Genomic DNA, 115,343 nt, shown 5'->3' on the forward strand with positions numbered 1-115,343 from the left:
CCAAGACTCACAGCCGTCAGGTAGTTCGGGGAGGGGACGGGCGTGCGGAACGCGGCCGATGGGATAGAATGGATGGCTGTGCCCGCAAACGCGTGCACAGATGATCGGGAGCAGAGAGGAGGCCGGTCATGCCGAAGGACACAGGCAAGAAAGTCATTGCGAGGAACCGCAAGGCACGCCACGACTATCACATCGAAGACACGTGGGAGGCCGGACTCGTACTCACCGGCACCGAGGTGAAATCCCTGCGCGAGGGCCGTGCCTCGCTCACCGATGGCTTCGCCCTCATCTTCCAGAACGAAGCCTGGCTGGAGAACGTTTACATTCCCGAATACCTGCAGGGGACGTGGACGAACCATTCGGCCAGACGTCGCCGCAAGCTGCTGCTCCACCGCGAGGAGATCCTCAAGCTCTCGCAGAAGGTCAAGGAATCCGGCCGGACGCTGGTCCCGCTCGAACTCTACTTCGACGGTTCACGCGTCAAGGTCGAGATCGCCCTGGCCAAGGGCAAGCGCGAATGGGATAAGCGTCAGGCTCTGCGCGAGGCGCAGGACAAACGCGAGGCCGAACGCGCCATGAAAGCCAAGCAGTACCTGTAAGGGCCGGTGGCGCGGGTCCGATTCCCGCTATTGCACCGACTCTCATCTCCTTCGCCGAGGCGGCCGGACAGCATCCGCGAAAGTCCGCGCACGTGTTCGCGGAGTTGAGGGAATGCAATTGGCTCAGTATGCGTTGTGCGAGTATGCTGGGATATCTGATCGGTGCCAGCAACCGCCTCGGCGGGAGAAACAGCTGATCAGGTTTGGTAACAGAATATGGGGATGATCGGTTTCGACGTTGGACACTGCGTCGGGAGAAGCGGGCCGAGAATGCAGAGTCATCTCGTTAATGTCCTCTGCAAAACAATAGGTGCTAAGTCTAACAACCGCACCGATTTCGCCCTCGCTGCCTGATAGAGCGCGAGCTGCGAATCCGTCAGCCTAGAGTTGCCTCTGCTCTAGATCCTGGCGTCGCTTAAGAGGCCACTGCTTCAGGTACTTGTTGGGGGTACCTGAGGGACTTCTACTCAACTCCGTTCGTTGGTCCATGTGTTCGTGCAAGGGCCAGAACCTAAGACACTACTTCACGAACTGCGCCCGGAGAAGTCCTGACAATCTGCCGACGGACGCGGGTTCGATTCCCGCCATCTCCACTGACAAGGCCTCGGATTCCGCGTGAATCCGGGGCCTTTTCCATGCCCGCCAGCCGCCGGGGGAGTCCCGCTGTGCGTCCGTTGCGTCCCACCGGCCGTTTCCCGACGCCGGCCGAGGCCACGGCAAAGCAACCCCATCAGGGCCATCAGGGCCGTTAGGATGATGGCAAGCCAACTTTACGAGGAGGTGATGCGCACGTGTTCTATCCGCCGTTGATCGGCTACCTCATTCTCGGCGTCATCAGCACACTGCTCATCGACGCCATCCGCCGCAATCGCCTCACCCGCAACCGTGCCGTCGGCATCCGCTCCCGGCACACGCTGGCCTCCGACGCCGCCTGGCTGCGCGGGCACCGAGCGGCCGTGCCGGCGCTCATCACGCTGAGCGTCATTGCCATCGGATTCGCTCTGGCTCTGGCCTGTGTCGAACTCTTCTCCTGGCCGACCGCGGCCGGTCACGTTCTCTCGGTCGTCGGCTGGGTGCTCATCCTCGGGATGGCCATAATCGCCATGTCGGCAGCCAACACGGCAGCGAAATCAGCCGACGACTAGGCGTCGCTGCGCTCTCCTGTTCGGTGCCGAAATGAGGAGGACAGTGTCGTAAGAAGACCGGACCACGGCCCCTGCCACGACTCACCCCGGCTTCTGCCAGTGCCAAGAACCACCTCGGCGATTGCGTCCATGCGGCCGAGGTCTATCGGCCATCTGGCCGAGGACTCGGGCGCCCGGATTCGGAAGGATCGGCAGTGTCATCACACGCCGATCCGCAAAGGACCTCCTCCACCCATGAAGAAGGCACTCATCTCCCTCGCCGCCGTCGCCCTCATCATCGTCGCCATCATCGGCGGACTCGTCGTTGCCGAACAGCGCGCCAAAGCCACACTTGAGGCCGACGTCGCCGACTATCTGGACAGCTGCGCGATCACTCCCGATACGATCGACGTCCACGGCCGCCCCTACCTGCTCTACGCCGCGCAGCACACCGCCGACCTCAGCTACGTCGACATCACCCCCGACGACGGGGTCAACAAGGATCAGATCCTCGTTCACCACCTCGTCGACGGCCACGCCGACCGGCTCACTCGCTTCATCACCTTCGAGTACCCGTCCGGCCAGGTGAGCCCGGTAAAGAATCCCGATGGCTCCTACACCGAGGTGGCCATTCTCGAGGGAGAAAGAGTGACCTTCTCCGCCCGCACGGAAGGAAATCGGCTCGACGTTCTCGCGGACAGGCGCTCACTCACCGACCTCGCTCTGCCGCGGGCGGCCGAAGTGAAGAACGTGTCCGCAGGAGACGACGGCGTCATCGTCGAAATCGAATACGCCGACACCGACTGCCGCTGAACCCGACAGTGCAGACCTCGCCGACCGGCGTTGACTAGACTGTGAGCCAATGAGACGACTCCTCACCTGGCTGTGGCTGCTGCCGGTGCCGCTTTCCTTCGCCCTGGAACTGCTCATCGGCAGCGGCTGGCTTCTCATCCTCGGAAACGTCCTCGCCGCCGCAGTCGCACTGCCCGCCCTCATCCGCGCCCACCGCCATCCGGACCGACGACTCAGCCTCCTGTGGGCAGTCCTCGGTCTCCTCGCCGCCCTCGTCCTGACCGCCGCCAGTGCAACCCTGAGTCTGACGAGTCTGTGGCTGAGCCTGGTGGCGCTGGCGATGCTCACCCGCACCGCCGCGACCCAAGCGGGCAGCGTCCCCATCGTCGTGTTGGCTGTGGCGAACATCATCGTCGCCGGGCTCATGCCCGACGGTCTGACCTTTGCCCTCATGGTGACGGGGCTGGTCATCGCCGCGATCGCGATCGGACTCATGCTGCGATCGAATGATCGTACGCTGATCGAGAAACAGGCCACCGCCACCGAGGCGGAGCGACGTCGCATCGCCACCGAACTCCACGACCTCATCGCACACGAGGTGACCGGCATCGTCGTCCTCGCCGAGGCCGCCGGACGCAGCGACGACAACGACCTGCGTACGACCGCGCTGACGAAGATCGAGAAGTCCGGCACCCGCGCGCTCGAGGAGATCCGCCGACTCGTCTCTGCCTCCCGGAATCGGGATCACCTCTCCCAAACGCAGGCTGCCGCCTCGGCGAGACCTGCAGGCAGCGCCGCAGGAACCGGATCGGTCACCGGATCCGAGGCGGCCGCCCGTACCCCGGTCGCCGCCGGTCCCCAGGCGCTGCACGACCGGGTCGCGGCTTTCGGTGAGGCCGCACATCTTACGATCGACATCCCCGCCGAGGTGGACGGCGAAGTCTGGCCGGTCCTCGACCGGGTGCTCGTCGAATCGCTGACCAATGTGCGTCGCCATGCCGGAGCCGACGCTGAGGTCACGGTCACTCTCACCACTGACCCCGCACCGCCGACCACCGACCCCGCATCACCGGCGGCTCTGCTCATGACCGTGACCAACGGCCCCGGTTCCGGCGGGATCGGGGCCGGCAGCGGAACGGGACTGGGCAGTCTGCGGGCGAGGGTGGGCCACCTCGGCGGGAGCATCGACGCCGCACCCGTACGCGGGGGAGGTTGGAGTGTTCGCGCCCGGGTGCCCGTCGCCGCGTGGGACGTCCGGCATAGCAGCGGGCGCGGCCGCCGACACGAGAACCGACAGAACAACGACCACGAGGCCTGCAGGCAGGGGAGGACCGATGATCACCGTCGCTGTCGTCGACGATCAGGAGATGGTGCGGATGGGCTTCTCCCTCATCCTCGACGCCGAGGAGACGATGCGCGTCATCGGCCAAGCCGCCGACGGCGTCGAAGCGATCGACCTGGTCAGACGCAAACAGCCCGATGTCGTTCTCCTCGACATCCGCATGCCCCGCCTCGACGGGTTGGCCGCATTGCCGCGGCTGACATCGTATTCGAAGGTCATCATGGTCACGACCTTCGATGACGACGACTACGTCGATGCGGCCCTGGACGGAGGAGCCAGCGGCTTCCTGCTCAAGGACTCCGGTGCCGATCTCCTCATCGCCGGGGTGAAGGCCGCCGCCGACGGGGACGCGCTCATCTCCCCGTCGCTCACCCTCAACCTGCTGCAGCGGCGCACATCGACGGCTCAGGGGAACAGCTCCCGTGTGGACAGGCTCAGCCAGAGGGAGAACGACATCGCGAGATTGGTGGCCGTGGGTCGGACGAATCAGGAGATCTGCGCCGAACTCTTCATCTCCCTGGGTACCGTGAAGACCCATCTGGGAAGCATCCAGACCCGCCTCGAGGCCCGCAACCGGGTCGAGATCGCCGCGCGGATGTGGGAATCCGGGGCGATGAACACGGGAGGCTGACCCACCCCCGCCGCTCTATCAGCCGAACGGCCGACCCCTGCCGTCGAATCTCAACTGCACGGCCGATGTGCTCACTCCATCAGCCGGGAAGGATGGGGACCATGACAGAGACACAGACTTTTGCCCCATCACCGCCCCGGAGCCGCTCCCGGATCATCGCCCTCGATGTCGTCCGCGGATTCGCGCTGTGCGGGATCCTGCTGGTCAACCTCCCGCCGATCATGAGTCTGAGCAGCATCGATTCCGCCGGGCAGGCTCTCCCGATCTACAGACTTCTCGAGGACACGGTGCAGAACCGGTTCTTCCCGATCTTCTCGTTCCTGTTCGGAATCGGCTTCGGACTGATGTGGCTGGGCGCCGGTCGTCGCAGTGCTCGCCCCCGTCTGGCACTGCTGCGCCGGTTCGCCTTCCTCGGCCTCCTCGGCGGCCTGCACCAGCTCCTCCAACCCGGCGAGGCCCTGCTGCCCTACGCGCTGGCCGGCATCGTCCTGCTCCTGCCGGCCACATGGATACCGGCACGCCTGCTCGGCTGGGTGACCTCCATCCTCGGCGCAGTCCTGCTCGCTGCCGGAGTGGCCACCGGAGGCGGATTGACCCTCATCCCCGGGCTGTTCCTGGTCGGCTTCGCCGTCGGCCGCAGCGGATTCATCCGCTCGGTCCTGGCCCATCCGGGACGGGTCGCTATCGCCGGTGCCTTCGCTCTGACCGTGACGTTCATCGGCTTCGCCACCACCGACTACCTCACCCGTCACATCAACGGATGGATCAACGCCGGCCTGGGCCTGAGCATGGCACTGACCTATATCGCGGTCATTCTGCTGCTCCTGCACACTCCCGCCGAGGCGGTCCTCAAATCCGTGTTCGCACCCTTGGGTCGGATGGCGCTGAGCAACTATGTCGGCGCCACCCTCATCCTCGTGAGCGTGCGGATGATCGTGCCCGATCTCACCCGACTCGACGACCACGGCGGCTACGTCGCCGGTCTCGTCATCTGCCTGGCGATCATCATCGTCCAGATCATCGTCTCGACGCTGTGGCTGCGCCGGTTCGGTCAGGGGCCGCTGGAGAAGCTGTGGCGACTCGTCACCTGGGGGCGCCTCACGAGTTCACGCGGATGACCTCCTCCTGATACGGCGCGATGATCTCGCCGGAAATCCGCAGGTCGAGGAGCAGGAAGGGCCGTTCGTCGACCGGGCGCGCCTTCCACTCATCGACGACGGCGAGGTCGGCCAGGGACCGCACGGCGACTCCCTGCCCGCCGGCCGCTGTCGCCAGGGCCGCGAAGTCGATCTCGTCGATGAGCATGGGTGACTTCTCAAGCCCTTTGAGCCCGTAGAGGTTGACCTCGGCACCATAGGCCGCGTCGTTGAAGATCACGGCGATGCCGCGTCCGCCGGCGACCCGGATCGCGGTGTCGAGGTCGGACAGCGCCATGGCCCCGCCACCATCGCCGCTGGTCAGGACGATCGTTGCCTCAGGATTCGCACGGGCGGCACCGGCGACGCTGTGCCAGCCGAGCCCGATCGATTGGAAAGCGGTGCCGACCATCGCCAGCCGTTCCGGTGCGCTGGGCTCCCAGAACATATTCGCCCAGGCGATGAAATGCCCGCCGTCGGAGACGACGACCCGATCCTGTGGCAGAACCTCGCCGAGGCGGCTCGCCGCCGCACGCGGATCCAGTCGGCCGTCGCCGGCGAACTCCGCCCCGACGACGTATGCGCGGTCGGCGGTGGTCTCGACGGTATCGCGCCAGAGAGTGCGGTCGGTGCCCGCTGCGGTGACACGACCTCCTCGGACAGCTGCCGACGCGCCCTCCGACGTCTCCGCGCGCGACCCCGCCGGGGACTCGGACAGTCGAGTCACAAGTTCAGCCGCTGCGAGTTTCGCATCTGCTCGAATGAAGCCGCCGACGCGAGCATTCGTGGCGCGTTCATCGGTGTCGATCTGCCAGACCGTCGTCGAGGGATGGAAGAGCTCCCCGAAGCGCATCGTGAACTGATTGAGAGAGGCGCCGAAGACCATAGCCACATCGGCTTCGCGGACCCTCTCCATCGCGGCGGGGGCGCCGAAGCCGCCGGCGACGCCCAGGTCGTGCTCGGCGGCGGGGAAGATGTTGCGGCCCAGCGCCGTCGTGACGGTCAGGGCCCCAGTGATGTCGGCGAGTTCGCCGAGTTCGGTCTCGGCCCCGGCCAACCATGCCCCGCGACCGGCGAGCAGCAGAGGTCGTTCCGCCTCGGTCAGATCTGCGGCGAGGCGGTCGAGGGCGGTTTGAGTGAACTCGCCGGCCGGTGCCATCGGCACAGGGCGACTGGGACCGGGAACGGCCGGAATCTCACCGATCTCCAGGGTGGCGACGTCGTAGGGGATGGCCAGGACGACGGGCACCCGGTAGGCCAGCGCATGCTCGATGGCGGTCACGGTTGCGGCGGCGGCATCGACGCGGCCGACGGTGTAGGTGCGCACGCCCACGGCCGAGGCCATCGCGATCTGATCGACGTCCCACGGCCGCGGACCGGAAGTGGGCTCATCGCCGACGACGAGGACGAGGGGAACTCGGGCCTGGGCCGCCTCGGCGAGGGCGGTGAGCGTATTCGTGAACCCGGCACCATAGGTCGTGGTGGCCGCGGCGATCCGCCTGGAGGTGCGGAAGTGAGCATCGGCGGCGACGACGGCACCGGCCTCGTGGCGGACGGCGGTGTAGGTCGTCGAAGTGCCACGCAGCAGGGCATCGAGGAAGTAGGCGTTGCCGTTGCCCATGAGGCCGAAGACCTCGTCGATGTGGGCGGCGAGGGTGTGCGCGACGTGCGCGGAAGTATGAGCCATGAGAAGCCAATCGCTGATGAGATATGGAAGTTCGATCCATATGTGTCTCACACGCGGGCTCGGCCTCGGCGACCCTGTCGGGTGCCTGTCCGGCGGCTTCGTGCCCCTTTTTCGAGCACCGGCTGATGTGCGCTCGCCCCCATTCGCCGATCCGCGGCGTTGCTGAAGGCGGCTCAGCCTGACTCTTCGAATATAGGTGACTGTGGCTTACGACACCAAGTCGGATGACGGTCCAGCGCGCAGATCGCACTGACCAGAACTACCTGACGGCGGCCCAGCAACCTCGCGCGAGGTTGCTGGGCCGTCAGGTAGCAGTTACCGGGTGAGGCGGTCCTTCCAGGCGGACATGACCTCGGGCGAGGTCGGCTTCGACGCGAACGACCCGACGAGGTAGCCGACCAGCGAGGCGATGAGACCCAGGTAGATGGCGGATTCGGCATAGATGCCTGAGACGATCATGACGACCACGGTGGTCACGGCGCCGAGGATCATGCCGGCCATCACGCCGACGATCGTGCCGCGCTTGAACACCAGACCGCCGAGGATCGGGATGAACAGTCCGGCCACCAGCAGGTTGTAGGCCACGGTCAGCGCCTCGACGACACTGGGCATGATCATGGCGAGAACCAGCGTGATGACGCCGAGCACGATGAGATAGATCCGCGAATCGCGCACTTCGTCACCGGTCTCGCGCACCAGCGACCGCACGAGCGTCGACTTCGCACCGGAGCCCGAAACAGGGCCCGAAACTGAGCCCGAACCGGACCCCGATCCTGACCCGCTCGCCGAGGCGGCCGATCCATCCGTCGTCGCCCCGTTCGCGCCGGCTCCCGCACTGTTTGCGCCGGCTCCCGCACCGGCGTCCTCGGTCCCGGCCCCGTCAGGCACGATGTCCTTGCGGGCGAGGAACGGTTCGACGATGTCCTGCCGGCACACGGTCGAGGCGGCCATGAGCGATCCCGACGCGGTCGACATCATGGCGGCCAGCGCCGCCGCGAGCACGATTCCGCCGAGCACCGGAGTCATCGACGCATCGACGACGGCGACGAACACATCGTCCTGGACCTCGATCCCGGGTACGATCGTCGTCGCGGCCATGCCGATGAGCGCACCGGCGACAGCATAGAGCAGGCAGTAGACGCCGGCGGAGAATCCGCCCCACCGGGCCACACCCGGGCTGCGCGCGGTGAACACGCGCTGCCAGATGTCCTGTCCGATGAGCAGGCCGAGGGTGTAGATGAGGATATAACCGAGGATCGCCTGCCAGCCGATGCCCACCGGTGAGGTATGCGTCTCGGGCAGCGAGGAGAACAGTTCGGAGAAACCTCCGGACTTCGACAGCACGAGCGGCAGCATGATGAGGAAGATGCCGATCGTCTGGATGAAGAACTGCACGAAGTCCGTCAGCGTGATCGACCACATGCCGCCGAGCATCGAATAGAGGATGACGATGCCGCCGCCGATGAGCACCGACCACACCTTGTCGAGATCGAACAGGGTGTGGAAGACCGTGGCGTAGGCGACCGTCGACGTCGTCGAGATCATCAGACCATAGGCGGTCATGATCGCTCCGGAGACGAAGCGGGAGCCCTTGCCGTAGCGGAGTTCGAGCATCTGCGAGACCGTGTAGATCTCGAGCTTCTGAATCTTCGGGGCGAAGAACAGAGAGAGCGCGATGATGCCCAGACCGATCGACAGCACGAGCCACATTCCCGACAGCCCGGCCGTGTAGCCCAAGCCCACTCCGCCGATCGTCGACGCGCCGCCGAGGACGACGGCCGACATCGTGCCGGTGTACAGCAGACCGCCGAGGCGGCGCCCGGCGACTAAGAAGTCCTCCTGGTTATGGGCTTTGAATCGGCCCCAGACTCCGAATCCCACCATGGCGGCGAGATAGATGATGACTACCAAAGAGTCCACAGCGACCCTCTCTGTTGGATCGGCTCAGTGGCCGACGGTGATGTGAATGACGGTGGGCACGGTGCGATCGAGCGCCTCGGCGATGGCCGGGGGCAGAGCGGAATCGATGTCCGCCTCGGCGATCGTCACCCCGGCCCCGCCCATGGACTGACCGAGCTGCGCGAAGTCCGGACGGGCGAGCCTGACGGCGAAGGGCTCGATGTCGCGGTCGACCATCTGCCCCTCGATCTCCGCGTAGCCTCCGTTGTCGACGACGACGAAGGGGATGCCCAATCCCAGTTCGGCCGCGGTCATGAGCTCCTGAACGGAGAACATGGCCGCCCCGTCGCCGAGGATGCACACGACCGGTCGGGCGGGATCGGCGAGCTTCGCCCCGACCGCGGCGGGAATGCCGTAGCCCAGGGTCGCGAATCCGGGCATGTAGAGCAGCTGGTCGGGCGTGCTCGCCGTCAGCGCATGCACCGTTCCGTCGTAGGTGACCTGGGAGGAGTCACCGGAGATGACGACGTTCGAGCCCGCTCCCTCTTCGACGAGGCGGGTGACCCTGGCTCCGATCGCGTCGAAGTCGAAATCGGTGCCCCAGCTCTCCCGAATCCGGGCGACCCGATCGGCCCCGGATTCCTTCGCCGAGGCGGCCGAGGCGTTCGAGCCGGACGATGCCGTCACGTCATCGCCGGCCGAGGCAACCGTGGCCGAGGAGGACTCGAGTGCACTCCTGAGCGCGGTGAGGAAGTCGGCGGTGTCCGCGCAGGCGAGGATGTCCCCGGGCAGGTTCTTGTTCAGCTGGTCGGGGTCGATATCGCAGCGGATGACGGTCTGCCGGGCAGACTCGTCCCGCACTCCGATGCTCGTCTGCGCACCGATGACTCCGCCCCACAGATCGGAGTCGGCGAGTTCGGATCCGAGCACGATGAGCACATCGGCGGTCGCGGATTCGGCCTGCACACTGGGGAAGCGGACGTTCGCACCCAAGGACAGCGGATGTGTCTCAGCGATGATGCCCTTGCCGTTGGCCGTCGTCGCCAGGGGAACGTCGAGGGCCTCGACGAGACGGGCCACCTCGGCGTGGGCGCTCCTGGCACCGCCGCCGGCGATGACCAGAGGATGCTTCGCCGAACGGATCGCCTCGGCAGCACGGGCCACGACATGCTCATCGAGTCCGGGACGGTGCCCTGGGAACGGGACCGGAACGCTGCCGTTCCATGCGCCCTCGAGCACGTCGAGGGGAACCTCGATGTGCACGGGCCCGGGACGGGACGAATCGAACATGGCGAACGCCTCGGCGACGGCCTGCGCGGCACCTTCGGCGGTGCGGGTGCGCTGGGAGGACACGAGGAGGCGGCCCACCGCCCCGGAGGAGTCCTTCGTCTCGTGCAGCATTCCGACGTCAGCGCGTTCGAATCCGGTGGGCACACCGGGGGAGAGGATGAGCATCGGGCGGGACTCGGCATAGGCGGTCGCGGCGGCCGTGAGGACGTTCGTCAGCCCCGGTCCCGAGGTCGTGATGACGACCCCGGGCTTGCCGGAGACGAGGAAGTATCCGTCGGCGCCGTAGCCTGCTCCCTGTTCGTGGCGGGGAGTCACGGCGCGGATCCCGAACTCCGGCAGGTGTCGGTAGAACTCGAGGTTGTGGGTGCCGGGGATGCCGAAGATCGTATCGACACCGTGGGCGGCCAGCGTCGCCACGACTGCGCGGCCGCCGTTGCGGACGTTCGGAGTCTCGGTCATGTTCAGACTCCGAGGGCGTCGCCGGACGGGCCGGAGGGAACCTTGACTCCGTTGTTGTCCGCAGCCCACAGGGACAGGATCTCGTAGCCGACATGGGCGGCGGCGAGTCCGGTGACCTCGGCATGATCGTAGGCGGGAGCGACCTCGACGATCTCGGCGCCGACGATGTTCAGTCCCTGGAGCCCGCGGAGCGAGTTGAGCAGCTCACGGCTGGTCATTCCGCCGGCCTCGGGGGTGCCGGTGCCGGGTGCGGCGGCCGGGTCGAGGACGTCGATGTCGACGGAGACGTAGACGGGAGCATTGCCGAGGCGCTTCCGCATCCGGGCGACGACGTCGGCCACGGAAGTGAACTGGTATTCGTCGCTGCGGATGACCTGGAAGCCGAGCACCTCATCGTCCTCGAGGTCTTTCTGACCATAGAGGGGGCCGCGGATGCCGACGTGCATCGAGGCGGTCATATCGATGAGGCCCTCTTCGCTGGCGCGACGGAACGGAGTGCCGTGGGTGTAGGGGGCACCGAAGTAGGTGTCCCAGGTGTCCAGATGCGCATCGAAGTGGAGGACGGCGATCTTGCCGTGCGTCTTGTGCAGGGAGCGCAGGTTCGGCAGTGCCAAGGTGTGGTCCCCGCCGAGGGTGAGCAGCTTGGCCCCGTCAGCGCGCATGGCGTCGGCGTTGGCCTCGACGGTGGTGATGGCCTCTTCGATGTCGAAGGGGTTGACGCCGAGGTCACCGCAGTCGGCGACCTGCTGCCAGGTGAACGGGTGGACGTTCGTGGCCTGGTTGTAGGGGCGCAGCAGCTTCGAGGACTGGCGGATGTGGGCGGGACCGAAGCGGGCGCCGGGGCGATAGCTGACGCCGGCGTCGAAGGGGATGCCGACGACCTTGACGTCGATCTTCTCGCCGGGACGCTGGGCTTCGACTTCGTCGATGCGCGGCAGCAGCCCGAACGTCGGTGGACCCGCGTAGCGGGGTGTCTTGCTGTAGTCGGCTGGGCCGAGCGGCTGAGACGTCACTGGCTTTCTCCTTCGTCGTGGCGGCTGACCCGACCCGGACGGGCCGGAGGTCTTGCTCCTCAGCCTAGGACGTGGCCCACACAACACCGATATCCAGGTCGGACCATTTGAAGTCGACGCTGTCCAGGGTGGATAGAATCGGGTGCATGGTCACACTGGAACAGATCTGGTCGCGCACAGAGCTTGCGCTCGAGGTCATCGTCGATTCGCCGACTGCCGCGGTCCAGGAGGTCACGATCGTCCACTCCTCTGAGCTGCCGGAGGTCGATGAATGGCTCGCCGGCGGCGAGGTGCTGCTGACGATCGGAGTCGGTCAGGACCTGGGCGGGGACACGGTGGAGGACTATGTGCGCCGCCTCAAGGCCGTCGGCGTTCATGCCCTGGGCATCGGTTTGGGCTCCGACCTGCCGTGGCAGCAGGTCCCGCCGAGGCTCATCGCTGCCGCCGAGGAGGCGGGACTGGCTCTGTTCGGAGTGCCCGAGCCCGTGCCGTTCGTCGCAGTCGTCGACGCCTTCACCAGGATGCGTGAGGCCGAGACCAACCGGGAGCTGACCCGGGCGAGCAGTGCCGCTCGTCGCTTCGCGACCGCTCTGGCAGGCGAGGGCCCCGCGGCACTGGTGGCCGATCTGGCGCAGACGCTGGAGGCGCCGGTCCGGTTCGTCTCTCCCACCGGCAGGGCGTTGAGCGGGGACGACGCCGAGGCAGATGTGCGTTCGGCGCTCATCGAGGAGTCGTTGAAATCGACGTCGGGGCCCCGCCTGATCCGCACCGGTTCGCGGATCGTCGAGGCCGTTCCGATCGGGGGTGATCATCCGCTCGGGTGGATACTCACCCCCGCCGAGGCGGCCGGGTCTCCGAAGACGCGTGCCCTGCTGCTCTCGACCGCTTCGGCACTGTTGGCGATGTCGCTGACAGATCTGCCCGTTCCCTCCGGTCGTTCACCGCTGTTCGACACCGATCTCAGTGGCGACGCGGCCCGCGAGGAATGGACACGGGCGACGGGGCTGGCCCCGGTGGCGACGGTGGGGATGCACATCTTCGGCGGGGTCCGCGGGGACATCGCCGAACGTCTCATCGCAGATATCGTCGGTCGGAGCCTGCTCACCCGCACAGGTTCGCTGCTCGGAGTCGTCGGTGCGCAGGAGCGCGGGCTGGATGAGCTGGTGGCGAAGGCCGCCGAGGTCACCGGCCTGGACACGCTTACGGAGAAGCGGCTGCCGCTGGGGCAGCTCCACCACACGTGGATGCTGTGGCGGACTCAGCATGAGTCAGAGGCCTCGGAGGTCAGAGCGCTGCTGTCCGCGGTCGATGAGGAGGCCGCCGACCGTTTCGTCGATCGGGTCCTCGGCGAACTCTTCCGGGCACGCGGCGGTCAGGAGCTGCTGGAGACTCTGCGGGTCTTCATCTCAGCGTCCGGGGCACGGGAGCGCATCGCCGCTGAGCTGGGAGTCCACCGTCATACGGTGCGGGCGCGGTTGGCGAAGATCGAGAAGCTGCTCGGCCGTGACCTCTCCCGCGCCGAAACCGTGCAGGCGGTGTCGATGGCCCTCGAGCTCGCCGAACTCTAAGCGCAGTGTTCGGTGCGGAACCGCTCTGCGATCTCGAGGACACGGTCGAGGGCTTCTGGTTCGCCGATGCTGATGCGCACACCGGCACCGAGGTTGCGTACTGCCACGGCCTGTTCGACGCAGGCGTCTTCGAACGCTGAGGACTTCTCACCCAGCGGCAACCACACATAGTTCGCTTGGGCTTCGGGCACGTCCCATCCCTGCTGACGGAGGGCATCGGCGAAGGCGTCGCGGGCCTGACCGATCCGGGCGGCTCGGTCGAGCACCTCGTCCCAGTGGTGGAGGGATTCGAGGGCGGCAGCCTGGCTGAGGTCGGTGACACCGAAGGGGATGACGGCTTTGAGCAGTCCTTCGATCACCGGTGGGTGGGCGACGGCGTAGCCGACGCGCAGGCCGGCGAGCCCGTGCGCCTTGGAGAAGGTGCGCAGGAGAACGAGATTCGGATAGTCGCGGACAAGACTCAGACCGTCCGCGCGTCCGGGTGCTGTGGCGAACTCCCAGTACGCTTCGTCGAGGGCGACGAGGACATGGGCAGGCACCTTGTCGAGGAAAGCTCGCACCTCGTCATCGCGCAGCACCGGACCGGTCGGATTGTTCGGTGAGCACAGGATGATGAGGCTGGTGCGGTCCGTGATCCCCGCCGCCATCGCGTCGAGGTCGTGTCGCCCCTCCGCCGTCAGCGGCACCTCATGGCGCGTGGAACCGACGAGTCCGGTGATCTGCGGATACATCTCGAACGACGGCCACGGATAGATCGCCTCGGTGGTGGCGTCCGAGGTGATCTGGGTCAGGGCGACGAGCAGTTCGCTGGCACCGGTGGTGACGACGAGCTGATCGAGCCCGACACCGAGGCGTTCGGCCAGTCCCTGACGCAGCGCCAGCGCCGCATCGTCGGGGTAGAGGGCGGGGTTCGTCGCATGGGCGACCATGGTGTCGAGGACCGCCGGCAGGGGAGGCAGATAGTTCTCGTTCGAGGAGAGTTTGAACGACTCCAGGCCCTCGACTCGGCGGGGAGGCTTGCCTGGAATATAGGGCGGGAACGTCTCCAAAGCCGCCCGCAGACGCGGTGACGGTGCGGAGGGTGCGGACGCCGAAGCGGTGGAGCCGGATGCGCCCGAGGACGTAGTCCGGGGCGCGGAGGTGGAAGCAGAATCTGAAGCAGCGGGGTCGGAGTCGTTCATGGACTCATGATGTCACAGGGGATCTGTGCTGCCGCCACCGCCGGAGCGATCAGGCGCACTCGCTGACGATCACCAGGGTTTCTCCGGGGTCGACCGGCCGCCGTCGCCGCCGGGACCCTGCTGGCGCTGCTGCCGTTCGGAGTCCTCACGGCGCTTCTCCAGTTCGTCACGTTTCTTCTCACGGTCGGACTTGCCCGAGGAATCGTCCGGCTTCTCCTCTTCGCCGGGGTCCTGGCTCTCTCCGCCGGAGGACTTGTCGTCCTCCGAGTCCTGATCCTTCGAATCCTCGTTCTCTGAATCGCTGTCGTCGGTTCCCTCTTCCTTGGCCTTCTCGCCCTGCTTCTTGTCCTCGACGCGCTCCTTCGCCTGGCTGCTCTTCTGCTTCTCTTCGCTCTTCTTCGGCTGGCATTCCTCGGGAGCGTCCTCGAGGGTCTTCAGCGAACGGTCGTAGAGCTCCTGCGACTGATCGGGGTCCTGCGAGGCGATCTGGTCCGCCTGCTTCTCATAGACATAGGACAGATTGATCCGCACCGCGCATTCGGCCGAGGTCGGAGCGATCTCCAGTGCGGCTTCGAGATCGGCTTGGGCCGCATCGAAATCGCCGACGGCCGCCTCGGCGGTGCCGCGATTGAAGTAGCCGATATGACGTTGGACCGGGCTGACCCGAAGGAACGCCGTCGCCGCCTTCTTCGCTCCGGGGAAGTCATTCGACGTGTATCGGATCTGCGAGGCGGTCCCGAAGTACGTGGCCACCGCGATATAGCCGAACACCAGGGCGAAGATCGTGCCGAGGATGAGGTTGATCTTCGTGATCCGGCGCAGCCGTGACCACAGATTCTTCACGCGGTTCATTGCGGACCTCCCTGCTGGTCGGACACCGACGGAGCAGGCCCTGGCTGGTCGGGTACCGATGGGGCAGGCCCTGGCTGGGACGGAATTCCCACCGGCACCCGCTGGTGGGGCACCGGGCCGCCGGGACCGGGTGGGCCGCCTCGGCGAGGGCGCTTCGGGGTGATCGCCTTGAGACGAAGATATTCGCGGACTCCGAAGACGAGTTCCACGGCGATCCACGCGAAGACGAGGATGAGCGGGACCCAATAGTATTCGTCGACGGTGACCCGGCCGTCCTTCTTCACCAGAGCCTGATCGTATTTCGGCGCGGTGTAGACGCTGGAGATCGCACCGTTTCCGTCGCGATGGTGGTAATCGACGCCGAGGTCCGAGGCGATCTGGCGCAGGTTGCCCTCGTCGATCTTCGAGACCCCCGGGTTGCCGTTGCGGTCCTGGATGTATTCGGGCGGTGCCTGACCGTCAGTGGTGTCGTCGGGGTCTCCGAGACCGGGAGCATTGCCGGGATTGCCGACACCGGAGCCGTAGCCGAACGGCTGACGGTCGCGCATCTTCCCGCCCTCTTCGGTGCCGTATCCGAATACGGCTCCGCTGTCGATGCGGGGGGCGAAGGACGACCACGAATCGGGGGTCTCCGACACCGTCTGCTCACCGTCGCCGAAGTAGAACACGACGTTCTCGTTCTCCGGACGGTCTTCATCGTTCGAGGTCATCCGCTTCTCGAGCTCCTCACCGGCCTCGGTGATCGATGACCCATTGGAGTTCAGGGACGACTCGGGGTCGAGGACATCGACGGCGGAGGCGAAAGCGGCATGATCGGTCGTCAGCGGCATCACGGTGGCTGCGGTCGAGGCGAAGGTGATGATGCTCAGCCGGGTACCGGGGAAGGCGTCAGCGAGCTCGAGCATGTCCTCCTTGACCCCTTCGAGGCGGGTCTTGTCCCCGTCGAAGTCCTCGGCGGCCATGGACGTCGTGACGTCGACGACGAAGTACACATCGGCACGCGCCTCGTATTCCTCGGTCGACGACTTGATCGGGATGCCCGGACGCGCCAGTGCGACAGCGAGCACGGCGACGACGCCCATCCGAGCCAACCACTTCCAGCGCGCTCCGTCGCCGCGGATGGCCGGGATGATGCACACGGTGAGCAGGGCGAGGACGACGAAGCCCCAGCCGAACCAGGAGAAGACGGGATCGAAGATCATGATTTCGTCCTCCACGCCAGCACGAACACTCCGGCGAGGCCGAAGACGGCGATTCCGAGCGGGATCACCGGCATATCGTGGACGATCGTGTACGAACGTCCGGGTGTGTTCGCCGCTTCCTGGCTCTGGATCTCTTCGACGATGCGGTCGATCGTCGAGGCCGAGCCCATATCGAACTGTTCGCCGCCGGTGCGGTCGGACACGGAACGCAGCTCCTTCGTCTGGGTGGTCGTGAGCACCGAGGGAGGGGAGAGGCTGTAGACGCGGACGTTCGCGTCGACGGCGATATCGGCGGCTTCGTTGAGTTCGAACAGCGGATCACCGGCGAGCATATTGTCGGTGGCGAAGATGATCGACCGGGACCGTTCCTCGTCCTTCCGGTCGAAGTTGTCGACGCAGCTGACGAGCCCGTCGCCGATGAGGGAGGAGCCGCCGATGTTCGGAGGTGAGGTCGACCATGAGTAGTCGGTGCCCTCGGCACCCCAGGTGCGGAACCCCTCCTCGGCTTCGGAGAGGAAGTTCTGGACCATGTCGTAGTCGTCGGTGAGCGGGAACGCGGAGACCGCGGTGGCATTGAACACGGTCAGACCGATGCGTTCGCCGTCGAAGCGGTCGACGAGTTCCTGATAGGACTCGAGCAGATCGGCATCGTAGCCGAGCATCGACCCCGACACGTCGAGGCAGAGCATGACATCACGCATCTTCCGCTCCGGGTTGACCGTCTCGACCCAAGCCGGGCGCGCAATTCCCGCGAGTGCGGAGAGTCCGGTGAGCACGATGACGCCGAGGAGGGCGACCGTGGTGACCAGCCGTCTGCGCATGGCCCGACGGAAACTCGGCAGGCTGGTCATCCGCCCGCTGTGGGCCACGGCCAGCGAGGACTCCGTCGACTTCGGCCGACGGAACCAGAAGACTGCGGCTGCGGCGAGGGCCAGGAGGATGAGCGCCAGCCACCAGAACATCAGGACCATCGCGCCACCAGCTTCCGAGCCTCGGCGATCTGCGGCTGCAGACCGGCCGGTTCGGACTCGGCGAACTCCGCCTCGTAGAGACCGAGCAGGCAGTCGGCAAGGTCGTCGAGACCGGCGACGGCCGCATCACGGTAGGTCAGATGCTCGGCCTTGACACCCCACGCATCATGGGCGAATTCGCGCACGATCGTCGCCAGCTGCTGTGCCGATTCGCGCACGTCCGCCGACTCCGCGCTCAAGTCCGTCTCCACTGCGCTGATGCGGGAGAGGTAGGTGCTGCGCACGGGAATCGGGATGCGCGGTCCGGCCGATGTGGTGGCCCCGGCGGCAGCGCGGAAGAGCGGGGCGAAGAAGTTTCCGAGCACCAGCAGCAGCACGAGGCAGGCCGCCACGTACCACGCCGGTGAGACCTCCAGGGGCCCGATCAGTTCAGCGGGGCCCACGGCGATGCCTCAGCAGAAGAGTGTGGAGCCGGCCGAGCGCCGACTTCGGATGATCGATTTCGATATGGGCGATCCCCAGCTTCGCGAGGAGATCGATGCGCTGCTGACGGCGGGCCGCCTCGGCGAGGGCGAATTCCTGCCTGACCTCGGGTTTCGACATCACCGAGGTCGGCAGCCCATGGTCGCGTCGGGCGACGTCGAACGGCGCCGAGGCGGCCGGCAGTCCGGCGAGGTCCGCGTCGGTGATCGTGATCCACAGGACCTCGTGCTGGGCGCGCAGCCGTCGGATCGTCGCTTCGGCCTCGGACCCCAGCGGAGCCTGATCGGAGATGACGACCAGGAGCATCCGATGCTTGATATGGCTGGTGATCCACTGCAGCTGGGTGTTGATCGATCCGGGGGAGGTGCTGCCGGTCTCGGCGAGGATCTGCTGCAGGAGGTGTTCGAGGTGGGCTTCGCTGCCTTTCCGCGGGGATGCGGTGGTGTGGTCGGCGTGTCCGTGGATGAGCATGACGTCGTCTGCGTGGCGGACGGCGAGGTAGCCGACCATCCCGGCCATGAGGATGGCCAGGTGGCGTTTGTCTGCTCCGGCGGAGGTGACGGCGTCGAAGTTCCGGGAGGTGTCGACGACGAGTCCGAGGATGTGCCGACGGTGGGCGACATAGCGTTTGACCAGAGGTTCGGTGTGCCTGGCGGTGGCTTTCCAGTCGATATCGCGGATCTCGTCACCGGGGATGTAGTCGCGCAGGTCGTCGAAGTCGAGGCTGTGGCCGTGGAAGACCGAGGAGTAGTCGCCGTCGAGGAGGCGCCGGGTCCGCCGGTGGGCGTGGATGGTCATCCGCGCCTTGATGCGATTGAGCAGGACAGTCATCGGTATCGCCGATCAGGGGGTGGGCACGGCCATGAGGAGGGCATCGACGATCTGGGCGCTCGTGATGTTCTCGGCGGCGGCTTCGAAGCCCAGTTGGATGCGGTGGGCCAACACCCGGTGGGCGAGGTCCTTGATGTCTTCGGGGATGACGTAGTTGCGACCGCGGATCATCGCCAGCGCCCGCCCGGCGTTCGTGAAGGCGATGGAGGCACGCGGGCTGGCGCCGTATTCGATGTATGGGGCGAACCGGCCGAGGTACTTCGCCGTATTGCGCGTGGCGTGGACGAGTTCGACGAGGTAACGGGTGATGGCCGGGTCGATGTAGACGGTGCGGGCATAGCGCTGCATGGTCACGACGTCGTCGAGCGTGCAGGCCGGATCGGGCACCGAATCCCTGTCGAAGACCCCGGAGTCGAGGCGGGAGAGGATCTCGACCTCCTCACCGGGACTCGGGTGGGTGAGCAGATCCTTGATCATGAACCGGTCGAGCTGAGCTTCGGGCAGCTGGTAGGTGCCTTCCTGCTCGATCGGGTTCTGTGTGGCCATGACGAGGAAGGGGCGGGGGAGTTCGAAGCGTTTGCCGCCGATCGTCGTCTGCTTCTCCTGCATGGCCTCGAGCATCGCCGACTGGGTCTTCGCCGACGACCGGTTGATCTCGTCGAGGAGGACGATGTTCGCATGCACCGGACCGAGCACGGTGTTGAACGAACCCTCATGCGCGTTGTAGATCTGCGAGCCGATGATGTCGGCCGGCAGCAGATCCGGGGTGCACTGGATGCGGGAGAACTTTCCGTCCACGGCATTGGCCAGAGCGGCGGCCGCCGTGGTCTTCGCCAGGCCCGGCACGCTCTCCAGCAGCAGGTGACCGCTGGAGAGGAGCCCGATGAGCAGGGATTCGCGCAGCCGCTGCTGGCCGACGACGAAATGGTCGAGGTAGGACTCCAGGGCCTTGAGGATCGTCTGTGCGTGCGCGATCTCCTGCGTGTTCGCCGGTGCCGTTGCCGTCATGGTCCCTCAGTCTTTCGGTGTCACTGGTCGCTCGGTGTCACTGTGGTCGTTCGATCACGCGAAATGGTGCATTCGTGTGGTCTCCAGCATATTGGCTGGCACTGACATGGAACAGCCGTCGACGTTGCAGTGCTGACACACACGTCAGCGCCCCATCCCTCCGGCGACGGTCGGCCACCCACCGTTCACGGCGGGGCCATCTCATGTCAGGGCCGAGCTGTAGCGTCGACGGGATAGGCAGAGGAACGGAAGGAGGCAGCGTAAAGGATCCCGGTCGTATCCGGAGAAGTTCACCGTCACCGAGGCGGCCGACCCGGCTGGCACGAAGGCTGCGCGGCGATGTGATCATCGCCTCCACCTCGACGTGACCGGCTCCGCACGAAGCAGTTCGGAATCGTCGATCGAGGGCTGGCCGACATGCCCACAGGCAAAAATTTTTCCTGTGGAAAGCGGTGGAAAACGTCCGCGGAGAACAGGCGGAAAATCGGCTCGGGAGCCGCCGATGTCAGCGTCCGCGCAGGTGATGGAACTACACGAGTGTCGTTCACAGCCTGTGGACGATTGTGGACGGTGACGACACAGGGTGTGGAACGTTCAAATGACACTGGTGTAACACTGGATATAGGGGTAAGGTCTAACCCGAACACAACATCTAGTGGTCACCCCTGAGCCTGCGGCTCGTGATATTCATCATGATCGAGCAGTTGACGGGGCACGGTCACAGCCATCAGAATGCCGAACTGCACAGCAGAATGAAGGAGTCGTCATGATCACCGTGTACACCAAGCCAGCTTGCGTCCAGTGCAACGCCACCTACCGTGCTCTCGACGCCAAGGGCCTGAAGTACAAGTCGGTCGATCTCAGCGTCGACGAGAACGCCCTCGACGTCGTCAAGGCCATGGGCTACATGCAGGCTCCCGTCGTCGTCACCGACAACGACCACTGGTCGGGCTTCCGCCCGGACAAGATCGCCACCCTCACCGGCGAGCAGTCAGCTTCCGTCGTGGCCTGACAATGCTGCTGGTCTACTTCTCTGCCAACTCCGAGTACACGCATCGCTTCGTTGCGAAGCTGCGTCACCCGGCAGTGCGGTTGCCGACGTTGACCAAGGAGCCGACGCTGCGAGTGGATGAGCCATTCGTTCTCGTCACCCCCACCTACGGGGCCGGTCGCAATCGCGGGGCTGTTCCCAAACAAGTCATCAAATTCCTCAATGTCGAAGAGAACCGGCGCCATCTGGTCGGTGTCATCGGCGCCGGAAACACGAACTTCGGCGAGGACTACTGCCGCGCGGCCCACAAAGTCGCGGCAAAGTGCCAAGTACCCCTCATGTATCGAGTCGAACTCCTGGGCACTCAGGAGGATGTCGACGCTGTTAACCAAGGATTGGACAAACTGTGCGCGAGCTCGCTGAAGACCGCAATGTAGAGGACATCATCCGTGAAGAGACGGATCTGGATTACCACGCGCTCAACGCGATGCTGAACCTGTACGACGAGGACGGCAGGATCCAGTTCGAGCGTGACAAGCAGGCTGCCCGGCAGTACTTCCTGCAGCACGTGAACAACAACACCGTCTTCTTCCACAACCTCAAGGAGAAGCTCGACTACCTCGTCGAGAAGGACTACTACGAACCCGAGGTCCTTCAGCAGTATTCCTTCGAGTTCATCGAGCAGCTGTCGACGCGCGCCTATGATCAGAAGTTCCGCTTCCAGACTTTCCTCGGCGCATTCAAGTTCTACACCTCCTACACGCTGAAGACCTTCGACGGAAAGCGCTACCTCGAACGCTTCGAGGACCGCGTCGTCATGGTCGCTCTGTTCCTGGCTCGCGGAGACGAGACGCTGGCCACCCAGCTCGTCGACGAGATCATCTCCGGTCGTTTCCAGCCGGCCACCCCGACGTTCCTCAACGCCGGCAAGAGGCAGCGCGGTGAGCTCGTCTCCTGCTTCCTGCTGCGCATCGAAGACAATATGGAGTCGATCGGCCGCTCCATCAACTCCGCTCTGCAGCTGTCCAAGCGCGGCGGCGGTGTGGCCTTCGCTCTGACGAACATCCGTGAGTCCGGTGCCCCGATCAAGAAGATCGAGAACCAGTCCTCCGGCGTCATCCCCGTCATGAAGCTGCTCGAAGACTCGTTCTCCTACGCCAACCAGCTCGGAGCACGCCAGGGCGCCGGCGCCGTGTACCTGCACGCCCACCACCCCGACATCTACAAGTTCCTCGACACCAAGCGCGAGAACGCCGATGAGAAGATCCGGATCAAGACCCTGTCCCTGGGCGTTGTGATCCCCGACATCACCTTCGAACTGGCCAAGCGCAACGAGGACATGTACCTCTTCAGCCCCTATGACGTCGAGCGCGTCTACGGTGTGCCCTTCTCCGACATCAACGTCAGCGAGAAGTACACCGAGCTCGTCGACAACGCGGCGATCAAGAAGAAGAAGATCAACGCCCGCGAGTTCTTCCAGACTCTGGCCGAGATCCAGTTCGAGTCCGGGTATCCGTACGTGATGTTCGAGGACACCGTCAACAAGGCGAACCCCATCGACGGGAAGATCATCATGTCGAACCTGTGCTCGGAGATCCTCCAGGTCTCCGAACCCAGCAAGTACGACGATGACCTCGGCTACGACGTCGTCGGCAAGGACATCTCCTGCAACCTCGGTTCGCTCAATATCGCTCTGACGATGGACTCGAACAACTTCGGTCAGACCATCGCGACCGCGATCCGCGGGCTCACCGCCGTCGCCGAGACCTCGGACATCCAGTCCGTGCCCTCGATCGCACGCGGCAACGACATGTCGCACGCCATCGGCTTGGGACAGATGAACCTCCACGGCTACCTGGCTCGTGAGCACATCTACTACGGTTCCGATGAGGGCCTGGACTTCACGAACATGTACTTCTACACCGTCGCCTACCACTGTGTGCGGGCGTCGATGGAGATCGCGAAGGAGCGCGGTGAGACCTTCGCCGGGTTCGAGCGGTCGAAGTACGCCACCGGCGAATACTTCGACAAGTACACCGATGAGGTCTGGCAGCCGCGCACTACTCGTGTGGCCGAGCTGTTCTCCGAAGCGAACGTGCACATCCCGACGCAAGACGACTGGCGCGAGCTCAAGGCTCAAGTGGCCGAGCACGGCATCTTTAACCAGAACCTCCAGGCCGTGCCGCCGACCGGTTCGATCTCGTACATCAACAATTCGACCTCGTCGATCCACCCGGTGGCCTCGAAGATCGAAATCCGCAAGGAGGGCAAGGTCGGTCGTGTGTACTACCCGGCTCCCTTCATGGACAACGACAACCTCGAGTACTACCAGGATGCCTACGAGATCGGCTACGAGAAGATCATCGACACGTACGCCGAGGCCACGAAGCACGTGGACCAGGGGCTGTCGCTGACGCTGTTCTTCATGGACACCGCCACCACACGTGACATCAACAAGGCGCAGATCTACGCCTGGCGCAAGGGAATCAAGACCATCTACTACATCCGGCTCCGGCAGCTCGCTCTGCAGGGCACGGAGGTCGAAGGCTGCGTTTCCTGCATGCTCTGATCAATGGAATCGGCGGACCGATGTGAATCGGTCCGCCGGCTTCGTGCGGGCCCCATGCCGCCGGACGGGCCCGCTCACATGACTTTCGTCTGCTGCGCAGACAACTCGTGTTCACGACGAACAACACTTTGGGAAGAGAGAAAGCGTTGGAGAATCTGACTCTGGCATCGCATGTCGATGCCATCAACTGGAACCGTGTCGTCGATCCGATCGATGATGAGGTCTGGGATCGCCTGACCGGCAACTTCTGGCTGCCGGAGAAGGTCCCGCTGAGCAACGACATCCAGTCCTGGGCGACTCTGACCGACGACGAGAAGACGCTGACGATGCGCGTGTTCACCGGTCTGACTCTGCTCGACACGATCCAGGGAACCGTCGGTGCGATCTCGCTCATCCCGGATGCGGTGACCCCGCACGAGGAGGCAGTGCTGACGAACATCGCGTTCATGGAGAGCGTGCACGCGAAGTCCTACTCCTCGATCTTCTCGACCCTGTGCTCGACGAAGGAGATCGACGAGGCCTTCCGCTGGTCGCGTGAGAACAAGTACCTGCAGTCCAAGGCCGACATCATCCTCAGCTACTACCGGGGTGACGATCCGCTCAAGCGCAAGGTCGCTTCGACGCTGCTGGAGTCGTTCCTCTTCTACTCCGGCTTCTACCTGCCCATGTACTGGTCGGCGCACGCGAAACTGACGAACACCGCTGACCTCATCCGTCTGATCATCCGCGACGAGGCTGTGCACGGCTATTACATCGGCTACAAGTACCAGAAGGGTCTGGAGTCGCAGTCCGAGGAGCGTAAGCAGGAGCTCAAGGACTACACGATGAACCTCATGTTCGAGCTCTACGAGAACGAGGTCGCGTACACCCACGACATCTACGATTCGGTGGGTCTGGCCGAGGACTGCAAGATGTTCCTCCACTACAACGCCAACAAGGCGCTGATGAACCTCGGCTACGAAGCGATGTTCCCCAAGGAGGTCACGAAGGTCAACCCGGCCATCCTCGCGGCGCTCTCACCCGGCAGCGATGAGAACCACGACTTCTTCTCCGGTTCGGGTTCGTCCTATGTCATCGGCAAGGCCGAGAACACCGAGGACGACGACTGGGACTTCTGAGTTCTCGCACCACAGATGCCGAAACGGCCCAACCGGGCAAACAAGCTCGGTTGGGCCGTTTCGGCATTGGTCATGAGCGTATGTGCCGCGATCGATGCGGCCGTGAATGACAGACGCCCACCTGCTGCTTAAAACCCGGCAGCAAGTGGGCGTCTTCTCAATCAGTGCGGATCAGACCGGCCCGCGTGGGCAAACCTGATCCCTGCAGAGCAGGGTGACCGTCGTCGAGTCAGGCGGCGGCCATCGGCGTGATCTCACGCAGCGAGGAGCCGGTGAACAGCACGAGGCGACCGGTCGCGTCCTCGATCGTGATCTCGCCGGGAGCCTGGTGGCTGATCCGGGGATCGATCATTCCTGCGTGTGCGAGTCCGCGCTGGACCCACTGTGGGAACTCAGACATGGTTCCCTCCTTTCTTCAGTTGTGAATAGCAGGCAACGACGCGCGCTATTCTTCAGGTTCTCAAGTCGGCGATTGGGTGATCGCCATGGGGATCTGCGATTCGAAGAGACACAGTGTCCGGAACATTCATCTGCAAAGTCGAACCACGATCGGGGCCTACGACTTCAAAAGCTAGTCGTCAGGAGCAACGCAACGATCGGTTCGATGAACGCGGACAACTTCGAACGCAAAGAACAATCATAGCGCGCCCATGCTCGGGTTGTCCACCCGAGTTCAGAGACCTCGAGTCAGGTTCGCTGAACTCTCGCCGAGGCGGCCCTGATTTCCCTTATCGTCGCCCCCGCATCCGCGCCCGGACTCGCAGCCAGAGCACCACGGTGATGATGAACAGCACGATCCCGCCGGCCAGGAGGCCGAGCGCAAGGGGATTGTCCAGAGCCACACCGACGGTCTGGGAAGTCATCGACTCCTCCGACTCCTCTGATTCCTCGGGTGCGGTCTCGCCACTCGAATCCGATTCGGCGCCACCGGCATCACTCGAGCTTCCCGTGGCGGTCGGGTCCGCCTCGGCGGTGGCCTGGACCCCTACGGGAACAGTCTGCAGCGATTTCGGGTCCTTCTGCGCGAAATCCCATTCGAGCAGGTCCGTGGCGACCTGTCGGGAGTTGTTGTCGATTCCGAGCATCGTCGCAACCACGCGGTGTCCATCGCGTTCGGCCACGGCCACGTACGAGCCCTTCGCAGCCCGGGTGAACCCGTTCTTCAGTCCGAGCCCGCCATCGACCTGGCCGACGATCTTCGTGTGATTCTGGATCTCGTAGCCCTTGAACTTCTCTTTCGTCTGCGGGTTCTTCCCGCCCGGGAACTTATAGGTCTCCGTCCCGATGACCTTCATCAGGTAGTCGTCCTCGCACACCGCCCACGCGAGCTTCATGAGGTCTTCAGCGCTCGTGTACTGGCCTTTCGCATCCAGACCGGAGGTGTTCTTCGCCTGCGTGTTCGACAGGCCCAGTTCCGCGGCCTTCTCGTTCATCAGCTTCACGGCCTTGTCCTGCCCACCGGCGGCTCGACCCAGAGCATTCGCCGCATCATTGGCACTCGACATCAGCATCGCGTGGAAGAGCAGATCGATGGAGTACTTGTTCGTCTGCATGAGACCGACCTTCGTCCCATCGACTTCCATGTCCTCGAACTCGGCGGTCACTTTCTTCTTCTTGTCATCGAACTCGTCGACGAGCGCCAGAGCTGTGAGCAGCTTGATCGTCGAGGCCGGAGCGTGCCGTTTCTCCACGTTCTTGGCCACGTGCAGCTCCCCGGAGTCGAGGTCGCCCACGAGCCACGACGTGCCTGTCGGCTTCGGCGCCTTCGCACCATCACCGAGGTCGTCGGGGCTGACATACGCCGGTGCTGTCGACTCTGCCGGCTGGGGCACCGCCTGCGCGGGTGCGGGGGAGTGGACGAGCTGGGCGGCGAGCACCAGCAGTGCGGCGACGATGCCGAGGACGCTCAGGGCCAGGGCGCGTGGTGAGGAAGCTGTCGAGCGGGTGAAGCGCATGCGCCCCAGTCTACTTTCGCCGCACTCGACGCGTCCTCAGGTTTCCCTCACCGGGACGAACCAGCACCGAGGCGGACCACCTGTCCCTGAGGCGGCACCTACCGTGGCGGCACTCACCGAGGCATCCCCAGCTGCAGAGGTGCCCTCCCATCGGCTCGAATGAGTTTTTGGCACAGATTCTTCCGGACTACTCAGGTTGCTCGCTGTGCACTTGAGAGAAATGTGTACCGAAACCCGGTCGGAATGCCGTCGAGGCGGCACCCCTCCCACCGAGGCGGCAGCTCCCGTGCAATCGGCACAGACGAAAGCGGCCCCGCACCATGTGGTGCGGGGCCGCTGCAGTCTGACTCAGGCTGACGCGATCAGAACGCGCGCTGGAGGATCGCCTGCTTCACCTCGGCGATGGCCTTGGTGATCTCGATGCCGCGAGGGCAGGCCTCGGTGCAGTTGAAGGTGGTGCGGCAGCGCCACACGCCTTCCTTGTCGTTGAGGACCTCGAGGCGCATGTCTCCGCCTTCGTCACGCGAATCGAAGATGAAACGGTGCGCGTTGACGATCGCGGCCGGACCGAAGTACTGGCCGTCGGTCCAGAACACGGGGCACGACGAGGTGCACGCAGCGCAGAGGATGCACTTCGTGGTGTCGTCGAAGGCCGCACGCTGTTCGGCCGACTGCAGACGCTCACGCGTGGGCTCGTGTCCCGAGGTGACGAGGAACGGCATGACCTCGCGGTACGACTGGAAGAAGGGCTCCATGTCGACGATCATGTCCTTCTCGAGCGGAAGGCCCTTGATCGCCTCGACGGTGATCGTCTTGGACGTGTCGAGGTCCTTGAGCAGCGTCTTGCAGGCCAGGCGGTTGCGGCCGTTGATGCGCATCGCATCGGAACCGCAGACGCCGTGGGCGCAGGACCGGCGGAAGGACAGCGAGCCGTCGATCTCCCACTTGATCTTGTGGAGAGCATCCAGCACACGGTCGGTGCCGTACATCGTGACGTTGTATTCCTCCCAGTGCGGCTCCGAGTCGACCTCGGGGTCGAAACGGGCGATCCGGAAGGTGCAGTCGAAGGACGGGATGGTTCCGCCTTCGCCTGACACATGCGTGGGCAGGTCGATCTTCGACGCTGGCTCTGGGGTGGTATCGGTGCTCATCAGTACTTACGCTCCATCGGCTGGTAACGGGTGACGATGACGGGCTTCGTCTCCAGACGCATGCCCTTGATGCCGTCGGTCTCCGCTTCGGGATCGAGGTAGGTCATCGTGTGGTGCATGAAGTTCTCGTCGTCACGATCCGGGAAGTCCTCGCGGAAGTGTCCTCCACGCGATTCCTTGCGGTGGATCGCAGCGACAGAGATGACCTCGGCGAGCTCGAGCAGGAAGCCGAGCTCGACGGCCTCGAGCAGATCGAGGTTGTAGCGCTTGCCGCGGTCCTGGATGCCGACGTTGTTGTAGCGTTCGCGCAGCTTCGCGATCTCGTCCAGAGCAGACCGGAGAGTCTCGTCGGTGCGGAACACCTGGACGTTGGCGTCCATGAGGTCCTGCAGGTCCTTGCGGATGGCGGCGATGCGTTCGGTGCCGTCCGAGGTGCGCATCTTCTCGAGCATCTCGACGACCTCGGTCTCCGGGTTCTCCGGCAGATCGACGACCTCGGCGGTCTTCGCGTATTCCGCGGCGGCGATGCCGGCGCGCTTGCCGAAGACGTTGATGTCGAGCAGCGAGTTCGTGCCCAGACGGTTCGAACCGTGCACGGACACGCAGGCGACCTCACCGGCTGCGTAGAGGCCGGGGATGACGTTGTCGTTGTCGGCGAGCACCTCGGCCTTGATGTTCGTCGGCACGCCGCCCATCGCGTAGTGCGCGGTCGGGAAGACGGGCACCGGCTCCGTGTAGGGCTCGACACCGAGGTAGGTGCGAGCGAACTCGGTGATGTCGGGCAGCTTCTCGTCGATATGCGAGGGCTCGAGGTGAGTGAGGTCGAGCAGGACGTAGTCCTTGTTCGGTCCGCAGCCGCGGCCTTCACGGACTTCGTTGGCCATCGAACGGGCCACGATGTCACGCGGGGCGAGGTCCTTGATCGTGGGGGCGTAGCGCTCCATGAAGCGCTCACCCTCGGAGTTGCGCAGGATTCCGCCCTCACCACGGGCCGCCTCGGACAGCAGGATGCCCAGGCCGGCGAGGCCTGTGGGGTGGAACTGGAAGAACTCCATGTCCTCCAGCGGAATGCCGCGGTTGTAGGTCACGGCCATGCCGTCACCGGTCAGGGTGTGGGCGTTCGAGGTGGTCTTGAAGACCTTGCCGACACCGCCGGTGGCGAAGACGACCGACTTGGCCTGGAAGACGTGGATCTCACCGGTGGCCAGTTCGTAGGACACGACGCCGGCAGGGCGCTTGACCCCGTCGACCTCGGTCATGACGAGGTCGAGGACGTAGAACTCGTTGTAGAACTCCACGCCGTGCTTGACGCACTGTTGGTACAGGGTCTGGAGGATCATATGACCGGTGCGGTCGGCGGCGTAGCAGGAGCGGCGCACGGCGGACTTGCCGTGGTCGCGGGTGTGTCCGCCGAAGCGACGCTGGTCGATCTTGCCCTCGGGGGTGCGGTTGAACGGCAGCCCCATCTTCTCGAGGTCGAGGACGGCGTCGATGGCTTCCTTGGCCATCACCTCGGCGGCGTCCTGGTCGACGAGGTAGTCACCGCCCTTGACGGTGTCGAAGGTGTGCCATTCCCAGTTGTCCTCTTCCACATTCGCCAGTGCGGCGCACATGCCGCCCTGGGCGGCGCCGGTGTGCGAGCGGGTGGGGTAGAGCTTGGTGAGAACGGCGGTGCGGGCACGCTGGCCCGACTCGATCGCCGCACGCATGCCGGCGCCGCCGGCACCGACGATGACGACGTCGTAATGATGTACCTGCATGTTTCTCCTTTAGGCCTTGCAGAACTCAGCCAGGACCGATGGGTCCGCTCCGGCCGGGCAGGGATCGAACGTGAAGATGACGAGCGTGCCGAGCACGATGACGATGACCGAGGCGATGTAGAGGATCACCTGCAGGGACATGCGTGTGCCGGGCTTCTCGGAGTAGTCCATGATGATGGTGCGCAGACCGTTGGTGCCGTGCAGCATCGCCAGCCACAGCATGAGCAGATCCCAGATCTGCCAGAACGGACTGGCCCACTTGCCTGCGACGAAGCCGAAGTCGATGGCCTGGACGCCGTCGCCGGCCCACAGATTCACGAACAGGTGGCCGAAGATGAGGATGACGAGGACGACGCCGGAGATGCGCATGAACAGCCATGCGAACATCTCGAACTTCGAACGCGTGGATTTGTGCCGGGAGTAGCCGGTCCGCGGGGCCGGAATCGATGTTGTGCTCATGTCAGCCTCCGAAGGTGTGCATCAGCTGGCGGGGAATGAAGGCGATCATGATGATGAGCCACACAACCATGACTCCCCAGAACAGCTTCTTCTGATTTTTCGGGCCACTCTTCGAGAAATCGACGAGAATGACGCGCAGACCGTTGAACGCATGGAATGCGATGGCGGCGACGAGCGCGATCTCACCGAATGCCATGACCGGTGTCTTATAGGTTCCGATCACTGCGTTGTAGGCCTCGGGCGAGACGCGGACGAGTGCAGTATCGAGCACGTGGACCAGAAGGAAGAAGAAGATTCCGACGCCTGTGACGCGATGCGCGACCCAGGACCACATTCCTTCGTTTCCTCGGTACAGAGTGCCCGTAGACGCTTTGGCCACGGAGCATCCTCCATCTTGAATATTCGGGTGTGTACGTCTAGAAACTACGCCGAAGACCGCTTCCGTGCCAGTTGGGACACGGCTGAGCGTCGCGGATCACACGACAACCCTGGCAATTCCCTCAAAACTGGGATTCACCGTCTCACGAATTTTCAATTACATCACAGCCGTATGCGCTAAATGATTATGTTCACGGCCTGACTTGGACGGCCCGGAACTCAGGCGAACCATCACCGAGGCGGCCCCGAGGTGGGGATCTCCCCACCGAAGACCTGAGGATCGGCCCGTCCGACACGGCGGGCAACCTCGGGGAAGGCATGCCCGAACTCTGAGACACTGAAATCGTGAACACGCACTTCCACGCCATCATCCCCGCCGGCGGATCCGGAACGCGCCTGTGGCCGCTGTCGCGTCGGGCGACGCCGAAGTTCCTCCACGATGTCCTCGGTCTCGGTCGCAGCCTCATCCAGGCCACCTGGGACAGGGTCGCGCCGATCGTCGGCGAAGACAGAGTCTGGGTGGTGACCGGTGAGAGCCACCTCGATCAGGTCGCCGCGCAGCTGCCGCATATCGCACGCGGCCAGATCATCACCGAACCTTCGCCGAAGGATTCCGCTGCCGCCATCGGACTGGCCGCCATGCTCATCGCCCGCGAGGACCCTGAGGCCATCGTCGGTTCGTTCTCTGCCGACCATTCGATCACGAACGTCGACGAATTCCGCCTCGTCATCGACCAGGCCGTCGCCGCCGCAGAGACCGGGGACATCGTCACGATCGGCATCATGCCCCGCAATCCCGCCACCGCCTACGGCTATATCGAGACCGGTGACCTGCTGGGACTCGACGGGGCGCCCACGGCCCGCAGGGCTCGGGCTTTCGCGGAGAAGCCGGAGGCGAGCACGGCTCGTCAGTATGTGAATTCCGGACGCTACCGCTGGAACGCCGGCATGTTCATCGCCAAGGCCTCCTCCCTGCTCGACATCCTCGCCGAGGAGGACCCCGCCCTGTACTCCGGACTCGCCCGGATCGCCCAGGCCTGGGACACCCCCGACCACGACGAGGTCCTCGGCGCCGTGTGGCCGGGACTGGAGAAGCGAGCCATCGACTATGTGGTGGCCGAACCAGCGGCCGCGGCCGGTCGCGTCATCGTCATCCCCGGCGACTTCGGCTGGGACGACGTCGGCGACTTCGATTCGGTGGCACGACTGCGCCAGCCGGTGCCCGGGGAGCCGCGCGGCGTGATCTCGATCGGCGGGAACACCGACCTGCTCGAGGTCGATGCCTCGGGAGTCGTGTTCTCCGAAGGGCCGCGGACCGTGGCGATCGTCGGACTCGAAGACCTCGTCGTCGTCGACACCGACGACGTACTGCTCATCACCTCCCGCTCGCACGCTCAGGACGTGAAGAAGGCCGTGTCCGTCGCCGGTGAGCGCGGACTCGACGAACTGCTCTGAACCGCGCGGACGCCTCGGGGAACGGGGGAGTCTGACCTGAAGGGCCCCTCTGGTCGCGGGGGCTCTGAGGCGACCGGCCGCCTCGGGGTGTGCGTGGACCGAAGCGGGAAGTATGTCGAAATTGGTCGCAATGGGCACATTTATGACATCGGGTGTCTAGCATTGCTTGAAATGTCCGACATCGCCCATCCCCGACCTCCCCGCTCTGAAGGACCCGACGTGATCAGCTCGACAATCGCTGAGATCGGTGCAGAACTCATCGATTTCCGCCGCGACATCCATGCCCATCCGGAACTGTCCTTCCAGGAGTTCGAAACCACCGACAAGATCGTCGCCCGCCTCGAGGCCGCCGGCCTGCAGCCTCGGCGCCTCGAAGGCACCGGAGTCGTCTGCGACGTCGGCGAGGGACCGGTGGCCGTGGGACTGCGGGCCGATATCGACGCCCTGCCCGTCGACGACCTCATCGATGAGCAATTCCGATCCACCGTTCCCGGCGTCGCTCATGCCTGCGGCCACGACGTCCACCTGACATCCCTCATCGGTGCAGGCATCGCCCTGCAGAAGATCCATGAATCACGGCCCGGCGGACTCGGCGGACGGGTGCGTCTGATCTTCCAGCCCGGTGAGGAGGTCACCCCCGGTGGTGCGCTGCGCGTGATCTCCCAAGGCGTCCTCGACGAGGTGCCCGAGGTCTACGCCGTCCACTGCGACCCGAACGTCGACATCGGCAAGGTCGGCTCACGCATCGGCGCCATCACCGCCGCCGGTGACACCGTCATCATCCGCCTGTCCGGTCACGGCGGGCACACCTCGCGTCCGCACCTGACCGAGGACCTCGTCTACGCCCTCGGCAAACTCGCCACGGACCTGCCCTCGACCCTCGGCCGTCTGATCGACCCGAGGCACGCGATCTCTCTGGTGTGGGGCGAGATCAGCGCCGGCCATGCCGCGAACGTCGTCCCCAGCGAGGGGATCCTGCGCGGGACCCTGCGCTGCCTCGACGTCGACGGCTGGAACCAGGTCGCCGAGGTGCTGCCCGAGCTCGTCGATCGCATCGCCGGTCCCTACGGAGTCGAGGTCGACCTCGAACATCGCCGAGGCGTCCCACCGGTGGTCAACACCGAAGACCAGGTCACCCTCATCGAATCCGCCGTCCGCGGGGAGCTCGGCGAGAACTCCGTCCAGCTGACCCCGCAGTCGATGGGCGGGGAGGACTTCGCCTGGTACCTCACCCACTGCCCGGGAGCGCTCATCCGCCTGGGCACCCGCACACCCGGCGGCATCACCTACGACATCCATCAAGGTGATCTGCTCATCGACGAACGTGCCGTGGAAATCGCCGCCCGCGTGTTCACGGCCACCGCGCTCAAGGTCCTCGACCGCAATCGCTGATTATCCGGCCGAGGCGCCGGGCCGATAATCTAGATGCCATGAGTCGCAGAGCCCGCAGCACCTCCATCGCCGCCTTCGCCGCGGTGAGCGCCCTGGTGCTGACCGGCTGCACCGTCACTGCTCCCGAAGCCTTCGAGGAGGAGAGGCTGGGCTGCCTCGTCTCGGCTCCGGCCGGCTTCGACGATCACTCCGCCGGTGCGCTGACCCTCGAGGAGACGGAACTGGCCCGCGGAGCCGGGGTCTTCTCCGGCACCTCGAGTCAACGCGTGTCGGGCGGGTCGACCACCTCGGCGGCATTGGATCGGATGCACAGACATGACTGTGCACTGACCACGGTCATCGGGCCCGGCGGAGCGGACGAACTCGCGGACTTCGCCGCGGCCCACCCCGACGATCTGTTCCTCGGGGTCTCCAGCGGCACCGACGACCTGCCGAAGAACGTGCTGAGCATGGATTTCGACCTCATCCCGCCGGCGTTCATCGCCGGCTACACCGCGGCCACGGCCTCGGAGACGGGAAAGGTCGGCGTCGTCGTCTCGCACGGATTCCCGCAGTCCGCACGCATTGCGGACGCCTTCGACGCCGGCGTCGATCTGTACAACAAGGAGAAGGACGAGGACCAGCCGACAGCGGAGTCGTACCGTCCCTCGGGCGGGTCCGCCTCGGCGACCGGCTCGCCCCGGGCGATCGACGATACCCGCGGGGCGGGGGAGGAGTACTTCGAGCGGTCCTTCGACGACGACGTCGACGTGCTCGTCCCCTTCGGTTCGGCCGCCGCGATGGGTGTGGTCACCTCGGCGGATGAGAAACGCATTGACCTGACTACGGCCACCGAGGATCCCGAAGGCGGCGAGGAGAGGCCGAGCCTGCCGAAGATCGTCTGGTACGGAACCGCGGGCGGATTCTCCAAGACGATCGTGGCCACCGTGGAGCCGAACGTCCGCCGCGGACTGCGCACGATGTTCCCCGATTGGCCGCAGAGCAAGAACCCCGATGAGGTGGCACCCGCGCCGAAGACCGGGCCCGAGGAGATCGGCGGCTTCCGCGTCGCCGACCGCCACTACCGGGGCACCCTCGACAACGGCGGGGTGCGCATCGTCGCCGAGGACGGATTCCTCTCCCGTGTCTCCGACGCCGGGCGCGGAATCACGGACCTGCGGGAGCGGATCAAGAGCGGGGAGATCGACCCGGAGAAAGGATGAGGGGCTCACGCGTCATCGGATAAGCTGAGACGGTGATGAATGTACCCGCCGGCGTCGCATCGGACGACCCCATCCTGCAGCTGCCCAAAGTCTCCCTCCACGATCACCTCGACGGCGGTCTGCGCCCGTCGACGATGATCGAACTGGCCGACTCGATCGGCCACACCCTGCCCGCCGCCGATGCCGAATCGCTGCGCCGGTGGTTCTCTGAGTCCGCGAACTCCGGTGACCTGGTCCGCTACCTCGAGACGTTCTCGCACACCGTCGCGGTCATGCAGAGCGAGGACAACCTGCGCCGCGTGGCCAAGGAATGGGTACTCGACCAAGTGGCCGACGGAGTGTTCTACGCCGAAGCCCGGTGGGCACCCGAACAGCACCTCGAAGGCGGACTCGAACTCGACGCCGTCGTCGAAGCCGTCCAGGACGGTCTTGAGGCCGGTGTCTCCGAAGCCGCATCCGACGGCAAGTACATCCGCGTCGGTCAGCTCATCACGGCCATGCGTCAGGCCGACAACTCGCTGGCGATCGCCGAACTGGCAATCCGCCACCGCGAGAAGGGAGCGGATTCCGGTGTCGTCGGCTTCGACATCGCCGGGCCCGAGAACGGCTTCCCGCCGTCGTCGCACCTCTCCGCCTTCAACGCCCTGCACCAGGCGTATGTGCCGGTGACGATCCATGCCGGCGAGGCTGCCGGCAAGGAATCCATCCACGAGGCGGTCACCATCTGCCATGCCCAGCGTCTGGGCCATGGTGCTCGCATCGTCGAGGACATGGACATCGTCGACGGTCAGGGTCAGCTCGGCAGCCTCGCCGCTTGGGTCCTCGACCAGCAGATCCCGCTCGAACTGTGCCCGAGCTCCAACCTGCAGACCGACATCGGCGGCACCATCGCCAGCCACCCGATCACCGGTCTGAAGGATCTGGGCTTCGCGGTCACCATCAACCCGGACAACCGGCTCATGTCCGGCACATCCGTGTCACGTGAGATGCGTCTGCTCGTCGACGAGGCGGGCTGGAACCAGACCGACCTCGAATGGGCGACGGTCAATGCCGTGACCGCTGCCTTCCTGCCGCTGGACGTGCGTGAGCGCATGCTCGATGAGATCCTCATCCCCGGATTCGCCCGGGTGAACATTTGACTTCACGCGATGACCGGGCCGCTGCGCCCAGTCCTTCACCGGAGCCTGAGGGGCACGGCGTTCCGACCCCGCGGGCGATGCTGCTGCCCGTGATCGTCCTCGGCATTCAGGCGCTGGCCCTGATCGGGGCGGCGGTGTCGTTCGTCATCACGGCGATCACCGCGGGTCCGCTGGCGACGTCGCTGATCGGTCTGGCCGTGATGTTCCTCATCTTCGCGGCCGGAGTCGGCGCCGCGGCCAGAGGCGCTTGGCGTCTGCACCGGTGGGCGCGACCGGCGGCGATCGCCTTCGAGCTGCTCGTCATCGTCTTCGCCTTCAGCGTCATCGCCGGCTCCCTGTGGCTGGGGCTGGCCTGCCTGGTCACCGCCATCGCCGTGATCATGGGCTTCTTCCTGCCCGCCGTCGTCGACGCCTACAACCGCGCTCTGACCGACTGACCTGCCTTGAGCGGGGATCAGCTGGGGCCCCACGCCGCTGCGAGAACGCGTCAACTGTGCGAAGAATGCCGAAAACCAGCGTCTCAGCGACATTCTTCCAACACTTAACTCGTGACAGCGGCGCTCGGCCATCAGCATCAGGCCGGCGGCGGCGACCATCTCTGGACGCTCGCGGCCTGAGCGGCGATGAGTCTCGATGGAACTGCGGAGAAGACGGCATTGCGCAGACCTGCCAGCAGCGGCGATTCGAGTTGGAACACCTGTCCCATGAGGCGTGACTTCAGTGCGATCGACTGGGTCCGCGGCCGACGCAGCGCATCATAGCGCTGCAGCGCCGCTTCGAACTCTGGATCCGCGCCGCGTACCCGAGGCACATCAGGCTCCGGGCCGGCGACGAGTTCGGCAGCGAATTCGGCAGCGTTTCCGGCCCGGCGGCCCGCGAGCAGCGGGGCGAGCAGGACAGTGAGCGTCGCTGCGTCCTCGAGGGCCTGCCCTCCGCCCTGACCGAGGTTCGGCGTCATCGCATGCGCGGCATCGCCGAGCAGCACGACGCGGCCACGATGGAATCGGGCCAACCGGCGGGAGAGGTCGGAGATCGCGGTGCGGCGGACCTCCTCGGCGGGGGTGGCGGCGATGAGGTCGGCGATGGGGCAGTGCCATCCGGTGAACATCTGCTCGACGGTGGATTTCTCGTCGGCGAAGACAGCGCGCTGCGGCATGTTGGCCACACCGAACCAGTAGACGCGGCCGTCGGCCAGCGGGGCGATGCCGAAGCGGCGTCCGTGCCCGACCGATTCTCCGGCTTCACCGGACAGATCCACCGGCACCGAGGTGATGCCCCGCCACGCGGAGTACCCGGAGTACCGCGGTGCCACCGGCTCTCCGTCGACGACGGTGCGGGTCCGGCTGTGCAGTCCGTCAGCGCCGACGATGAGGTCGAAGCTCTCCTCTGTCGTCGGCGTCGGATCGGAGTCTGTTGTGGGCGTCGGTGCGGGGAGCTTGTCGGCGCCAGCGGTGGCAGGGTCCGCGTTCGACTCCATCGTGCTCGAACTGCCAGCGGACCTGGCCGTGACGGTCAACGTCCCGTCGGTGCCGGTCACGGTCGCCTCGGAGCCGGTGCGCACCGTTCCCGGGGCCAGGGCGCCGAGGAGGATGCGGTGGAGGTCGGCACGGTCGACGATGCGCAGTGCACCGACCGAATCGTTGGGCACCTGAGCGATCCAGGCTCCGTCGGCGCGGCGCTGACCTGCGGCGAAACCCTCGACACTGGCGTCGGTCACGGCATCGAACGCCGCGCGCAGACCCAGAGTCTCCAGTGCTGCGAGTCCATTGGCGAAGATCGACAGACCCGAACCTCCGGCTCTGACCTCGGGAGCGCGTTCGAACACGGTCACGTCGGCGCCGGCTCTCTGCAGACCCACGGCCGCCGAGAGTCCGCCGATTCCAGCTCCGACGACGGCGATCTTCACAGTGTCATCGTCGCACGCAGGGCGTCGGCTGGCGAGAGACCGCGGAGGAGGAGCGGAACGGAGGGACTACTGGAGGAACTCCCCACAGGCTTCGGTGAGGAAGTCGCCGGCGACTCCGCCCTCTTCGCCGAGGCTGATGGCGGTCTTCTGAATGCCCCACCACACGCGCGGCGAACCGCCCCACTGCTGCCGGAACTCCTCGCGACGGCCGGGATCCTCGGCGAGGTCGTCGGCGGCCAAGCCGATGCGGTTCTGAGCGTCATCGGCGGTGCAGCGCTTCTCGTCGTCCGGGCCCTTCGGGTCGAGCTCTGGGATGTCTTCGTCGTCGACGGTCTTGAGCGTGTACGCGGAGTTGCCGATCTCCTCGACGTCGAAGGTGCCGTGGATGAGCAGGAACGGGGAGGCGCCGTCATCGACGTTCTCCGCATCGACGGTGACGCTGACGCTGTCGGGGCTGTCGGCGGTCACGGTCGTCTCGCCGGAGTCGGGGACTTCGGGGTTGCCGGTGTGCACGTAGACCTTGAGGTAGGCCTCGGTCTTCTTCTCGGCCGCCTCGGCGAGACCCTGCCACAGCGGATCGGTGTCCTTCGCACCGCCGGGGGAGGAGTCGACGATGGACACCTTCGGCGCATCGTCAGGAGTCTCGATCGGGGTGACCTCCTCCTTGCTCACCGAGGGGCGGGGCTGCGGTCGGGTCTCCTCGGGCGTCGACACGCAGGCCGATGTCGTGGCCAGCATCGCGGCGGCGGACAGCAGGGCAAGGGGGCGAAGTCGCATGGTTCCTCGAGGTGTCGTCAGGGGCCGAGTGGTTGCGCTTCCAGCCTAATGCGCGCGACCGCCCTCACCCGGGCGGACGCGCGGTGAAGCGACGAAAGCGATGGGAGGCGTGGGGACAGCCTGCGATGCCTGTTTGCGCCTTGACTCCGATTCCCTCCGACGCCTCAGCCGCGGCGGGCTGCGGCGATGAGTTCGCGCAGGCTCTGCCGCTGGGCACCTGAGGCATCGAAGTTCGCCTCGTCGAGCCAGACTTGGTAGGCCGACCGAAGCATCGGCCATTCGCCGTCGATGATCGAGAACCACGCAGTGTCGCGGTTGCGGCCCTTGTACACGAGGTGCTGTCGGAACACTCCTTCGAAAGTGAACCCGAAGCGTTCGGCCGCCGCCTTCGACGGGGCATTGGCGTCATCGCATTTCCACTCGAACCGACGGAAGCCGGAGGCGAAGGCGAGATCGGCGCAGAGGAACAGCGCTTCGGTGGCTGCCCGGGTGCGTCTGAGCGCCGGCCCCCAGAGGATGTGCCCGATCTCCATGACCCCGTTGGCGGCATCGATGCGCATGAGTGCCTGCCGGCCCTCGGCTCGCCCTGTGGATCGGTCGACGACGGCGAAGAAGAGGGGATCGGAACTGGCGGCAGCCTCGGCGATCCAAGCATCGAACTCGCTGCGTTCGGTCTGCGGGGACTGCGGCAGGTAGCGGAAGCGCTCCTCGATCCCGACCGGCTCCGACACCGCAGTGAAGAGATCATCGCCGTGCGCGTCGGGATCGACGGGTTCGAGATCGACGCAGCGACCGTGGATGGGTGCTCGCCGAGGCGGCTGTGCGCCCGTGAAGTTCGTGAGATCGTCGTTCATCGCTGAGTCCTCGTCGTCGGGGGTCATGGTGGGGCGGGCAACCGGAATTCGGTGGTGGGGCGGGCGGGTTTCGGTTCAGTCCTCGCTGCCGTCGAAGCCGGTGGACAGCTCACGCAGGAGTGTGGCGAGTTTGCGGCTGCCGGCGGGGGTGAGGCCGCTGAGGATCTCCCGCTCCTTCACGAGCAGATCCGCCAGAGCGGAGTCGACGGTGGCGCGGCCGCTGTCGGTGAGGTGGACGAGCACCCCGCGTCGATCTCCGGGATCGGGGCGGCGCTCGACCCATCCGCGAGCGACCAGCCGGTCGATGCGATTGGTCATCGTGCCGCTGGTGACCAGGGTCTCCTGGAGCAGGGTCGAGGGGGACAGCTGATAGGGCTCACCGGCTCGGCGGAGTGCGGAGAGCACGTCGAAGGCCCACCCCTCGATGCCGTAATCGGAGAAGCTCGACTTCCGTGCCAGGTCCAACTGCCTGGCCAGACGCGAGACGCGGGAGAGGATCTCCATCGGGGAGACGTCGAGATCCGGGCGCTCACGTCGCCAGGCTGCGACTATTCGATCCACTTCGTCCATGAATCGATTTTACGTCCATATCAAGAATCTTGACGACAGAGATACTTTTTGACGAGAGATTCCTTACGCTCAGGGTCCATTTAACCTGCAGGTTTGGATGGACGGGTGCGTTTGGGAATATGGTTGTTCTTGGTTGTTGCATCCGTCAACGAACCTGCAGGGGCCAACCACCCGGCAGCAGAAACGAAGGAAAACACGTGGATCTTTTCGAGTATCAAGCACGTGACCTGTTCGAGAAGCACGGAGTGCCCGTGCTCAAGGCCCAGGTCGCGACGACGCCAGAAGCAGCGAAGAAGGCAGCCGAAGATCTTGGCGGCGGAGTCGTCGTCGTCAAGTCTCAGGTCAAGATCGGCGGCCGTGGAAAGGCCGGCGGCGTCAAGGTCGCCAAGAACCCCGATGAAGCCGAGGCGCGCGCCAAGGACATCCTGGGTCTCGACATCAAGGGACACATCACCGAAAAGGTGATGATCGCCGAAGGCGCCGACATTGCTGAGGAGTACTACTTCTCCGTCCTCCTCGACCGGTCCAACCGCACCTATCTGGCCATGTGCTCGAAGGAAGGCGGCATGGAGATCGAGCAGCTGGCGGTGGAACGCCCCGAAGCGCTCGCCAAGATCCCTGTCTCCGCCATCGACGGAATCAACGATGCCAAGGCAGCTGAAATCGCCGAGGCGGCCGGCTTCGATGCGGACACCGCCGCGAAGATCGCCCCCGTGCTGACCAGCCTGTGGACCGTCTTCGAACAGGAAGACGCCACCCTCGTCGAGGTCAACCCGCTGGTCAAGACCGGTGCCGGCGACATCATCGCGCTCGACGGCAAGGTATCCCTCGACGACAATGCCGACTTCCGCCACAAGGAGCACGAGGAGCTGCGCGACATCAGCGCAGAGAACCCGCTGGAGCTCAAGGCCAAGAAGCTCGACCTCAACTACGTCAAGCTCGACGGTGAAGTCGGAATCATCGGCAACGGCGCAGGACTGGTCATGTCGACCCTCGACGTCGTCGCCTACGCAGGTGAGAACCACAACGGCGTCAAGCCCGCGAACTTCCTCGACATCGGAGGCGGCGCCTCGGCCGAGGTCATGGCCAACGGTCTCGACGTCATCCTCGGCGATGACCAGGTGAAGTCTGTGTTCGTCAACGTCTTCGGCGGAATCACCGCCTGTGACGCTGTGGCCGACGGCATCGTCAAGGCCCTCGAGATCCTCGGTGATCAGGCCACCAAGCCGCTCGTCGTCCGCCTCGACGGCAACAACGTGGAAGAGGGGCGCGCCATCCTCAAGAAGGCCGCGCACCCCCTCGTCACGCTCACTGACACGATGGACGGTGGAGCCGACAAGGCCGCCGAACTGGCTGCGGCCAAGTAAGGAAAGGTCTTTACAACAATGTCTATCTTTCTGAATTCCGATTCGAAGATCATCGTCCAGGGCATCACCGGCGGAGAGGGTTCGAAGCACACCGCCCGCATGCTCGCCGCCGGATCGAACGTCGTCGGCGGTGTCAACGCCCGCAAGGCCGGCACCACCGTCAAGCACAACGACAAGGACGGCAACGAGGTCGAGCTGCCGGTCTTCGGCTCCGTGGCCGAAGCGATGGAAGCCACCGGTGCCGACGTGTCCGTGGCCTTCGTGCCGCCGGCATTCTCCAAGGACGCTGCGATCGAGGCCATCGACGCGAAGATCGGCCTGCTCGTCATCATCACCGAGGGCATCCCGGTGCAGGACTCGGCGGAGGTCTGGGCTCGTGCGCAGGCCGCCGGAAACGCCACCCGCATCATCGGACCCAACTGCCCGGGCGTCATCTCGCCCGAGGCCTCGCTGGCCGGCATCATCCCGGCCAACATCACGAAGAAGGGCAAGCTGGGCCTCGTCTCGAAGTCCGGCACCCTGACCTACCAGATGATGTACGAGCTTCGTGACCTCGGCTTCTCGACCGCCATCGGCATCGGCGGAGACCCGGTCATCGGCACCACGCACATCGATGCTCTCGAGGCCTTCGAAGCCGACCCGGAGACCGAAGCCATCGTCATGATCGGCGAGATCGGCGGAGACGCCGAAGAGCGTGCCGCCGCCTACATCAAGGACAACGTGTCGAAGCCGGTCGTCGGCTACGTCGCAGGCTTCACCGCTCCCGAGGGCAAGACCATGGGCCACGCCGGCGCCATCGTCTCCGGCTCCTCGGGAACCGCTCAGGCCAAGAAGGAAGCCCTCGAGGCTGCAGGCGTCAAGGTCGGCAAGACCCCGACCGAGACCGCCGAACTCATGCGCGAACTCCTCGCCTGAGGATTTCGCTGAAGCACCATCTCTGCTGAGGGCGGACCCGCCTCGGCGCACAATAACTCGCTCAAAGTGCAAGCGTGCAGCATCAATGCTCTGCGCCTGCACTTTGAGCGAGTTCGTGTCTGCAGAAGAGTGCGACGCCGGCGACGCAAGCGCGGACCGCACTGCACACGTCGCGGAGCACGTACTAGTCTGAGAATGTGAACTCCCAGACACCTGACCAGAGCGCGCAGTCGACGAACCCCGCGGACATCCTCCCCGACATCGGCACCGCCGCCCCGCCCGTCGACACCAGCGCCGCCGCGCATCCGCGCAACTTCGGCTCCGATAACTGGGCCGGCGTCCACCCCGAGGTCATCACCGCCATCGCCGAGGCCAACGTCGGCCACACTCCCGGCTACGGAGGCGACCCGTGGACGGCCCGGTTCCACGACATCATGGTCCACCATTTCGGCCCCGATGCCCAGGCGTTCCCCGTCTTCAACGGCACCGGCGCGAACGTGCTCGCCCTGCAGTCGGCGCTGCCGCGGTGGGCCGCGGTGATCACGGCCGCCTCGGCGCATATCAACTACGACGAGACCGGCGCCCCGGAGAAGGTCGGCGGGCTGAAGATCATCGGCGCCGCTACAGAGAACGGCAAACTCACCCCCGAGACCATCAAGTCCGCGATCATCGGCCGCGGTCACGAGCACAACGCGCAGCCGTTGGCCGTGAGCATCTCCCAGTCCACCGAATGGGGCACGACTTATACCCCCGACGAGATCGCCGCGATCACGGCCACCGCCCACGACCTCGACATGATCGTCCACATCGACGGGTCCCGACTCGGCAACGCCGCGGCCCACCTCGGCGTCGGCCTCGGCGACATCACCACCGCGGTCGGTGTCGACATCGTCAGCCTGGGTGGGACGAAGAACGGCCTCCTCGGCGCCGAGGCGGTCGTCGTCCTGGGCACCGACATCGGCCACGGAATGCGCTTCCTGCGCAAGATGAACCTGCAGCTGGCCTCGAAGATGCGCTTCCTCTCCGCCCAGCTGAACGCGCTCTATGAAGGTGATCTGTGGCGGAACTCGGCCGCTCGGTCGAACGAGATGGCCCAGTATCTCGCTGACAAGCTCGCCGAGGCGGCCGCGCAGGGCCGTGTACCCGGCGTCGAGATCGTCCAGAAGGTCGAGTCGAACGTCGTGTTCGTCCGCATGCCCGCCGAGGTGGCCGCCCGTGCCCGGCAGACGTTCGCGTTCGCGGACTGGCCCTTGGAGAAGGACATCGTCCGTCTCATGTGCGCCTTCGACACGACGAACGACGACGTCGACGCCCTCGTCTCAGCCATCGCCGGGGACTGAGGGCGTTCGGCGGTTATCTCTTCTTCCGCCGGTCGACCTTGACGGAGACGACAGGGACCTCGGAATCGAGGATGATGCGCTGGGCCGTCGAGCCCATGATGAGCTTGCCGACAGGGGAGCGGCGACGCGAACCGATGACGATCATGCGAGTGTCCTCGGTCGCCTCGGCCAGCGCCAGGAGCTCTTCGACGGGATCATTGCCGCGAAGGAACTGAAGGATCTCGTGGGAGACCTCGGAACTCTGCAGAGTCTCTTTGAGCTCTTCGATGTCTTTGCTGGTGGCCACACCGCGTTCGTCGGGAGTCTCACCGATTCCGGCATTGAGCACGACGAGGACGTCGTCGAATGCGCGGGCCTGCTCGATGCCGAATTCGACAGCGGCCTTGCCTTCGGGCGAGGGGGAATAACCGACGAGAATTGTCATGATCTCTCCTGGTGCGACATTGGACGAAGCTCCCTCAATTTGTAGCACATTCAGCCTGGTCGCCCGGGCGGCCGTTCACTCTGCGGGGAGGGAATCGGGCAGCTTCGGCTGAGAGCTTGCTCACCCGAACGGTGAGAGGCCCATCACCATCGAGCGTTTCTGAGCTGAATCCGCGCGGAATAGGGCATCCGAACGCGGATCTCGATTACTGACCGAAGCGTCGGTCACTCTCTTGCGGCAGTAAGGTGACCTGGGCGCTTTGAGCGTCGCGTACGAGTGAGAGAGAAGAAGCATTGACAGATCAGAACACGAATCTCGGCCAGGCGGAAGCCGGTGGGTACCAGGCGCAGAAGAAGTCGGAATGGCAGACGGTCAAGGCCATCATGGCCGCATCGTCGGGCAACCTCGTCGAATGGTTCGACTTCTACATCTACGCCTTCTTCAGCGTCTACTTCGCTGACCAGTTCTTCGTCGCCGACAACCAGGCTCTGTCCCTGATGCAGGCCGCCGGAGTCTTCTTCGTCGGCTTCCTCATGCGCCCCATCGGCGGCTACATCTTCGGCCGCGCCGCCGACCGTCTCGGGCGCAAGAACTCGATGCTCATCTCCATTCTGCTCATGTGCGCCGGATCACTGATGATGGCGCTGCTGCCCACGAGCGCCACCGTAGGCTCCTGGGCCGCGGTCCTGCTGCTCATCGTGCGGATGATCCAGGGTCTGGCCGTCGGCGGCGAATACGGCGCGACCGCCACCTACATGTCCGAGGTCGCCACCGAAGGCAAGCGCGGATTCTATTCTTCCTTCCAGTACGTCACCCTCATCGGCGGTCAGCTGCTGGCCAGCCTTCTTGCCGTCGTCATGACCCACACTCTGGGCACCGACCAGATCGAGGCCGGATGGTGGCGACTGCCCTTCGTCATCGGTGCCGCCGCCGCAATCGTCTCCCTGTGGCTGCGTCGCGGACTCGAAGAGACCACCTCGGCGGACACCCGCAAGAACGAGAACTCCGGCAGCTTCCGCGAAGTGCTGCGCCACCCGCGCGCCTTCTTCGTCGTCCTCGGCATCACCAGCGTCGGATCACTCGTCTTCTACGTCTTCACCACGTACATGCAGAAGTTCCTTCTGCTGCAGAACGAAGGCACCCCGGGCGAGGCCGTGTTCAACAAGGGCTCGATCGCCGACCTCATGACCATCTGCCTGCTCATCTTCGTCTGCATGCAGCCCATCGCCGGCAAGATCTCGGACAAGATCGGCCGCAAGAACAACATGCTCATCTTCGTCATCGGCATGATCGCGCTGCCCATCCCGCTGCTGGGCATGATCGGCAAGGCCGATTCCATCCTCACCGCCGGCATCCTCATCGTCATCGCCATGGCGTTCATCAGCATGTACACCTCGATCTCCGGAATCGTGAAGGCCGAGATGTTCCCCGCCCACATCCGCGGAATCGGCGTCGGCTTCACCTACGCGATCGGCAACTCGCTGTTCGGCGGATCCGCCGAATACGTCGCCCTGTGGTTCCGCAACGCCGGAATCGGCACCTGGTTCGCCGTCTACGTCGTCGTCATCGCGGTCGTCGGCTTCGTGGCCGTGGCGTTCATGCACGACAACCGCAAGCACTCGACGATCGACAACGCCGATTCCTCGGCATACAAGCGCATCGGCAGCTGATTCGCAGGCAGCCGATCCCCTCACCGAGGCGGCCCACCCCGACCGCGAATGACGAGTGCCCCAGAACACTGAGTTCTGGGGCACTCGTCATCTGACCCGAACGCAATGTTGGAATGGGTGGAAATGTGTTGGAATGTGATTGACGATACGTGAGTAGCGTCCTAAGATCGATCAAACCAACAGATAGTCACGTGGTTGCCCGTCCGTATCGACGAGAGGCCGCGCGAAAGAAAGGGCCGGACGTGTTCGCTGAGGAACGGCAACGACGCATCGCCGCACTGGTCAGCGAGGCGGGCCGGGTCAATGTCACCGATCTGGCCGCCGATTTCGACATCACCACGGAAACCGTCCGACGTGACCTCGCCGCACTTGAGAAGGTCGGAGCCCTCCAACGCGTGCACGGGGGTGCCGTACCGTGCCGTGCGCACAGCCTCGAAGAGCCGACCTTCGACGATCGGGAGATCCACAATCTCGACGAGAAGACGGCGATCGCGCGGTCCGCGCTGAGCCTGTTGGAGGAGACGATGAGCATCTCCGTGGACGGCGGCACGACCTGCGCGGCCCTCGCCCGCGCGATCGCAGACGAAGCCCACGGCCGCCTCGTCGCCGGACAGGCCCCGCGACAGCTGCGGGTGATCACGAACTCCCTGTCAGCCATCGACAGCCTGGCCGGTGCGCCCGGCGTCGAGATCTTCGTCCTCCCCGGCCGGTTCCGCCCGGTCACCCGGGCCGTGGTCGGACCGCAGACGATCACGGCCGTCGAAGGCCACCGAGTCGATCTTGCGGTGCTCGGCACCAATGGACTCAGCGCCGACGGAGTCTCCACGCCCGACCACGACGAGGCGGCGACGAAGTCAGCGTTCGTGCACTCCGGACGCAGAGTCGCCGTGCTCGCCGACTCCGCGAAGTTCGATGCCGTGTCCTTGGTGCGATTCGCCGAACTCGACCAGATCGATGTCCTCATCACCGACGACGCGCCGGAAGAGCCGTTGGCAGCCCATTTGGAGACCGCGGAAGTCGAGGTCGTCACTCCATGATCCTCACCCTCACAGCTAACCCGAGTCTCGACCGGACCATCGAACTGTCCGGGCCGGTCCTCCGCGGTCAGGTGCAGCGAGCCGTCTGGGCCGGGCAGCAGCCCGGCGGCAAAGGAGTCAACGTCTCGCGAGCTGTGGCAGCCGCCGACCGTGACACCCTTGCGGTCCTGCCCGGAGACATCGACGACCCGGTGCTCACCGGACTCGACGCGATCGGACTGGCTCATCGCTCCGTTCCCACCGGCACACCGCTGCGATCCAATATCACCGTCACCGAACCCGACGGTACGACGACGAAGATCAACGAACCAGGCTCACCTCTGAGCCCGCAGACTCAGAACGCACTGATCGACCTCGTGGCCGAGCAGGCAGCCGATGCTAGCTGGGTCGTCCTGGCCGGTTCGCTGCCTCCAGGAGTCGACGATGACTTCTACGCCCACGTGATCGAGCGCATCCGGCAGCTTCCCGTGCCGCCGCTGATCGCCGTCGATACGTCCGGGGTTCCTCTGGCCGCGGCGGTGATGGCCTCACCGGATCTCATCAAGCCGAACGCCGAAGAACTCGCCGAGCTCCTCAACGCCGCAGGACTCCTGCACGCCGCCGGACTCAGGGACGACACCACCGATCTGCACACGATCGCCGACCGGCTGGAATCCTCACCGCAGCTCACGGCTCGCGCTACATCGACCCTGCTCACAGCAAGCGGTCCCCGCCCACGGACGATCCTTGCGACCCTGGGTGCCGGAGGGGCAGTTCTCGCTCAACCCGAGACTGCGTGGCACGCCGCGCATCCGCCGATGGACGTCGTGAGCACCGTGGGTGCCGGCGACTCCACTCTGGCCGGCTACCTGCTGGGGCTGACCGCCGGTCGTCAACCCGGGGAAGCACTGGCTCAGGCCGTTGCCTACGGAGCCGCGGCTGCCCGGCTGCGCGGCACCGGAGTGCCCGGCCCGGACGATGCCCGGACCGACGCCGTGAGAGTGACACCACTGACGGCACCCGCAACATCTGCGGCCACGCCCACCGACGACTCTTCCTACCGACATCATCACGAGGGCACAGTCCCCGAAGCCGAGGAGGCACGATGACATCGCTCATCACAACAGAACTGGTGATCCTCGACGCGGATCAGGGGACGGAGTCGTCCGCTGTCATCCGCGCCCTGGCCGCCACGATCGCTGAACAGGGCCGCGCGAACTCAGCCGACGGGCTGGCGGCCGCGGCGATCGCCCGCGAAGAGAAGACCCCGACGGGCGTTCCCGGAGGCATCGCCATCCCGCACGCCCGGACCGAGGCGGTCACCGAACCCAGCCTGGCGATGGCCCGGCTGAATCCTCCGGTCGACTTCGGTGCCAAGGACGGCCCCGCCGACCTCGTGTTCATGATCGCCGCCCCCGACGGCGCCGGGAAGGACCACCTCAAGCTGCTGTCGAAGCTCGCCCGATCGCTGGTGAAGAAGGACTTCGTCGCCTCCCTGCGCGCGGCCGCAACCGAACAGGAAGTCGTCGACCTCGTCGAAACCGCCCTCGGCCTGCGCGAAACGCCCGAAGAGCCGACCACCAGCGAGGCGGACCCCACCACCGAGGCGGCCCCCACCTCCGCCGGGCCCCGTGAGTCTGCGGAGCGCCCCCGCCGCGTCGTCGCCGTCACGGCCTGCCCGACGGGAATCGCGCACACCTATATGGCAGCCGACGCCCTCGTCCAGGCCGGGTCCGACCTGGGCATCGACGTCGTCACCGAGACCCAAGGCTCGAGCGGTACGACACCGATCGACCAGTCCGTCATCGCCGCTGCCGATGCCGTTGTCTTCGCCGTCGACGTCGACGTCCGCGACAAGGCCCGGTTCGCCGGCAAGCCCTATGTGCAGGTGCCGGTCAAGGCCGGAATCGATGATCCGCAGGGACTCATCCGCAAGGCCCTCGCCGAGGCGGACGCTCCGAACGGACGCAGGCTCGCGGCCGCTCACGCCGCCGACGAGGGGGAGGACACGTCGTCCTCAGCAGGCTCACGAGAGAGCGTCGGTGCCCACCTGAAACGCGTGCTGCTGACCGGTGTCAGCTATATGATCCCCTTCGTCGCCGCCGGCGGTCTGCTCATGGCGCTGGGCTTCCTCCTCGGCGGGTTCGACATCCCCGACTATGCCGAGGACATCGTCCTGGGCAACTCCCTGTGGAACCTGCCCACCGAATACGGTGACCTGGCACTGGGACCGGTCGGTGCCTACCTCGGGGCCGTGGCCTTCCAGATCGGCAACCTGTCGATGAGCTTCCTCGTCGCCGCCCTGGCCGGGTACATCGCCTTCGGAATCGCCGACCGCCCCGGAATCGCGCCCGGCTTCACCGTCGGCGCCGTGGCCGTGCTCATGGGTGCCGGTTTCATCGGCGGCATCATCGGCGGACTCCTCGCCGGCTATATCGCCCACTGGATCGGTTCCTTCGCCGCACCGAGGTGGCTGCGCGGGCTGATGCCGGTCGTGATCATTCCGCTGGTGGCCTCCCTCGTCTCCTCGGGTCTGATGTTCATGGTCCTCGGCGGACCGATCAGCGCCCTGACGGAGGGCCTCGACAGCTGGCTGAGCTCGATGACGGGGACCGCGGCCGTCGTCCTCGGGCTCATCCTCGGCGCCATGATGGCCGTCGACCTGGGCGGACCCGTCAACAAGGTCGCGTATTCGTTCGCCGTGGCCGGTCTCGCCGCAGGCTCCGTCGAGAACCCCGTGCCGTGGGAGATCATGGCCACGGTCATGGCCGCCGGAATGGTCCCGCCCCTGGCCATGGCGTTGGCCACCGCACTGCGTCCCCGCATCTTCTCCCAGGCGGAGAAGGAGAACGGGAAGGCCGCATGGCTGCTCGGGGCCGCATTCATCTCCGAGGGCGCGATTCCCTTCGCCGCCTCCGACCCGCTGCGCGTGATCCCCGCGTCGGTCGTCGGCGCCGGCGTCACGGGCGGCATGACGATGGCCTTCTCCGTCACCAGCCAGGCTCCGCACGGCGGAGTGTTCGTCTTCTTCGCCATCGACTCGTTCCTGCTGTTCCTGCTCTCCGTCGTCGTCGGCACGATCATCAGCGCCCTGCTGGTGCTGGCGCTGAAGATCTTCGTCCGCAAGGGCGGAGCGGCAGGCCTCGCCGAGGCGACCGATCCGTCCGCAGCGACGACGACCGCATCCGCATCGACCGGTTCGACCACCGGACCCGGTTCGGCCGACGAGGCGAAGACGGCCGAACCGGTATCGTCGAGCGCTGACGCCTCGCGAGTCTGAACAACTTCGCAGGCAAGAGAGGAAGGAATGGGGATGTCCGCAGAGTTCTCAGGCATCGGAGTCGTACCCGGACGGGTCATCGCCCCGGCGCTGTGCATGCCCGACCCCGTGTCCGCACCCGTGGCGGGGCCGGCCCCGGCCGACACAGAGGCGGAGGCGACCAGGATCCGTGAGGCCTCGGCCGCCGTGCACGCCGAACTGCGTGAGCGGGCCGAAACCGTCACCGGAGACGCCCGCGACGTGCTCAGGGCCACCGCCCTCATGGCCAAGGACCCGGCCCTGGTGAAGACGGCGATCAAGCGCCTGTCCGAGACCGACGCGGAGACCGCGATCTGGACGGTTGCCGCGGAGACAGCGACCCAGTTGGAGAAGCTGGGCGGCTATATGGCCGAACGCGCAGCCGATGTCCTCGACGTGCGTGCCCGCCTCGTCGCCCATCTGCGCGGAGTATCGGCACCCGGCATCCCGCACTCGGCCGACCCCTTCGTGCTCATCGCCACCGATCTCGCTCCTGCCGACACCGCGACCCTGGATCCCAAGTCTGTGATCGGCCTCGTCTGCGAGGAGGGCGGGCCGCAGAGTCATACGGCCATCCTCGCCCGGTCCTTGGGCATTCCCGCCGTGGTCGCAGCCACCAGGGTCCGCGACATCCCCGATCACACGTCTGTCTTCGTCGACGGCGGCGCCGGCATCCTGCGCACCGACCCCGGTGCGACAGAGACCGAGCTCGTCGAGGCGTGGACAAAGACCGCCGGTCGGCTGCGGTCCTTCACCGGACCCTGTCTGCTGGGGGACGGCACACGGATCCCGCTGCGCGCGAATGTCGGAGACGGCGCTCAGGCACGGGCGGCGGCCGCCGCAGGTGCCGAAGGCGTCGGACTGCTGCGCACGGAGTTCTGCTTCCTCGATCGCGACACCGAGCCCAGCGTCGACGAGCAGGCAAAGGCCTATGGGCAGGTGTTCGCGGCCTTCGACGACCACAAGGTCGTCGTGCGCACCCTCGATGCCGGGGCCGACAAGCCTCTGCCGTTCCTCACCGACGCCGACGAACCGAACCCGGCCCTGGGCGTGCGAGGCTTCCGGACCAGCCGGAAGGCCCAGGGCGTCCTCGTTCGTCAGCTCGAGGCGATCGCCATGGCAGCGGCGAAGCATGCGGTCACCGTCCGTGTCATGGCTCCGATGATCGCCACGGCAGACGAAGCCAGGCGGTTCTCGGAGCTCGTCCACGCGGCCGGTCTGCCGGTGGCCGGCGTCATGGTCGAGGTCCCCTCCGCGGCGCTGCAGGCGGGACCGATCCTCGACGAAGTCGAGTTCGCCTCCATCGGCACGAATGACCTGACCCAGTACGTCATGGCCTCCGACCGCATGCTCGGCGGCCTGGCCGAACTCAGCGACTCGTGGCAGCCGGCAGTTCTGCAGCTCATCGGCATGGCCGCCGCCCAGGGTGCTGCGGCCGAGAAGTCGGTGGGTGTCTGCGGAGAGGCCGCTGCCGATCCGGCGTTGGCGGTCGTGCTCGTCGGGCTCGGAGCCACCAGCCTGTCCATGGCGCCGCGGGCGCTGCCGGCTGTCGCAGAATTGCTGGCCGGTGTCACCATGGACCAAGCACAGCAGATCGCCCGTCGTGCACTCGCCGCACGCAGTCCGGCAGAAGCGAAGGCCGCGGTCCGGGCAGAGCTGCCGCTCCTCGACGAGCTCGGTCTGTGAGGCCGGCCGTCGGGGAATGAACCCGAGACACACTCAGCACCACCACAGACACCACCCACAGGCAATGCCGAACCACCAGATCGGCCAGATCCGGCCGGTCTGAACAGGAAGGACAGCGATATGGCAGAGACCATCGCAACAGTCGGAAGCACCGTCGGCCTGCACGCTCGCCCAGCAGCTCTGCTGGCCGAGGCCGCCGCAGACTCTGATTTCGAGATCACCATCGCCTTGGAGGGCGAACCCGCCGAGGATGCCCTCGACGCGGCCAGCGTGCTGTCCCTCATGGGCCTCGGCGCAGAATACGGTCAGACGGTCGTCCTGCGCGCCGAGGGCGAAGGAGCCGACGAGGCGCTGGCCGAGCTCAAGCAGCTCATCGAGACCGATCACGACGCTGAGGGCTGAGCTGCTTTCAGCCGAGGAGGCGGCAAGCGGTCCGCTCAGTTTAGACTGATCGAATGTCCGCCTCCCTGCTGCCTCCTGACTCCGCCGCCGCCCATCGCAGCCGGGATCTGCTGGCGGATTCTCCGCAGCTGCGCGATATGCCCGGTCTGCCGCAGGCGCGCATGCTCGTCGAATACATCATCGGCCGACGTCTCCGTGAACTCGACGTATCCGGTCGGGATGCGGCCGGTGCCTTCATCGACGTCGAAGCCGCCGCTGAGGCCCCGCACCGCATCATCGTGCTCGACGATGCCAAGGGCGTCCAGACCGCACTGCTTCGCTCTCTCGCCGAGGTGGTCGTCCACCACGATCGCATCGACGAATCCCGGACCGCGGCAGCGCTCTCCGACGTCCCGGAACTCGCGGACTTCGGCGAGGCGGAATCCGCACACTCCGCTCATGGTCGGGCCGCCTCGGCGGAGGAGGGGAACCCTGAGACGTGGGCGGTCATCAACGCACCGAAGGCCACGAACGCACTGGCCGAATCCATCGCCGCACTGCAGGCCCGCGTGTCGACGATCATCGTCATCGGTCGCAGCGACTCGATGAGCCGCGCGGTGAACAAGGAGCTGGCGCGCGGTTTCGCTCGAGTCGACGTCTCTCCGGGAGTCGGCAAGCACCGGATGATCATCGGCAGCCGACCGCTGTCATCACCGAGCCTGCCGAGTTTCCCGAAGCACGGAGTCATCACCCACCCCAACGTCGAAGACCTCGAGGTCAGAGCACATGGAGCCTGCTTCTCCGGGGTGAAGAGCGATGAAGGCTCAACCCTGCTGCTCGACGCACTCATCGAGACCCTGTCCGGTGCGGACGACGCATCGGGCACCGCTGCCGAACCGGACTCCGTGCTCGACCTCGGCTGCGGAAACGGGTGGCTGCTCACCGCAGCCATGCGTGCCACGGGGGCAGCACGGGGGACCGGTGTGGACGTGTCCGAGGCAGCGGTCGCCTCGGCGAGGGCCACAGCGGAGGCGAACGGGGTCGACGTCGACATCATCCTCGGCGATGCCGCCGATGCCGAGGACCCGGCTGTGGCGGCCTTGGGCGAATTCGACCTCGTCGTCCTCAACCCGCCGTTCCATCAGGGCACGACGATCGAGACCGACACGGCTGAGGCGCTCATGGCCTCGGCCGCCGCGCATCTGGCGCCCGGTGGTCGGGTGATCACCGTGTTCAATACGCACCTGCGCTACCGGGACCGCCTCGAGACGATCATCGGCCCGAGTGAGCAGCTGGCCCGGAACACGAAGTTCACGGTCGTCTCCAGCGGCGGCGGGATCTGCGGAACTTCAGCCGACTGACGCCGAGGGCGAGTCCTCCCACCCCGCCGGGGCCATAGGGTTCGTAGGCCTGCCAGCGGGTGACCCGGCCGTCCGCGGTCTCGACGACGAAGCACTGGCCGAACTCGAGGGACCGGCCGCTCGCGAGCACATGCCGGGACGAGACCTCGACGGCCGCACTCGTCCCGTCCTCGCCGAAGAACCACGAGTCGACGGTGAAGTTGAGTTCGCGCATTCCGGCGACGACCCATTGGAGGCCTTCGCGGATCTCGGTGTGACCGGCCATCCGCACACGGGGGTAGTGCGGGTCGATGAGGACCCCGTGTGAGGCGAAGGTGGCAACGGCCGCCTCGACGTCTTTGGCCGTGACGGCGGTCAGGTTGTCGGTGATGAGCGTGTGCAGAGACGTGGACATGATTCCTCGATTCTCCGGCGCTGTGCCCGGGCCGCGGGGTGCGGCTCGGTCTGGCACTGCTGCCCGAGGGCGATCGTCTGCGTCACGCCCCTGCTTCGATGATAGGCCTCAGGACCGGCCGCGGCGATAGGTCCGCCACGTGCTCACCTGATCCCAGACGGTGATGATCCAGACCGCGATGACCGTGATGATCTGCTGGATATCGGCGTTCGCCGTGGTCGTGAGCTCGGGGTGGAGGACCGGCTGAGTGAGCAGGGCGACCGTGAGGAAGACCGCCATGGCGACATCGGCGATCCCGCCGATGAGCACCACGATCGGCCTCGCCGAGGCGGTCGTGAACTTCACGATCTCGACCGCGGCGAGGGGAGCCAGGAAGGCCCAGTATCCGAGCAGCCAGCCGAAGCCGAGGCCCGGATTGATGAACGTCTCCCCATTGTTGAGATGGCCGACGTAGAACAGGGACGTCGGGATGAACGGAACCATGGCCAAGGCCACGATGAAGACCAGCCCGAGCCCCGCCTCGGCGCGGATCTGCCTGTCGTGGGAATCGCGACGATCGAGGTCATCGACCGTCCATGTGCCCGGCTGTCGTTTCCGCATCGCGTCGGCCGCACCGCCGTCCATTCCGCGGTCGCCGAGGCCGATGATGATCGTGATGGCGGCGAACGCGGTCAGCAGGGCGATGACCGTGTTGCCGGCTGTCTTGCCGATGATCTCCCCGATCTGGACTTCGGGGGAGAGGGCGATGGTGGCCACGACGTTCGTGAGCACCGCGAGCAGACCGACGAGAGGCAGCACCCAGCGCAGTGCCCAGGTGAAGAGCGGATAGGAATTCGGGCCGATGAGGTGCTGTGGGGAGTTGGAGTACTCCCGCGACAGCATCACGGGATCGCCGAGCTCTTCGAGGACTTCGCGTTCGATGGTGGCCGTGCGGTCCGGGGTCGGGTCCGTGTCCTCGCCGAGGCGGGCGTCGACCATATCGTCGATCGTGGCGGTGATCTCGGCGGCGATGTCCGGGCGGGTGTCTTCGGGGAGGTGGCGGATGACGTTGTCGACGTAGATTTCGGTGAGCGCACTCATGGTGTGCCGTCCTTCCAGAGCTTAGTGATGCTGGAGTTGAGTTCGAGCCAGCGGCTGTGCAGTGCGGCGGCGACTTTGGCGCCGCTGTCGGTGAGTGTGTAGTACTTGCGAGGACGAGCCTGTTCGGTGTTCCATTCGGCCGTGAGCAGGCCCTGCTTCTCGAGCCGTCGCAGCAGGGGGTAGAGGGTGTTGGCCTCGGTGGGGATGCCTGCTTCGGTCAGCGTCGTCAGCAGCGAGTAGCCGTACTGGGGGCGGCGACAGGCGACGAGGCTGGCGAAGACCACAGTGCCGCGTCGCAGCTCCTGCTCGTGTGTGGCCAGTGCCTTCTCTGCATCCTCGTCCATGCGCAACACAATAGTGTGTGGCACACACTATTACAAGAGGCGGGGTATTTCTGTTGCGGGACGGTGCGGTACGGCACGCGGCAGGGTACGCCACGGCAGACCACCGGCGTCGACAGCCGTTTTGGTCCAGGTTCCTCTCAACTGATCAGGTTCCTCGGTGTGCATTTTGGAGCAGGGTGTACCAAACCTCAGGCCTGCGCCTGGCAGTGTCCTCTGCGGTGCTGATTCTGCTTTTCCAGGACCGCTGAACGTCCCTGCAGTCGGGCCGGATTCGCCGACCCGGAGACTGCGAAGGACCACCGCAGGGGCTCAGCCGAACCCGACGACCCCGATCGTCACGAAGACGAAACCGAGCAGCTGCAGCGAAGCGCGCACGATCTGGAAGGCGTCCCATCGTCTGCGCATGGCGATGAACCCTTCGGGCGCAGCCTCCTCGGCGATCCGTCCGGTCCTGGCGTTGATCGGGACATTCCCGATAATCGTCACGACCAGAGCGACACCGAGGCTGATGGCGGCCGAAACCAGCCAGGCGTTGGGCTCATCGATCGCGATGATGATGGCCAGAGCGGTCGCCACGGTCATCCCGACCGGCATCACCCGACCGAATGTCTTCAGCAGCCCCTTCTCCATGATGAGTTGATCGTCCGTCTTCAGCCGACGGATCACCGGGTGGACCAGAGCGGCCGATCCGAACTCCGCCGAACCGACGAAGCCGGTGGCGAGGACCGTGGCCAATACGAAGGCGTCCATGACCTCTTCTCCTAATAGGTAGTCAAACTATCCATAATAGATAGTAGAGGTATCTGCTAAGGTCGATCAAGACCAGTCACAGACCATTGCCGGCAGTACCGGGAGGAGAGGGCGATGCAGGAGTCGGTGGAGAAGCCGGAGATGCGGATGGCGGAGCTGTCCCGCCGCTCGGAGCTCAGCGTGCCGACCATCAAGTACTACCTGCGAGAGCGCCTGTTGCCGCCGGGGCGTCGGACGAGTGTGAATCAAGCCGTCTACGGCCAGACTCATCTCGATCGGCTGCGCCTCATTCGGGCACTGACGTCGGTGGCCGGGCTGCCCTTGGCGAAAGTGCGAGCCGTCGTCGACGCGGTGGACGGGCGGGCCTCGGAGATCGAGGCGATGGGAGTCACACAGGATGCGCTCGTCAGAGAGGTCGAGGCCGACGATGCCGACGCCTCAGCGCTTCTCGACCGAGTGATCACCGCACGAGGATGGCACTGTGAGGCCTCGTCACCGGCCTATCGGGCAGCCGTGAGCGCGATTGCCATGCTGAGCAGGGAGGACCTGACTCCGATCTTGGACCGGCTCGACGCCTACGTCGAAGCTGCCGAAGCCGTCGGCAGCACCGATCTGGACGCCGTCGCCGATGCAGGCAGTCTGGAGGAGAGGATCCGCGGAGTCGTCCTCGGCAGCGTGCTGCGCCGACCGCTGCTGGAGGCGCTGGTCCTGCTCGCCCAGCAGCACTTCGCGCAGGGCCTCACTCGTTCGGAAGAAAGCTGACCGGGAACAGCTCGGTCCTCGCGATCACGTGCTCATGACTCTTCCGGCACGGCGTCGTAGGTGAGCCAGTTCGTCTTCGCAGCGACGTCGTCGTAGAGCACTTGGGCCTGAGCGTTGTCATCGGCGGTGATCCAGCGGACCACGGAACAGCCTTCGGCCGCAGCGATCGACTGCAGGTGCCTGATCAGTGCGCGACCGGCACCTCGGCCGCGTGCCTGGGGATCGGTGAAGAGATCATCGAGCCAGATGCCCACACTGCCGGTCGAGGGGCGGGAGAAGCGACGATAGTCGGCGATTCCGACGATCGTCCCCTCGGCCTCGGCGACAAGCCCCTGGCACTCATGATCGGGATCGGTCAGCCATGACCACACACGGGTGACGATCTCCTCGGACGGCTCCAGTCGGTAGAACTCGCGGTAGGCGCGGAAGAGCTCCTTCCACCGGGCCTCGTCGACAGGCGCGGTGGGGCGGATCGTCGGCGCAGGGGCATCCGTCATCGGCTGTCCTCTCTCAGATCTCGGTGCATTGACCACATTACGTCCAATGCATGTGACCGCGGAATCTGTACCCGCGAATTCGATTCGGCAGCAGACTCCGCGTCCTGATGGCAGGAACCGGAACTGGTCGCGAGCGTACGCAAGGTGATGACACGTGCACTTTCTGTGGTGCGGGGTGCACCATCCGTGATCAGCGTCGGCTGAGTTCAACTCCGGGAGCAAAGAGAAGTCCCCGGTGCGGAAGCCTGTCGACTCCGCACCGGGGACTGCGGTACGCGAGAGGGGACTTGAACCCCTACGTCCGAAGACACTGGAACCTAAATCCAGCGCGTCTACCAATTCCGCCACTCGCGCTCAAGCGGCCGCATCAGCGGCCGCGACGCCCTCAAGATTAGCAGGGGCGGCGCGAGTTCCTGAAAACTCAGGCTGCGTCGATGCCCAGCTCTTTGCGGACGCGAGCGACGTGCCCGTTGGCCTTGACGTTGTACTGGGCAAGTTCGACCTTGCCCTCGGCATCGACGACGACGGTCGAGCGGATGACGCCCTGGACGACCTTGCCGTAGTTCTTCTTCTCGCCGAAGGCGCCCCACTCGGTCATCATCGTCTTGTCCTCATCGGAGAGCAGGTCGAAGTTCAGACCCTCCTTCTCGATGAACTGCTGCAGCTTCTCCGGTTTGTCCGGGGAGATGCCGAGGACCACGATTCCGGCGGCCTTGAGCGCCGAGAGCGAGTCCCGGAAATCGCAGGCCTCGGTGGTGCAACCGGGAGTCATGGCGGCCGGGTAGAAGTAGACGACGACCCGCTGGCCCTTGTAGTCGCTGAGGCTGACGGACTTTCCGTCCTGGTTGACGAGCGTGAAATCCGGGGCGGTGTCGCCGACCGACAGACGTGACATGAATGCTCCTCCTGGTTGGGGCGGTCTCCGGGGTGGATGACCATTGCTGCCCACCACTCTATTCCGTTGCCGGACCGAACGCCTCCGCCGCTCGGCGAAGACCTCAGCCGATTCTTTCGCCGAGGCGGCCCCGCAGTCTCACTCGACCCGTGCGATCGCCTGACCCACGGCCACGACGTCGCCGACGCTCGCCACCTGGTGCAATGTTCCCGCGACGGGTGCTTCGACCCGAGTCTCCATCTTCATCGCCGAGAGCACGGCGATCTCATCACCGGCAGCCACTTGCGAGCCGTCATCGACGAGGAAGTCCACGAGGCTGCCCGGCACGGGTGCGGTGACATCCCCGGCACTCGCCGAGGCGGCTCCACCGTTGACGGCATTACCGCCCTCGCCACCGGTCCCACCGACCGAGCCGAGAGCCGCCAGCAGTCCCGCGGGCAGTCCGATGCTGGTGAGCTTCCCGTCGATCTCGATCGACATGCGCTGCATCTGACCGTCGGCCACCGGGGCCGGGCGTTCCTGAGTCTCGAGGCGCGGCAGCAGTTCGGCTTCGATCCACTGGGTGTGGATCCCGTCGACGCCTGTGTCACCGAGGCCGGTGAACGCCTCATCGGTGAGGATCGCCAGCGAGCATGGCACCACTGTGGCCGGGCCTTCGACGTTCAGTTCCTTCGCCGCGGTCACGGTGCGGGCGATCGCCTGCTCACGGTCGGGACCTGCGACGATGAGCTTCGCGAAGAGGGAATCGAAGGCCGGCTGGACAGTGTCACCGGAACGCACTCCGGAATCCCAGCGCACACCGGGGCCGCCGGGCACGTCGAGGACATCGATGCGTCCCGGTGTCGGCAGGAATCCGCGGCCGGGATCCTCGGCGTTGATGCGCAGTTCGATCGCATGGCCCTGCGGCAGCGGAGTCGACTCCAGCGACAGGCCCTCGCCGAAGGCGATGCGGAACTGCTCGGCGACGAGATCGACTCCGGAGGTCACCTCGGTGACGGGGTGTTCGACCTGCAGCCGGGTGTTGACCTCGAGAAACGTCATGGTGCCATCGGCGGCGAGCAGGAATTCGACGGTGCCGGCACCGCGGTAGTCAACCTCGGCGCAGATGGCTTCGGCCGAACGGTGCAGACGCTCCCGCTGCTCATCCGTCAGGCCCGGGGCCGGAGCTTCCTCGATGAGTTTCTGGTTGCGGCGCTGGGCGGAGCAGTCGCGGTCGCCGACGGCCACGACCCGTCCCTGACCGTCTCCGACGACCTGGACCTCGACGTGGCGGGGCCGCTCCAGGTACTTCTCGACGAAGCATTCTGCACGGCCGAAGGCCTCGACCGCCTCACGGGTCGCCGACTCGAAGGCGCCGACCACCTCGTCCAGGTCGTGGACGATCTTCATTCCGCGTCCGCCGCCGCCGTGGGCGGCCTTGATGATGATCGGCAGTCCCGCCTCGGCGGCGAAGGATTCGACCTCGGCCGCGTTCTCCAGGGGACGGTCGATTCCCGGCGCTAGGGGAGCGCCGACCTTCTGCGCGAGCTGACGGGCGGTGACCTTGTCGCCGAGGGCCGTGATGGTGTCCGCGGTCGGGCCGATCCAGATGAGACCCGCGGCTTCGACAGCGGCGGCGAAGTCGGCGTTCTCGGACAGGAATCCGTAGCCGGGGTGGACGGCGTCGGCGTCGGCAGACTTCGCGGCGGCCAGGATCGAGTCGATGTCGAGGTAGGTCTCACCCGCGGTCGTGCCGGTCAGGGCGAATGCTTCGTCAGCGAGGCGGGCATGCATGGCGTCGGCGTCCTGATCAGCGTAGACGGCCACCGAGGTGTGTCCGTGCTGGGCGCAGGCACGGATGATGCGGACGGCGATCTCGCCGCGGTTGGCGATGAGGATTCTCGACATTGTTCAGCCTTCGTTCTGATCGGATCGGGGTGCCCCGGCCGGGCGTTCGGCCTCGGACGGGCAGAGGTGATGAAGCGCAGCTTCACGCCCGGAGGCAGCTGCGCGGCGAGATCGAGATCATCGACGCTGGCGATGATCGGATAGCCGCCGGTGAGCGGATGGTCGGGGCCGAAGAGCACCGGCTGACCGTTGGGCGGAACCTGGAGGGCGCCGGTGACCGCACCCTCGCTGGGCAGCTCCCCGGTGCGAGCTCGTTCGAGCGGAATCTCACCGGACAGGCGCAGCCCGACCCGGTCGGACTCATGAGTGACCGTCCACTCCTGCGACAGCAGCGTCTCGATCCCGGCGTCGGTGAACCAGTCCTCGCGGGGACCCAGGGTCACCGTCATCTCCACGGTCTCACCCGCCTGCGGAAGGTCCCGAGGCTGGGCTCCGGCAGGATCGACGAGGTGGGGCGCCGTCCGCGGATCGTGCACACCCACCGTGGTGCCCTGATCCACAGCGGCTGGACCGAGCCCGGCCAGAGTGTCGGCGGAACTGCTGCCCAGAGCCGTCTCGACATCGATTCCACCGCGGACTGCCAGGCAGCGGCGGATTCCGCGTTCGGTGGGCCCGAGTTCGAGTTCGTCCCCAGCGGACAGGGCAAAGGCCTCGCCGAGGCGGGGTGTGAGAACCGTGCCATCGGCAGCGGTCACGGTGATCGCTCCGGCGGCTCCGGTGACAGCGGCGACTCCGTCACCGGTGACACGCAGGAGCACTCCGCCGCCGAAGCTCTCGAGCCCGGCAGCGGTTTCGACATTGCCGACGAGGCGGTTCGCGGTGGTCAACGCGGCCCGATCGGCGGCACCGGCTGCGGACACGCCCATTGAGGCGAAACCGGGCCGACCGAGATCCTGGACGAGCAGCTGCAGCCCGGGGCGCCGGATCTCGAGGGAGTGCGAGGCACCGGCAGCCGGTGACTTTGCGTCGTCCGAGGCGGCAGCGCTCGATTCCGCAACCGCGCCGGCCGCATCAGCGCTCGACTTCGCATCCGTGTCAGGCGCGGCCGAATCCGGTGCCGAATCGTCTGCTGAACCAGACGCCGCGACGTCGACGATTTCGCGTCCCGCCTCGACGAACCTCACGATCGTGCCGGGCACGAACAGGGCCGGGGGCTGCCGGTCGAGGTCCCACAGCTTCGCATCGGTGCGTCCGATGAGCTGCCAACCGCCGGGGGAGGAGCGCGGGTAGACGCCCGTGAACTCACCTGCCAGAGCCACCGAGCCCACGGGCACACGTGTGCGTGGGGACGAGCGGCGGGGGACGTCGAAGAGCTCGTCGTCGCCGGCGAGGTAGCCGAAGCCGGGGGCGAAGCCGGCGAACGCGACCTGCCAGGTCGCGGCCTGGTGGCGGGCGATGACCTCGGCCGTCGAGACGGAGAGGAGGTCGGCCACCTCGGCGAGGTCGTCCCCGTCGTAGCGGACATCGATCGTGACCTCCCGGTCCGCATCCGAGACCGACTCGGTGTGCCCGAGCCCGCGCACCGCCTCGGCGAGGATCTCGGCGCTCGTGCGAGCGGGATCGAAGCTCAGCAGCACCGTGCGCGCGGCCGGGATGAGCTCGGTGACGCCGGGCAGATCAGCGGCCTCGAGGCTGCGGTGGAGGGCCATCGTCGCGGCCAGGTCGGCGCATTCGACGAGGAGGTGGCGCCGGGACGCGGTGCGGAAGGTCAGATCGGTCATTGGCGAAAGGCGTCTTCCGGTTCGTCGGTGATGAACATCTTCCCAGGTGAATGCGTGATCGCGAAGGGGATTCCCGAGGCTTGGATGGCTGCCTGCGGGGTGACTCCGCAGGCCCAGAAGACGGGAATGTCGCCGTCGTGGATGTCGGGGGCGTCACCGAAATCCGGGGCGCCGAGGTCATCGATGCCGATCTGGGAGGGTTCGCCGATGTGGATCGGGGCACCGTGGACGGCGGGGAAGCGGTCGGTGATGCGCACCGCCTCGGCGACCTGGGCGGCCGGGATCGGGCGCATGGACACGACCATGTCTCCGCTGATCCGCCCGGCCGGACGGCATGCCGTCGAGGTGCGGTACATCGGCACGTTGCGACCGGCCTCCTGGTGGCGGATCGGGATGCCCGCCTCGGTCAGTCCGTTCTCGAAGGTGAACGAGCAGCCGATGAGGAAGGACACGAGGTCCGGATGCTGCTCCCACGCCTCGGTGGCGTCAGTGACCTCGTCGGTCAGGGCGCCGTTCTCCCAGATCCGGTAGCCGGGGATATCGGTGCGGATATCGCTGCCGGGGGCCAGCGCGGAGGCGAGCTGCCCGGGTTCGAGGACGTCGATGACCGGGCACGGCTTCGGGTTGCGCTGGGTGAACAGGAGGACATCGAAGGCCCAGTCCGCGGGCACGGAGATGAGGTTCGCCTGGACCAGGCCCGGTGCCGATCCCGAGGTGGGACCGTCGAAACCGGCCCGGATGCGTGCGCGGGCTTCCGCCCCAGCCGTGGTAACCACACTCATCGGCCGACTCCTGCGAAGGCGGCGATCTGCACGCCTTCGGATTCGAGGAGATCACGGGCGGCCCGGGCCATGTCGATGGATCCCTGGCTGTCGCCGTGGAAGCAGATGGACTGGGCATCGACGTCGACGAGGCTGCCGTCGACGGCTTCGACCTGTCCGGTCCGGACGAGGCGGAGGACACGCGCGGCCACGGCTTCGGGGTCGTGGAGGACCGCGTTCGGCTCCGACCGGGAGACCAGGGAGCCGTCGGGGTTGTAGGACCGATCGGCGAAGGCTTCGGCGGCGACGGTCAGTCCGGCATCGGCGGCGACGCGGTTGGCCACGCTGCCGGCGAGTCCGAGGAAGACGAGGGAGTCGTCGATGGCTGTGATCGCGTCGACGACTACCTTGGCCTGCGCCTCATCGTGGACGATCGCGTTGTAGAGACCGCCGTGGGGCTTGACGTAGGAGACGGTGCCGCCGACGGCGGTGGTCAGGCCGATGAGCGCACCGATCTGGTATTCGACCTGGGCCTGCAGGGTGGCGGCGGGCACGTCGAGGGCGCGACGACCGAAGCCTTCGTAGTCGTCGTATCCGGGGTGGGCACCGATGACGACTCCGCCTTTCGCTGCGGCGTCGACGGTGGCGCGGATGCCTTCGGGATTGCCGGCGTGGAACCCGCAGGAGACGTTGGCGCTGGTGACGAGACCGAGCATGGCCGTATCGTCGCTGACGACGCGGTCGGGGACGTTCTCCCCGAGGTCAGAGTTGAGGTCGATTCTCAGTTCGCTGTTGGTAGACAATGTCACCCTCCGATTCCGATCATGGCGAAGATGGGTCCGATGGACTGTGTGGCCGTGTACCACGTGACCAGTGTTGCCGCGGTGCCGATGATGAGCAACCACTTCGGGTACGAGTCCGTGCGCAGCAGGCGGGGTCTGAACCAGCCGATGTACATGAAGATCGTCAGGCCGATCGGCAGGATGAGGCCGTTGAAGCCGCCGACGAAGACGAGCAGCGTGGCCGGTGCGGTGCCGAGGACGAGGTAGACGACGAGCGAGACGACGATGAAGGCCACGGTCGCCAGCTGCAGCGGCCAGCCGCCTTCGAGGCGTTTGGAGAACGCCGAGAGGAACGTCGCAGAGGTGTAGGCGGCGCCGATGACCGAGCTCAGCGCTGCGGCCCAGAAGATGGCGCCGAAGATGCGCATTCCCGCATCGCCGAGCACGGCGGCGAAGGCCTGACCGGCGGGGTTGGCGACACTCGAGTCGAGGTCGAGGGCCACTCCGGAGGCGACGACGCCGAGGATGGCGAGGAAGAGGACGTAGCGCATGACACCGGTGACGACGATGCCCGACAGGGCAGAGCGCATCACCGAGGAGGCGTTCTCCGGACCGGTCTTGCCCGAGTCAAGGTAGCGGTGGGCACCCGAGTAGGTGATGTAGCCGCCGACGGTGCCGCCGACGATCGTGGTCACGGTGGCGAAGTTGATGGTGTCGGGCACGAACGACTGCTTGATCGCCTCACCGACGGGCGGGTTCGACACGATGGCGACGATGCAGGTGAGGATGATCATCCCGATGCCGAGGATGAGGACGACGGTGTCGACGACCTTTCCGGCGCGTTTGAACAGGAAGATGCCGATCGCCAGGATGCCGGTGAGCAGTCCGCCGAGCTTCGGATCGACGCCCAACAGCGCATTGAGGCCGAGTCCGCCGCCGGCGATATTGCCGATGTTGAAGGCCAGGCCGCCGATGACGATGAGCACGGACAGGAGGATGCCCGTTCCCGGCACGGCTGAGGACGCGAGCTGAGCCGCGCGCTTGCCCGAGGAGGTCACCATCCGCCAGATGTTGAGCTGGATGGCGATGTCGATGAGGATCGACGCGAAGATCGCGAAGGCGAAGGCCGCACCCATCTGGGCGGTGAACGTCGCCGTCTGGGTGATGAAGCCCGGACCGATCGCCGAGGTGGCCATCAGGAAGATGGCACCGACGATGGCGCTGCGGCTGATCTTGGAGCCGATCTCACTCGAGGCATTGCCGAGTCCCGACGCGTTCGCGTCCGACGAGCTGGATTCCGGCGGTTGGGATTCCGGTGCGTGTGACATGGGAGTCTCCGAATGTCTGGTGGTCAATAGTTCCTCCGAGTGCGCCGAGGGCGTGAGAACTGCGATGTCTGTGTCCTGGCGCACGTGAAGTGGTAAACAATCTAGCACTCATTGTTCAACAAAGATAGACCGGGATCACATTTTCGTTGGCTGGTCTGTGGACGGACGGATGGGAGTTCGGGGAGCAGGTTCAGTAGGATGGAGAGGTGAATCACGATTCGTCCCTGGTCAACAGGCTCACTGACCGTCTGATCGCTGGAGAGCTGCGCCCAGGTGAGCGGCTGTCCGAAACCGCACTGGCGAAGGAATTCGATGTCTCGCGCAACACTCTGCGCGAGGCCTTCCGAGTTCTCGGGGAGCAGGGCTTGGTCACGCACATCCCGCACCGAGGTGTCTCCGTGGCGTCACCGAGCACCGCCGATGTCGTCGATATCTATAGGGTGCGTCATCATGTCGAGTGCTCGGTGCTCGAACACGCTCCGCGCAATCACCCGAATGCGGTGCAGATGGAGGCGGCCGTCGAAGCGGCCGAGAAGTTCGCGGCCGAGGAGAACTGGCTGGAGGTCGGCACGGCGAATATGGCGTTCCACAATGCCGTCGTCTCGCTCTCGGACAGCAGGCGGCTGATGCAGTCGTTTTCGAATGTGCTCGCCGAGCTGCGGTTGGCATTCCTCAAGGTCGAGGTCCTCGATTTCCTCCATGCCCCGTTCATCGAGCGCAACAAGGAGGTCATCGAGGTCTACCGCACGGATGGGCCGGTGGCTGCATCTTCCATCCTCGGCGCCTACCTCGGTGACTCGGAGCGGCAGGTGCTCGGTGCCTACGCCCGCGCCGGCCAGGACTGAGCAGTACGGTCTGGGCCAGGCCCGGAGCCGAATCTGCTGGCGGCCCACTTGAAGTCAGACAGCACATTTTCAAACAGGGGCTTTTTCGACTCAAATGGTGCCGCCAGCATCAATGGCCGGCCCCTGCTGCCTGCGAGCGGTTCCCGGGGCAGCCTGCGAGCGGTTCCCGACCGGGATGCTGCCTCAACAGGTCCAAACCAATGATTCGGTACACCCTGTTCTGGGTTGCACATGGAGCAACCTGATGACTTGAGAATAAGGTGAGCCGAAACAGCGAGCCGACAAGGGTGAATGCGAAAGAACCGCCTCCGACCGAAGTCGGAAGCGGTTCTCTCTGTGCTGTGCACCCCCCGGGACTTGAACCCGGAACCCACTGATTAAGAGTCAGTTGCTCTGCCAATTGAGCTAGAGGTGCGTGCTGCGTATGCCGCGCAACGAGAATTAATATTACTCAGGTGTTCGCCGATGATGCAAACCGAGACCGGCCCATATCTGATTTTGTGATGAAGGTCGCAGGCCCCTGGTCAGAGTCCCTGTCCGAGCGATCCTCGCAACCCGAAACCCACTGATTAAGAGTCTGTCGCCCGCGTCGATTTCGTCGCCCGCCGCCGCAAGCGCCCTTACAGATACATGCCGGAACTCGAGGGTTCGGCCGTCTCTGAGATCGCATGGACGTCGCGCTCACGCAGGAGCACATACGCCCGTCCCTCGAGCTCCACCTCGGCGAGTTCCTCGGGATCGTAGAGGACGGTGTCGCCAAGGTTGGCCTGCCTCACGTGCGGGCCCGCGGCGACGACCTTGCCCCACACGAGCCGTCTGCCCATGCTGGCGGTGGCGGGGATGACGATGCCCGCCGAGGACTTGCGTTCCCCGGCTTCCTCGCTGGGTTCGAGCAGGATCCGGTCATGGAGCATCCGGATCGGAAGTGCGGCATCAGCCACGCTTGCGACCGGAGAGCCCGACGACGAGGGCGGCCACACCGAGGACGGCGCCAGCACCGAGTGCGATGATCTCGGGCTTGGGGGAGCCGTCTTCCTCGACGACCTCGGACTTCGCCTTGTTGACGGCGCGGGTCGCGAGCACCTTCGGGTGGATGCGGCCGACGAGCTCGTCGATGTTCTCGGCGATGCGCTCCTCGCGCAGACGGATCGACTCCGCGAGCTGTGCGGTTGTCGCCTGGTCGACGGTCACATCTGAGGTGTAGACGTTGTCAGTCATCGGGTCGAGTCCTCCCGGTCGATAATGCATTCCTGCGTCTGTGACCTTGTGCCACAGTGCTTCGCTGTCCAGCTTAGCGGCTGGGCACTGCGAGTGTCAGATATCGGCCGCGGTTCGACGGAATCTTACGATCTCGACGCTCGCGTCCGCGGGCATGGTCGGGTAGTGGCCGCGGAGATTGCCGATATACCGGTCAAGCGCGCCCGGGCGAGTGAGGTCGAGATCCTCCGGCCCCAGTTCGTCGAGTCGTTTCACCATCACCGAGGAGATTTCCACCGGGAGGGGGCCATGCTCGGTGTTCTCGAAGTACGCCAGGGCCGGACCTGTACGGTGCGATTCGTTCCACCGCACCGTCAGCGACTTCGTCCCGTCCGTGACCGCGTCGAAGTAGCGGGCATGGAATCTCAGCAGCCGCGTCGGTGCTGACTCCGGATGCCGATAGGAATGGGGGAGCAGCGCGGGGATCGGGACGATCGACCGCTGGCCTGTGATGTCGTCTGGAACTGCGACGAGCGCATCGGGATGGAGGTCGAGGATGACCTGACGGCAGCGTCCGCACGGGGCCAGCAGTCCGCGGCTGTGGTCGCCGACCGCGGCGATTGTGACCAGCGGGCCGGCGTTCGCGGCCGCGGCGGCACCGATCACGACGACTTCCGCGCAGGGCCCGCCGGTGAAATGGTGGACGTTGACGCCGGTGTGTATGGCTCCCGTGGTGTCCATCGCGGCTGCGGCGACGGTGTGGTTCGCATCGGTTCCGAGCCCGCGTGCGAGTTCCTCTGCGGCGGCGATCACGCGCAGTTCGGAGTCGAAGAGGTCCATAGGGCCTCAATCCTGTTTTCCGCGGCGTCCCATGATGTAGATGATAAACCCGACCGCGGCCATGCCTGAGGCGGCGAGGACGAAGATGGGCCAGGAGCTGACGATCGTGGAGATGATGGATTCGCCGAATGAGGTCGCCGGATTCTGATTGGCCCGTGGGGACGGCTGATCCCCGCCCGTGATGAGGTCCGTATCGTCTTTGGGTGTCTGCTCATCGGGGTTGCGCGGCACCGGATCCGAATAGTCGGGACGTTCGCTGTCCTCGTCATCCCCGGGCAGCCATTCGTCACCGGCGTTGCCGGGGATGGTCTCGCGTTCATCGGGGGATCCGTTGCCATTCGCCGGGTCCGGTGTGGTGCCGTCGGCGTCGGAGGCGCCGATCGGTGATCCGGAGCCGTCCTTGTCCGAATCCTTCTCTTCGTCCTCGTCGGAATCCGAGTCGGAGCCTGAACTGTCGGAATCGCTGCTGCGTGAGCCGTCGGAACCTGAACCGGTGTCGGCGTCAGATTCCCTGCCGTCGGAGTCTTTGTCACCCGACGTGTTCGCACGGTCCTTCGTCCCCGAGTCCGATGAGGTGCCGCCGTCGGTCGAACTGGTGCTGTCGTCAGAGGTATCGCTGTCCGATGTCGACCCGTCCTTGCTGGCCTCGCGGTCGCCTTCGGAGTTGTCGTCGGAGGTGGACCCGTCCTTGCCGGCAGTCTTGTCCCCGCGCGTGTTGCTGTCGGAGCCGTCAGCCGCGGTCACACCATCGGCGGATGAGGAAGAGCCGTTGTCCGCCGTTCCGTTGTCGTTACCGGTCTTCGAACCATCTTTTGTGGAGCCGTCCGTCTCGCCGTCAGCGTCGGCCCCGTCGCCAGTGTCCGGGTACTGCTCACCTTCAGCGACGATTTGGCCCGCATCGTTGACCGTGAAAGTCCATGCCGGATCCGGGCCAGAAGGAGCGAACTCTTCAAAGTTCATTGGTTTGGTCTGACCCTCGGCAACGATCTGACCCTCTTCATTGAAGTGATATCCCGTAGGTGCTGCTTCAGCGGTGGCCTCGGCAACGGACTGTCCGCTGTCGTCGGTATCCGCATCGTGCGCGGTCGATCCGGTGTCGGCATCGTCGTCGGACGACTGTGCCGGAATGCGCTTCATTGCCTGTTCCGGGGCTTTGAAAGACTTTCCGACCCAGCTTTTCGGCAGGGTGCCTTCAGGATCATCCTGATCATTCTCTGGAACAGACAGCTGATTGCCGATCATTTTCCACTCGGCTACGAGTTCACCCTCGATCGCGCACGGTTCGTCCGAGGTCCACTCCTGATCCTTGCAGGCCTTGTCGCCGTCTTCAGTGGGGCCAGGATCGGGGTCGCTGTCGGCCCCTCCCTCGGATTTGGTGTTGCCGTCGGCGCCGTCCTTGCTGTCTGCTGTCGAACCAGCGTCATCGCCGGAATCGGAATCTGCTCCTGCGGAAGCACCGGTCTCCGCGTTCGAACTGGCTTCGGCCGTGGGAGTGGGACTCGGTTGGGCGAGTGCGGGAGTGAACGTCGCCGAGAGAGGAAGTGCGGCCAGGGCAAGCGCAGCGCCGATTGCGGCGGCTCTGCGGCTGAACCGGTGTGAGACTGGCACTACGTTCCTTCGCGGTGGGGATTCCGACTTCATTGGGTCAAGGGGACATGACGTTCAGACACATCGGTGCCCATCTTAATGTCTCGACCAGATGTGTTAAAGCCACTGGCGTGTTTCGCCGTGGCGCGGGATCCATGACCGGGCGGCGGTTCGCAGCCGGCACCCGGCGGCGGGAGACCCCTGCGCAGAGCTAACGATCCTGCTAACGATCCTGCTTGTCCGACTTCTTCGGATACGCCCGGACTGTCGAGTCGTCGCCGAGCACGAGTGCCTCGTTGCCGTCGTCGATGACCGCCAGCAGATCGGTGTCGGTCTTGAACGCCTGTTTGCCGGCGAGCAGACACGAGGTGTTCGTGTCCATCGTGCAGGGGACGATGGATCCGCGCGGTTCGGAGAGGTGGATGTCACGGCTGGAGACGTCCATGAGCAGCAGGCCCGACTCCAGATCGAAGAGATACGGACCGATGTAGGCGCGTTTTCCGGCCTGTCCGCGCACCCAGGACTTCTCACCGACGATGTCGGTCGTCGTCGTCACGGTCGACAGGATCGAACCGTCCTCGAGGGAGTGGACGACGAGCTGGATCCTGTGGCCCGAGTTCGTCGAGGCGCCCTGCTCGCCCCACAGTGTGATCGCCTTGCCGTGGCCGGCCGAGATCCAGTCGATGATCTTCAGTTCGTCGCCGGGGCTTTCGAGCTTGATGCTGCGCTCGTCGCCGGTCTTGATGTTCTTCGCCTCGACCGGGCCGTTCCAGTCGGAGCTGTAGAGCTCATCGTCATCGATGGCCATCGGCGTCGAACCGGCCTGCGGGGTGGGCACGTCTTCCAGTCCCTCGGCCCCGAAGGTCGAGAGCTTGTTGCCCGATTTGATGAGCACACTCTTGCCGGCCGAGGTGATGCGTGCCTTCTCCGGCAGCTCGTAGCTCTTGGGCTTCGAGTCTCCGTCGAAGAGCGCCTCGGCGGTGTTGCCTGACTGCCACAGCAGGGCCGGACGGCCGTCGATGACGGTGTCGACGGCGAAGGTCGGGGACTCATCGATCTTGGCCTTGTACCGAGATTTGCCGGTGTCCGCGTCGAGGACCTCGAGACGGTTGTCATTGACGAGGAGGACGCCGCGATCGGAGGCCGTCACCGAGGCGCGCTTGGGCACCTCGGTCTCCCAGGCGGGGGAGTTGTCGTAGCTGGGAACAACGTCCTGAGTCTTGTCGACGGAGAGCTCGGACGCGGGGTTGATCTGCTGTTCCGAGCCGATCGTCTGCGGGGTATCGGGGGAGTCGACCGGGACGATGTTGGGAACAACGAATGCGCCGATCATGAGGATCGCCAGACCGATGAGCACCAGCCCTGGAATGGTGATCTTCTTAAGTCTCTGCGGGCGGTTGCGAGCCGACCGCTTTCGCACCGGTGTCTTCTTCACCGTCGGCGCGGCTGGTGCGGCCGGTCCCGAGAAGGGGGTGCCCATCGGGTAGCTGTCGCCGTTCGAGTTCGAGGTGTCGTCCTGCTCGACCGCCTCAGCCGAACCATTCGCGGACGAAGCAGTGGTTGAGTCGTCCGCGGCCGCCTCGGTGCCGGTGTCCTGTGCGGGGGCGGCCCCGACCTTCCCGTCTTCGTCGATGCCGATCTCGGTCTTCTTCGTCCCGTCATCGATCGTCACGGTCAGGGGAGTCGCGGTCTCCTTGGCATAATCGCCGAGGAATGAGATGGCCTGCCCGGTGTCCGAATAGCGACTCGTCGCCCCGTTGAGGGTGGTGTAGGTGAACCCGTCATCGGAGACGGAGATCAACGCACGAGGCATGTACAGGGTTCCTTGGGAGTCGTGGACAGGGCCGAGTCAATACTAATGAATGACGAGGAGCGCTCCTACCAGTTTTCCGAAACCGTTATAGATCTCTACTGAATCGTTGCACGCAATGAGATCTGCGTCTCATCGGGCCCGGGATGCGGTTCTGGTTTGCCCGGGTGAAGCGGGTGAGGTTAGGATATATCTTGCTGTCTGCACCTGAGGTGCAGCACATGTGGTGGGTATAGCTCAGCTGGTAGAGCGCCGCGTTGTGGTCGCGGATGTCGCGGGTTCAAGTCCCGTTACTCACCCCGAACGGAAGCCCCGTGATCTGTAGAAACGGATCGCGGGGCTTCTCCCATTCCCGCGACCAGCCATACCTGATCGTCCATAGTCGCCTTCGCTCCGACCCCGATCGTCGATAATGGGGCCATGACCATCGACTGCTCCCTGACGGTCGTCGGCAGCATCAATGCCGACATCACCGCCACCACCTCCCGACTCCCGATGGCCGGTGAGACCGTGGGAGGCGGCCGGCTCACCCGTTCGCCCGGCGGAAAGGGCGCGAATCAGGCCGCCGCTGCCGCCCGCCTTGGTGCGCGGACCCGCATGATCGGTGCGGTCGGTCGCGACTCCGACGGCCAGGCGATGCTCCATGCCCTCCGCACCGCCGGAGTCCGGGTCGATGACATCGCCGAGGCGACCGCCGAGACCGGGACCGCGCTCATCATGGTCGACGCCGCCGGAGAGAATCAGATCGCCGTGTGCGAAGGTGCGAATGCCGAGGTCAGCCTCGCCGGAATCGAATTCGGCGCCGCCGAGGCCGTGCTCACTCAGCTCGAGATCTCCCTCGACCTCATTGCCGAGCTCGCCGCCCGCGTGCCCGGGTTCCTCGCCGTCAACGCGGCTCCCGCCCTTCCTCTGCCCGCCGAGGTGGTCGACCGCGCCGATCTCATCATCGTCAACGAGTACGAATACTCCCAGCTGCCGCAGCTGAAGACCGCGAAGCTCGTGGCCGTCACCTATGGGGCGGAGGGGTCGGCGCTGCTGAAGAACGGTGAGCAGATCGCCTTCGCCTAGGCGGTGCGGGCGAACCCCTTGAGCACCGTCGGTGCCGGAGACGCCTACTGCTCTGCCCTGACCATCGGTCTGACCAGCGGACTCGAGCCGGAACGCGCACTGCGGGCGGCCAACGCCGTAGGCGCGGCGACCGTGGAGGTCGCCTCGGCCCAACCGGAGTTCGATCCGCTTGAGACCTACCTGTCCGCTGACCTGGCAGACTGAACATCGGCGGACCCATCGACTGCCGCCATCCGAGGAGGAGGAACATTGACGAATGCCCCCGCGTACGACCCGACCCTGTTCACCGGACTGAGTGCCTTCCCGCTCACCCCGCTGACAGGCGATACCCTCGACGAGGATGCCTTCGTCGGTCTCATCGAACGCCTCGTCCTGGCCGGCGTCGACTCGATCACGGCGCTGGGATCGACCGGTTCCTACGCTTACCTCGACACCGACGAGCGGGCACGCGTGGCGCAGCTGACTGTCGAATCCGCTCTCGACATCCCCGTCCTCATCGGAGTCGGGGCGCTGCGGACACGAGACGTACTGGCCAACGTCGCCTCCGCTGAGGCCGCCGGAGCCCAGGGACTGCTGCTGGCCCCTGTGAGCTATCAGCCGCTGACCGACGACGAGGTGTTCGGCCTCTTCCGCACGGTCACCGAGTCCACCGACCTGCCCGTCGTCGTCTACGACAACCCCGGCACCACACACTTCACGTTCACCACCGAGCTCTACTCACGTGTGGCCGCACTCGAGGGAGTGGCCTCGATCAAGATTCCCGGGTCCCCGGCCTCACCCGGCGGATGGGATGAGCGCATCGGTGAGATCCGCGCAGCCATCGGCACCGAGGTGACGATCGGCATCTCCGGCGACGCCCATGGCGCAGAGGGCCTTATCGCCGGCTGCGATGCCTGGTACACGGCCGTCGGCGGCACAATACCCGAGCCGCTGCTCGAGATCACCCGGGCCGCAGAACTCGGCAATGCGCAGCTGGCCCGTGAACTCTCGGCCGAGCTGCAGCCGCTGTGGGATCTGTTCACCGAGTTCGGCGGAAGCCTGCGCGTGAGTGCCGCCATCGCCGAGCACCTCGGTCTCGTCGGGCCGGCAAGTCTGCCCCTGCCGGTCCGTGATCTCGACGAGGCGGCGAAGCGCAAGGTCGCCGAGGTGGCCGAGAGCCTCGACCTGGCCTGACCTGCACTCCGGTGCCGGGTGAACGAGTTCACCTTTCGTCCACCTGCGGTTCGGAACCGGTCCATTCCGGGTGCCTATGAATAGGGGGCTGCGGGTTCAGTCGGCCCGCTCGGCCGATTCGACCCCCGGAGAACCGATGACGATCCCACTGTCCGCGAAGACGCTCACCGCCTCGGCGGCCTCCCTCCTGTTGGCCGCAGGCCTGACCGTCGGCGGCACGACGACCGACGCTGCCGCCTCGCATGCCGCCGAGGTGGACGAACCCATCAGCTCATCGGCCTCGGACGCACAGATCGAGATGGGCTTCCTCGGTTCTCACGAGACCGGGCAGTTCGACGAATCCGCCGCCGAGATCACCGCCGTCCACGGCGACACCGTCTTCACCGTCAATGCGCAGGCCGCCACCGTCGACGTCATCGACGCCTCGGATCCTGCGGGCCCGAAGAAGATCTCCGAGATCACCGGTACCGGGGTGGCGAACTCGATCTCCATCCGCGACGACGGCCTCGGTGTCATCGCCCTCGAGGACGAGGACAAGACGAAGCCCGGAACCGCGATGTTCTTCGACGCGAATGACCCCGAGGCGGACATCCTCGGCGAGGTTTCCGTCGGCTCCCTGCCCGACATGGTCACCGTCACCCCCGACGGCACCCACGCCCTGGTGGCGAACGAGGGCGAACCGGCCGACGACTTCTCGACCGATCCCGAGGGGTCGGTGTCCGTCATCGACCTGCCCACCGAGGTGGCCGCGCCGTCGGAGACGGATGTGCACACCGCAGACTTCCACGAGTTCGAGGACGGCGGTGCGAAGACGCTGCCCGAGGATGTGCGGGTCTTCGGTCCCACGCCCGAAGAGGACCTGCCGATCTCGCGCAATCTCGAACCCGAATACATCACCGTCGCCGGCGACAGGGCCTACGCCACCCTGCAGGAGGCGAACGCGATCGCGGTCGTCGACATCGCCGAGGCGCAGGTGGAGGACATCCTCCCGCTGGGGCTCAAGGACCACGGGCAGGTCGGCAACGGGCTCGACGCCTCCGACCGGGATCCCGAGGACGCCCCAACCGTGAACATCACGGAACACGAGGGGCTCAAGGGCGCGTACATGCCCGACACGATCTCGACGTTCACCTCCGGCGGCACCGACTACCTCGTGACCGCGAACGAAGGCGACTCCCGCGAATGGGGCGACTTCGTCGATGCGGCCAGGGTCAAGGACCTGGGCGAGGACGGGCTCGCACCGGTGTGTGAGACCTCGCCGCTGGCCGACAGACTCGGCGATGAGGATCTGGGGCGGCTGAACATCGTCACCGATCTGGGTCTGAATGAGGCCGGTGACTGCTATGAGGAGCTCGTGGCCTTCGGCGCCCGCTCGTTCTCCGTGTGGACGACCGACGGGAAGCTCGTCGCCGATTCCGGGGACGAGTTCGAACAGCTGACCGCCGAGGCTGTGCCCGAGTTCTTCAACTCCAACCATTCCGAGTCGAACCTCGAAGGCCGCAGCGATGACAAGGGCCCCGAGCCCGAAGCGCTGACCATCGGCGAAGTGGGGGAGACGACCTTCGCGTTCGTCGGCTTCGAACGCATCGGCGGAATCGCGGCCTTCGACCTCAGCGACCCCGGCGCCCCGAAATTCGCGACCTACTTCAACAACAGAGACTTCTCGGTCTCCGTCGAGGACGAGATCGAGGACGCCTCGGACCCTGCTGCGCTGCTCTCGAGCGCCGGTGACCTCGGGCCGGAGGGCATTACGTTCCTCAGCGCAGATGAGTCGCCTTCGGGCGAGGCAGCCCTCGTCGTCGGCAATGAGGTCTCGGGTACCACGAGCCTCTATTCGGTGGCCGACCTCGCAGACGGCGGGGACGACGGCGACGAGAACGGCGAGGCCGAGGCCGGCGGTGCTGACGAGGACGCCGGAGCGAACCAGGATGCCGGCGCCGATGAGAATGCCGGTGGGGGCGAGGATGCCGAGGCCGATGAGAACGCTGGTGGCAGTGAGGATCGGGCCGATGCGACCGGCAGCGATTCCGACTCAGGCGCTGACGGGGCGGGCGCCGGCAGCGACTCGGACACGGGCGCCGGCAGCGACTTGGACACCGGCGCCGGCAGCGATTCGTCAGCCGGCTCGAACGCAGGCGCCGACGCGGGCTCGAGTGCTGACGGATCCGAAGGCTCGAACGCTGCCGACGGCGATCCGCTGCCGCGCACCGGGGCCGATCTCGGTCAGTACCTCATCCTCGGCGGTATCGCTCTCGGACTCAACGCCCTCGGTGTCGCGGCCTTCGTCCTCACACGTCGTCGGAGCTGACTTCGCGCCGACCGCCCACCTCAGCACCTGAGGCCCTGCTCAGCGGCGGCGCTGCGACTCAGTCGATCTGGCCGATGGGTTCGCGCTTCTCGGCCTGGAACTGGTCCTCGGCGCGGCCGCGGGCCCAGTAGGCCGAGATCGACAGTGACTCGCGAGGCACTTCGCGGTCCTTGAGAATCCTGCGGATCGCCTTGATCGTCTCGCGCTCGCCGTGGGCGAAGACCTGCGGAGTGCCCGAATGCCACTCAAGATCCTCGACTGCGGCGATGAGCTCATCGTCCGAGTCCACCCATTTCACCTCGATGCCTGCGGGCACCTCGGGCAGAACGCGATCGGCCTCATCGGTGACACAGGCCAGGACGACACCGGCGGCCCCGGCCGGCATGGCTTCGAGGGCGGAGCTCACGGCGGGGATCGCGGAGTGGTCGGCGATGAGCAGGTGCCAGTCGGCGTCGGCAGGGGCGTACTTGCCTCCGGCACCGGAGAGGACGAGCGTGTCTCCGGGCTGCGCATTCTTCGCCCAGGGGCCGGCGATCCCGTCATCGTCGTGGATGACGAAGTCGATGGTCAGCCACTTCTCATCCAGGTCGATCTCACGCACCGTGTAGGTGCGGCGGCTCGGCAGCTTCTCGGGGGACTGCTCACGCAGCTCCGTCAGGTCATAGGGCGGAACGAGCTCATGAGCCGGATCGGCGAAGAGGAGTTTGACGTACTTGTCGGTCGCATCGTTCGAGGCGATGTTGTCGAACGTGTCGCCGCCGAGGCGGATCCGCACCAGATGCGGGCTGACCTCGGTCGTCTCCAGGACGGTGAGGATCGCCTGCTGGCGGGCGGGTCGTGCGGTGCGCTCGGGTGTGTTGGGTGCGGTCGTCACAGGCGGCCTTTCTCAGACGGGGTGCCCCTGAGAGCTCACGGTCGGCCGAGCCGCCCCGGCGCAGGGGTTAGGTTCACCTTATCAAACCATGGTCGACGCCGACGTCCGTCAACTCAGACGGTCGGCCATCTCCCGGCGACGATCGTCGCGGATGCGTTTGAGTCCCTTGACCGATCTGAGCGAATCGAGGATCTGCACGCCCGGCAGAGCGGAGTTCGGTCCCTTGCACTGCATCATGTCCTCGGGGTCGAGCAGCACCACGCGGATCCCGTCGTCTTCCATGCGCGACAGCGCCTCGGTGAGCATGCTCCGGGCCACGGAGTTGATCTCGTTGACGCGGCGCAGGTCGAGGACGAACGTGTTCGTGCTGGCGCCGGGCTCGTCCATGGCGCGCAGGACGTTCTCCGAACCGCTCCACTGGATGAGTCCCTGCAGGCTGCAGATGCGGACCATCTTGCCCTCCGCGTCGACGAAGCGACGGTCGCGGCGGATGATCGAGCGGGCCGGTTCCGGCGCATCCATGATGTGCAGGCTCAGACGGTTGGACAGGTCCTGGAAGATCTTCGCTCCGCGGACGCTCGTGCCGTGCCTGTCCAAGCGCGGTGAGAACGTGGCGATGCCGACCTGACCGGGCATGACGCCGAAGACACCGCCGGAGACGCCGCTCTTGGCGGGGATCCCGATCTCTGTCATCCAGTCGCCTGCCGCGTCGTACATGCCGCACGTCATCATGACTGCGAGCACCTGCCGATTGACCCGGGCAGAGAGCACCTGTTCACCGGTCAGCGGGTTGACGCCGCCGCCGGCCAGGGTCGAGGCCATGATGGCGAGGTCCTTGACGGTGACGGTGACCGCGCACTGTTCGATATAGCCGCGGACCACCTCGTCGGGGTCGTCGTAGAAGATGTCGTAGGACCGGAGCATGTTCGCAATGGCGACATTGCGGTAGGCTTCACGCCATTCGCCGTCGGCCACCGATTCGTCGATCGTCAGCTCTCGGCCGGCGAAGCGGGAGAGACCGGCGCGCACGATCTCCGTGCGTTCGGCCAGTCCTGCACCGGGATCGCCGAGGACGGAGTGGATCGTCATGGCCCCGGCGTTGATCATCGGGTTGAGCGGGCGGCCCGACTTCTTGTCCAGGGAGAGCTCGTTGAACTTCTCACCGCTGGGTTCGACGCCGACCTTCTCGAGGACTCCGGACAGGCCTTCCTGTTCGAGGGCGAGGCCGTAGATGAAGGGCTTGGACATCGACTGGATCGAGAACTCATGATCGGCATCGCCGGAGGTGTATTCGACGCCGTCGAGAGTGGAGATGCAGATCGCGAGCTTCTCCGGATCCGCTGTGGCGAGATCCGGGATGTAGTCCGCATTCTCCCCGGACCGATCCGGTCGGAAACGGTCGAGCGTCTCATCGAGGAAATCCGGGATGGGCGATCGCATGGCACCTCCTGCTGAAGTCGGGGTCGGTCGGCACAGCGCGGCTTGACGCAGACTGCCATTCTCACACACTCTGCCGCCGTACCTGCGGGCGCACTCTTCGAATCCACGAGGAAGCATCGATTCGACCCTCGCCGAGGCGACCATCGAGTCACAGATGCATTCCGTCGATCTCGGATCCTCCACGGACAGACTGGAACCGGGAGCCCACCGTGGAGTTCTCGATTACGAGATCACCGGTGCCGCCGTGCCGGCAGCGACCGTGCACCGGGATGAGGGGACCGGCGCAGTCGTGTATTTCCGTCCCTTGGACCGCGGAGACCTTGTCATCGAGTCCGCGGCACCGATCACTGCCGTCGACTGTGAGGTCTTCTCTCCGCGCGGCGAGCCGTGCGGAGAGAAGAATGGAGACACCCGGACGGTGGCGGCCGAGGACCTGCTGCACGATTACGCTGTCATCGACGCCGTGCGGATCACGATCGATGCCGATGCGAAATCCGTGCCGGCACCAGACATCGATTCCTGAGCGCCGCCGAACAGAGATCGAGCCCCTGCCGAATTCGACAGGGGCTCGATCAGCTGAAGCAGCAGATCAGTGTTCAGCGGTGTCCGGCAGATCCATTGTCGCCGTCGAAGCCGTTGTCGCCACGATCGTCTTCGCGGACATCGTCACTGTGCATATCGTTCCCGCGATCATCGTCACTGCGATCATCGTCACAGCGATCATCGTCACCGCGATCTGTGCCGCCGGGCTGATCACGGTCGTTGCCGATTGCGTTGTCGGCGGCATCCCGGGCCTTCTTGATCTTGTCGGAGTGTTTGCCTCCGGTCAGGGAGTCGGCGACACCGGCGGCCTTGTCGAGGACCGAGTCGGTGACCTGTTCGGCCTTATCCGAATTGAGCTTGTCCTTGACCTTGGGATCATTGGCGAGGTTCTTGGCCTTGTCGAGGAATTTGTCGAATGCCATGGCACGGTCCTTCTCACTTGGTCGAATGCTCTGTCGATGCTGGTCGTGGGGATGGACAGGGACGCTTCGCATCCTAGTGGGGCTGTCTGTGACGGAACTGGCAATCGCTCGATTCGGATCCGCTCGTCACCGAGCTCCTTCACTCCTGAGACTCGCGACGGTGGTGGGCATTCCGAAGGGTGAGGATGAACGCGGCGATCGCGGCAGAGAGCAGCGAGGCGCTGAGAACGGCGACCTTCGCGACATCGTGCTCGACGGAGCCGGCGGTGAAGCTGAGTTCGGCAACGAGGAGCGAGACGGTGAAGCCGATGCCGGCGAGCAGCCCGACGCCGGTGAGGTCGGCCCAGCGCAGGCTGGGATCCAAACCTGCGGTGAATCGGGTGGCCAACCACGTGGAGGCGAGGATGCCGACAGGCTTGCCCACGATCAGTGCGGCCATGATCCCGTAGGTCAGGGGATGGGTGAACGCGGCGGCCAGACCGTGAGACCCTCCGATGTCGACACCGGCGGCGAAGAAGGCGAAGACAGGGACGGCGAAACCGGCCGACAGCGGTCGTATACGGTGCTCGAGCGCCTCGGCGAGGTCGATTCCGGACCCGTCCCCACCCTGGCTGGAGGGCCCGAGGTCGGCATCGGTCGTGCGGTTCGAAGCACGGCCGACCACTGCGGGGATCGTGAAGCCCAGCAGCACTCCGGCGATGGTCGCATGGACACCGGAGGCGTGCATGAGCGCCCAGGCGGCGAGTCCGAGGGGGAGCAGGACGACCCATGCGGCCCAGGCTCGGTCGACGAAGAAGCGACGGAAGCGGCTCGCGATGAGCCCGTAGACGATGACGACGCCGAGCGCTGCTGCGAGGGGGAGGACCGCGATGGTCTCGGTGTAGAAGATCGCGATGATGGTGATCGCCAGCAGGTCGTCGACCGCGGCCAGGGTCAGCAGGAAGAGGCGCAGCGCCTTCGGCAGGTGGGACCCGACGATCGCGAGGACGGCGACGGCGAAGGCGATGTCGGTCGCGGTGGGGATGGCCCAGCCGCGCAGCAGCTCGGGGCGGGTGAGCAGGAAAGCCGCGCAGATGAGGGCTGGGACGAGGACTCCGCCGGCCGCCGCAGCGATCGGGACGACGGCGGTGCGGAGCCGACGCAGGTCGCCGCGGGTGAATTCGGCCTTGAGCTCGATGCCGACGAGGAAGAAGAAGACGGCGAGCAGTCCGTCGGCGGCCCATTGCCCGATGCTCAGACGCAGATGCCAGGGCTCATAGCCGAGTTCGATGTCGCGGATCGCGAAGTATTCGGCCGATGCTGGGGAGTTCGCCCAGATCAGGGCGACAGCGGCGGCGAGGAGGAGCAGTGCGCCGCCGACGGTGTCGCGTCGGAGCGCCTGGAACAGTTGCTGTCCCGGGGTGTTCGGTGAGGCAGATCGTGAGGCAGTTGCAGCAATGGTGGTCACAGTGGTCCCGTTCGTGGTCGGAGGGAGGAGAAGAGAGTTCGACCCGAAGAATGGATGCGCAGACAGTGCTCAGTTCGTCGAAACTGAGCGCACGTGCGTGACTCGAGCGGACGTCGCCGGCTCGGCCGATGAGATCTGTCGGAGAATCACACCAGGGGTCGGAGCGGAAGATCTCCGCGCCCGAACGGCTGTGTGCCCGACTGCATCTCGCCCCAGGAGGTGATGTAGCCGTTGGTGCCCGAGTGTGGGAGAACCCACACCTTCGGGCGGAAGACGGCATCCGGAGCTGACTGTGACATTGCGGACAGTCTACCTCAGCGGATCGGGAAGCTGCCGGACTTCACCGAGCAGCTGCCCCAACCCGCCGAAGAGGCCGAAGATCATGTTCGCGGCTCCTTGGCTCCAGGATCGACCCCGACGATGATCGAGAACGCGATCGCCTTACCCGCCCCGGGATCAGCCGCGACCGCGCCTGTCTATGCGCAGCACAGTCTCGAGCAGGACCGAGATGCCCGGCATGATGTCGGCGAAGTCGGTGAATTCCTCCGGGCAGTGGCTGCGTCCGTCGACCGAGGGTACGAAGACCATGCCGACCTGGGTCTTCGCAGCGATGATCCCGGCATCGTGTCCGGCTCCGGAGAACATCGTGGCGCGCGTGAGTCCGAATTCGTCGGCCACCTCCGTGATGGTGGAGGTGATCGGCTCGTGCAGGGGGACCGGCGCATCATCGGTGGTCCATTCGACCTCCACCTCGACTCCGCGCTTCTCGGCTTCGGTGCCTGCCGCCGCGGTCAGACGCCGTTGGGCCTCGTTGAGCCAGGAGCCGTCGGGGCCGCGGAACTCGCCTTCGAGGCCGGCGATCTGCGAGACCACGTTGACGGCTTCCGGAGTGAAGCGGATCTGTCCGCTGGTGCCGCGTGTGCTCGTGCCCGATTCGGCGATCGACTCCACTGCGAGCACCGTCCCGGCGGCGGCGCAGCCGGCATCGGCGCGGACGTCCATCGGCGTGGTGCCGGCGTGATCCTGACGACCGGTGAAGAGGGCTCGGAAATGGGTGATTCCGGTGATGGTCTCGACAACGCCGATCTGCCGTCCTGCCCGTTCGAGTTCGGGTCCCTGCTCGATGTGGAGTTCGAGGAATGCGGTCACCGGTGAGAAGTCGTAGGCGGCCGTGAGGAATTCCTCGGGATCGATGCGTGAGTTCGGCAGCGCCTCGGCGAGGCTGCGACCTGTGGGATCCGTCAGCGCCAAGAAGCCTCGGTCGACCTGGCCGGTCATCGCGCGGGAGCCGACGCAGAAGAGACCGAAGTCGTTGGGCTCTTCGTTGAAGAACACGACGACCACCAGATCGTGATCGACACGGATGCCGTTCTCCCGGATGAGCCGCACGACTTCGATCGCGCCGAGCACCCCGACGATCCCGTCGAAGCGCCCTCCGCCGTCGACGGTGTCGGTGTGGGATCCGAGCATGATCTGGCGACCACCGAGGCGGCCGGGCAGGACCCCGATGACGTTGCCGGCACCGTCGACGCGGGTGTCCATCCCGGCCTGCTGCATGAGTCTGCGGGCGAATTCCCGGCCCGAGACGTCGAATTCGCTCAGAGCGCGCCTGGTCCAGCCGGGACGGTCGGAGTCGGTCAGCGTCGACAGTTCGGTGAGTTCGGAGGCGACGCGTTCGCGTGCGGGAGTGATCATGCTCATCATCGAGTCCTCTCTTCGGCAGATGCCGGGGCGTCTCCGCGGCCGTGCCGGCTGCGCAGGGTCGGCCGTGCCAGTTTATTCCAGGCTCACCCCGGATCCGTGGATACGGACCTGCAGCCCCGCCTCGGTGGCGGTGATGTCGGTGAGTTCGAGACCGGCAGGCAGGAAGTCGAGATCGATGACGATGTCGGAGATCTCCGAGGTCAGGAACGCGGGCAGGCGGTCGAGGGAGAACTCCGCGGAGCCCAGCTTGATCGTCGTCGCGTCGACCACGGCCCGGCGCCCTTCGGCCTTCGGATCGATGCCCACGAGCAGATCCTGACCGAGCAGGGACCCCTTGAGGAAGAGCTCACCGTCGACGGTCGTGAATGACATCCCGTCCGGCAGGTCCGCATGCTCGGCGGCGAGCTCGTCGAGAGTCGTGTGGGGGAGCACCGCAGTGCCGTCGACGGTGCCGATCGGCTTCGACCCGCTGGTCGGAACGTCATAGAGCTTCGCGTCGACATCGGTGAAGTCGACACCCTCGTAGCTCGCCTCGGCGGCGGTGACATGCACAGAGTCGAGCTCCCCGGAGGCCAGCTGCGTGAGGATGGGGAAGCCTTCGACGGAGACCTCGGCCTCGCCGTAGTCGGAGAGTCCATCGGCGATGCGCTGCTCCGTGGTGTAGTCGACGATGCGATCGGCCGCGATCACCCCGATGATGAGCGTGAGGACGATGACGACCGCGGAGACGATGATCGTCGTCCGGCGGCTGCGACGTCGTGGCCGCTCATCCGGCTGCGGGTATTGAAGAGTCTGGGCCGTGGTCATGGGCACCATTGTTGCGCACTCGCCGATCCGTTCGCATTCGCCGCCCTGGCAGAACGCGAATCCGGCGCTGCGCTCATCCGCCGAGGATGATGACGTCGAGGGTGCGCGGACCGTGCACTCCCTCGACCCGGCTGAGTTCGATATCGCTCGTGGCCGAGGGCCCGGAGATGAACGTCAGAGGCGCATGCGCGTCGAGGCGGGCGATCCCCTCGGGGACGATGTCGACGATGTCGTCGACCCGGACGATGCACACATGATGGTCGGGCACCAGCGTGATCGCCCGCCGCCCGCATGTCGGGGATCCGTCGAGGACGATCGTCCCGGTCTGTGCGATCGCCACCGCCGAGGCCGTCACCACCGCCCCCTGAGCATCGAGTTCGTCGACGCTGAGCTCCTCACCCGGGGCATCGACCCGCACGTCCCCCGAGAAGCCGTCCAGCCAGGTCTCGTCGAGACCGCAGGGGACGACGACCGAGGAATGGTCGCCGATGAGTTCGGCGATCGTCTCCGCGGGATCGCCGGAGGCACGGTGGACGTTGGCCTTGTAGTCGACGAGGCGGTCGATGAGGAGCTCGACGAGGTCCTCACCCGTGTGCGCCCCCTCATGGTGGTAACCGGAGTCGGCGGCCGTGGCAGTGTCGTTCGCGGCCCCACCGGACTCCGCGCGTGCCGTGCCGCCGTCTCCCGAAGCCGCCGTCGTCGGTGACGACGACACGTACTCCCCGCCGCCGCGGCGACCGAGGGCCTCGCTGATGCGGGCGAGGATCTCCTCGCGAGCGGTGTCGGTCATCGTCGCCCCTCCTCGTCGGGGCCATCAGCGTCCTCTTCGGCCCACAGTGCTCGGAAGCTCTTCTCCGGCAGGGCCGGGATGTCACGGCTCGACGTCCAGGCGCCGGCGATTCCGGGCAGGTCGTTGATCTGCTCACCGCCGGTGACCTTGTGCGCGAAGGGCAGTCCCTTCTCCGCCGCGGCCATCCGCTTGCCGTCGCTCATCATCCACGACGCACCGGTGAGGGCGGCATCGAGCTGGGAGGACACGGGGGAGTGGTTGGCCTTGACATCTTCGCTCCGCAGGTGGACGAGGATCTCCGGAATGTTGATCTTCACGGGGCACACGTCGTAGCAGGCTCCGCACAGGCTCGAGGCATAGGGCAGCGAACCATTGCCCTCCTCCTCGACTCCGGTGAGCAGCGGGGAGAGGATCGCCCCGATCGGTCCCGGGTAGGTCGAGCCGTAGGCGTGACCGCCGGTGCGTTCGTAGACGGGGCACACGTTCATGCACGCAGAGCAGCGGATGCAGTTGAGCGCGGTGCGGCCATGCTCGTCGGCCAGCGCTCGGGTGCGCCCGTTGTCGAGGAGGACGAGGTGGACGTTCTGCGGGCCGTCGCCGTCGGACTTCCCCGTCCAGAACGAGGTGTACGGATTCATCCGCTCACCCGTGGATGACCGCGGCAGCAGCTGCAGGAACACCTCGAGATCGGCGAAGCGGGGCAGCAGCTTCTCAATCCCCATCACGGTGATGAGAGTCTCCGGCAGGGTCAGGCACATGCGCCCGTTGCCCTCGGACTCCACCACACCGAGGGTGCCGGTCTCGGCAATGCCGAAGTTCGCTCCGGAGATCGCGACCTTCGTGGTGAGGAATTTGTGGCGCAGATGCCGGCGGGCCGCCTCGGCGAGGACGGCCGGTTCGTTCGTCAGCTCCCCGGCATCGGGCATCTTGTCCATGAAGATCTCACGGATCTCATCCCGGTTGCGGTGGATGGCGGGCACGAGGATATGGCTGGGCTTGTCATCGCCGAGCTGGACGATGAGTTCGGCCAGATCCGTCTCGAACGCGTCGATGCCTTCGGCCTCGAGGTGTTCGTTGAGGCCGATCTCCTGAGTGGCCATCGACTTGACCTTGATGACCTCGCGGCGGCCATTGTCGAGGATCGGGGCATTGTCTTCGACGAGTTCGGTGACGATGGCATTGGCCTCATCGGCGTCCCGGGCCCAGTGGATGATGCCGCCGGCGGCGGTGAACGCCTCTTCGAACTGTGCGAGGTATTCGGGCAGGTTCGCCATCACCTCGTTCTTCGTGGCCTCACCGGCATCGCGCAGTCCCTCCCAGTCGTCGAGTTCGGAGACGACCTCGGCGCGCTTCGACCGGATCGTCGAGGTGGCATGGCCGATGTTGTTGCGCAGCTGCTGGTTCGACAGATGCTCATGGGCGACGGTCGGGAAGTCTTCGGCTTCGACGATATTGCCCTGCCCGCCGGGCAGATCGCTGCGTCGCTTCGACGGCAGCAGCGGCATTCCCAGAAAAGTCATCGCAGGCTCCCTCCGCTCACTTCTGCTCCTTCGCTCGGCACCCGCAGCGGGTCCTCCTTCGTCGAGGCGAGGATCCGGGCGAGGTGGACCGCGGCCTGACCGACGCGGAACCCGGACTGGGACCGGCTCGGTTCGGCCGGTGAGGTGCCCTGATCGCCCGGGGTGAGATGGTCGTCGTCGACGGCTCCGACGACGGTCGTCAGCGTCTCCGTCGTCCGGCCCCGGTCATCGGTCGTGCTCGTCTCCTTGACGTGGACGGCGGTGACGTCCGGGGCGCCGTCGAAGCGGCCGGTGCGTTCGAAGCGGGACATTCCGCCTCCGATGTGCAGCAGGCAGGAGGCGTCACCGCCGGTGCAGACATCGGCCTTTGTGGCTTGGACGGTGCGGACTTTGTCGGCGAGCATCGCCGACGACGTCTCCGGGTTCTTCACGGAGAAGGTGCCTCCGAAACCGCAGCAGGAATCGGCCAGCGGCAGTTCGACGAAATCGATGCCCTCGACGGAGCTGACCAGGGATGACTGTCGGTCACCGAGGCGCAGCAGCCGCATCCCGTGGCACGAGGGGTGGAAGGTCACTCGGTGCGGGAAGTACGAGCCGAGATCGGCTGCGGCATCCGTGACGCCTTCGACGTCGGTGAGGAACTGGGTGAGCTCATAGGTGCGGTCGGCCACCTCGGCGGCCTCGGAAGCCAGGGCATCATTGCCCATCCGCGTCGCGACCATCGGCTGCTGGTGGCCGAGTGAGGCCACGCAGGAGGCGGACGGGGCGACGGCGACATCCCATTCGGTGCTCGTGAAGGCGCGGACATGGTTGGCGATGACCGGTTCGGCCTGCGCGAACTTGCCGGAGTTGATGTGCATCTGCCCGCAGCAGGACTGGCCCTCGGGGAAGATCACCTCGTGTCCGAGTCGGCGCAGAATCCTCACGGTCGCCTGCGCAACCTCGGGATACATCGCATCGACGATGCAGGTGGCGAACAGTGCGATCCTCATCTGACCTCCAAGCCGGACGCTGTGCAAATGCGGTTGGCGGGATCGCTGGCCGACCGGGACGATGCCGAGGGCGCAGACGGTCCGTGTCACTCCTTGCTCAGACGGTAGCACCGGGGGTCGGGCCTGCAAATGAGGACGAAGGCACGGGCGCGCCGATCGGCGGATCGACGCGGAAGATCAGCCGCCTCGGGGGAGAGCAGAGCGATTTAGGTCCTATGTCACTGCGCTAATCTTCACTGCGCCGATCTCGCTTACCGAGGCGACCCATGACTGTCGGAGTCGGAGCCCCCATGAGAACGCCCATTTACCTGGGACGGGACCGCCCATAGGATGACGATATGGATTCCCAGCGCACGCAGAACATCAGAACAGTCTCGGCCCGCGTCAACTCCTTCCACTCGTCGATGTACTTCTCGCAGACGGTCGGTGCCGAATATGCCCAGCACGGACTCGAACCGGGTGTCGAAGGCAATATGGCCGCCCGTTCGGCTCCGCTGGGCCGGGTGAATCCCGGAGTCGTGTCCGCCGCGTACTATAACTACTCCCCGAACTTCGTCGCCGAAATGCTGCCTCGCCTGTGGGAGACGGTGACCCCGGAGCAGATGGTCACCGCCCGCTTCGACGCCGTGAGCGCGTACATGGCCGAACTCTTCGGCGACCGTGACGACATCGCCCTGCTCACCGAGGCCGCCACCCAGATGACGGAGACGCTGGCCCCCGTGCTCGCCGCCATGGACTTCTCCGGACGCACCCTTGCCGCGGCCACCGCGGATGTCATCGGCGGCCACGAGGCGAACACCGCATTCGAGAAGCTGTGGGACGTGGCGACCGTGGCCCGCGAATTCCGCGGCGACGGCCATGTCGCCTCACTCGTCACCGCCGGCGTGCCCGGAATCGACGCCCTCATGCTCGATGTCGCAACCGGCGCCGGGTTCCGACCGCGAGCGGCGCAGAAGACCCGCGGCTACACCGACGAGGAATGGCAGACCGCGCAGACCAGGCTCGCCGAGGCGGGGCTGATCACCGTGGACAAGGACGACCGCGGATTCGACCTGCCGGTCATCACCGAGGCGGGACGCGACCTGAAGGAACAGGTCGAAGTCCTCACCGACGGCACGGTCGCGGCCGCGTGGTCGGTGCTCGATGACGAGACGATCGAATCGCTGCTGTCGCCGAGCCGCACCCTCACCAAGGTCATCGCCCAGTCCGGGGCGTTTCCTGCCACCGTCTTCGCCCGCCCCGAGAAGAAGGCCGGCTGAGAAGAGCGTTGTTCAGCCTCCGTCGGTCTGAGCCGACTCAGCCTCATCCGACTCAGCCTCATCCGACTGAGCACGGCCCGAGAAGTTCTCGGCCACCTCGGCGGCAATCGACTTCGCCTCATCGGAGCTCGGACCCTCGGCGGAGAACACGGCCCTGCGGTAGTACCGGAGCTCGATGATCGAGTCGATGATGTCGCCGAGTGCGCGGTGCCCGCCGTGCTTGGCCGGGGCCTGGAAGTACGCGCGGGGGAACCACTGCTTGGCCAGTTCCTTGATCGATGAGACGTCGATGATCCGGTAATGGAGGTGCTCGACGAGTTCGGGCATCTGCTTGGTGAGGAACACCTTGTCGGTGCCGACGGAGTTCCCGCCCAGCGGAGCCTTGCCCGACTCCGGGACATGCTTCTTCACGTATTCGAGGACCTGGGTCTGCGCCTCGGCGACGGTGGTGCCCGCGTCGAGTTCGGTGATCAGGCCCGAGGTGGTGTGCATATTCGTGACGAACTCGTTCATGTTCGCCAATGCATCCGCCGAGGGCCTGATGACGATGTCGATTCCGTCGTCGAGGGGGTTGAGCTCGAAGTCGGTGACGATCGCAGCCACCTCGATGAGTTCGTCCCGCACCTCGTCGAGGCCGGTCATTTCGCAGTCGATCCACACAATTCTGTTGTTGCTCACCCGCCCAGCTTAGGGCAGGGAAAGGCGATCAGGACATTCCGGAGTGGACGCTGCGCCCATTCGCGGCCGGGTCACGACCGCCTCGGCGAGGGCAGGCGAGGGGGTGTGCGCGGATATCGGACGACCGCCTCGGTGAGGTTCGGGGAGCGGGCGTGTGAACGTCGACACACACTGAGCGTGCGCACAAAGGCGATGTCCGGGATGTGACTTAAACTTGAAGTGTCCCCGAACCAGGGGTGCCATTTTGCTCGGCTGAGGGAAGGTTCGCACGTGCGCTACACAATCGCTGTGATTCTCATGGTGGTGGGTGTCATCGTCGGTGGCCTCGGCATCCTGCAGAAGACCCTGTGGGCGCCGGAGGATACGATCACTGCCACTGCGCAGATCGACGCCGACAAACCGGCAGTCATCGTCGACCCCGGAATGCTCAACCTGTACGAAACCCCTGCGACCATGACGGTCAAGGGCAGCGGTGACCTCACGATCGCCCAAGCTCCGATCGAGAACGTCGAAGCCTGGGCCGGACAGTCCGCCTATGATCGCGTCACCGGCCTCGCCGAGGGCGGCGAGCTCACGACCAAGGGCACCGACGGTGAGGGTAAGGTGCCCGATCCGTCCGGCGGCGATCTGTGGCAGGCGCAGGTCACCGGCACCGATTCGGTGGAACTGGAGTGGAACGACGACGCCAACCGCACCGGCTTCCTCATCGCCGGCGACGGCGAAGCCGGACAGGTCGAATCCGTGACCCTCACCTGGCCCAACCATGCCGAGACCCCATGGGCGATCCCGCTGATGATCATCGGCGGAGTCGTCTTCATCATCGGCGTCGTGCTCCTCTTCCTCGGCGCCAACCGGTCGAAGAAGGAAGCGGACCGACGCAAGGCGCGCCAGGAGCGCCGCCGCAAGCTCGCCGAATACGGCACCGCCTTCGCCGTCGTCCCTGTGCTGGCACTGAGCGCCTGCGGACCCGAGGAGCTGCCGAAGCCCGAACCCTCCGAGGCTCCGAGCTCAGCGGCCGCGGGAATCACCGACGACCAGGCCAAGCGGATCCTCGACTCCGTGGCCGACGACGTCAAGGCAGCGGACAAGAAGACCGATGAGAAGGCGCTGGCCGAGCGTGCTGCCGGTCCCGCACTCAAACAGCGCGAGGACCTGTACAAGGTGAAGGAAGACGTCGAGGATCAGAAGATGGCGCCGGCCGTGGCCAGCGAAGAGATCGTCGCCAACTTCACCTCGGCCACTGATTCGTGGCCGCGCGTGACCAGCATGATCACCTCCGCCGGAGGGAAATCGCAGCTGCTCGTGCTGACCCAGGAGGATCCGCGCAGCGACTACAAGCTCTGGTCGCAGACCCAGCTGACGGGCGGCACGAAGCTGCCCGAGCTGCCCGACTCCCGTCAGGGCGCGAAGATGCTCGAACCGGGAGCCAAGGACTTCGTCACCACCCCGGAGAAGGCCGTCGCCGACTACGCGAAGGCCCTCGGCAGCGGTCAGGACTCGAAGGAAGCGAAGAAGTTCGAGTCCGATGACTTCTCCAAGTCCATCTGGAAGAACCAGAAGGAGCAGAAGGCCAGCGCCGAATCCGGCAAGGCCGAGGTGAAGTACAAGTACACCCCGGGCAAGGAGCTCGTCGCCCAGGGCACCGCCGGTGACGCCGCCATCGTCACCGGAGTCATCGACGCCGAGTCGACGATCAGCCCCGAATCGAAGGACGGACGCACCGGCACCCTGTCCCTGTCGTCGCCGCAGAAGGAACTCATCGGTTCCGGGTCGACTCAGGAGCCGGTGACGACGAAGACCACTCAGGTGCTCACCTTCCTCGTGCCCAAGGACGGCAAGGTCAAGCTCATCGGCGGTCTCGAGACCCTCGCCGGAGCCGAGGCCGGCTGACGTGGAAGAATCGGCACCGCTGCACTCGGTTCCCGGCGGCTGAGGAAATAGCCGCAGGTGCACCGGTGTTGATACGTTCTGTTGGATAAGCATGGACCAGGTGGGGGACGGATCTCGCCGGGCCCACCGACCGCGTCACAAAGGAGACCACGTGTCAATGGATCCCTCGCAGGAGCACACGCAGCCCGATCAGGGACTCGACCTGTCGGCAGTGCGCAGCAAGAACATGCCTGCCGAACAGGGCGGGACGGCCGGCGGCCCCGCGGCGGGTGCCGGCAGCGCCGGCGGCCCTGCAGGTCAGGACCCGAACGCAGTTGCCGTTCCGGGACTGGTCTTCGACGTCGATGAATCGACCTTCACCAGCCTCGTCGCGATCTCCGACCAGGTGCCCGTCGTCATCGACCTGTGGGCCGAATGGTGCGAACCCTGCAAACAGCTGTCGCCGATCCTCGAACGCGTCGTCACCTCCTACGGGGACCGCCTGGTGCTGGCCAAGGTCGACGTCGATGCGAACCCGCGCCTGCAGCAGGCCTTCGGCGTCCAGTCGATTCCCACGGTCGTCGCCCTCATCAAGGGTCAGCCCGTGCCGCTGTTCCAGAGCGCCCTGCCCGAACCGCAGGTCCAGGCCTACTTCGATGAGCTGCTCAAACTCGCCGGCGAGAACGGAGTGACCGGTTACGCGGTCACCGGCGGAACCGAACCCGAACCGGCCGGCCCCGCTCACCCCGAGGCCGAAGAAGCGCTCGCCAAGGGCGACTTCGATACCGCCGAGAGCCTGTTCAAGGCCGCGCTGGCGAACTCCCCGGCCGACGAAGAGGCGAAGTTCGGCCTCGCCCGGGCGGGGCTTGGCCGCCGCCTCATCGACCACGAGCCGGCCGACCTCATCGCCGCCGCAGATGCGAACCCGAAAGACGTCGAAGCCGCGAAGGCGGCCGCCGATGCCGAAGTCGTCGGCGGCAATGCCGGCAGCGCCTTCAACCGACTCATCTCTCTCATCCGCACCTCCGCCGGCGATGAGAAGGAATCCCTGCGCCTGCGGGTCCTCGAACTCTTCGAGGTCCTCGGCGCCGACGACCCAGCCGTGACCAAGGCACGGACCGCACTCATGAGGGCACTGTTCTGATCCAGCGAATCCGACTCATCACCGCCATCCTCTTCGGCGTCGCGGCACTCACGCTCGCCGGATTGGTCATCTCTGCGCTCTCGGTCGTCGGCACCGACGAGATCACCGAGACGCCTGCCTTCGAAGTCAGGGACGACGCCTATGCCGTCGTCCTCGACGAAGCGATCGTGCCCTATTCGGGTTCGAGCGTGACCGTGACGGCGAAGAACTCGAAGGGCACGGAGCTGTTCGTCGGCACCGCCAGCGGGGTCGACGCCGACAGCTACCTCGACGGGGTGGCGCAGGAGCAGATCAGTGATGTGTCGTTCCCGAATTCGGCCTCCCACCGGTTCACTCCCGGTGATGCGAAGCCGGAGGCCGGTATCACCGACCGCGACTGGTGGATCAGCCAGGACACGGGCACAACGGTCGCGAAGACTTTCGACCTCGATGCCGAACCGCAGATGCTCGTCATCGCCCCAGCGAACTCCGATGACAGTCTCGACGGAACGACGGTGAGCCTCAAGATGCGCGTCAAGGGCGTGTTCGCACTCAGCCTGCTCGGCATTGCCGGCGCCGTCATCCTCGCCGGGTTCTCCGTGTTCTTCTTCATGCGCTGGTGGGGCTCACGCATCCGCCCGCCGAAGAAGGACTCCGGTCAGCCGGGCCCGGACGACGACGGCGGCCACGGACCGGACGACGGCGGCAGTGGTCCTGACAGCGGCGGCTCCGGCCGGGGACCGGCCGACGAGCCTGCGGGCGAGGACGAGCCGGGTCCGGCGACTCAGCCGATCTCGACGGTGCAGCCGGGCACGAGCGGCCAAGTGCCGCCTCGGCGACGGGATCTGCGGCACCGTCGCTCCCTGCGGACGGTGACGGCGGCCGTGATGGGCACCGGACTCGTACTCAGCGGCTGCGCGAACATGCCGATCGCCAAACCCAGCAGCCCGGACACCACCCCGTACGAACGCACGGCGGTGCGCCCCGGTCAGGCCGGGAAGTTCATGACGAACTACACGGAATCTCTGGACAAGACACTCGGCGACAAGGGCAGCGACCTCGACAAGATCCAGGCGGCACCGCTCATCGACCACACCCGTGCACAGATCCAGATCGCGGACAAGGCGAAGCAGAAGCTGCGCGCACCGAACTTCACCGAGGTCGTCGCCGGCAGCCCGAGCTTCACGGAGTACCCGATGTGGTTCTACGCCTTCGGCACCGCGGACAAGAAGTCCACGGACGGGGACGAACCGCTGACCCAGGTGATGCTGGTGACGCGGGAATCGGCATCGACCGATCCGCTCGTGCGCTCCGCGTCCTATATCCCCACCGACCAGATGCCGACCCTCATGGCCGACGACCGCGGAGCCGTGGAGAAGGGGCCCGAGGAATTCAGCGACGACATGACCACCGCGTCCGGTGACGTCTCATCGTTCCTCGTCGACGGCAAGGCGAAGTCCGGGGGGCCCGAGGGACTCAAGGAGGGCGGATTCAAGGGATTCCGCGACTACGTGGGCGACCTGCGGGACAAGGACTCGGGCTTCGACAAGGTCGACGTCGACTGCAGACCCTATGAGGACCTCAAGTTCGAGGACATGAGCTTAAGCACCGAGAAGGGCGCGATCGGGATGGGCGAAGTGCGCTGCACGCTGACCATCAAGGCGCCGTCCGACTACGCGCTCGACCTCGGCGACACCGTCGAAGCAGTGAAGACGAACGACAAAGAGGGCGACACCATCAAGGTCGACACCGCACACCCCTATGTGCTGATGAAGACCGGTGACGAACTCACTGCCGTCGCCACCGACTGGAACGTCCTGTCCTCCAAGGTGGAGTGAGGCGGGCTCAGCTGCGGTGGGCGCGACGGCCGACGCGCAGCAGCCACCACAGGCCGATGAGCGGCAGGAGCAGCGGGATATAGCCGTAGCCGCTGCCGAAGTTCGACCACACCGACGGCTTCGCGAAGTCCTCGGGATGGGTATGGCTGAGGATGCCGACGACGATGACGCCGACGAACTCGATCGCGCAGGCGGCGACGGCGATCCGGTGCGAGACGCGGTTGCCGATGACCAGGCAGACCGTGGCGAGGATGTAGATCACCGCGGCCATTGCGGACAGTGAGTACGCGATCGGCGCGACGTCGAATTCGCGGATGAGCTGGTAGCCCGCCCGTGCCGTGGCCGAGAGCGCGAAGACCCCGTACACCGCAGTCAGCGCCCGTCCCGGTCCCGTATGCATCGCCGAGTACGGGGACCGTCCCGTCTTTCCCCTCGCCGAGGCGGCCGTGGAGTCTTTCCTGTCCGCTGAGTTCGCATCGTCGGCGGAGCCCCCGCCGAACCGGTTGCGTCTGGTCACTGCCAAATCTGGTCCAATCTCTCGATCATCACGATCACCGTCAGTCCTGCTGCGGCCAGCACTCCGGGTCCCCAGCGGCTCAGTTCCGCAAACGCCCAGAACCCGGCCAGCGCCATGACCATGATCGCGGTGATGATGTAGCCGAAGTAGAGCAGCGGGTCGACATCATGCGTGGAGCCGAAGGTCGCAATCGAGATGATCAGCTGCACGATGAGCAGCAGCAGAAGCAGCGCGGCACCGCCGAGCAGAGCCTTGCCGGCCGGACGGTTGCGGACGGTCTCGATGATCGACCACAGGGTCAGGATGCCGGTGACGGCGTAGAGGACGATGGTGAAAACGGTGAACACCCGACCCAGTTTAGTCGGCATCAGTGCCCGGCGACTTCTCCGCATGCGCCGCTTCGCGGGTGAGATGCCGCACGGATCCTGGCCGTAGCCCGGCTCACGCCCTAAAATTGCAGGGTGCCCATCTATCTCGATCACGCAGCCACCTCGCCGATGCCCGCCGAGGTGCTCGAGGTGTACACGAAGGAGTTGGCCCGCAGGGCCAATCCCTCGGCCCTGCACGCGGTCGGCCAGGCGGCACGGATGCGCATCGAAGAGGCACGGGAGGACATCGCCCGTGCGGTCGGTGCGGCCACCTCGTCGGAGGTGATCTTCACTTCGGGAGGCACCGAGGCGGACAATTTCGCGCTCAAGGGGCTCTACCTCTCCCGCAACGACGGGACGTTCACCGCTCCGGCCCGCCCGCGGGTGCTGACGACGACGATCGAACATCCTGCGATCCTCGAGGCCGTGGAGTGGCTGGAGAGCCTCGGCGCCGAAGCCGTCTACCTCGATGTCGACTCGGCAGGACGTCTCGATCTGGACGCGGCGACCGCCGAACTGCATCGCGACCCCGAACGCACCGCGCTCATCAGCGTGATGGCCGCGAACAACGAGATCGGCACTCTGCAGCCGATCGCCGAGATCGGGCAAGCGGCCTTCGAACTCGGCATTCCCTTCCACATCGACGCCGTGCAGGCGCTCGGACAGATCCCGCTCGACTTCGCCGCACTCCAAGCGACGGCGATGACGATCACCGCGCACAAGATCGGCGGCCCCGTCGGCATCGGCGCACTCCTGCTCGACCGCGCAGCGGCTCCGACGCCCATCCTCCACGGCGGGGGACAGGAGCGCAGCGTGCGCTCGGGCACCCTCGACGTCGCCGGTGCCGTGGCCTTCGCCGCCGCCGTCGACCTCGTCACTGCCGACCTCGAGGCCCGCGCGGTACGACTGTCGGGTCTGCGCGACCGCCTCATCGCGGGAATCGAATCGAGCATCGACGGTGCCGTGCTCTCCGGTCCGCGCGGAGCGGACCGCCTGCCGGCCAACGCCCATTTCACCTTCCCGGGCTGTGAGGGCGACTCGCTGCTCTTCGGTCTCGATGCCAGGGGGTTGGCCACCTCGACGGGATCGGCCTGTTCTGCCGGCGTCTCCCGTCCCTCCCATGTGCTCCTGGCATGCGGGTTGGATGAAGACAGCGCCCGCACCACCCAACGCTTCACGCTCGGTCACGACACGACCGAAGCCGATGTCGATGCCCTGCTCACGGCCCTTCCCGAGGTCGTCGACCAGGCACGCCGAGCCGGGATGGTTTCGGCAACACCCCGATGGATGCAAGGAGCATCATGAGAGTACTCGTCGCCATGTCCGGCGGAGTCGATTCGTCCGTGGCCGCCGCGCGCGCCGTCGATGCCGGACACGAGGTCGTCGGCGTCCACTTGGCCCTGTCCCGGATGCCCGGCACCCTGCGCACCGGATCGCGGGGCTGCTGCACGATCGAAGACTCCCGCGACGCCCACCGCGTGGCGGGAATGCTCGACATCCCCTTCTACGTCTGGGACTTCTCCGAGAGGTTCAAGGAAGACATCGTCGATGACTTCATCGCCGAATACGCGGCCGGTCGGACCCCGAACCCGTGCATGCGCTGCAATGAGCGCATCAAGTTCGCCGCCCTCCTCGACCGGGCCCTGGCCCTCGGCTTCGACGCCATCGCCACCGGTCACTACGCCGAGGTGGTCCGCGATGACGACGGTCGGCCCGAACTGCACCGCGGTGAGGACCTGGCCAAGGACCAGTCCTACGTCCTCGGTGTGCTCACCTCCGATCAGCTCGAGCACTGCTACTTCCCGATCGGTGCGACCGCGTCGAAGGCCGAAGTGCGCGCCGAGGCGGCCGAACGCGGGTTCTCCGTGGCGAACAAGCCCGACTCCTACGACATCTGCTTCATCCCCGACGGGGACACGAAGGCGTGGCTGGCCGATAAGATCCCGATGCGTCCCGGACTCATCAAGGACGCCGAGGGCGAAGTGCTCGGCGAGCACGACGGGGCGATGACGTACACGATCGGCCAGCGCAAGGGTCTGGGCATCGAAAAGCCCGCCGCGGACGGCAAACCGCGCTTCGTCACCGGTCTCGACCCGGCGACGAACACCGTCACCGTGGGATCACGCGGCGATCTCGCGGTCTCCCATCTCACCGGCATCCGCACCTCCTGGGCCGGGGCGGCCCCGGCGGACATGGGCTCCGCCCCCACCTCGGCGATCGACTGCGAGGTCCAGATCCGCGCCCACGCCGATCCGGTGCCGGCCCGTGCCTGGCTCGGCGAATTCGTCGCCGAAGCACCCGAGCATGAGGCGAACCCGATCATCGACGAGGTCGAGGTGCCGGCCGCACGTCCGGCCGGGCAGCTCATGCACGTCGACGTCGATGAGGAGCTCTCCGGAGTGGCCCCGGGCCAGACCATGGTCATCTACCGCGGCACCCGCGTGCTCGGCCAGGCCACCATCGACTCCACGGCGAAGGACCGCATCACCCCGGCACCCGAATTCGCCGACGCCTGAGCCCGCCCCACCTCCCCGAGGTGGCGGGTTCAGGGCCGATGTCGGTCACTGGCGATACTCTGGGGGCATGAAGGAAAGTCCCCAAGATGTCGTCACGGCACCTTATGGAACCTGGTCTTCACCTCTGGGCGCCGCCGAGGTGGCCGCCGGTGCCGCTCCGATCTTCGACGCCGCCTTCCGCGGGGATGAGATCTTCTACTCCACGAAGATCCCCACTGAGAAGGCCCGCACCGGACTCGTCCGCACGTCACTGTCGCGTCCGGGAGAGCGTGAGCAGGTCATTCCTGCCGGCTTCAACATCCGCTCCGCCGTCCACGAATACGGGGGAGCCTCATGGGCTCTCGACCAGAGCAGCGAGGTCATCTACTTCGTCAACGCCGCTGATCAGCGCGTCTGGCAGATCATTCCCGGGCGTGCCCCGCATGCCCTGACCCCGGACACCTCGGGGCGGATCCGCTACGGAGATCTGCACATGAGCCCATGGGGACTCCTGTGCGTGCGCGAGGACTGCCGGTCCACCCGTCGCGAACGCGCCATCGTGCTGCTGACGAAGCACGGGACGACGAATGTGCTCTCGACCCACTCTCATTTCATGGCCTGGCCCAGGCTCTCACCCGACGGCAGCACCCTGGCATTCATCGGCTGGGAGCACCCGAACATGCCCTGGGACGGAACCACCCTGTGGCTGGTCGACGTGCGCACACCTGCCACGCCTGCGGTCGCCGTGCTCAGCGGCGACGGGATCGAGCGCCCGCGCAGAGCCGATCCGGCGATGCCGAGCCCGACCGACCCCGGGATCTCCCTGCTGCAGCCGGAGTTCACCTCGGACTCCTCCCTCCACGTCATCTCCGACCACGAGGGCCACTGGTCGCTGTACGGCCTCGATTTCGACCCCGTCGTCACGCGACCCATCGTCACCGACGAACGGAACGCACCGGCACCTGAACCGATCGGCGTCGACCGTCTGCGGTCGGTCATCGACACGGGTGAGGAGATCGGCGGCGCCCTGTGGCAGCTGGGCACCCGTTGGCACCTCAACGACGGCGATGAGGTGTGGGCACATTCGCAGGCGGCGACGGCGACGCTCGTGCGCCGCCGACTCACAGACGGCCCGGCCAAAACGGACTTCGGCCCGGCTGTGGGCGGGACAGACGCCGTAGGCGGGACAGACGCTGCAGTCTGGGAGACCATCGACACGACGGGGGAGACGTTCGGCACGATCGAACTCCTCGATCTCGGGCGCACCCACCTGTTGCTGACGGCGAAGTCGACCAGGCGTCCCGGAGTCCTCTATGCCGTCGACCGGGTGACCGGACTGTTCACCGAGATCGCCAGCGAACGCCTCGACACCCATCAGAGCTACTACTCCCGCCCACGGGTCGGCGAACTCGGGGGAGTGCCCGTCGTCATCCACCCGCCCCACAACCCCCGGTTCGCGGCACCCGACGATGAGCTCCCGCCCTTCATCGTTTCGATCCACGGCGGTCCCACGGGGCAGGCGACGCCGGAGATGACGGCCCGCACGAGCTTCTTCACCTCCCAGGGCATCGGCGTCCTCGAAGTCAACTACGGCGGGTCGACCGGTTTCGGTCGCGCCTGGCGCGACCGTCTGCGCGGGGGGTGGGGAGTCGTCGATGTCGAGGACACCGTCGCCGCGGTCAACGGACTCGTCACGGCCGGTCTCGCCGACCCACGGCGCATCGCGATCTCCGGAGCCTCCTCGGGCGGGTGGACGGTGTTCTCGGCTTTGGCCTCGACGAACGTGTTCGCGTGCGGCACCTCGTACTTCGGCGTCACCGACCTCATGCGGTTCGTCGTCGACACCCACGACTTCGAATCCCATTACATCGACAGTCTCGTCGGCCCCTGGCCCGCCGCCCAGGACGAGTACATCACCCGGTCGCCGATCCGCCGGACCACCGATATCAGCGCGCCCGTGGCCGTCATGCAGGGCGACCGCGACCCGATCGTCCCACCCTCGCAGGCCCAGGAGTTCGTCGATACACTCGAACTGGCCGGAGTGGAGTACATTTACCGTCTGTACAAGGGCGAATCCCACGGCTTCGTCCGCGCCGAGACCATCATCGATTCCCTGGAAAGCGAGTTCGGATTCTATGTCGACGTCTTCGAAATCCCGCGCGGGCACCAGCATGGCTGAACTCGACCCCACCAACCGCCTCGATCGCGACCGATCCACTCCCGCCGAGGCGGCCGCCCCCGAGGTCCCGACAACCGTCCTGCCCGCCGCCACGACAACGGGAATATGGCTGCCCGGATCCCGCGATCCGAGCCGTGGCTATATCGCGACCAGCCCCGTCCGCGAAGCCGCAGCCGCAGGGTTCGACATCCTCGCCGACCAGCTGCCGCCCGTGCCTCTGACCGCCCACCAGGCCGAGAGCCGGTGGGGAGCCGATTCGATCGGCCGCGCCGTCGGGCTGCTCACCGAACTCCACGTCGACCGCACCTCCTACGGATGGCGGCTGACCACCTCGGCGGGCAAGGACGAACGCCTCGAGGACTCGGCCCTGATCGAAGCGTTCGACGCGATCGCCGAATACGGTCAGTCCCGCCCCGGACAGATCCAGATCAGCCTGCCGGGACCGTGGACGCTCGTGACCGCGCTGAGCCTGAGCTCCGGCGCCCGCGTCCTCGGCGATCACGGCGCCCGACGCGACGTTGTACAGGCCTACGCCTTCGGCATCGCCGCCTTCACCGACCGGATCGCGGGCCTGGGCATGCAGCCGACCGTCCGCCTCGTCGAATCCCGGCTGACCCCGGTCCTCACCGGAACCTGGCCGACCGTGTCCGGGTGGGCGAGCCTGCCCGCGATCAGCGAGTCCCAGGTGTGGGCGGCGCTCGAATCCACGCTGCGTCACCTCCCGCCCACCGTGCTGGCCCTGCCGAATCTCGACCCTCTGCACCTGCAGGGCAAGGAGATTCCCGCCGCCGAGGCGCTCCGCCGCACCGGCGCCCGTTCCGTGTCAGTGCCGTTGGCTGCCCTGAGATCACACAGTTGGGAACAGCTGGCGATCCTCGCCGAGGCGGGGCTCGGCACCTGGATCCACCTGCCGCCGACGGCCGGTGGGCGATCGGACGCGGTCAATCACTGGTGCGATCGGATCCGCACCCCGTGGTCACGCATCGGCATGGGAGACGCGAGCCTGCGCGATTTCGGGATCGTCGCCGGGCCGGAACTGCCGATGACCCACCCGCCGCTGCTGGAGGACCAGCAGGGGATCGGTCCCGAACACAACCGGGGAACCATGACCATCGCCGCCGGTCTGCGGCGGGCTCTTGAGGAGATCGAATGACCACGACACCGGAGAACGCAGACTCGCAGAACTCAGACGCGAAGTCGGCGGAAGCGAAGTCGGCGGACGGGTCGACCCTCGACCTGTCCGCGGTCGATCTGTCGGACGCGGCCGAGCGCGCCCAGGCCCATGCTCAGCTGACCGAGAGGATCGAGGAGCTGCGGGCCGCCTACTATCAGGACTCCCTGCTCGTCTCCGATGCCGAGTACGACGAGCTCGTCCACCGCCTCGAAGACCTCGAGACGAAGTACCCCGAACTCGTCACCGACTCCTCACCGACTCAGACCGTCGGCGGAGTCGTCGACACCTCGACCTTCGACCCGGTCGAACACATCGGCCCGATGTACAGCCTCGACAACGTCTTCGACTACGACGAACTGCGTGCCTGGTACGAACGGGTGCGGTCGGCCACCTCGGCGAAGTCGAAGTTCCTCTGCGAACTCAAGATCGACGGACTCGCCGTCAACCTGCTCTACCGGAACGGCGAACTCGTCCGCGCTGCCACGCGCGGCGACGGACGCATCGGTGAGGACATCACCGCGAACGTGCGCACGATCTCCGATATCCCGCACCACCTCGACACGGAGCACCCGCCGGCCGAGGTCGAGATCCGCGGTGAGGTGTTCTTCCCCGTCGAGGATTTCGCCGAACTCAACGCCTCCCTCGTCGCCGATGGCAAGGCGCCCTTCGCGAATCCGCGGAACTCCGCGGCCGGTTCGCTGCGGCAGAAGGACCCGGCCGTCACGGCACGCCGGCCCCTGCACATGCTCGTCCACGGAATCGCCGTGTGGGCCCCGGCCGACGATTCGCATCCGGAACCGGCCCACCAGTCCGAGGTCTACGAGCAGTTCCGGTCGTGGGGTCTGCCGATCAGCGACTATTACACGGTCCTCGACACCGTCGACGAGATCGAGGATTTCATCGGCTACTACGGCGAACACCGTCACGACGTCACCCACGAGATCGACGGAATCGTCATCAAGATCGACGATATCGCCGTGCAGGAGACCCTCGGCTACACCTCGCGCGCACCGCGGTGGGCGACCGCCTTCAAATACCCGCCCGAGGAGGTCACGACGAAGCTCCTCGACATCCAGGTGCAGGTGGGCCGGACCGGGCGAGTGACGCCATTCGCCGTGATGGAACCGGTGACCGTGGCCGGATCGACCGTGGAGCGGGCGACCCTGCACAACGGGCACGAGGTCAGACGCAAGGGTGTGCTCATCGGCGACACCGTCACGCTGCGCAAGGCCGGCGACGTCATCCCCGAGGTGCTCGGCCCGGTCGCGGCGCTGCGCGACGGGTCCGAACTCGAATTCGTCATGCCCACCCACTGTCCGTCCTGCGGGACCGAACTCGGTGAGCAGAAAGAGGGCGACAAGGATCTGCGCTGCCCGAACTCGCGGTCGTGCCCGGCCCAGCTGGCCAATCGCATCTTCTACCTCGCCTCCCGGGCGGCCTTCGACATCGAAGCCCTCGGGGAGGAAGCCGCACTGGCGCTGACGGCGCCGGCCGAACCGGAGACCCCGCCGTTGACCTCGGAGGCCTTTCTCTTCGACCTGACCCCGGAGGTACTGGCCGACGTCAAGATCTGGCGGGACAAGAAGGTCAAGGGTGTGGAGACCGGTGAGCGGGAGCTCGTGCCCTACTTCTACACCCGCGGGACCGCGAAGAAGCCGAGTGCCCCGAGCGCGAACACGAAGAAGCTCTTCGATGAGCTCGAGAAGGCGAAGGATCAGGATCTGTGGCGGGTGCTCGTGGCCCTGTCGATCCGCCATGTCGGACCGACCGCGGCGCGGACCCTGGCCGCGAAGTTCCGCACTCTCGGCGCCATCCGTGAAGCGGGAGAAGAAGAGCTCTCCGCGGTCGAGGGCATCGGTCCGACAATCGCGAAGAGCCTGCGCGACTGGTTCGAGGTCGACTGGCATATCGAGATCGTCGAGACCTGGGCGGCAGCCGGAGTGCGGATGGAGGACGACGAGGTCGAGTCTGCTGCGCAGACACTGGAAGGGCTGACGATCGTGGCCACGGGATCGCTGAGCTCCTTCACCCGAGACGGGATCAAGGAGGCGATCCTCGGTGCCGGAGGGAAGGCGGCGGGCTCGGTATCGAAGAAGACGGACTATGTCGTCGCCGGTGAGAACGCCGGATCGAAGCTGGACAAGGCCGAGTCGCTGGGTGTGCCCGTGCTCGACGAGGACCAATTCAGAGTTCTGCTGGAGACCGGCAGCCTCGACTGAATGCTGTCTGAGCACCGTGCCTGGTGCCTGAAGGGAATACATGCTGGATCCCGGAGGTTCCATGGTGCGGCTGCGTACTCATTCGTGACCGAACTCGAAGTCGGGGTTCAGACTCAGTCAAGCTCAGAGACAGCTTCGGATGGAAGAGTGTGGGACATGAGATGGATTCCCCGACTCCTCGCCGGTACCTGTGTGGTCGTCGCCGCGGCCATGACAGCGGTACCGTTGACGGCAGGACTGGCCGACCTGGTTCTCAACCCGGGTCCGCACAGCACCAAACGCAGCGCACAGCCGGCGCTGACCTCCATGCGCACTCCGGCCGCTCCGTCCAGCGGGCGAACCGAGGAGGCGGGCACAGCCCAGGATGAGCCAGTGCTCGAAGGCACGATCGTCGATGACTCGGCTAGAGGCCCGGCTTTCACCGGAAGACAGGCGACCGGTGCACTCTCGGCCGGCGCATTGTCGACCGACGCCCTCTCGACCGGCACACTGTCGGCTGGCGCGCTGTCGACCGGCACGGAACTCGTCGCGGCCACTGCGGCCGACGCAAAGGATCGCATCGCAGACCTGTCCGCCGATCTGCAGGCCGGAGTCGCGGCAGGCGAATTCACCCAGGCCGACGCCGACCGAGTCCTCGCCGACATCGCCCCGTACATCCACGGCGACCGCACCTGGCCCGAACGCCTCACCCCCTAACAATTACTACCCGACGGCGGCCCAGCAACCTCGCGCGAGGTTGCTGGGCCGCCGTCAGGTAGTTCTGGGGGAAAGTCACAGCGCGACCTCGGAACCGCGTCCGGTGGAGAGACTAGACTGGGGTGTCAGTGTTAACGACGATGAAAGGCAGGGAATGACGGAGTCTTCCGCAATCACCCCCGAACAGGTGGAGCATCTGGCTTCACTGTCTCGGATCGCCATGGGCGAGGACGAGCTGAAATCGCTCGCCGGTGATCTCAGCACAATTCTGGGAAACGTCGCCAGGGTCAACGAAGTGGCCGGCGACGATGTGCCCGCAACCAGCCACCCCATCCCGCTGACGAACGTCATGCGCCCCGACGTCGTGGGCGAGACGCTGACCAGCGAACAGGCACTGGCCTCGGCCCCGGCCGCCGAGGACGACAAGTTCCTCGTCCCGCAGATCCTCGGGGAGGAATGAGATGACCGAACTGACGAAAAAGAGCGCTCTCGAACTCGCCGCAGGACTGGCCTCCGGCGAGTTCTCCTCCGTCGAAGTCACGCAGGTGCACCTCGACCGCATCGCCTCCACCGAGGATGACTTCAACTCCTTCATCACCGTCACCGACGAACTCGCCCTGGAGACGGCGAAAGCCGTCGATGCCAAGCGTTCCGCCGGGGAGGACCTCCACGCCCTGGCCGGTGTCCCGGTGGCGCTGAAGGATCTCGTCGTCACCGAGGGCGTGGCCACCACCGCCGGATCGAAGATGCTCGAGAACTGGGTTCCGCCCTATGAGTCGACGGTGCACAACAAGGTCAAGAACGCCGGTCTGCCGGTGCTCGGCAAGACCAACCTCGACGAGTTCGCCATGGGATCGACGACCGAGCACTCGGCCTTCGGCAACACCCGCAACCCGTGGAACCTCGAGCATGTGCCCGGCGGTTCCTCCGGAGGCGCGGCCGCAGCCCTCGCCGGATTCCAGGCTCCGCTGTCCGTGGGCACCGACACCGGCGGATCCGTCCGCCAGCCCGCCGCATTCACCGGTACCGTCGGCGTGAAGCCGACCTACGGCTCGATCTCGCGCTTCGGCATCATCGCCATGGCCTCGAGCCTCGACCAGGTCGGACCGATGGGCCGTTCGGTCGCCGATGCCGCGGCTTTGCACGAACTGCTGGCCGGACACGATCCGCTCGATTCGACCTCGCTGCCCGATGACGTGGCCGGATTCCTGGGCGCCGCCCAGACCAGCGACCTCAAGGGCAAGAAGCTCGGGGTCATCAAGCAGCTGGCCGGTGAGGGCTACCAGGACGGAGTCCGCACCGCGTTCACCGCCGCGCTCGAGACCGCTGCCGCCGCCAGTGCCGAGATCGTCGAGGTCGACTGCCCGTCGATCTCCTACGCCCTCGACGCCTACTACCTCATCATGCCCTCCGAGGTGTCCTCGAACCTGGCCCGCTACGACGGCATGCGCTACGGCCTGCGCGTCGAACCCGAGTCCGGCCCCGTCACTGCCGAGACCGTCATGTCCGCCACCCGCGCCGCGGGCTTCGGCGATGAGGTCAAGCGCCGCATCATCCTCGGCACCTACGCCCTGTCGGCCGGCTACTTCGACGCCTACTACGGTTCGGCGCAGAAGATCCGCACCCTCGTTCAGAACGACTTCGCCAAGGCCTTCGCCGCCTGCGATGTCCTCGTGTCCCCTACGGCACCGACGACCGCGCTGAAGTTCGGTGCGGAGAAGGCCGCCGACCCGATGGCCCTTTACCTCGGCGACGTGGCGACGATCCCGGCGAACCTCGCCGGAATCCCCGGACTGTCCCTGCCTGCCGGTCTGGCCGATGGTCTGCCCGTCGGCTTCCAGATCCTGGCCCCGGCCCGTGAGGACATCAAACTCTACGAGGTGGCAGGCCCCCTGGAAGCCGCACTCGAAGCCGTCGGCGGACGCGTGCTCGACACTCTCGCGGAAGGACTGGAAGCCAAGTGAAATACGAAGACGCGATCAAGAAATACGATCCGGTCATCGGCATCGAGGTCCACGTCGAACTCGGCACCGCGACCAAGATGTTCGACGCCGCCCCCAACACCTTCGGCGGCGGACCGAACACTAACGTGACCCCCACCTCCCTCGGCCTGCCCGGGTCCCTGCCCGTGGTCAACGAGAAGGGTGTGGAGTACGCGATCAAGATCGGTCTGGCGCTCGGCTGCGAAATCGCCGAGACCTGCCGGTTCGCGCGCAAGAACTACTTCTACCCTGACGTGCCCAAGGACTTCCAGACCAGCCAGTCCGATGAGCCCATCGCGGCCGAGGGCCAGGTCGAGGTCGAACTCGAGGACGGGACCATCGTCACCGTCCCCGTCGAGCGCGCCCACATGGAGGAAGACGCAGGTAAGAACACCCACGTGGGAGGGGCCACCGGCCGCATCCAGGGTGCCGACCATTCCCTCGTCGACTACAACCGCGCCGGTGTTCCGCTCGTCGAGATCGTCACCCACCCGATCACCGGGACAGGGGAGAGAGCCGCCGAGGTGGCCGCCGCCTATGTGCGCACCCTGCGTGACATCTTCCGCGCCCTCGAGGTCTCCGAAGCCCGCATGGAACAGGGCAACGTCCGCGCCGACGTCAACGTCTCCCTGCGGGAGAGCCCGGACGCCCCGCTGGGCACCCGCACGGAGACGAAGAACGTCAACTCCTTCCGCTCGATCGAACGCGCAGTGCGCTTCGAGATCGCCCGCCAGGCGACACTGCTCGAGGCAGGGGAGAAGGTCGTCCAGGAGACCCGACACTTCCACGAGGAGACCGGAGAGACCTCGTCGGGACGTCCGAAGTCCGACGCCGACGACTACCGGTACTTCCCCGAGCCCGACCTCGTTCCGCTGCAACCCTCCCGCGACTGGGTCGAACAGCTGCGGGCGAGCCTGCCCGAGCTGCCGGCGCAGAAACGTCGCCGCCTCCTCGCGGAGTGGAAGTTCTCCGACCTCGAGATGCGCGACATCGTCAACGCCGGACTCCTCGAAGCCATCGAGGACACCGTCACCGCCGGTGCGAAGCCTGCCCAGGCTCGCAAATGGTGGACCGGTGAGGTCGCCCGCCTGGCCAATCAGGAGGACAAGCACCCCACCGAGATCGTCACACCCGCCCAGGTGGCAGGACTCGTCGACCTCATCGGACAGGGCAAGCTCAACGACAAGCTGGCAAAGGATGTGCTTACCGGAGTCGTCGCAGGCGAAGGCGAGCCCGCCGAGGTGATGAAGACCCGCGACCTCGAAATCGTCGAGGACACCGGTGCACTCGAAGCCGCCGTCGAGGAGGCCATCGCGGCCAACCCCGATGTGGTCGAGAAGATCAAGGGCGGAAAGATGCAGGCCATCGGCGCGCTCATGGGCCCGATCATGAAGGCCACCCGCGGACAGGCCGATGCCGGAAAGGCCAAGGACCTCATCCTCGCCAAGATCAACGGCTGAGTACAGGTCCGAACTGATCCTGGTCGACGCCGGTGCCTGACAGTGCCGAGCAAGACTCAGGATTGATCCAGCCACACCCTCTAGACTGTGCGTCCAAGGGAACCGACCGGTTTCCCGAGCACAGCGGAGGGTGTGGCTGTTCGCATTCCCCGCAGCTGACGGCCCGCAGGGCAGGGCCGAGTGCGTGACCCACACGCGTGGAGGTGAAGCGGTGTCTGAGTGGAAGTCGCTGTGGAAGAGCGAATGCGGGAAGTCCGCGCCGATCTATCGGGTGCTCGTGCCCGACAGCGTCAACGAGGCTGTGCTGCGGGCGTGGAGCGCCCGCGGATACCGCTATACGGCCGGAGCCCCCAGCGCGATCATGCTCACCGGTGGGATGAGCCGGAACTTCTTCCGCTCCAGCGTTCTGTTCAAGGGCGGCACCGCTGCCGGCACTGCCGTGACCGCAGGATTCGCAGCACCCGGGGGACTGGCCCTGGTCTCGGGATTCGCCGATGCTGCCCTGACCTTCGGCGGCATGGGTGCGGCCACGGCCCTGGGCACCGGGATCTTCGCCGCGGTCACTGGTCCCAAATATCTGCGTGATCCGAAGCGTCTGAGCCGGAAGAATCGGCGCAAGGTCTCGGGCGCCAAATGGGTGACCCCGGCCAGCCTCGGCTATCTGCCCGGTCGCAAGGACGGCCGCGACACCGACGAACAGCGTCTGTTCCATCTGGCGGTCACGATCGCCCGGAAGATCGTGCGCACTCGTGCGTGGACCCATCCGATACTGAAAGACCACGTTTCCCGCGTCGACCTCGACCATGCCGTGGCCTCCATCGGAGTGCGCCTGCAGGAACTCGTCAGCCTGCGCGAGGAGATCGAAGACATCCGCGATGCGGGGACCGCGAAGTCCGTGGAGACGTACCTGTCTAAGCTGGCCGTCGCATTCTCGTCGATGGCCCGCCGCGTGGAGTCGATGCACGAATACTATGAGCGGCTGCTCGAACTCGACCAGCAGCTCATGCTGCTGCACAACTCCGAACGCTCCCGCGAACTCGGCGATCGAGTGCTCGATGTGCTCTCCCGCACCGCCGCCGACGATTCCGCCGATTGGCAGTTCAGAGAGCTGCGCATCGACGCGGACTCGCAGTCCTCGATCATCTCCGGACTCGTCGCCGAACTCGATCAGACCGCCGATGACTTCGACGACTTCGATACCCGTCTGGCCGCGGCGCAGAAGTCCGTCGACGAACTCGAAGCTTAGGCCCCAGCTGGGCCGAACTCAGTGACCGAAGGGGTCGGGATCGACCCCCGGCATCCATGACAGTCCCGGCTGGTTGTAGCCATGAGCCTCCTGGGCTCTCTTCCACTTCTTCGACCAGCGCTTGTCGAGTCGGTCGACGTAGAGCGTCCCCTGCAGATGGTCGTATTCGTGCTGCATGATGCGGGCGAACCATCCGTCCGCGCTCAGCGTCACTGCTTCACCGTTCTCGTCGAAGCCGTTGACGGTGACCCTCTCGGCGCGTTTGAGAGGGAAGTCGAGAGACGGCACCGACAGGCATCCTTCGGACTCGTCATCCGGGTCCGGGCGGGTGTCAGGAACCTTCGACGCGATGAGCACAGGATTGATGAAGGTGCCGCGGCGGCGCTCTCCATAGCCATCGTCGGCATGGAAGACGAAGATGGATCTGCCGACGCCGATCTGCGGTGCGGCCAGGCCGACACCGTTGCTGGCGTCGAGTGTCTCGTGCATGTCGGCGACGAGTTCGGCAAGACTCTCGTCGAACTCGCTGACCTTCTCGGCACGACGATGCAGAACGGGCTCGCCGCAGACGACGATGGGATGAATAGCCATGAGCACAATCGTATCGGTCCCCTGAGACGGCGTCGGACTCCGCCCGGTGACAGCTCCATGGCTCGAACGCGGGGAGGGGTGCCTCGGCGTCTCATGTTTTCGCAGCACACAGACATCGCACCCGAGTGGGGCGACGTCGGCACCGCAGCGACGAACTCACCGGTGCGGCCACCTCGGTGATTCTCCGTTCTGATTGCTCAGCGGTTGACGGGATCCGAAACTCGAGCGAGTGGATAGATATGCGAGAATTCCGGGATCGTGATACAGATTGTCACAAAGTTTCGCCCCCAGCGAACAGGTATTGTTGAGCAACATATCTGGGAACATGTTCAGGGTCGGCGTGGTTATGATGAGGGTAAACCGTCTCGGACCACGAGATGAAAGCTGTCGCTCAACCCTTGCCGGAACCGCTCTGCCGAGTGGCGAGAGGCCTGTGACGGCGGGTGCACACAGTAGCGTGAAAGGACTTACTTTGACTATCTTCAACAATGTCTCCGAACTGGTCGGCCGTACACCGCTGGTCCGCGTCAACAAGGCCAGCGAGCGCTCGGGCGCTGAGATCGTGGCCAAGCTCGAATCGTCCAACCCCGGCAACTCGGTCAAGGACCGCATCGGCGTGGCGATGATCGACGCAGCCGAGCAGTCCGGTGAACTCAAGCCCGGCGGAACCATCGTCGAGGCCACCTCGGGCAACACCGGCATCGCTCTGGCCATGGTCGGCACCTCGCGTGGCTACAAGGTCGTCCTCACCATGCCCGAGTCGATGTCGAAGGAACGTCGTGCACTTCTGCGCGCCTTCGGTGCCGAACTCGTCCTCACGGACAAGGCTGCTGGCATGAAAGGCGCCGTGGAGAAGGCCGAAGAGGTCGCTGCGGAAGGCGCGGTGCTCGTGCGTCAGTTCGAGAACAAGGCCAATGTCGCTATCCACAAGGCCGCCACCGGCCCCGAGATCCTCGCCGATACCGATGGCAAGGTCGACATCTTTGTTGCGGGAATCGGAACGGGCGGAACGATCTCCGGCGCAGGGGCTGCGTTGCGTGAGGCGAACCCCGACGTCAAGATCGTCGCCGTCGAGCCCGCCGCATCGCCGCTTCTGACCGAAGGCAAAGCCGGACCCCACGCGATCCAGGGGCTCGGTGCGAACTTCATCCCCGGCATCCTCGACACGGAGATCTACGATGAGGTCGTCGATGTCGACAACGAGGTGGCCATCGAGCGCGCTCGTGAAGTGGCCAAGGAAGAGGGTCTGCTCGTCGGAATCTCCTCGGGTGCCGCCCTTTTCGCAGCTGAGGAGGTCGCTTCTCGACCGGAAAATGCGGGTAAGCGAGTCGTTGTCATCATCCCGAGCTATGGTGAGCGGTACCTGTCGACACCGCTGTTCTCCGAATACCTCGACTGACAGCGAGCGATCGACATGAGGGCGTCAAACTCCGGTTTGGCGCCCTCACTGTCTCACATCCTCGACGGACAGAACCAAGAGCAGAATAAGGACGGACATGATGAAGGCACTGTGGACTGCGGCCGCCGCGATCGCGGGAGCGGCAGCGTACGGGTTCAGCCGACCCGGGGTGCGTGAGACCCTGCGCGAAGACCTCGATACCGTGCGGCGACGGGACCCTGCGGCGACGAGCGACTTCGTCTCGCTGGTCTCCTATCCCGGAATGCACGCCATCTGGGCGCACCGCGGACTCCACCGGCTGTGGCAGCACGACGCAGGAAAGACCCCGGCGCGACTGATGTCTCAGCTGGTGCGGACGCTGACCGGTGTGGAGATCCACCCGGGGGCGGAGATCGGACGTCGATTCTTCATCGATCATGCCAACGGAGTCGTCATCGGCGAGACCTCGGAGATCGGCGACGACGTCATGCTCTACCACCAGGTCACCCTCGGCGGCACGTCGATGGCACAGGCGAAGCGTCACCCGACGATCGGCAACCACGTGCTCGTCGGGGCCGGGGCGAAGATCCTCGGCCCTGTCGTCGTCGGCGACAACTCCGCGGTCGGAGCCAATGCCGTCGTCGTCAAGGACGTGGCAGCCGATTCGAGCGCCGTGGGCATCCCCGCGACCGTGCGTTCGAAGAAGAAGGATGGAGCCTCCGCGGCGAAAGCTGAGGCCGAATCGTCAACGCGGCATCCGGACTTCGTCCTCGAGGACCCCGCCCTCTGGATCTGAGTTCGCGCCCTCGACCAGGGCCTGTTCCACCTCCTCGGCGTCGGTCGGCTCCACCTCGCGGGCACCACTCGGTTCCACCTCCTCGGCGTCACTCGGTTGCGCCTCCGACCACGGTGGACCGACCACGCGCGGCTCCTGCCTACGGGCAGGGGTCGCTTTGGGTTCATTGTCTGGTCGATCCGGGGCGCTGGGGACCGGAATATCACCGCGGATCGACCAGAGAATCCGCTCAATGACCTCCCACTCGGCAGCCGGGAATACTTTGGCGACCACTTCTGTTAAGATTTCAACTAGTTACTTCAAAATTGAAGTTAGTTCAATCAGCAGGGCGACCGCGCGACCCGCAGGGGCCCAGAAGCAGGAGGCGTCATGGAATTCGGAATCTTCACCATCGGCGATGTCACCACCGACCCCACCGACGGCACCACCGTCAGCGAACACCAGCGGATCAAGAACACCGTCGAGATCGCGAAGAAGGCAGAGGAAGTGGGCCTCGACGTCTTCGCCACCGGTCAGCACCACAACCCGCCCTTCGTGGCCCCGGCGAACCCGCCGGTCCTGCTGGCGAACATCGCCGCACAGACTTCGACACTCGAACTCTCCACGGCGACGACCCTCATCACCACGACCGATCCCGTGCGCATCGCCGAGGACTACTCCTACGCGCAGCATCTGTCCGACGGTCGCATCAGCCTGATCATGGGCCGCGGCAACACCGGCCCCGTCTACCCGTGGTTCGGCAAGGACATCCGTGCCGGCATCCCGCTGGCCGTCGAGAACTACAACCTCCTCTACCGTCTGTGGCGGGAGAAGAACCTCGACTGGGAAGGCAAGTTCCGGACTCCTCTCAATGGTTTCACGGTGACCCCGACCCCGCTCGACGAGGTGCCGCCGTTCGTGTGGCACGGTTCGATCCGCAGCCCCGAGATCGCCGAGCAGGCGGCCTACTACGGCGACGGGTTCTTCCACAACAACATCTTCTGGCCGACCTCGCACACCGCCCGGATGGTCCAGCTCTACCGTCAGCGCTATGAGTACTACGGCCACGGCACGGCCAGCCAGGCGATCGTCGGCCTCGGCGGTCAGGTGTTCATGTGCAAGAACTCCCAGGACGCCGTCCGTGAGTTCCGCCCCTACTTCGACAACGCGCCGGTCTACGGTCACGGACCCAGCCTCGAGGACTTCTCGACGCAGACCCCGCTGACCGTCGGTTCGCCGCAGCAGGTCATCGAGCGCACCCTGAGCTTCCGCGACTGGGCCGGGGACTACCAGCGTCAGCTGTTCCTCATCGACCACGCGGGACTGCCGCAGAAGGCCGTGCTCGAACAGCTCGACCTCCTCGGCGAAGAGGTCATCCCGGTGCTGCGTGAGGAATTCGCGAAGGGCCGTCCAGCCGACGTCCCCGATGCGCCGAACCACGAGTCCCTGGTCATCCGGCACAGGGAAGGCCGCGACCCGATCCCCGGCGGCGGAGAAGGATCGCGCGCCTTCGAAGACCGCCAGGCACGCGCCGCCGAAGCGGCACAGGAAGGAGCCGACCAAGCATGAGCACGAACACGATGAACATCGTGGCCGTGACCACCTCGCTCAGCGAGGACTCGACCACGCTCAAACTCACGAATCGGATTCTCGACAGGGCCGCCTCGGCGGGGGAATCGGTGGGCATCGATGTGACCACGGGCGTCATCAACATCCGCAACCTCGCCACCGCGCTCACGGATATGACCCTGACCGGGTTCCGGTCCGAATCCCTGGAGACGGCCTTCGCGACCATCGCGGCAGCCGACGCGATCGTCACGGTCGCTCCGGTGTACAAGGCCGCCCCGGTGGGTCTGCACACGCTGTTCTGGCAGCTCATCGACGACAAGGCGCTGAGCCGCAAGCCCGTGCTCATCGCCTCCACCGGCGGCACGGCGCGCCATTCGCTGGCCGGGGATGCGGTGCTGCGGCCGATGCTGTCTTACCTCAAGGGCATCGTCGTGCCCACGACGGTCTTCGCCGCGACCGACGACTGGGGGACGGTCGAGGGCGGCCGGGCGCTGACCGCCCGGATCCGCCAGGCGGGGGAGGAGCTCGTGTCCCTGACCGCAACGATCATCGGGGCCGGAAACGACGACCTCGCCGAGGTGGCCGCCCCCGATTCCGTCACCGCGCGGTTCCCAGGCGGGCAGGCAGCGGCCGCGGCCGCGGGAACGGGTTCCCGCGGAACCGTCGACGAATTCGACCCTGCGAACGTCACCCCGTTCGCGCAGCTGCTCGAGGGCTGAGATGACGGAGATCAGATTCGGGCTCGGACGGGAGGCGCTGGCGCAGAACGCGTGGCGGACCTATTTCGAGACCTCGCAGCGCATCCGCCAGGCCCTCGAGGTCCAGCTCAAGGACGATGCGGGGCTCGACGTCAGCGACTACAACACTCTGCTCCTGCTGTGGGAAGCGCCGGACCGGACGCTGACGATGAGCGCTCTGGCGAAGAAGCTCGTCTTCTCGCCATCGCGGCTGAACTATCGGATCAAGGTCCTCGTCGACGCGGGGCTGGTGACGAAGACCCAGTGCCCCGAGGACGGGCGTGCCCACAATGTGGCGCTGACCGAGGCGGGGGCGCGGGCATTCCTGGCCGCCGGGTCCCAGCACAAGAGCTATGTCGACGAGATCTTCTTCGGCCATGTCAGCGATGCCGAACTCGAGGTGATCGAGGCCGTCTTCACTCGGATCGGGGATGCTCTGCCCGAGTGCTGAGGGATGCTCTGCCCGAGTGCTGAGGCGGGTCCTGCTCGAGTGACGAGGCCCGTCATCTCAGAGTGACGGAGGTCTCGGCACTGAGCAGGGCGGCGTGCCACAATGAGGGCATGTCCATCACCACAATCGCCTTCCCGAACTCCGAGCTCCGCAATCGTGTGATCGCTCAGATCCCCGCACACCAGCGCGCAGATGTCGACCTCGTCGTCTTCTCCGATGCCGAACGTTCGGCCAAGCTCAGCCGTGACGATGTCGACGTCGTCGTCCTGCCCTACCTTGATTCGGGGCCGACGATCGAGCTGCTCGACGAGCTGCCCAACCTGCGTATGGTCATCACGCAGACGACCGGATTCGATCCCGTCGCCCATCTGCCCGAACGCGGAATCCAGGTTGCGACCGCCTCCGGTGTGCACACGGGCGGAACCGCCGAGCTCGCCCTGGCGCTGACGCTGGCCAGCCTGCGCGGAATCGACGACGCCGTGCGCTCGCAGGTCTCACGGGTGTGGGAGCACCATCGCTACCGTTCGCTGCAGGACCGGCGCGTGATGATCATCGGCGTCGGCGAGATCGGCTCGGCCATCGCCGACCGCTTCGACCCCTTCGAAGTCCAGCTCACCCGTGTCGCCTCGACCGCGCGTGAGGACGAACGCGGGAAGATCCACGGCGTCGACGAGCTGCCGAAGCTTCTGCCCCACACCGAGGTGGTTGTGCTCATCACTCCGCTCAACGAGGGCACACACCAACTCGTCGACGAGAAGTTCCTCAGCCTGCTGCCCGACAATGCGCTCATCGTCAACGTCGCCCGCGGCAAGGTCGTCGACACGGATGCGCTCGTGGCAGAGCTCGCCACCGGACGACTCCATGCCGCCCTCGATGTCACCGACCCGGAGCCGCTGCCGCGCAACCATGCGCTGTGGGGAACCCCGAACACCCTCATCACACCCCATGTCGGAGGCGACACTTCGGCCTTCGAACCACGGGTGGTGAAGATTCTCGCCGAGCAGGTCAGGCGAATCAACGACGGTCAGCAGCCGGTCAACCTCATCAAGGTCTGAGGATCCGACAATAGGTCACGCGACTCTGACCTAAGCGGTCTGGAAAACCGGGTCGCTGTCGGACTCTCGCATGGTGCCCAGGAGAAGTTCCACCATGCGAGAGTCCGGCGTGCGGATGCTGAAATCGGGCGTAGCATGCCTGCATGAGCATCGATACAGACAACACCACTCCCGACATCAAACCCCGTTCTCGCGATGTCACGGACGGCCTCGAAGCCACCGCCGCGCGCGGAATGCTTCGCGCCGTCGGCATGGGCGACGATGACTGGGTGAAGCCGCAGATCGCGATCGCGACCTCGTGGAACGAGATCACCCCCTGCAACATGTCGCTGCAGCGTCTCGGCTCGGCCGCCAAGGAAGGCGTCCACGAGGCCGGCGGCTTCCCGCTGGAATTCGGCACCATCTCCGTCTCGGACGGAATCTCGATGGGCCACGAGGGAATGCACTACTCGCTGGTCTCGCGCGAGGTCATCACCGACTCCGTGGAGACCGTGATGAGTGCCGAACGCCTCGACGGCTCCGTGCTCATGGCCGGCTGTGACAAGTCGATCCCGGGAATGCTCATGGCCTCCGCCCGTCTCGGGCTCTCGAGCGTCTTCCTCTACAACGGTTCGATCATGCCCGGAACCGCGAAGATGGAGGACGGCTCGGAGAAGGAAGTCACTCTCATCGATGCCTTCGAAGCTGTCGGCGCCTGCCGAGCGGGCACCATGTCCCAGAAGGACGTCGACGCCATCGAGCGCGCCGTCTGCCCCGGTGAGGGTGCTTGCGGCGGAATGTACACCGCGAACACGATGGCCTCGGCCGCTGAGGCCATGGGCATGTCGCTGCCGGGATCGGCCGCGCCGCCGGCCATCCACCGCAACCGGACGATGTTCGCTCGCAAGTCCGGTGAGGCGGTCGTGAACATGCTGCGCCAGGGCATCACGGCGCGTGACATCATCACCCGCGAATCGCTGCACAACGCGATCGCCGTGGTCATGGCCTTCGGCGGTTCGACGAATGCGGTGCTCCACCTGCTGGCCATCGCCCACGAGGCCGGAGTGACACTGGAGCTCGACGACTTCAACCGCATCGGCGACAAGGTTCCGCACCTGGGCAACGTCAAGCCATTCGGTCAGTACGTGATGAACGACGTCTTCAAGATCGGCGGCGTGCCCGTGATCATGAAGGCCCTCCTCGACGCCGGTCTGCTCAACGGCGACTGCCTGACCGTGACCGGCAAGACCGTGGCCGAGAACCTCGAGTCGATCAACCCGCCGGACCCGGACGGGAAGATCCTGCGTGCGCTCAACAATCCGATCCACGCCACCGGTGGTCTCACCGTGCTGCAGGGATCACTCGCTCCCGAGGGGGCGGTTGTGAAGTCCGCAGGCTTCGACGCCGATGTCTTCGAGGGCACTGCGCGTGTGTTCGACCAGGAGAAGCCGGCCATGGATGCCGTCCTCAATGGGGAACTGAAGAAGGGCGACGTCGTCGTCATCCGCTACGAAGGGCCGAAGGGCGGACCCGGAATGCGCGAGATGCTCGCGATCACCGGTGCCATCAAGGGCGCAGGCATCGGCAAGGATGTCCTGCTGCTCACCGACGGTCGCTTCTCCGGCGGCTCGACCGGTCTGTGCATCGGCCATATCGCCCCCGAGGCGGTCGACGGCGGTCCGATCGCGCTCGTTGAGGATGGTGACAAGATCACCGTCGACATCGCGGCCCGCTCGATCGAGCTCCACGTCGACGAGGAGGTGCTGGCCGAGCGCCGCAAGACCTGGACGCTGCCCGAGAACCACCGCCTGACCGGTGTGCTCGGCAAGTACGCGAAGCTCGTGCAGTCGGCGTCGAAGGGCGCGGTCTGCTTCTGAGCCGGTTTCCGGTCCCTTGCCGACGCTGAACGCTTCCGGTTGACGGGACCGGTTCCAC

General features: G+C 65.9%; 103 protein-coding genes, 3 tRNA genes, 1 other RNA gene and 2 pseudogenes. 55 read left to right on the top strand and 54 right to left on the bottom strand.

Annotated elements, in window-relative coordinates; all coding sequences use genetic code 11:
- The first annotated feature begins 128 nt into the window (after nucleotides 1–128).
- The 7 genes and pseudogenes from smpB to FHG09_RS12795 all read left to right on the top strand — a co-directional run bounded on the left by smpB (nucleotide 129) and on the right by FHG09_RS12795 (nucleotide 5,606).
- Nucleotides 129–599: an SsrA-binding protein SmpB gene (smpB, locus tag FHG09_RS12765; protein ID WP_152348062.1), complete on the top strand. Its 471-nt coding sequence runs from the start codon at nucleotides 129–131 to the stop codon at nucleotides 597–599.
- Between the two features lie 218 nt (nucleotides 600–817).
- Nucleotides 818–1,195: a transfer-messenger RNA gene (ssrA, locus tag FHG09_RS12770) on the top strand.
- Nucleotides 1,196–1,390: 195 nt separating this feature from the next.
- On the top strand, nucleotides 1,391–1,744 hold the full coding sequence (locus tag FHG09_RS12775) for an SdpI family protein (protein ID WP_152348063.1): 354 nt from the start codon (nucleotides 1,391–1,393) through the stop codon (nucleotides 1,742–1,744).
- A gap of 234 nt (nucleotides 1,745–1,978) precedes the next feature.
- Nucleotides 1,979–2,536: a hypothetical protein gene (locus FHG09_RS12780; RefSeq protein ID WP_152348064.1), complete on the top strand. Its 558-nt coding sequence runs from the start codon at nucleotides 1,979–1,981 to the stop codon at nucleotides 2,534–2,536.
- Nucleotides 2,537–3,008: 472 nt separating this feature from the next.
- Nucleotides 3,009–3,245 (top strand): annotated as a pseudogene (locus FHG09_RS20045) (histidine kinase); the annotation flags it as partial.
- A gap of 646 nt (nucleotides 3,246–3,891) precedes the next feature.
- Nucleotides 3,892–4,488 carry a response regulator transcription factor gene (locus tag FHG09_RS12790; RefSeq protein WP_319803262.1) on the top strand — a complete coding sequence of 199 codons (597 nt, stop codon included), beginning with the start codon at nucleotides 3,892–3,894 and terminating at the stop codon, nucleotides 4,486–4,488.
- Nucleotides 4,489–4,589: 101 nt separating this feature from the next.
- Nucleotides 4,590–5,606: a DUF418 domain-containing protein gene (locus FHG09_RS12795; RefSeq protein ID WP_227492747.1), complete on the top strand. Its 1,017-nt coding sequence runs from the start codon at nucleotides 4,590–4,592 to the stop codon at nucleotides 5,604–5,606.
- Here the strand turns inward: FHG09_RS12795 and FHG09_RS12800 are convergent.
- From FHG09_RS12800 to speB, 4 genes are all read right to left on the bottom strand, one after another.
- Nucleotides 5,587–7,311, bottom strand: coding sequence for a thiamine pyrophosphate-binding protein (locus FHG09_RS12800; RefSeq protein WP_152348068.1), 1,725 nt, complete (start codon nucleotides 7,309–7,311; stop codon nucleotides 5,587–5,589). The genes FHG09_RS12795 and FHG09_RS12800 overlap by 20 nt on opposite strands.
- A 315-nt stretch (nucleotides 7,312–7,626) precedes the next feature.
- On the bottom strand, nucleotides 7,627–9,231 hold the full coding sequence (locus FHG09_RS12805) for a sodium:solute symporter (protein WP_227492748.1): 1,605 nt from the start codon (nucleotides 9,229–9,231) through the stop codon (nucleotides 7,627–7,629).
- A gap of 24 nt (nucleotides 9,232–9,255) precedes the next feature.
- On the bottom strand, nucleotides 9,256–10,959 hold the full coding sequence (locus FHG09_RS12810) for a thiamine pyrophosphate-binding protein (RefSeq protein WP_152348069.1): 1,704 nt from the start codon (nucleotides 10,957–10,959) through the stop codon (nucleotides 9,256–9,258).
- 2 nt (nucleotides 10,960–10,961) lie between these two features.
- Nucleotides 10,962–11,972, bottom strand: a complete 1,011-nt coding sequence (gene speB, locus FHG09_RS12815; RefSeq protein WP_152348070.1) for an agmatinase — start codon at nucleotides 11,970–11,972, stop codon at nucleotides 10,962–10,964.
- A gap of 146 nt (nucleotides 11,973–12,118) precedes the next feature.
- On the opposite strand from speB, the gene FHG09_RS12820 reads away from it, so the two are divergent.
- A complete protein-coding gene (locus FHG09_RS12820) occupies nucleotides 12,119–13,540 on the top strand; it encodes a helix-turn-helix domain-containing protein (protein WP_152348071.1) in 1,422 nt (473 codons plus the stop codon).
- On the opposite strand, the gene FHG09_RS12825 is transcribed toward FHG09_RS12820, so the two are convergent.
- The 7 genes from FHG09_RS12825 to FHG09_RS12855 all read right to left on the bottom strand — a co-directional run bounded on the left by FHG09_RS12825 (nucleotide 13,537) and on the right by FHG09_RS12855 (nucleotide 20,068).
- On the bottom strand, nucleotides 13,537–14,721 hold the full coding sequence (locus tag FHG09_RS12825) for a histidinol-phosphate transaminase (protein ID WP_152348072.1): 1,185 nt from the start codon (nucleotides 14,719–14,721) through the stop codon (nucleotides 13,537–13,539). The two genes, FHG09_RS12820 and FHG09_RS12825, sit on opposite strands and share 4 nt — an antisense overlap.
- 69 nt (nucleotides 14,722–14,790) lie before the next feature.
- Nucleotides 14,791–15,573, bottom strand: coding sequence for a tetratricopeptide repeat protein (locus FHG09_RS12830; RefSeq protein WP_152348073.1), 783 nt, complete (start codon nucleotides 15,571–15,573; stop codon nucleotides 14,791–14,793).
- Nucleotides 15,570–16,775 (bottom strand): vWA domain-containing protein, encoded by a 1,206-nt coding sequence (locus tag FHG09_RS12835; RefSeq protein ID WP_152348074.1) that lies wholly within the window; start codon nucleotides 16,773–16,775, stop codon nucleotides 15,570–15,572. Before FHG09_RS12835 ends, FHG09_RS12830 begins: the two co-directional genes overlap by 4 nt.
- A complete protein-coding gene (locus FHG09_RS12840; RefSeq protein ID WP_152348075.1) occupies nucleotides 16,772–17,746 on the bottom strand; it encodes a vWA domain-containing protein in 975 nt (324 codons plus the stop codon). The genes FHG09_RS12835 and FHG09_RS12840 overlap by 4 nt, the downstream gene beginning before the upstream one ends.
- A complete protein-coding gene (locus tag FHG09_RS12845) occupies nucleotides 17,737–18,189 on the bottom strand; it encodes a hypothetical protein (protein ID WP_166823205.1) in 453 nt (150 codons plus the stop codon). The genes FHG09_RS12840 and FHG09_RS12845 overlap by 10 nt, the downstream gene beginning before the upstream one ends.
- Nucleotides 18,176–19,060 carry a DUF58 domain-containing protein gene (locus tag FHG09_RS12850; RefSeq protein ID WP_152348076.1) on the bottom strand — a complete coding sequence of 295 codons (885 nt, stop codon included), beginning with the start codon at nucleotides 19,058–19,060 and terminating at the stop codon, nucleotides 18,176–18,178. Before FHG09_RS12850 ends, FHG09_RS12845 begins: the two co-directional genes overlap by 14 nt.
- A 12-nt stretch (nucleotides 19,061–19,072) precedes the next feature.
- Nucleotides 19,073–20,068, bottom strand: coding sequence for an AAA family ATPase (locus tag FHG09_RS12855; RefSeq protein ID WP_152348077.1), 996 nt, complete (start codon nucleotides 20,066–20,068; stop codon nucleotides 19,073–19,075).
- Between the two features lie 766 nt (nucleotides 20,069–20,834).
- On the opposite strand from FHG09_RS12855, the gene nrdH reads away from it, so the two are divergent.
- The 4 genes from nrdH (at nucleotide 20,835) to nrdF (ending at nucleotide 24,746) form a co-directional block, all read left to right on the top strand.
- Nucleotides 20,835–21,080: a glutaredoxin-like protein NrdH gene (nrdH, locus tag FHG09_RS12860; RefSeq protein ID WP_025778731.1), complete on the top strand. Its 246-nt coding sequence runs from the start codon at nucleotides 20,835–20,837 to the stop codon at nucleotides 21,078–21,080.
- A gap of 2 nt (nucleotides 21,081–21,082) precedes the next feature.
- Nucleotides 21,083–21,496: a class Ib ribonucleoside-diphosphate reductase assembly flavoprotein NrdI gene (gene nrdI, locus FHG09_RS12865; RefSeq protein WP_152348078.1), complete on the top strand. Its 414-nt coding sequence runs from the start codon at nucleotides 21,083–21,085 to the stop codon at nucleotides 21,494–21,496.
- A 5-nt stretch (nucleotides 21,497–21,501) separates the two neighbouring features.
- On the top strand, nucleotides 21,502–23,628 hold the full coding sequence (nrdE, locus tag FHG09_RS12870; protein ID WP_227492789.1) for a class 1b ribonucleoside-diphosphate reductase subunit alpha: 2,127 nt from the start codon (nucleotides 21,502–21,504) through the stop codon (nucleotides 23,626–23,628).
- Between the two features lie 146 nt (nucleotides 23,629–23,774).
- Nucleotides 23,775–24,746 carry a class 1b ribonucleoside-diphosphate reductase subunit beta gene (gene nrdF / locus FHG09_RS12875; RefSeq protein ID WP_152348080.1) on the top strand — a complete coding sequence of 324 codons (972 nt, stop codon included), beginning with the start codon at nucleotides 23,775–23,777 and terminating at the stop codon, nucleotides 24,744–24,746.
- 229 nt (nucleotides 24,747–24,975) lie between these two features.
- On the opposite strand, the gene FHG09_RS19840 is transcribed toward nrdF, so the two are convergent.
- The 6 genes from FHG09_RS19840 to sdhC form a co-directional block, all read right to left on the bottom strand.
- Nucleotides 24,976–25,146 carry a hypothetical protein gene (locus FHG09_RS19840; RefSeq protein ID WP_166823217.1) on the bottom strand — a complete coding sequence of 57 codons (171 nt, stop codon included), beginning with the start codon at nucleotides 25,144–25,146 and terminating at the stop codon, nucleotides 24,976–24,978.
- Nucleotides 25,147–25,474: 328 nt separating this feature from the next.
- On the bottom strand, nucleotides 25,475–26,701 hold the full coding sequence (locus tag FHG09_RS12880; protein WP_152348081.1) for a D-alanyl-D-alanine carboxypeptidase family protein: 1,227 nt from the start codon (nucleotides 26,699–26,701) through the stop codon (nucleotides 25,475–25,477).
- Nucleotides 26,702–27,063: 362 nt separating this feature from the next.
- On the bottom strand, nucleotides 27,064–27,852 hold the full coding sequence (locus FHG09_RS12885) for a succinate dehydrogenase iron-sulfur subunit (RefSeq protein WP_039209761.1): 789 nt from the start codon (nucleotides 27,850–27,852) through the stop codon (nucleotides 27,064–27,066).
- Nucleotides 27,852–29,612 (bottom strand): succinate dehydrogenase flavoprotein subunit, encoded by a 1,761-nt coding sequence (gene sdhA / locus FHG09_RS12890; RefSeq protein ID WP_152348082.1) that lies wholly within the window; start codon nucleotides 29,610–29,612, stop codon nucleotides 27,852–27,854. Before sdhA ends, FHG09_RS12885 begins: the two co-directional genes overlap by 1 nt.
- 9 nt (nucleotides 29,613–29,621) lie before the next feature.
- Entirely contained in the window at nucleotides 29,622–30,071 is a 450-nt protein-coding gene (locus tag FHG09_RS12895; RefSeq protein ID WP_025778711.1) for a succinate dehydrogenase hydrophobic membrane anchor subunit, read from the bottom strand.
- A gap of 1 nt (nucleotide 30,072) precedes the next feature.
- Nucleotides 30,073–30,450, bottom strand: a complete 378-nt coding sequence (gene sdhC, locus FHG09_RS12900) for a succinate dehydrogenase, cytochrome b556 subunit (protein WP_081770431.1) — start codon at nucleotides 30,448–30,450, stop codon at nucleotides 30,073–30,075.
- A 344-nt stretch (nucleotides 30,451–30,794) separates the two neighbouring features.
- Between sdhC and FHG09_RS12905 the strand changes: the two genes are divergently transcribed.
- From FHG09_RS12905 to FHG09_RS12925, 5 genes are all read left to right on the top strand, one after another.
- A complete protein-coding gene (locus FHG09_RS12905; RefSeq protein ID WP_152348083.1) occupies nucleotides 30,795–31,904 on the top strand; it encodes a mannose-1-phosphate guanylyltransferase in 1,110 nt (369 codons plus the stop codon).
- Between the two features lie 219 nt (nucleotides 31,905–32,123).
- Nucleotides 32,124–33,296, top strand: a complete 1,173-nt coding sequence (locus tag FHG09_RS12910; protein ID WP_152348084.1) for an amidohydrolase — start codon at nucleotides 32,124–32,126, stop codon at nucleotides 33,294–33,296.
- A 38-nt stretch (nucleotides 33,297–33,334) separates the two neighbouring features.
- Nucleotides 33,335–34,498 (top strand): BMP family ABC transporter substrate-binding protein, encoded by a 1,164-nt coding sequence (locus tag FHG09_RS12915; protein WP_152348085.1) that lies wholly within the window; start codon nucleotides 33,335–33,337, stop codon nucleotides 34,496–34,498.
- A 35-nt stretch (nucleotides 34,499–34,533) separates the two neighbouring features.
- On the top strand, nucleotides 34,534–35,637 hold the full coding sequence (locus FHG09_RS12920) for an adenosine deaminase (protein ID WP_152348353.1): 1,104 nt from the start codon (nucleotides 34,534–34,536) through the stop codon (nucleotides 35,635–35,637).
- Nucleotides 35,634–36,074, top strand: coding sequence for a hypothetical protein (locus tag FHG09_RS12925; RefSeq protein WP_227492749.1), 441 nt, complete (start codon nucleotides 35,634–35,636; stop codon nucleotides 36,072–36,074). The genes FHG09_RS12920 and FHG09_RS12925 overlap by 4 nt, the downstream gene beginning before the upstream one ends.
- A gap of 137 nt (nucleotides 36,075–36,211) precedes the next feature.
- On the opposite strand, the gene FHG09_RS12930 is transcribed toward FHG09_RS12925, so the two are convergent.
- The 4 genes from FHG09_RS12930 to FHG09_RS12945 all read right to left on the bottom strand — a co-directional run bounded on the left by FHG09_RS12930 (nucleotide 36,212) and on the right by FHG09_RS12945 (nucleotide 39,744).
- The gene (locus FHG09_RS12930; protein WP_152348086.1) at nucleotides 36,212–37,543 is read right to left on the bottom strand and encodes an FAD-dependent oxidoreductase; all 1,332 of its coding nucleotides are present in this window, start codon (nucleotides 37,541–37,543) and stop codon (nucleotides 36,212–36,214) included.
- Nucleotides 37,544–37,609: 66 nt separating this feature from the next.
- Nucleotides 37,610–38,320 (bottom strand): hypothetical protein, encoded by a 711-nt coding sequence (locus FHG09_RS12935; protein ID WP_152348087.1) that lies wholly within the window; start codon nucleotides 38,318–38,320, stop codon nucleotides 37,610–37,612.
- Nucleotides 38,321–38,484: 164 nt separating this feature from the next.
- Nucleotides 38,485–39,174, bottom strand: a complete 690-nt coding sequence (locus tag FHG09_RS12940; protein ID WP_152348088.1) for a GNAT family N-acetyltransferase — start codon at nucleotides 39,172–39,174, stop codon at nucleotides 38,485–38,487.
- Nucleotides 39,175–39,249: 75 nt separating this feature from the next.
- On the bottom strand, nucleotides 39,250–39,744 hold the full coding sequence (locus FHG09_RS12945) for a MarR family winged helix-turn-helix transcriptional regulator (protein ID WP_152348089.1): 495 nt from the start codon (nucleotides 39,742–39,744) through the stop codon (nucleotides 39,250–39,252).
- Between the two features lie 197 nt (nucleotides 39,745–39,941).
- Here FHG09_RS12945 and sucC point away from each other — a divergent pair, with 197 nt between their 5' ends.
- From sucC to FHG09_RS12960, 3 genes are all read left to right on the top strand, one after another.
- Complete coding sequence (sucC, locus tag FHG09_RS12950) at nucleotides 39,942–41,111, top strand: ADP-forming succinate--CoA ligase subunit beta (RefSeq protein WP_152348090.1); 1,170 nt, start codon at nucleotides 39,942–39,944, stop codon at nucleotides 41,109–41,111.
- An 18-nt stretch (nucleotides 41,112–41,129) separates the two neighbouring features.
- Nucleotides 41,130–42,026 (top strand): succinate--CoA ligase subunit alpha, encoded by an 897-nt coding sequence (sucD, locus tag FHG09_RS12955; RefSeq protein WP_152348091.1) that lies wholly within the window; start codon nucleotides 41,130–41,132, stop codon nucleotides 42,024–42,026.
- A 260-nt stretch (nucleotides 42,027–42,286) separates the two neighbouring features.
- Entirely contained in the window at nucleotides 42,287–43,366 is a 1,080-nt protein-coding gene (locus FHG09_RS12960) for a threonine aldolase family protein (RefSeq protein ID WP_193627393.1), read from the top strand.
- A gap of 13 nt (nucleotides 43,367–43,379) precedes the next feature.
- On the opposite strand, the gene FHG09_RS12965 is transcribed toward FHG09_RS12960, so the two are convergent.
- On the bottom strand, nucleotides 43,380–43,790 hold the full coding sequence (locus FHG09_RS12965; protein ID WP_152348093.1) for a universal stress protein: 411 nt from the start codon (nucleotides 43,788–43,790) through the stop codon (nucleotides 43,380–43,382).
- Nucleotides 43,791–44,083: 293 nt separating this feature from the next.
- Here FHG09_RS12965 and FHG09_RS12970 point away from each other — a divergent pair, with 293 nt between their 5' ends.
- The 7 genes from FHG09_RS12970 (at nucleotide 44,084) to FHG09_RS13000 (ending at nucleotide 53,202) form a co-directional block, all read left to right on the top strand.
- A complete protein-coding gene (locus FHG09_RS12970) occupies nucleotides 44,084–45,460 on the top strand; it encodes an MFS transporter (RefSeq protein ID WP_227492750.1) in 1,377 nt (458 codons plus the stop codon).
- Nucleotides 45,461–45,702: 242 nt separating this feature from the next.
- Entirely contained in the window at nucleotides 45,703–46,497 is a 795-nt protein-coding gene (locus FHG09_RS12975; protein ID WP_152348094.1) for a DeoR/GlpR family DNA-binding transcription regulator, read from the top strand.
- Nucleotides 46,494–47,585 (top strand): 1-phosphofructokinase family hexose kinase, encoded by a 1,092-nt coding sequence (locus FHG09_RS12980; RefSeq protein ID WP_152348095.1) that lies wholly within the window; start codon nucleotides 46,494–46,496, stop codon nucleotides 47,583–47,585. The genes FHG09_RS12975 and FHG09_RS12980 overlap by 4 nt, the downstream gene beginning before the upstream one ends.
- The gene (locus tag FHG09_RS12985) at nucleotides 47,582–49,756 is read left to right on the top strand and encodes a fructose-specific PTS transporter subunit EIIC (protein WP_152348096.1); all 2,175 of its coding nucleotides are present in this window, start codon (nucleotides 47,582–47,584) and stop codon (nucleotides 49,754–49,756) included. Before FHG09_RS12980 ends, FHG09_RS12985 begins: the two co-directional genes overlap by 4 nt.
- A 33-nt stretch (nucleotides 49,757–49,789) precedes the next feature.
- Nucleotides 49,790–51,460, top strand: a complete 1,671-nt coding sequence (ptsP, locus tag FHG09_RS12990) for a phosphoenolpyruvate--protein phosphotransferase (protein ID WP_152348097.1) — start codon at nucleotides 49,790–49,792, stop codon at nucleotides 51,458–51,460.
- Nucleotides 51,461–51,580: 120 nt separating this feature from the next.
- The gene (locus tag FHG09_RS12995; protein ID WP_152348098.1) at nucleotides 51,581–51,862 is read left to right on the top strand and encodes an HPr family phosphocarrier protein; all 282 of its coding nucleotides are present in this window, start codon (nucleotides 51,581–51,583) and stop codon (nucleotides 51,860–51,862) included.
- A gap of 53 nt (nucleotides 51,863–51,915) precedes the next feature.
- Nucleotides 51,916–53,202 carry a class I SAM-dependent methyltransferase gene (locus tag FHG09_RS13000; RefSeq protein WP_152348099.1) on the top strand — a complete coding sequence of 429 codons (1,287 nt, stop codon included), beginning with the start codon at nucleotides 51,916–51,918 and terminating at the stop codon, nucleotides 53,200–53,202.
- On the opposite strand, the gene FHG09_RS13005 is transcribed toward FHG09_RS13000, so the two are convergent.
- The 4 genes from FHG09_RS13005 to FHG09_RS13020 all read right to left on the bottom strand — a co-directional run bounded on the left by FHG09_RS13005 (nucleotide 53,153) and on the right by FHG09_RS13020 (nucleotide 55,770).
- Nucleotides 53,153–53,596: a nuclear transport factor 2 family protein gene (locus FHG09_RS13005; protein ID WP_152348100.1), complete on the bottom strand. Its 444-nt coding sequence runs from the start codon at nucleotides 53,594–53,596 to the stop codon at nucleotides 53,153–53,155. The two genes, FHG09_RS13000 and FHG09_RS13005, sit on opposite strands and share 50 nt — an antisense overlap.
- Nucleotides 53,597–53,704: 108 nt before the next feature.
- On the bottom strand, nucleotides 53,705–54,676 hold the full coding sequence (locus FHG09_RS13010; protein ID WP_152348101.1) for an HAAS signaling domain-containing protein: 972 nt from the start codon (nucleotides 54,674–54,676) through the stop codon (nucleotides 53,705–53,707).
- On the bottom strand, nucleotides 54,673–55,020 hold the full coding sequence (locus FHG09_RS13015; RefSeq protein WP_152348102.1) for a PadR family transcriptional regulator: 348 nt from the start codon (nucleotides 55,018–55,020) through the stop codon (nucleotides 54,673–54,675). The genes FHG09_RS13010 and FHG09_RS13015 overlap by 4 nt, the downstream gene beginning before the upstream one ends.
- A 309-nt stretch (nucleotides 55,021–55,329) precedes the next feature.
- Entirely contained in the window at nucleotides 55,330–55,770 is a 441-nt protein-coding gene (locus FHG09_RS13020) for a DUF1772 domain-containing protein (RefSeq protein WP_152348103.1), read from the bottom strand.
- A 114-nt stretch (nucleotides 55,771–55,884) separates the two neighbouring features.
- Between FHG09_RS13020 and FHG09_RS13025 the strand changes: the two genes are divergently transcribed.
- Nucleotides 55,885–56,532, top strand: coding sequence for a MerR family transcriptional regulator (locus tag FHG09_RS13025; RefSeq protein WP_227492751.1), 648 nt, complete (start codon nucleotides 55,885–55,887; stop codon nucleotides 56,530–56,532).
- 32 nt (nucleotides 56,533–56,564) lie between these two features.
- Here the strand turns inward: FHG09_RS13025 and FHG09_RS13030 are convergent, their stop codons facing one another.
- The 8 genes from FHG09_RS13030 to FHG09_RS13065 form a co-directional block, all read right to left on the bottom strand.
- Nucleotides 56,565–57,029, bottom strand: coding sequence for a GNAT family N-acetyltransferase (locus FHG09_RS13030; RefSeq protein WP_152348104.1), 465 nt, complete (start codon nucleotides 57,027–57,029; stop codon nucleotides 56,565–56,567).
- A gap of 272 nt (nucleotides 57,030–57,301) precedes the next feature.
- A tRNA-Leu gene (locus tag FHG09_RS13035) sits at nucleotides 57,302–57,383 on the bottom strand.
- A 67-nt stretch (nucleotides 57,384–57,450) separates the two neighbouring features.
- The gene (gene bcp, locus FHG09_RS13040) at nucleotides 57,451–57,924 is read right to left on the bottom strand and encodes a thioredoxin-dependent thiol peroxidase (RefSeq protein WP_152348105.1); all 474 of its coding nucleotides are present in this window, start codon (nucleotides 57,922–57,924) and stop codon (nucleotides 57,451–57,453) included.
- 138 nt (nucleotides 57,925–58,062) lie between these two features.
- Nucleotides 58,063–59,778 carry an acetyl/propionyl/methylcrotonyl-CoA carboxylase subunit alpha gene (locus FHG09_RS13045; protein WP_227492790.1) on the bottom strand — a complete coding sequence of 572 codons (1,716 nt, stop codon included), beginning with the start codon at nucleotides 59,776–59,778 and terminating at the stop codon, nucleotides 58,063–58,065.
- Nucleotides 59,661–61,532, bottom strand: coding sequence for an urea amidolyase family protein (locus FHG09_RS13050; protein ID WP_227492752.1), 1,872 nt, complete (start codon nucleotides 61,530–61,532; stop codon nucleotides 59,661–59,663). Before FHG09_RS13050 ends, FHG09_RS13045 begins: the two co-directional genes overlap by 118 nt.
- Nucleotides 61,529–62,314 carry a putative hydro-lyase gene (locus FHG09_RS13055; protein WP_152348107.1) on the bottom strand — a complete coding sequence of 262 codons (786 nt, stop codon included), beginning with the start codon at nucleotides 62,312–62,314 and terminating at the stop codon, nucleotides 61,529–61,531. The genes FHG09_RS13050 and FHG09_RS13055 overlap by 4 nt, the downstream gene beginning before the upstream one ends.
- Nucleotides 62,311–63,096: a LamB/YcsF family protein gene (locus tag FHG09_RS13060; RefSeq protein WP_227492753.1), complete on the bottom strand. Its 786-nt coding sequence runs from the start codon at nucleotides 63,094–63,096 to the stop codon at nucleotides 62,311–62,313. Before FHG09_RS13060 ends, FHG09_RS13055 begins: the two co-directional genes overlap by 4 nt.
- Nucleotides 63,097–63,098: 2 nt before the next feature.
- On the bottom strand, nucleotides 63,099–64,403 hold the full coding sequence (locus FHG09_RS13065; protein ID WP_152348108.1) for an NRAMP family divalent metal transporter: 1,305 nt from the start codon (nucleotides 64,401–64,403) through the stop codon (nucleotides 63,099–63,101).
- A gap of 206 nt (nucleotides 64,404–64,609) precedes the next feature.
- On the opposite strand from FHG09_RS13065, the gene FHG09_RS13070 reads away from it, so the two are divergent.
- The gene (locus tag FHG09_RS13070) at nucleotides 64,610–65,248 is read left to right on the top strand and encodes a GntR family transcriptional regulator (protein ID WP_152348109.1); all 639 of its coding nucleotides are present in this window, start codon (nucleotides 64,610–64,612) and stop codon (nucleotides 65,246–65,248) included.
- A 342-nt stretch (nucleotides 65,249–65,590) separates the two neighbouring features.
- Here FHG09_RS13070 and FHG09_RS13075 read toward each other — a convergent pair.
- From FHG09_RS13075 to FHG09_RS13100, 6 genes are all read right to left on the bottom strand, one after another.
- Nucleotides 65,591–65,663, bottom strand: a tRNA-Lys gene (locus FHG09_RS13075).
- A 205-nt stretch (nucleotides 65,664–65,868) separates the two neighbouring features.
- Complete coding sequence (locus FHG09_RS13080; protein ID WP_227492754.1) at nucleotides 65,869–66,189, bottom strand: GroES family chaperonin; 321 nt, start codon at nucleotides 66,187–66,189, stop codon at nucleotides 65,869–65,871.
- Complete coding sequence (locus FHG09_RS13085; RefSeq protein ID WP_025778633.1) at nucleotides 66,182–66,466, bottom strand: DUF3618 domain-containing protein; 285 nt, start codon at nucleotides 66,464–66,466, stop codon at nucleotides 66,182–66,184. The genes FHG09_RS13080 and FHG09_RS13085 overlap by 8 nt, the downstream gene beginning before the upstream one ends.
- 96 nt (nucleotides 66,467–66,562) lie before the next feature.
- Nucleotides 66,563–67,285 carry an ASCH domain-containing protein gene (locus tag FHG09_RS13090; protein WP_152348110.1) on the bottom strand — a complete coding sequence of 241 codons (723 nt, stop codon included), beginning with the start codon at nucleotides 67,283–67,285 and terminating at the stop codon, nucleotides 66,563–66,565.
- Between the two features lie 6 nt (nucleotides 67,286–67,291).
- Nucleotides 67,292–68,893 carry a hypothetical protein gene (locus FHG09_RS13095; RefSeq protein ID WP_152348111.1) on the bottom strand — a complete coding sequence of 534 codons (1,602 nt, stop codon included), beginning with the start codon at nucleotides 68,891–68,893 and terminating at the stop codon, nucleotides 67,292–67,294.
- Between the two features lie 202 nt (nucleotides 68,894–69,095).
- Entirely contained in the window at nucleotides 69,096–70,685 is a 1,590-nt protein-coding gene (locus FHG09_RS13100) for a hypothetical protein (RefSeq protein ID WP_152348112.1), read from the bottom strand.
- 223 nt (nucleotides 70,686–70,908) lie between these two features.
- On the opposite strand from FHG09_RS13100, the gene FHG09_RS13105 reads away from it, so the two are divergent.
- From FHG09_RS13105 to FHG09_RS13120, 4 genes and pseudogenes are all read left to right on the top strand, one after another.
- Nucleotides 70,909–70,981 (top strand) — tRNA-His (locus FHG09_RS13105).
- 121 nt (nucleotides 70,982–71,102) lie between these two features.
- Nucleotides 71,103–71,954, top strand: a pseudogene (locus tag FHG09_RS13110) (ribokinase).
- Nucleotides 71,955–71,999: 45 nt separating this feature from the next.
- Nucleotides 72,000–72,923: a dihydrodipicolinate synthase family protein gene (locus FHG09_RS13115; RefSeq protein ID WP_152348113.1), complete on the top strand. Its 924-nt coding sequence runs from the start codon at nucleotides 72,000–72,002 to the stop codon at nucleotides 72,921–72,923.
- Between the two features lie 136 nt (nucleotides 72,924–73,059).
- Nucleotides 73,060–75,231 (top strand): choice-of-anchor I family protein, encoded by a 2,172-nt coding sequence (locus tag FHG09_RS13120; RefSeq protein WP_193627384.1) that lies wholly within the window; start codon nucleotides 73,060–73,062, stop codon nucleotides 75,229–75,231.
- A gap of 58 nt (nucleotides 75,232–75,289) precedes the next feature.
- Here the strand turns inward: FHG09_RS13120 and FHG09_RS13125 are convergent, their stop codons facing one another.
- Nucleotides 75,290–76,105, bottom strand: a complete 816-nt coding sequence (locus FHG09_RS13125) for a siderophore-interacting protein (RefSeq protein WP_152348114.1) — start codon at nucleotides 76,103–76,105, stop codon at nucleotides 75,290–75,292.
- Between the two features lie 108 nt (nucleotides 76,106–76,213).
- Complete coding sequence (locus tag FHG09_RS13130; RefSeq protein ID WP_152348115.1) at nucleotides 76,214–77,545, bottom strand: glutaminase; 1,332 nt, start codon at nucleotides 77,543–77,545, stop codon at nucleotides 76,214–76,216.
- 154 nt (nucleotides 77,546–77,699) lie between these two features.
- On the opposite strand from FHG09_RS13130, the gene FHG09_RS13135 reads away from it, so the two are divergent.
- Nucleotides 77,700–78,068 (top strand): hypothetical protein, encoded by a 369-nt coding sequence (locus tag FHG09_RS13135; RefSeq protein ID WP_152348116.1) that lies wholly within the window; start codon nucleotides 77,700–77,702, stop codon nucleotides 78,066–78,068.
- A 73-nt stretch (nucleotides 78,069–78,141) separates the two neighbouring features.
- Here FHG09_RS13135 and FHG09_RS13140 read toward each other — a convergent pair whose 3' ends face one another.
- The 8 genes from FHG09_RS13140 to FHG09_RS13170 all read right to left on the bottom strand — a co-directional run bounded on the left by FHG09_RS13140 (nucleotide 78,142) and on the right by FHG09_RS13170 (nucleotide 85,770).
- Entirely contained in the window at nucleotides 78,142–78,510 is a 369-nt protein-coding gene (locus FHG09_RS13140) for an antitoxin (protein ID WP_152348117.1), read from the bottom strand.
- A 139-nt stretch (nucleotides 78,511–78,649) separates the two neighbouring features.
- Entirely contained in the window at nucleotides 78,650–79,948 is a 1,299-nt protein-coding gene (nhaA, locus tag FHG09_RS13145) for a Na+/H+ antiporter NhaA (RefSeq protein WP_152348359.1), read from the bottom strand.
- 155 nt (nucleotides 79,949–80,103) lie between these two features.
- Nucleotides 80,104–80,256: a hypothetical protein gene (locus FHG09_RS19845; RefSeq protein WP_193627385.1), complete on the bottom strand. Its 153-nt coding sequence runs from the start codon at nucleotides 80,254–80,256 to the stop codon at nucleotides 80,104–80,106.
- A gap of 157 nt (nucleotides 80,257–80,413) precedes the next feature.
- Nucleotides 80,414–81,658, bottom strand: coding sequence for a M20 family metallo-hydrolase (locus FHG09_RS13150; RefSeq protein WP_193627386.1), 1,245 nt, complete (start codon nucleotides 81,656–81,658; stop codon nucleotides 80,414–80,416).
- A 75-nt stretch (nucleotides 81,659–81,733) separates the two neighbouring features.
- The gene (locus FHG09_RS13155; protein WP_152348119.1) at nucleotides 81,734–82,468 is read right to left on the bottom strand and encodes a DUF2993 domain-containing protein; all 735 of its coding nucleotides are present in this window, start codon (nucleotides 82,466–82,468) and stop codon (nucleotides 81,734–81,736) included.
- A gap of 73 nt (nucleotides 82,469–82,541) precedes the next feature.
- Complete coding sequence (locus FHG09_RS13160; RefSeq protein ID WP_152348120.1) at nucleotides 82,542–83,258, bottom strand: LutC/YkgG family protein; 717 nt, start codon at nucleotides 83,256–83,258, stop codon at nucleotides 82,542–82,544.
- Entirely contained in the window at nucleotides 83,255–84,778 is a 1,524-nt protein-coding gene (locus FHG09_RS13165) for a lactate utilization protein B (RefSeq protein WP_227492755.1), read from the bottom strand. The genes FHG09_RS13160 and FHG09_RS13165 overlap by 4 nt, the downstream gene beginning before the upstream one ends.
- Entirely contained in the window at nucleotides 84,775–85,770 is a 996-nt protein-coding gene (locus FHG09_RS13170) for a (Fe-S)-binding protein (protein ID WP_152348361.1), read from the bottom strand. Before FHG09_RS13170 ends, FHG09_RS13165 begins: the two co-directional genes overlap by 4 nt.
- Before the next feature lie 338 nt (nucleotides 85,771–86,108).
- Here FHG09_RS13170 and FHG09_RS13175 point away from each other — a divergent pair, with 338 nt between their 5' ends.
- Complete coding sequence (locus FHG09_RS13175; RefSeq protein WP_152348121.1) at nucleotides 86,109–87,029, top strand: SCO6745 family protein; 921 nt, start codon at nucleotides 86,109–86,111, stop codon at nucleotides 87,027–87,029.
- 12 nt (nucleotides 87,030–87,041) lie between these two features.
- Here FHG09_RS13175 and orn read toward each other — a convergent pair whose 3' ends face one another.
- Nucleotides 87,042–87,671, bottom strand: a complete 630-nt coding sequence (gene orn, locus FHG09_RS13180) for an oligoribonuclease (RefSeq protein ID WP_413773152.1) — start codon at nucleotides 87,669–87,671, stop codon at nucleotides 87,042–87,044.
- A 306-nt stretch (nucleotides 87,672–87,977) separates the two neighbouring features.
- On the opposite strand from orn, the gene FHG09_RS13185 reads away from it, so the two are divergent.
- The 3 genes from FHG09_RS13185 to FHG09_RS13195 all read left to right on the top strand — a co-directional run bounded on the left by FHG09_RS13185 (nucleotide 87,978) and on the right by FHG09_RS13195 (nucleotide 92,537).
- Nucleotides 87,978–89,597: a hypothetical protein gene (locus FHG09_RS13185; RefSeq protein WP_152348123.1), complete on the top strand. Its 1,620-nt coding sequence runs from the start codon at nucleotides 87,978–87,980 to the stop codon at nucleotides 89,595–89,597.
- Between the two features lie 157 nt (nucleotides 89,598–89,754).
- Nucleotides 89,755–90,720, top strand: coding sequence for a tetratricopeptide repeat protein (locus FHG09_RS13190; RefSeq protein ID WP_152348362.1), 966 nt, complete (start codon nucleotides 89,755–89,757; stop codon nucleotides 90,718–90,720).
- A 62-nt stretch (nucleotides 90,721–90,782) separates the two neighbouring features.
- Nucleotides 90,783–92,537, top strand: a complete 1,755-nt coding sequence (locus tag FHG09_RS13195) for a hypothetical protein (RefSeq protein WP_227492756.1) — start codon at nucleotides 90,783–90,785, stop codon at nucleotides 92,535–92,537.
- Nucleotides 92,538–92,544: 7 nt separating this feature from the next.
- Here the strand turns inward: FHG09_RS13195 and FHG09_RS13200 are convergent, their stop codons facing one another.
- Nucleotides 92,545–92,937, bottom strand: a complete 393-nt coding sequence (locus FHG09_RS13200; protein ID WP_152348363.1) for a hypothetical protein — start codon at nucleotides 92,935–92,937, stop codon at nucleotides 92,545–92,547.
- Between the two features lie 113 nt (nucleotides 92,938–93,050).
- On the bottom strand, nucleotides 93,051–93,401 hold the full coding sequence (locus tag FHG09_RS13205) for a hypothetical protein (RefSeq protein WP_152348125.1): 351 nt from the start codon (nucleotides 93,399–93,401) through the stop codon (nucleotides 93,051–93,053).
- Between the two features lie 114 nt (nucleotides 93,402–93,515).
- Between FHG09_RS13205 and FHG09_RS13210 the strand changes: the two genes are divergently transcribed.
- From FHG09_RS13210 to FHG09_RS13255, 10 genes are all read left to right on the top strand, one after another.
- Entirely contained in the window at nucleotides 93,516–94,727 is a 1,212-nt protein-coding gene (locus FHG09_RS13210; protein WP_152348126.1) for a cysteine desulfurase family protein, read from the top strand.
- A complete protein-coding gene (gene mnmA / locus FHG09_RS13215; RefSeq protein ID WP_152348127.1) occupies nucleotides 94,724–95,938 on the top strand; it encodes a tRNA 2-thiouridine(34) synthase MnmA in 1,215 nt (404 codons plus the stop codon). Before FHG09_RS13210 ends, mnmA begins: the two co-directional genes overlap by 4 nt.
- A gap of 67 nt (nucleotides 95,939–96,005) precedes the next feature.
- Nucleotides 96,006–98,096 (top strand): prolyl oligopeptidase family serine peptidase, encoded by a 2,091-nt coding sequence (locus FHG09_RS13220; RefSeq protein ID WP_152348128.1) that lies wholly within the window; start codon nucleotides 96,006–96,008, stop codon nucleotides 98,094–98,096.
- Complete coding sequence (locus FHG09_RS13225) at nucleotides 98,089–99,249, top strand: hypothetical protein (protein ID WP_227492757.1); 1,161 nt, start codon at nucleotides 98,089–98,091, stop codon at nucleotides 99,247–99,249. The genes FHG09_RS13220 and FHG09_RS13225 overlap by 8 nt, the downstream gene beginning before the upstream one ends.
- On the top strand, nucleotides 99,246–101,489 hold the full coding sequence (gene ligA / locus FHG09_RS13230) for an NAD-dependent DNA ligase LigA (protein WP_152348129.1): 2,244 nt from the start codon (nucleotides 99,246–99,248) through the stop codon (nucleotides 101,487–101,489). The genes FHG09_RS13225 and ligA overlap by 4 nt, the downstream gene beginning before the upstream one ends.
- Before the next feature lie 156 nt (nucleotides 101,490–101,645).
- Nucleotides 101,646–102,185, top strand: coding sequence for a hypothetical protein (locus tag FHG09_RS13235; protein WP_152348130.1), 540 nt, complete (start codon nucleotides 101,646–101,648; stop codon nucleotides 102,183–102,185).
- A 154-nt stretch (nucleotides 102,186–102,339) separates the two neighbouring features.
- Nucleotides 102,340–102,645, top strand: a complete 306-nt coding sequence (gene gatC / locus FHG09_RS13240) for an Asp-tRNA(Asn)/Glu-tRNA(Gln) amidotransferase subunit GatC (protein ID WP_135808767.1) — start codon at nucleotides 102,340–102,342, stop codon at nucleotides 102,643–102,645.
- 1 nt (nucleotide 102,646) lies between these two features.
- Nucleotides 102,647–104,149 (top strand): Asp-tRNA(Asn)/Glu-tRNA(Gln) amidotransferase subunit GatA, encoded by a 1,503-nt coding sequence (gatA, locus tag FHG09_RS13245; protein ID WP_152348131.1) that lies wholly within the window; start codon nucleotides 102,647–102,649, stop codon nucleotides 104,147–104,149.
- Nucleotides 104,146–105,627 carry an Asp-tRNA(Asn)/Glu-tRNA(Gln) amidotransferase subunit GatB gene (gatB, locus tag FHG09_RS13250; protein ID WP_152348132.1) on the top strand — a complete coding sequence of 494 codons (1,482 nt, stop codon included), beginning with the start codon at nucleotides 104,146–104,148 and terminating at the stop codon, nucleotides 105,625–105,627. The genes gatA and gatB overlap by 4 nt, the downstream gene beginning before the upstream one ends.
- Before the next feature lie 211 nt (nucleotides 105,628–105,838).
- Entirely contained in the window at nucleotides 105,839–106,873 is a 1,035-nt protein-coding gene (locus FHG09_RS13255; protein WP_227492758.1) for a hypothetical protein, read from the top strand.
- A gap of 18 nt (nucleotides 106,874–106,891) precedes the next feature.
- Here the strand turns inward: FHG09_RS13255 and def are convergent, their stop codons facing one another.
- Entirely contained in the window at nucleotides 106,892–107,464 is a 573-nt protein-coding gene (gene def, locus FHG09_RS13260; protein WP_152348133.1) for a peptide deformylase, read from the bottom strand.
- A gap of 472 nt (nucleotides 107,465–107,936) precedes the next feature.
- Between def and cysK the strand changes: the two genes are divergently transcribed.
- From cysK to ilvD, 7 genes are all read left to right on the top strand, one after another.
- Entirely contained in the window at nucleotides 107,937–108,863 is a 927-nt protein-coding gene (cysK, locus tag FHG09_RS13265) for a cysteine synthase A (RefSeq protein WP_152348134.1), read from the top strand.
- A 100-nt stretch (nucleotides 108,864–108,963) separates the two neighbouring features.
- Complete coding sequence (cysE, locus tag FHG09_RS13270; RefSeq protein WP_152348366.1) at nucleotides 108,964–109,638, top strand: serine O-acetyltransferase; 675 nt, start codon at nucleotides 108,964–108,966, stop codon at nucleotides 109,636–109,638.
- 369 nt (nucleotides 109,639–110,007) lie between these two features.
- Nucleotides 110,008–111,186, top strand: a complete 1,179-nt coding sequence (locus FHG09_RS13275; protein ID WP_152348135.1) for an LLM class flavin-dependent oxidoreductase — start codon at nucleotides 110,008–110,010, stop codon at nucleotides 111,184–111,186.
- Nucleotides 111,183–111,905, top strand: a complete 723-nt coding sequence (locus FHG09_RS13280; protein WP_227492759.1) for an NAD(P)H-dependent oxidoreductase — start codon at nucleotides 111,183–111,185, stop codon at nucleotides 111,903–111,905. The genes FHG09_RS13275 and FHG09_RS13280 overlap by 4 nt, the downstream gene beginning before the upstream one ends.
- A gap of 1 nt (nucleotide 111,906) precedes the next feature.
- Nucleotides 111,907–112,374 carry a MarR family winged helix-turn-helix transcriptional regulator gene (locus FHG09_RS13285; protein WP_152348136.1) on the top strand — a complete coding sequence of 156 codons (468 nt, stop codon included), beginning with the start codon at nucleotides 111,907–111,909 and terminating at the stop codon, nucleotides 112,372–112,374.
- A gap of 110 nt (nucleotides 112,375–112,484) precedes the next feature.
- Nucleotides 112,485–113,429 carry a 2-hydroxyacid dehydrogenase gene (locus tag FHG09_RS13290; protein WP_152348137.1) on the top strand — a complete coding sequence of 315 codons (945 nt, stop codon included), beginning with the start codon at nucleotides 112,485–112,487 and terminating at the stop codon, nucleotides 113,427–113,429.
- Nucleotides 113,430–113,572: 143 nt separating this feature from the next.
- Complete coding sequence (gene ilvD / locus FHG09_RS13295; protein ID WP_152348138.1) at nucleotides 113,573–115,285, top strand: dihydroxy-acid dehydratase; 1,713 nt, start codon at nucleotides 113,573–113,575, stop codon at nucleotides 115,283–115,285.
- The last annotated feature ends 58 nt before the right edge of the window (nucleotides 115,286–115,343 follow it).

The sequence above is a fragment of the Brevibacterium sp. CFH 10365 genome, assembly GCF_009299785.1.
Lineage (GTDB): Bacteria > Actinomycetota > Actinomycetes > Actinomycetales > Brevibacteriaceae > Brevibacterium > Brevibacterium limosum.

Bases quoted from the DNA above. Each gene is read 5' to 3' on its own strand.
- smpB (WP_152348062.1), top strand. From the start codon at position 129: ATGCCGAAGGACACAGGCAAGAAAGTCATTGCGAGGAACCGCAAGGCA.
- FHG09_RS12780 (WP_152348064.1), top strand. From the start codon at position 1,979: ATGAAGAAGGCACTCATCTCCCTCGCCGCCGTCGCCCTCATCATCGTC.
- FHG09_RS12790 (WP_319803262.1), top strand. From the start codon at position 3,892: ATGGGCTTCTCCCTCATCCTCGACGCCGAGGAGACGATGCGCGTCATC.
- FHG09_RS12795 (WP_227492747.1), top strand. From the start codon at position 4,590: ATGACAGAGACACAGACTTTTGCCCCATCACCGCCCCGGAGCCGCTCC.
- FHG09_RS12800 (WP_152348068.1), bottom strand. From the start codon at position 7,311: ATGGCTCATACTTCCGCGCACGTCGCGCACACCCTCGCCGCCCACATC.
- FHG09_RS12810 (WP_152348069.1), bottom strand. From the start codon at position 10,959: ATGACCGAGACTCCGAACGTCCGCAACGGCGGCCGCGCAGTCGTGGCG.
- FHG09_RS12820 (WP_152348071.1), top strand. From the start codon at position 12,119: ATGGTCACACTGGAACAGATCTGGTCGCGCACAGAGCTTGCGCTCGAG.
- FHG09_RS12825 (WP_152348072.1), bottom strand. From the start codon at position 14,721: ATGAACGACTCCGACCCCGCTGCTTCAGATTCTGCTTCCACCTCCGCG.
- FHG09_RS12830 (WP_152348073.1), bottom strand. From the start codon at position 15,573: ATGAACCGCGTGAAGAATCTGTGGTCACGGCTGCGCCGGATCACGAAG.
- FHG09_RS12835 (WP_152348074.1), bottom strand. From the start codon at position 16,775: ATGATCTTCGATCCCGTCTTCTCCTGGTTCGGCTGGGGCTTCGTCGTC.
- FHG09_RS12840 (WP_152348075.1), bottom strand. From the start codon at position 17,746: ATGGTCCTGATGTTCTGGTGGCTGGCGCTCATCCTCCTGGCCCTCGCC.
- FHG09_RS12850 (WP_152348076.1), bottom strand. From the start codon at position 19,060: ATGACTGTCCTGCTCAATCGCATCAAGGCGCGGATGACCATCCACGCC.
- FHG09_RS12855 (WP_152348077.1), bottom strand. From the start codon at position 20,068: ATGACGGCAACGGCACCGGCGAACACGCAGGAGATCGCGCACGCACAG.
- nrdH (WP_025778731.1), top strand. From the start codon at position 20,835: ATGATCACCGTGTACACCAAGCCAGCTTGCGTCCAGTGCAACGCCACC.
- nrdI (WP_152348078.1), top strand. From the start codon at position 21,083: ATGCTGCTGGTCTACTTCTCTGCCAACTCCGAGTACACGCATCGCTTC.
- FHG09_RS19840 (WP_166823217.1), bottom strand. From the start codon at position 25,146: ATGTCTGAGTTCCCACAGTGGGTCCAGCGCGGACTCGCACACGCAGGA.
- FHG09_RS12880 (WP_152348081.1), bottom strand. From the start codon at position 26,701: ATGCGCTTCACCCGCTCGACAGCTTCCTCACCACGCGCCCTGGCCCTG.
- FHG09_RS12885 (WP_039209761.1), bottom strand. From the start codon at position 27,852: ATGAGCACCGATACCACCCCAGAGCCAGCGTCGAAGATCGACCTGCCC.
- sdhA (WP_152348082.1), bottom strand. From the start codon at position 29,612: ATGCAGGTACATCATTACGACGTCGTCATCGTCGGTGCCGGCGGCGCC.
- FHG09_RS12895 (WP_025778711.1), bottom strand. From the start codon at position 30,071: ATGAGCACAACATCGATTCCGGCCCCGCGGACCGGCTACTCCCGGCAC.
- FHG09_RS12915 (WP_152348085.1), top strand. From the start codon at position 33,335: ATGAGTCGCAGAGCCCGCAGCACCTCCATCGCCGCCTTCGCCGCGGTG.
- FHG09_RS12920 (WP_152348353.1), top strand. From the start codon at position 34,534: ATGAATGTACCCGCCGGCGTCGCATCGGACGACCCCATCCTGCAGCTG.
- FHG09_RS12935 (WP_152348087.1), bottom strand. From the start codon at position 38,320: ATGCGACTTCGCCCCCTTGCCCTGCTGTCCGCCGCCGCGATGCTGGCC.
- FHG09_RS12940 (WP_152348088.1), bottom strand. From the start codon at position 39,174: ATGAACGACGATCTCACGAACTTCACGGGCGCACAGCCGCCTCGGCGA.
- FHG09_RS12945 (WP_152348089.1), bottom strand. From the start codon at position 39,744: ATGGACGAAGTGGATCGAATAGTCGCAGCCTGGCGACGTGAGCGCCCG.
- sucD (WP_152348091.1), top strand. From the start codon at position 41,130: ATGTCTATCTTTCTGAATTCCGATTCGAAGATCATCGTCCAGGGCATC.
- FHG09_RS12965 (WP_152348093.1), bottom strand. From the start codon at position 43,790: ATGACAATTCTCGTCGGTTATTCCCCCTCGCCCGAAGGCAAGGCCGCT.
- FHG09_RS12980 (WP_152348095.1), top strand. From the start codon at position 46,494: ATGATCCTCACCCTCACAGCTAACCCGAGTCTCGACCGGACCATCGAA.
- FHG09_RS12985 (WP_152348096.1), top strand. From the start codon at position 47,582: ATGACATCGCTCATCACAACAGAACTGGTGATCCTCGACGCGGATCAG.
- ptsP (WP_152348097.1), top strand. From the start codon at position 49,790: ATGTCCGCAGAGTTCTCAGGCATCGGAGTCGTACCCGGACGGGTCATC.
- FHG09_RS12995 (WP_152348098.1), top strand. From the start codon at position 51,581: ATGGCAGAGACCATCGCAACAGTCGGAAGCACCGTCGGCCTGCACGCT.
- FHG09_RS13000 (WP_152348099.1), top strand. From the start codon at position 51,916: ATGTCCGCCTCCCTGCTGCCTCCTGACTCCGCCGCCGCCCATCGCAGC.
- FHG09_RS13005 (WP_152348100.1), bottom strand. From the start codon at position 53,596: ATGTCCACGTCTCTGCACACGCTCATCACCGACAACCTGACCGCCGTC.
- FHG09_RS13010 (WP_152348101.1), bottom strand. From the start codon at position 54,676: ATGAGTGCGCTCACCGAAATCTACGTCGACAACGTCATCCGCCACCTC.
- FHG09_RS13015 (WP_152348102.1), bottom strand. From the start codon at position 55,020: ATGGACGAGGATGCAGAGAAGGCACTGGCCACACACGAGCAGGAGCTG.
- FHG09_RS13020 (WP_152348103.1), bottom strand. From the start codon at position 55,770: ATGGACGCCTTCGTATTGGCCACGGTCCTCGCCACCGGCTTCGTCGGT.
- FHG09_RS13025 (WP_227492751.1), top strand. From the start codon at position 55,885: ATGCAGGAGTCGGTGGAGAAGCCGGAGATGCGGATGGCGGAGCTGTCC.
- FHG09_RS13030 (WP_152348104.1), bottom strand. From the start codon at position 57,029: ATGACGGATGCCCCTGCGCCGACGATCCGCCCCACCGCGCCTGTCGAC.
- bcp (WP_152348105.1), bottom strand. From the start codon at position 57,924: ATGTCACGTCTGTCGGTCGGCGACACCGCCCCGGATTTCACGCTCGTC.
- FHG09_RS13050 (WP_227492752.1), bottom strand. From the start codon at position 61,532: ATGACCGATCTGACCTTCCGCACCGCGTCCCGGCGCCACCTCCTCGTC.
- FHG09_RS13055 (WP_152348107.1), bottom strand. From the start codon at position 62,314: ATGAGTGTGGTTACCACGGCTGGGGCGGAAGCCCGCGCACGCATCCGG.
- FHG09_RS13065 (WP_152348108.1), bottom strand. From the start codon at position 64,403: ATGTCACACGCACCGGAATCCCAACCGCCGGAATCCAGCTCGTCGGAC.
- FHG09_RS13085 (WP_025778633.1), bottom strand. From the start codon at position 66,466: ATGACTGACAACGTCTACACCTCAGATGTGACCGTCGACCAGGCGACA.
- FHG09_RS13090 (WP_152348110.1), bottom strand. From the start codon at position 67,285: ATGGACCTCTTCGACTCCGAACTGCGCGTGATCGCCGCCGCAGAGGAA.
- FHG09_RS13100 (WP_152348112.1), bottom strand. From the start codon at position 70,685: ATGCCTCGTGCGTTGATCTCCGTCTCCGATGACGGGTTCACCTACACC.
- FHG09_RS13120 (WP_193627384.1), top strand. From the start codon at position 73,060: ATGACGATCCCACTGTCCGCGAAGACGCTCACCGCCTCGGCGGCCTCC.
- FHG09_RS13130 (WP_152348115.1), bottom strand. From the start codon at position 77,545: ATGCGATCGCCCATCCCGGATTTCCTCGATGAGACGCTCGACCGTTTC.
- FHG09_RS13135 (WP_152348116.1), top strand. From the start codon at position 77,700: ATGCATTCCGTCGATCTCGGATCCTCCACGGACAGACTGGAACCGGGA.
- FHG09_RS13140 (WP_152348117.1), bottom strand. From the start codon at position 78,510: ATGGCATTCGACAAATTCCTCGACAAGGCCAAGAACCTCGCCAATGAT.
- FHG09_RS19845 (WP_193627385.1), bottom strand. From the start codon at position 80,256: ATGTCACAGTCAGCTCCGGATGCCGTCTTCCGCCCGAAGGTGTGGGTT.
- FHG09_RS13150 (WP_193627386.1), bottom strand. From the start codon at position 81,658: ATGAGCATGATCACTCCCGCACGCGAACGCGTCGCCTCCGAACTCACC.
- FHG09_RS13155 (WP_152348119.1), bottom strand. From the start codon at position 82,468: ATGACCACGGCCCAGACTCTTCAATACCCGCAGCCGGATGAGCGGCCA.
- FHG09_RS13160 (WP_152348120.1), bottom strand. From the start codon at position 83,258: ATGACCGACACCGCTCGCGAGGAGATCCTCGCCCGCATCAGCGAGGCC.
- FHG09_RS13165 (WP_227492755.1), bottom strand. From the start codon at position 84,778: ATGACTTTTCTGGGAATGCCGCTGCTGCCGTCGAAGCGACGCAGCGAT.
- FHG09_RS13170 (WP_152348361.1), bottom strand. From the start codon at position 85,770: ATGAGGATCGCACTGTTCGCCACCTGCATCGTCGATGCGATGTATCCC.
- FHG09_RS13175 (WP_152348121.1), top strand. From the start codon at position 86,109: ATGGATTCCCAGCGCACGCAGAACATCAGAACAGTCTCGGCCCGCGTC.
- orn (WP_413773152.1), bottom strand. From the start codon at position 87,671: ATGACCGGCCTCGACGAGGTGCGGGACGAACTCATCGAGGTGGCTGCG.
- FHG09_RS13190 (WP_152348362.1), top strand. From the start codon at position 89,755: ATGGATCCCTCGCAGGAGCACACGCAGCCCGATCAGGGACTCGACCTG.
- FHG09_RS13200 (WP_152348363.1), bottom strand. From the start codon at position 92,937: ATGCATACGGGACCGGGACGGGCGCTGACTGCGGTGTACGGGGTCTTC.
- mnmA (WP_152348127.1), top strand. From the start codon at position 94,724: ATGAGAGTACTCGTCGCCATGTCCGGCGGAGTCGATTCGTCCGTGGCC.
- FHG09_RS13220 (WP_152348128.1), top strand. From the start codon at position 96,006: ATGAAGGAAAGTCCCCAAGATGTCGTCACGGCACCTTATGGAACCTGG.
- FHG09_RS13225 (WP_227492757.1), top strand. From the start codon at position 98,089: ATGGCTGAACTCGACCCCACCAACCGCCTCGATCGCGACCGATCCACT.
- ligA (WP_152348129.1), top strand. From the start codon at position 99,246: ATGACCACGACACCGGAGAACGCAGACTCGCAGAACTCAGACGCGAAG.
- FHG09_RS13235 (WP_152348130.1), top strand. From the start codon at position 101,646: ATGAGATGGATTCCCCGACTCCTCGCCGGTACCTGTGTGGTCGTCGCC.
- gatC (WP_135808767.1), top strand. From the start codon at position 102,340: ATGACGGAGTCTTCCGCAATCACCCCCGAACAGGTGGAGCATCTGGCT.
- gatA (WP_152348131.1), top strand. From the start codon at position 102,647: ATGACCGAACTGACGAAAAAGAGCGCTCTCGAACTCGCCGCAGGACTG.
- def (WP_152348133.1), bottom strand. From the start codon at position 107,464: ATGGCTATTCATCCCATCGTCGTCTGCGGCGAGCCCGTTCTGCATCGT.
- cysE (WP_152348366.1), top strand. From the start codon at position 108,964: ATGAAGGCACTGTGGACTGCGGCCGCCGCGATCGCGGGAGCGGCAGCG.
- FHG09_RS13275 (WP_152348135.1), top strand. From the start codon at position 110,008: ATGGAATTCGGAATCTTCACCATCGGCGATGTCACCACCGACCCCACC.
- FHG09_RS13280 (WP_227492759.1), top strand. From the start codon at position 111,183: ATGAGCACGAACACGATGAACATCGTGGCCGTGACCACCTCGCTCAGC.
- FHG09_RS13285 (WP_152348136.1), top strand. From the start codon at position 111,907: ATGACGGAGATCAGATTCGGGCTCGGACGGGAGGCGCTGGCGCAGAAC.
- FHG09_RS13290 (WP_152348137.1), top strand. From the start codon at position 112,485: ATGTCCATCACCACAATCGCCTTCCCGAACTCCGAGCTCCGCAATCGT.
- ilvD (WP_152348138.1), top strand. From the start codon at position 113,573: ATGAGCATCGATACAGACAACACCACTCCCGACATCAAACCCCGTTCT.